We start from the raw sequence: 88,767 nt of genomic DNA on the forward strand, positions 1-88,767 counted from the left end.
CCATGCCCATCAAACTGCTCGCATGCATACCATTCACGGGAACTGAATTGAGGTAGCTGTGATGGTTTGCAGTGGCTTTCGCGGCTTGGCGCTGTTGATTTACATTTGATTTAGCACTCTGGCTAATTGGCGCAGTTAATTGCAGGCGGCCACCATCCAAGTTGCCGGTATATTGAGCCAGAACAGAACCTGCACTCAATGTCAGCGCTGGTGTAACCAACGCATAAAAAGCAAATGTATGTAATTTATTCATATCAATCTCCTTTGAATCGGATTTGCTAACTGAACACGATGTTCGAGTTAACAGCTTCATCACTGCATTCCGTGCCCGACATAATTATCGAGAGGTTTTGAACAGCCGTTAAGCAAATGCTGTTCGCGATGAAGATTTAAGTTACGCCTAGCGTATATTTCGATCAGTTCGCTAGCGCACTTAGTTCTGGCTAAATCCTAGCAAATGCCCATGGGGCCTGAGTTTTACATATCGCTCTTTACCGTTTCTTTAGTGATGAGAACGCCGATAAATGCTTCTGTAAGGCTAAGGTGCCCCCTGAGGTGTTCGTAAACGATGAGCCGAATCAGTAGTAGGGGTTCCGAGTAATCTCTGGTATTCGTTAATACCATTTTGGTAGCACTCGCAGCTAGCGTGCTCTAGAGCTGTTCGGTTAGTAATCAGTATCTTCCCGCGGCTATATTTGATCAGGTGATTCTGCTGCATAACTCCTGCAGCTACAGAAACACCACTGCGGCGAACGCCGAGCATGTCGGCTAAGAATTGATGAGTTAAGTGAAATTCGTTACTGTGAGCGCGATCGTGGCTTATCAACAGCCAACGTGCTAACCGCTGGTCTAGTTCATGGAAATGCGCGCATGCTGTGCTTTGTGAGAGCTGCATGATTAGGATGAACAAATATTGTTTGAGTATGCCCCGAAGGCTAGGGCAATAAAGCAGGAGTTGTTGCAAATCACTAGCGTTGATACGCCAGGCTGTCCCTTTACCTTGCACAACCGCTTGGATTGGTGCATTCGGTAAATTCAGAACCATAGTTACACCGAGCATTCCTTCGTTGCCAATAACGCCTATTTCTAGCGGCTTGTGTTCAGACAATTCAGTAACCAAGGAGATAAAGCCGCTCATAGGAAAGTAAAGATAGCGGTATTTTTGATCACGCTCACAGAGCACATCAGCAAATTGCAGTTGCACAACTTCACAGTGTCTCAACAACAAGCGGCGCTCTTGCGCAGGAAGGAGTTCAATTAGGTGATTTGTAATGGTTGAAGTTGCCAATCTAGACACAAGAATAACCTTTAGCACGAGCTTTACCAGCATGGCGTAAGGAAGGTGCTATCAACCCTACACCATGAGTATGTGGAACTTAGGGTAGGAACTCTGTGCGCTAGACAACGCAGCGGTTAGATTGGTTTTGCTAGGTTATTGATTTTATGAGGGCAATAGGGAAGTAAACGATCAGTTTCAGATTTCACAACGCTATAGCATTCACAACAAATCGCTTCTAATTTTGGGCGATCCGTAATTTCGATACGTCCTCGGCTGTAATCAATAACGCCTTTTGCGTGTAAACGGCCAGCCGCTTCCGTGACACCCTCGCGGCGCACGCCTAACATGTTGGCGATTAATTCTTGGGTCATAACTAAATGGTTATCTTTTAACCTATCAAGGGATAACAGAAGCCATCGACAAAGCTGTTGTTCAATACTATGGTGCCGATTGCACACTGCAGTTTGCGCCATTTGCGTAATGAGCGCTTGCGCGTAACGCAATGCTAAGTCAAGTAAATCGCCGTGCAAATTGAATTCGGTTTTCATGCGTGAACCCACAATACGATAGGCATAACCGTGGCTTTGTACGATACCGCGGCTCGTTGTGCTTTCACCGCCCATTAGCAACGACATTCCAACAAAGCCATCATTGCCAACCACTGATATTTCGGCCTGCGAGCCGTTTTCCATAACGTACAACAGCGAAACAATGCAATTTGTTGGGAAATATACGTGGCGCATTACTTCGCCAGCTTCATACAATACCGCTCCTAAAGGCATTTCTACGAGTTCCATATGCGGAAATAGCCGCTGTTGGATAGGCTCAGGCAGGGCATTTAAGAACGCATTTTGTGTTGGTTCTTGGTTTTTTAACTTCGAGCAGTCAACCCTGGAAACGTGGGGCATTGATATATCCTTATACATCGAATGTGATCCTTTGAGTATAGTTCAGATTAAAGCCTTATCCGTGCGCTACCGCACATATTAATTCTGAAGATTTCGTGTTTAAGGTGAAATAATAAAATTAGTGTTTAAATTTAAGTGTATAAGCTATATTTCAGTCATTATTCCTGTTGTATGTTCGAGTAACTTTAGTGAATCTTTACGCTGCGAACCTAATTAAGGTGCGCTATCGCACGGAGAGCATTGAGCGTCAGAGCTATGCTCAATACTGATCTTGCAGCAACACTCTTGTTGCTAGCAAGTACTCTCGTGAGGAGCTTGATATGAACTATGAAAAACGCGACACCATGGGCATCTATAAAGAAGATCTTAGTGGACCTGGCCCACACTTAATGGGTGCTGATACCTTAATTGGCAACGATGTTTATAACCACAAAGACGAAAACCTCGGTGACATTAAAGAGATTATGTTAGATGTCACTAATGGTACAGTAACTTACGCAGTGCTGTCGTACAGTACGTTCCTTGGTTTAGGTGAAAAGCTATTTGCAGTGCCGTGGAAGGCACTGAAGCTAGACACAGAGAACAAACGTTTTGTTCTTAATGTTGAAAAGGATAGCCTGAGTGACGCTCCCGGCTTCGATAAGAAAAACTGGCCTAATTTTGCTGATGAGAAATGGAGCCGTGATGTGAACACCTTTTATGCATCAGCGGTGACAACGAAATTCCCTAGAAAATAATATCTATTGTTAACAAAAAACCCGCTTAAATTAGCGGGTTTTTCATTTCTAATGTTAGCTAGCGCACATACAAAATGCAGATGCTGATACAGAGTTATTATTCAATTGCACTCAACGGACAAATATTATGTTAGAAACAATTATTATAATACTGATTATTCTTTGGGCTTTAGGCCTGGTGACATCTTATACTTTAGGCGGTTTTATACACATACTACTCGTCATTGCACTTATCGTTATTGTACTACGCTTGGTTCGTGGCCGTAGAATTTAAATTTTCAATCTTTAGAGCGATGCGCGAATTGCGTCCACTTTGTCGGTGCGTTCCCAAGGGAACTCATCGCGCCCGAAGTGGCCGTATGCCGCGGTGGCTTGATAAATTGGCTGCTCCAAATCAAGCATTTTGATAATCCCATAGGGGCGTAAATCGAAATGATCACGAATAATTCGAATCAACGTATCTTCATCATGCTTACTCGTACCAAAGGTTTCAACACTGATAGACGTGGGCTCGGCAACGCCTATTGCATAAGAAACTTGCAGCTCTAAGCGTTCGGCAAGGCCAGCCGCAACTAAATTCTTCGCGACATAGCGCGCGGCATAAGCGGCACTGCGGTCTACTTTCGAGGGGTCCTTACCTGAGAATGCCCCCCCACCATGGCGCGCCATGCCGCCATATGTATCCACAATAATTTTCCGGCCAGTTAAGCCACAATCACCCATAGGGCCACCAATTACAAAGCGGCCAGTTGGGTTGATATGAATCTGTGTGTTCTTAGTTAACCACTCAGTTGGTAGCACAGGCTTGATAATAGTATCCATCACAGCGTCGCGAAGCGTACTCAAATCAATTTCCGGTGCATGTTGAGTGGATAATACAATCGCATCGATACCTACCGGTTTGCCATCTTCGTAAATAAAGGTAAGTTGGCTTTTCGCATCGGGCCGCAACCAAGGTAAATCGCTGCGGCGCATATCCGCTTGGCGTTGTACGAGTTTATGTGCGTACATGATGGGCGCTGGCATTAATTCTGCGGTTTCATTTGAGGCATAACCAAACATTAAGCCTTGATCGCCCGCGCCTTGATCTTCTGGGCGAGCCCGATCAACACCTTGGTTGATATCCGGCGATTGTTTACCAATGGCATTAAGTACTGCACAGCTATCTGCATCAAAGCCCATATCTGAGTGGGTGTAGCCAATTTTACGAACGGCTGCGCGAGTGAGTTCTTCGATATCCACCCAAGCATTTGTATTAATTTCACCACCCACCAACACCATGCCGGTTTTAACATAGGTTTCGCAGGCCACACGGGCTTTCGGATCTTGGGTAAGGATGGCATCTAAAACTGCATCAGAAATTTGATCTGCAATTTTATCAGGATGCCCCTCGGAAACCGATTCAGAAGTAAATAAATGACGTGCCATAAGTTCTCAATGCTCCAATAATTTGCGCGTATGTTAGCGCATAATCCTGCGTAAATCTAGTTTTAGACGTCTATCTGTCTATATGCGTTAGCTGCCAAAGGCTCCATCATGCGGAGAAGGCTGCTTTCGTGACGTGCTCTTGTTCACAATACGTGCTTTCAATTTGCGTGAGCTGCCGGAATGATAGACAATACCGCGCACAAGGTTACGCCTTGAGCCCTTCAAATGATCATAAAAGCTAGGAGTTTCTGATGTCAGATCGCCGCTATTTTGCTAATGCTATTCGTGCCTTAAGTATGGACGCCGTTCAAGAAGCCAAATCGGGCCACCCCGGTGCACCCATGGGCATGGCGGATATAGCCGAAGTATTGTGGCGAGATTACCTATCGCACAACCCAAGCAACCCAAACTGGGTTAATCGCGATCGCTTCGTGCTCTCGAATGGTCATGGCTCTATGCTGATATATTCTTTATTGCATTTAACCGGCTATGACGTATCGATTGACGATTTAAAGAGTTTTCGCCAACTGCATTCAAAAACACCAGGGCATCCAGAATACGGTTACACTCCCGGCGTAGAAACCACCACAGGTCCACTTGGCCAAGGTGTTGCCAATGCGGTGGGAATGGCGATTGCTGAAAAAGTATTGGCGGCACAGTTTAATCAAACAAATTTCCCGATTGTTGATCATTACACTTACACCTTCTTAGGCGATGGCTGCTTGATGGAGGGCATTTCGCACGAGGCATGCTCGCTGGCTGGCACTCTTGGCCTCGGAAAATTAATCGCTTTTTATGACGATAATGGCATTTCTATCGATGGCGAGGTAGAAGGTTGGTTTACCGACGACACCGCGAAGCGCTTTGAAAGTTATGGTTGGCAAGTGCTTGCTGATGTTGATGGCCATGATAGCGCTGCCGTAACGAAAGCCATTGAAGCTGCGCGAGCAGAAACGAACAAGCCTACACTTATTTGCTGCAAAACCGTTATTGGCTTTGGTGCCCCCAATAAGCAAGGCACCGAAAGCTGCCATGGCGCGCCTTTAGGCGATGAAGAAATCGCGGCTACCCGCAAGGCCTTAGGCTGGGAGCACGGTAAATTTGAAATTCCTGATGATGTGTATACTGCATGGTCAGCATTTGCTAGTGGAGCCGAAGCTGAAGTCGAGTGGAATGAGCTGTTTGCTGCATACGGCAAAGCTTATCCAGAACTCGCAGCGGAGCTTCTGCGCCGAATGAAGGGTGAATTACCAGCCGATTGGGCTGCCACTTCGCAAGCTTACATTGAAGAGCTGCAAGCGAATCCAGAAAAAATTGCTACTCGTAAGGCATCGCAAAATACCTTAAATGCCTTTGGCCCTTGTTTACCTGAATTTCTTGGTGGCTCTGCTGATTTAGCCGGATCGAATCTTACCATTTGGAAGGATTCCAAGCCTTTAACCACAGCCGATTTTTCGGGTAACTACATTTATTATGGCGTGCGTGAATTCGGTATGTCGGCAATTATGAACGGCATTCAATTACATGGTGGCTTCCGCCCTTATGGCGCAACCTTTCTGATGTTTATGGAATATGCGCGCAATGCGATTCGCATGGCATCATTAATGAAGCAGCCAGTGATTCATGTTTACACCCATGATTCAATTGGATTGGGTGAAGATGGGCCAACGCACCAACCAGTGGAACAACTGGCGAATCTGCGTTTAACGCCGAACTGCGAAAGCTGGCGCCCATGTGATCAAGTAGAATCAGCTGTTGCCTGGCAGGCGGCGGTTGAGCGCAGTGATGGGCCTACTTGTTTAATATTTACGCGCCAAGGTGTTGCGCAAATGGCACGTGATACGCAGCAACTAAAAGATGTACGCAAAGGCGGCTATGTGTTGAAAGATTTTGCTGCTGAGCCGGAGCTGATTTTAATCGCCACGGGCTCTGAAGTGGAACTCGCCATGCAGGCGGCTGAAGCGCTCACCGCTAAAGGCGAAAAGGTTCGGGTAGTTTCAATGCCTTCAACCTGTGTTTTTGATAAACAAGATAAAGCCTATCGTGATTCGGTATTACCGCCCAGTGTGCGCCGCCGTGTTGCAGTAGAAGCTGGTATTGCTGATTTCTGGCACAAATACACAGGTTTCGAAGGCGCAGTAGTAGGGATGACCACATTTGGCGAATCGGCGCCTGCAGATCAGTTGTTTGCACACTTTGGTTTCACGGTAGAAAATGTTGTGGCGGTAGCACAGAACCTTTAATGAGTTGAGGCGTATGTATTGCGAGCGTAATGATAGCGCTCGTAATCATTGAGGATAATATGACAGCCAGAAGTAATGTGCTTAAGCAACCGAATCAAGCTGGAAACAAGCCGAAAGTTCGAGTGGCGATAAACGGATTTGGCCGCATTGGCCGAAGTGTTGTGCGTGCTTGGTATGAATCTGGCTGGCACCAACAAATTGAGCTGGTTGCGATCAATGAACTAGCATCAAATTCCGGCATAGCGCACCTGCTGCAGTATGATTCTACTCATGGTAAGTTTGCCGCCAAGGTAACCCTTGAAGGCGATGTTTTACGTGTGGCTGAGCACGATATTCAGATCTTACACTGCGCCGAAATTGCCGCACTACCTTGGCAGGAATTAGATATTGATGTGGTTTTAGAGTGCACTGGGGTGTTTGGCAGCCGTGAAGATGGCCACGCGCACTTAGAAGCTGGAGCTCGGCGAGTGTTGTTCTCTCATCCGGCTTCACCTGAGGTGGATTTCACTATTATCCAAGGCATTAATCAGAACGAACTAAAACCGGAGCACCGTATTGTTTCAAACGGATCCTGCACCACAAATTGTATTGTGCCGGTGATAAAAGTGCTCGACGATGCTTTTGGTGTTGATAGTGGCACCATCACTACCATTCACTCAGCGATGAACGATCAGCAAGTTATTGATGCTTATCATGATAACTTGCGCCTTGCGCGAGCCAGTTCGCAATCTATTATTCCGGTAGATACTCGCTTAGCACGCGGAATTGAGCGGATTTTGCCGAAATTTGCTGGCCGCTTTGAAGCCATTGCGGTGCGGGTGCCAACCACGAATGTTACCGCGATGGATTTGAGTGTTACGTTGCAAAGTGATGTGAATATCGATGCAGTGAATGCCGCATTAAAGGCGGCCGCGGCTAAATCATTACCGGGTATTCTCGGCTACACAGAGCTGCCTTTGGTATCTTCAGATTTTAATCACGATCCGCACTCAAGTATTGTGGATGGCACGCAAACCCGAGTAAGCCATAAAAAATTAGTAAAAACGTTAAGCTGGTGCGACAACGAATGGGGCTTTGCTAACCGAATGTTAGAATCAGCGAACGATTTGGCCTTGCTAGATTAATCAGAATGCAGAAAAGGATTATTTCATGACCATTAAATACATGACCGATATAGATTTGCGTGGCAAACGTGTGCTTATTCGCGAAGATCTCAATGTGCCGATTAAAAATGGCAAAGTAACCTCAGATGCGCGTTTGCGAGCTGCCTTACCCACGCTAGAGAAAGCCTTGCAGCAGGGCGCAAAAGTGATGGTGATGTCGCATCTTGGACGGCCAGAAGAAGGCGTTTTTGATGAGGCTTACTCGATGGCGCCAGTAGTGAAGTATTTGGCATCAGCCCTGAAATTTCCGGTACGTTTAGAAACCAATTATTTAGATGGTGTAGATGTTGCCGGTGGTGAGCTCGTAGTGTTTGAAAATGTGCGCTTTAACGAAGGTGAAAAGAAAAACGATCCAACACTAGCGAAAAAAATGGCTGCGCTCTGTGATGTATTTGTTATGGATGCTTTTGGCACTGCTCATCGCGCCCAAGCTTCTACCTATGGCGTGGCACAATACGCGCCGATCGCCTGTGCTGGCCCGTTATTGGCCGCCGAACTCGATGCTTTAGGTAAAGCGCTGCATAATCCGAAACGGCCACTGGTAGCTATTGTTGGTGGCTCGAAGGTATCAACTAAGTTAATGGTGCTAGATTCCTTAGTGCGGAAAGTTGATCAGCTTATTGTTGGTGGCGGTATAGCGAATACCTTTATCGCGGCAGCGGGCCATGATGTAGCCAAATCGTTGTACGAAGAAGATTTATTAAAAGAAGCTTCGCGCCTGGCTGAATCGGGCAAAACTCGCGGTGCAGAAATACCGATTCCAACCGATGTTGTAGTAGGCGATAAGTTCAGTGAAGATGCGAACGCAGTTACTAAGGCGGTAGCTGAGGTTTCTGGCGATGATCAAATTTTTGATATTGGCCCAGAAACTGCAGAAAAACTGGCGGCTATGCTCGAAAATGCGGGCACCATTTTATGGAATGGCCCGGTAGGTGTGTTTGAATTTGAGAAATTTGCGGCAGGTACAAAGGTTCTTGCCAATGCAATTGCAAATAGCGAGGCGTTTTCAATCGCCGGTGGTGGTGATACCCTTGCTGCTATTGATAAATATGGCATTGCCGATAAAATCTCCTATATTTCTACAGGTGGCGGTGCGTTTTTAGAATTCCTAGAGGGCAAGAAATTGCCGGCAGTTGCTATTTTAGAGGCTCGTGGAAGCGAATAATTAAAATTAATGGATAAAGTTTAGGAGTGAATTAAATGGCTTTAATTTCAATGCGGCAAATGCTCGATCACGCAGCCGAATTCGGTTATGGCGTGCCTGCGTTCAACGTAAATAACTTAGAACAAATGCGTGCAATTATGATGGCAGCTGATGATACCGATAGCCCGGTAATTGTTCAGGCATCAGCTGGCGCTCGTAAATATGCAGGTGCCCCGTTTTTACGCCACCTCATTTTGGCGGCTGTGGAAGAATTTCCGCATATCCCTGTAGTAATGCACCAAGACCACGGCACTTCGCCAGCGATTTGCCAGCGCTCGATTCAACTGGGCTTTAGCTCGGTTATGATGGATGGTTCTTTGCGTGAAGATGGCAAAACCCCGGCCGATTACGATTACAACCTAGATGTAACTCGCCGAGTTGTGGAAATGGCCCACGCTTGTGGTGTTTCGGTAGAAGGCGAATTAGGTTGTTTGGGTTCATTAGAAACCGGCCAAGCCGGTGAAGAAGATGGCGTAGGTGCCGAAGGTACGTTAAGCCACGATCAACTGTTAACTGATCCTGAAGAAGCGGCTGATTTCGTGAAGAAAACGCAAGTAGATGCGCTCGCTATTGCGTGTGGAACATCTCATGGCGCGTATAAATTTACGCGGCCACCCACAGGCGATATTCTAGCCATTGATCGCATCAAAGACATTCATGCTCGTATCCCTGATACGCACCTTGTAATGCATGGCAGTTCTTCCGTGCCACAAGAGTGGCTTGCGGTTATCAACGAATTTGGTGGTGAAATTCCGGAAACTTATGGTGTGCCGGTAGAACAAATTCAGGAAGGTATCCGCTACGGTGTTCGTAAAGTAAATATCGATACCGATCTGCGTTTAGCTTCAACCGGAGCTGTACGTAAGTTCTTGGCCGAAAATAAGGCTGAGTTTGATCCGCGTAAATATTTGCAAGCATCTACTAAAGCGATGTATGAGATTTGTAAGGCTCGCTATGAAGCCTTTGGAACTGCAGGTAATGCCAGTAAAATCAAGCCTGTATCATTAGAAGAAATGTTTATGCGTTATGAGCGTGGTGAGCTAGCTGCCACAATCAAATAAGCCTTTAGAAAACAACCTAGGCTATATAAAAAACCATCGGTAAAGTATTTGCCGATGGTTTTTGCATTTTAGGGTACGAAATCTGGCTAGATTCCGTTAAAATACAAATATTCGGTGTTGTGCAAAAGCTGCGTAGCGAATAAAAACATCAAAATCACGCAAAAGATCGAAACCGCGTAGGAAATCGATCACAAAAAGGAGGCCCTGTGCGCCTAAAAATTATAGGACTCGCCTTGCTAGGGTATTCGGGGATGGCATCATCATCAACTTTCATGTTTGATGATATTCAAGATGTGGATCCAGCCAAACAAGATGGTAAATGGCGTGCTACCGCTGAACTCGGCGTTCTGGTGCGTACCGGTAACACCGATTCGCAATCTTGGAAAAGTAAACTTGATTTGCAACGTGACACCGAAGTTTGGCGAAATCGTGCAGTGATTGATTACTATCTGCAAGAACGGGATAGCGAAGATGGTACAACGGTAAAAGACGCCGACCGCTTGTTTCTCTCTGCGCAGGGCAACCGAAAATTTGATGCCGGAAGCCATTCTTCGTTCTTTCTTTATGGCTCCTATGAAGACGACGCATTAAACAGTTTTGAATATCAATCCACAGTGGCAGCGGGTTACGGTGCTCGTGTTGATTTCAATGAGAGCATGTTCACTGATTTTGAAATAGGTCCGGGTTATGCCTACGATAAGCGGCGTGATACGGGTGAAACCGAAGGCAGCTTTATTGTTCGTGCGGCGGCCAACTATGATTGGCAAATCAGCGAAACGGCGCGATTTACGCAGTTAGTATCAACGGAAGTAGGTAACGATAATACGCGCTCTCGGGCAGTGAGCGCACTTACAGCGAACTTGAACTCACGCTTAGCAATGCGCCTTACCTTAACGCTAACACACAACTCAACGGTGTATGAACAAGCGAGCGGTAGAATACCTGACAAGCTTGATACAGAAACCGCGGTAACACTGGTTTACACTTTTTAAGTAAGCATTGAAGCCACCACAAGTATTTGCCCGGAAGTTTCTTCCGGGCTTTTTCGAATATATCTACAGAGATTTTTAAAACCTTACTTTTGAAGCTTTTATTTTAGAGAATTAAATAGGTGCCGTGCACATCATGAAACGTTCAGATTTTTATTTTGAATTACCGGAAAAGCTTATCGCTCATTATCCGCAGCCAGATCGAAGCAGCAGCCGTTTGCTTACGCTTGATGGGCCAACTGGCGCAATAGCTCACCGGCAGTTTCGTGAACTTCCTGATCTATTGAATGCAGGTGATCTCTTGGTGTTTAACGATACCCGAGTCATACCGGCGCGTTTGCTTGGACAAAAGGTATCAGGTGGTAAAATTGAGGTTTTGGTTGAGCGGGTTATTGATGATCACCACGTTTTAGCTCATGTGCGGGCGAATCGGGCGCCGAAACCCGGAACCGAATTGCTTTTAGAAAATGCGGTTTCTTGTGTTATTGGTGAGCGCGCGGATGCGCTGTTCGAGGTGCATTTCGATAAAAGCCGCACGGTTTTAGAGTGGCTGGAAGAATATGGCCACATGCCGTTGCCGCCCTATATCGATCGGCCAGATGAGGCCAGTGACCGCGAACGCTATCAAACGGTTTATGGCGTTAAACCCGGAGCAGTGGCTGCACCTACAGCAGGTTTGCATTTCGATAGCGCAGTAATGGATGCACTTGCGGCGAAAGGTGTTGAAACGGCTTACGTAACCTTGCATGTGGGTGCCGGTACCTTTCAGCCGGTGCGGGCCGACGATATTCGCGAACATAAAATGCATAGTGAATACGCGGTTGTGCCAGAATCAGTGGTAGCAGCCGTAGAAGCTACCCGAGCTCGCGGTGGCCGAGTAGTGGCGGTAGGTACTACATCAGTGCGCTCTTTAGAATCAGCAGCACAGGCTCACGGTGGTGAATTAGCGGAATTCGCGGCAGAAACAGATATCTTTATTTACCCAGGATATAAGTTCAACGTGGTTGATGCCATGTTAACCAACTTTCATTTACCCGAATCCACACTCATTATGTTGATATCTGCCTTTGCGGGTAAAGCAGAAGTAATGGCCGCTTATGAAGCTGCCATCGAACAAGAATATCGATTCTTCAGTTACGGTGATGCAATGTTCATTACCGGAAAACACACGGCAACACAGGATTAACAGGCAAAACATGAAGTTTGAATTATTGAAAAGCACTGGCAAAGTGCGCCGTGGGCGAATGACATTTGAGCGTGGCACGGTGGAAACACCGGCCTTCATGCCGGTGGGCACTTTGGGTACGGTAAAAGGTATGAGCCCAGAGGAGCTAAAAGCAACGGGCGCCGAAATTTGTTTAGGGAATACCTTTCATTTAATGTTACGGCCTGGCACGCAAATCATTCAACAGCACGGCGATCTCCATGATTTTATGAACTGGGATAAGCCGATTCTTACCGATTCGGGCGGTTTCCAAGTGTTTAGCTTAGGCGATCTGCGCAAAATTTCAGAAGAGGGTGTGGTATTTCGCTCGCCAATTAATGGTGAAAAGATCTTACTAACGCCGGAAAAATCGATGGAAGTACAGCGTGAGCTGGGTTCAGATATTGTTATGATATTCGACGAATGCACCCCGCACCCAGCTACGGTTAAACAAGCGGAAGATTCAATGCAGCTCTCGTTGCGTTGGGCGCAGCGCTCAAAAGAAGCCCATGGCGATAGCAAAGCGGCGTTATTTGGTATCATTCAAGGCGGCATGTACGAAGATCTCCGCGATGTATCGCTCACTGGGCTAACGAATATTGGTTTTGATGGTTATGCCATCGGCGGCCTATCCGTGGGCGAGCCAAAAGAAGATATGATGCGAATTCTGGACCATGTAGCGCCCAAGATGCCAGAAGATAAGCCGCGCTATTTGATGGGCGTAGGCAAACCCGAAGATTTGGTTGAAGCTGTGCGCCGAGGCGTAGATATGTTCGATTGTGTGATGCCAACTCGGAATGCCCGAAATGGCCATTTGTTCACATCTGAAGGCGTTATAAAAATACGCAATGCGCGGCACCGCACGGATACTTCACCGTTGGATAGCCGTTGCGATTGTTATACCTGTAAGCATTATTCGCGTGCGTATTTGCATCACTTAGATCGTTGTAATGAAATTTTAGGTGCCCGTTTAAACACCATTCACAACCTGCACTATTACCAAGCGTTAATGCAAGGTATGCGTGATGCGATCGAAAACGATCAATTTGATCAATTCGTGAACGAGTTTTATGCCCAGCGGGGCGAGAATGTTCCCGAATCCGCATGAATAAATTGATCTTGGGCTTTACACGAGGCTCAAGGTTGTTTAGAATTCAGCACCAATTTTATCCGGCACGGTCAATAACTGGCCTGCGTACTAACGAATTTTTTTGAGGTGATCGGTTAATGCCAGTAGTTAAACTAAAAGAAAACGAGCCATTTGACGTCGCTTTGCGCCGTTTCAAGCGTTCTTGCGAAAAAGCAGGTGTTTTATCTGAAGTTCGTAGCCGCGAATTTTATGAAAAGCCAACTGCAGAGCGCAAGCGCAAGAAAGCTGCAGCAGTGAAGCGTCACGCCAAGAAATTGTCTCGTGAAAACGCTCGCCGCACCCGTCTTTATTAATTAGAAAAATAAATTAATAAAGCATCACGATTTCGTGCAGCTCTTGCTAGTGAGATGTTCGTTTGCAAACAACAGTTTTGAAAACGAAAGGCTAAAAGCCTTGTTTCGATAAACTTGAAATGCAGTGAGCGCCAGAATCGAAATAAAAAAACCGTGCCTCGCACGGTTTTTTTATGGTTTATAGATATGGCTAATAGAATTACCAAGCCGTGCACAAAACGGGTTTTCTTCAGCGCATTAGCAGAGTACATTAATAGCCATGGCCGGATTAATTCCCAAAGACTTTATTCAAGATCTCGTTGCCCGCGCGGACATTGTGAGTGTGGTAGAAAGCCGTGTGCGCTTGAAAAAAGCCGGCCGAAACTACCAAGCGTGCTGCCCCTTCCATAATGAAAAAACACCCTCATTTTCCGTAGCCCCAGATAAGCAGTTTTATCACTGTTTCGGTTGCGGTATGCATGGAAATGCGCTTGATTTCATTATGGAATATGATGGATTAGAGTTTCCTGATGCGGTTGAAGAGCTTGCCGGAATGCTCGGTTTAGATGTACCAAGGGAAACTCGGCCGGGAAGCAAACCGGCACGTGATAAAGCAGAAATAGAAGATGATTTTGCGCTTATGGAAGCCTGCGCAAAGTTCTTCGCTCGCCAATTAAAAGAAAGCCCAGATCGAGAAAAAGTGATTCGCTACCTTAAAGGCCGTGGCTTGAGCGGTGAGGTAGTTCGTGATTTCGGTATTGGTTACGCGCCAAAAGAGTGGGATGCCGTATTGCGGAAATTTGGCGAAAACCGCAAGCAACAAGATCAGTTGTTAGCGCTAAAAATGATCACCGAGAACGAACGGGGTAAGCGTTTCGATTTTTTCCGTGATCGCATTATGTTTCCAATTCGAGATCGCCGTGGCCGCGTGGTTGGCTTTGGTGGCCGGGTGATTGAAAAGAGCGAACCGAAATATTTGAACTCACCGGAAACCCGGCTGTTTCACAAAGGCCGCGAGCTATATGGTTTCTTCGAGATGCGCAAGCAGCACAAGGATCTCGAGCGGGTAATCATTGTTGAAGGTTATATGGATGTTGTTGCTTTGGCGCAACATGGTGTTACCAATGCCGTTGCCGCATTGGGCACTGCGGCAACAACGGATCATTTACAGCTACTTTTCCGGCAATCGAAACAAGTTGTGTGCTGTTTTGATGGCGATAGAGCCGGGCGAGATGCTGCCTGGCGGGCACTGGAAAATGCCTTATCGCTGCTCCGAGATGGTACTGATTTACGCTTCCTCTTTTTACCAGATGGCGAAGACCCCGATACTATCGTACGAGCTGAGGGTGCTGAAGGCTTTAATCAGCGTGTTGAGCAGGCGATGTCCTTTCGCGATTACTTCTTTGAGCATTTAACCAGTAGTGTAGATATTCGAACAGATGCTGGAAAATCAGAAATGATCGCCAAAGGCCGGGAATTAATCGGCCGCGTAGCCAGCGATTTTTATCGCAGTATGTTAATGGAAGAACTAGCGAAACGTTTAAGTAGAACAGTGCAAGAACTTGAAAAATTGGTACCTAGCCCCAATACTTCAGGGAGTGAGAAAAAGAAAGGGGCTGAAGGCCCGAAGTTAACACCAGTAACTCGAGCAATTGGGTTACTCGTACAACATCCCGAGTTAGGCCGCAGTATTCCGGTACATAACGAGCTTGAAAATCTTAACATGCAAGGCATTAAGATATTTATGGGCTTACATCGGCAAACATGCGAGCAACAACTCTCGAGTGCGCAAGTGTTAGAAGCATGGCGTGGCACACGCTTTGAAGAGAGCTTGCGACAATTGGCGCGGTGGGAGCATCAAGTAACCGAAGAAAATTTAGAACGTGAATTTTCCGAAACTTATATGTTTCTTATCGATCGCTATCTAGAACAGCGCTATGAAGAATTAAAAGCACTACCCGCAGCCGAAATGACAAAAGAGCGATTACACGAGTTGAATGAACTTGTACGTATGATGAAGCGTAGTTAAAACTAAACTGGTTGAATCATGCTCTTTTTGTTATAATGAGCGGCTATTCCGCACTAATTTGAAATCGTTTTTACTGAGGTGAACGCCCGTATGCAGACTCGTCAGTCGCTACTTAAATTGCTTATTGCAAAAGGTAAGGAGCAAGGTTACTTAACCTTCGCTGAAGTTAACGACCACCTACCACAGGACATCGTTGATTCGGATCAGATCGAAGATATCATTCGAATGATCAACGATATGGGTATCAAGGTGTTCGAAACCGCCCCTGATGCTGATGATCTGATGATGAGCGAAGATGCCGCCGATGAAGATGCAGCTGAAGAAGCTGCGGCAGCGCTAGCTACTGTAGAAAGTGAAATTGGCCGTACCACCGATCCAGTTCGCATGTACATGCGTGAAATGGGTACTGTTGAGCTTCTTACGCGCGAGGGCGAGATTGTTATTGCCAAGCGTATCGAAGAAGGTATCAACCAAGTTCAATGTTCGGTGGCTGAATACCCTGAAGCGATCAATTTTCTATTGGAGCAATGGGATGCGTACGAAGCAGAGCAGATTCGTTTAACTGAAATCATTTCTGGCTTTATCGATCCGAACGAAGTGGAAGAAGCGCCGGTTAGCGCCACACACATTGGCTCTGAATTGAGCGATGATCAGCTTGAAGATGCTGATGACGACGATGATGACGAAGACGATGAAGAATCAAACGACACGGGTGTTGACCCGGAAGAAGCGCGGGAAAAATTCACCGAGTTGCGTGCGCAATACGAAGCCACGCGCGATGCCATAAAAACCTATGGCCGTGGCGATGATAAAACCACAGCAGAAATTGAGAAACTTAGTGAATTGTTTAAGCACTTCCGCTTAGTTCCAAAACAGTTTGATCGCCTTGTAAAAGATATGCGCGAGATGATGGACCGCGTGCGTGTGCAAGAGCGTTTGATCATGAAGCTATGCTTAGAGCAAGCGAAATTGCCGAAGCGCACTTTCGTGCAAGCATTCGCTGGCAACGAAACTTCAATGAGCTGGTTCGATGATGTTATTGCCAAAGAAAAGAAGTATGCCGAGGCGTTAGAAGAACACCGTGAAGAGGTAGCGCGGTGCTCCGGCAAGTTGCGTGCTATTGCTGAAGAAACGGGCTTATCCATAGCAAAAGTAAAAGATATCAACCGCCGTATGTCGATCGGTGAAGCAAAAGCTCGCCGAGCGAAGAAAGAAATGGTGGAAGCGAACTTGCGTTTGGTAATTTCAATTGCGAAAAAGTATACCAACCGTGGTTTGCAATTCTTGGATTTGATTCAAGAAGGTAATATCGGTTTGATGAAAGCGGTAGATAAATTCGAATATCGCCGTGGTTATAAATTCTCAACTTACGCTACTTGGTGGATTCGTCAGGCTATCACCCGCTCAATCGCCGACCAAGCCCGCACCATTCGTATTCCGGTGCACATGATTGAAACGATCAACAAATTGAATCGTATTTCGCGGCAAATGCTGCAAGAAATGGGCCGTGAACCGCAGCCAGAAGAATTGGCTGAACGTATGATGATGCCTGAAGATAAGATTCGCAAGGTATTGAAAATTGCCAAAGAGCCGATTTCCATGGAAACACCGATTGGTGATGATGAAGATTCGCATTTAGGTGATTTCATCGAAGATACCACGCTTGATCTTCCAGTTGATGCAGCAACATCAGAAAGTTTGATGAATGCCGTGCGCGAGGTTCTCGGTGGTTTAACGGCTCGTGAAGCTAAAGTTTTGCGGATGCGTTTCGGTATCGATATGAATACCGATCACACCCTTGAAGAAGTAGGCAAACAGTTTGATGTAACCCGTGAGCGGATTCGTCAAATCGAAGCCAAAGCATTACGTAAGTTGCGCCACCCAAGCCGCAGCGAGCAGCTGAAAAGCTTCTTGGACGATTAAATAAAGCGTATTTTAGATAGCTAAACGCCCGGTACGAAAGTAAAAAATCGCCGGGCGTTTTTGTTTCCGCTATTCAGCAAGTTGAAATATTTGCTCTACCGGAACCGCAAAGTGAGCAGCTAACTTTAGTGCAATCACAACCGAGGGCATAAACCGGGCTGTTTCAATGGTACTTATTGTTTTTCGGGAAACACCAATAGCATCTGCCAGCTCTTGTTGTGATAACCCAGCACCGCCGCGCAGCAAAGAGAGATTATTAGTAACGGTTTCTATTTCTGCTAAACGCATCAGCAATTCCCTCTATTCACTGTCGCTTTCACGCAGTTGCCACCAAATGCTTAGTAACAAACCAACTAGTTGGTGCGATATCGGCGGTAATCCGGTAAATCGCATGAACAAAAAAGTAAACGGCAGCAGCGCCAACTAAAGTGGCGTTAAAGCGTAATGATGTGATTTGGGAGTCTGGGTTCCAGTTAGTCATAGTTATACCTCATATTTGTTTGTATTCTGATACCTTAGGGTGTCAGTATGTAACCTTAAGGTTATCCAGTGCAACCCTAAGGTATCATGAAAATTATAAACAACTGATAAATATAAGATTGTTTTTTGAGCAACCGCAAAATAGTTGCAAGAAATAGCCCATTTCCGTATACTCCCACCGCTTTCTAAGCAACCTTCCAAAACGGCCCCTTAGCTCAGTGGTTAGAGCACCCGACTCATAATCGGTTGGTCCCCAGTTCAAATCTGGGAGGGGCCACCATTAAAAACAGAGCAGAAGAAAGAGCATCCGCCTCGCTCTTAATCGCCCGTACCAATCCCCAGTTCAAATCTGGGAGGGGCCACCATTAAAAAGTAAAGCAGAAGAAAGAGCATCCGCCTCGCTCTTAATCGCCCGTACCAATCCCCAGTTCAAATCTGGGAGGGGCCACCATTAAAAACAGAGCAGAAGAAAGAGCATCCGCCTCGCTCTTAATCGCCCGTACCAATCCCCAGTTCAAATCTGGGAGGGGCCACCATTAAAAACAGAGCAGAAGAAAAAGCACCCGCCTCGCATTTAATGCACGATAGGAACTATAATCAGGTATAGTGGTAAGTAACTATTGAGTTGCTGTTTCCGGAGCTCGCCTAAAAATACAGGGTTCATACTATGCAAAAGCCAGCGATCCCAGAAAATGAAGCCGAACGCCTTCATGCGTTAAGAACACTTAGTATCTTAGATACTGGCCATGAAGAACGGTTCGATCGAGTGACACGCATGGCCAAGCGGATGTTTGGCGTTGATATAGCGTTAGTAAGCCTAATTGATGCAAACCGGCAGTGGTTTAAATCAAAGCAAGGATTAGATACCAGCGAAACACCCCGCGATATTTCGTTTTGTGCTCATGCAATTAATCAAGATGGGTTATTTATCATTCCTAATACCGTTGAAGATGAACGTTTTTTTGATAATCCGTTAGTAACTTCTGGCCCAAAAATTAGATTTTATGCCGGTTATCCGTTGAAGCTGCGTCCTGGCCTTAAAATCGGAACTTTGTGCTTGATTGATTCTAGCCCACGAGAGCTTAGTGACGATGATAAGCAAATCCTTGCCGATCTGGGCGCCATGATTGAACAGGAAGTAAAATCCATTCAAATGGCAACGCTGGATGAGTTAACCTTAATATCCAATCGTCGAGGCTTTTTAAATCTTGCTAATTACGCCATTAGCATGTGTAAACGCCATGAGCTGCCGTTTACTTTCGTGTTGTTTGACCTGAACAAATTTAAACAAATCAACGATACCTATGGGCATCACGAAGGCGATTATGTATTAAAAACATTTGCGCGATTAATGCTCGAAACGTTTCGTGAATCTGATGTTGTTGGTAGGCTTGGTGGCGATGAGTTCACTTTAATGCTATCGAATGCTGGGGAAGAGCAAGTTACAACAATACTTGCCGATTTTGCTAAAGCCGTGGAGCTCGAAAATACATCGAATCAAAAGCCTTACACCATTCAATACAGTGCCGGTATCGCTAGTTTTGATGCAGAAAATGAGTTAGCAATTGAGGAAATGATAAAGCTCGCTGATGCCGCAATGTATGAACATAAGGCTCGCTAAAACCCTGCAAAAATAAATTAAGTCAGAAACGCAAACAGGCTGAAAAAAACAGCCCAACCTAATGCTGGGCCCTGAACACGCAGATAATGTTTTAGTTATTCCCCACCACATCGCTGATCGAGGTGGCATCGGAACTTGGTGTGTTAATAACGCAATTTCCGGTATCTTCGCAGTTCACGCCGCGAATACGGCTACCAATGGAACGGCTATCATAGCGGCCGGAAGCGGTTAAGCGGCGAACGATACCAGTTATTTGGCTGTTTAATCGAAAGCTTGAGCCGGTTACGGTGATGCGCTCGATATCTTGCGTGGCAGCGAAACGTTCGATTGCCTCACTACTGCCATTTTCCGCTTCTAAATCGGCGATTACTTCCCGTAACAACGGCCGCGCATCGTCGATACCGGCGGTTATCAGTTTTTGATAAAGATCACCTGCAGCTTCAAGATCTTGATTCACTCCAACACCGAGCTGGCGCATACGGCCGAGCAGCAGCATGGCGCTCACGAGATTTGCTTCGCTTGCTCTTTCAAGATAATTAATGGCGGTATCGAAATCTTCAGGTTTATCCGAAGCGAATAACTGTGTAGCTTTTTGATAAAGGGCTGGCGGATGATTTAGCGCTATGGCTTGTTCTAAATATTCATCGGCTTGTTCTGAACTTTGTTCCAAGATAAACCCATTGCGATGCCAGTCCGACATCATAAATGTAGCCATGGCACTACGATACCGCACACCGATACGAACATAACGCTCTGCTTCTTTATCACTTTGTTTTAAGCCATCGCCGCTAGCGTAAGCCATGGCAACAATCGCTGCGGCATCGCCACTGCCGTTACGCGCAAGGCGTATGAGGCGGCGCATTTCCGCTTCACATTCGGAAGTAGTACAAACTGCTTCGCTGGATTGGCTTGCCTTAGCAGCAACAGAGAGAGCAACGGGGGCATAGGCTTGGCTAGCAACCGGAAAACCTAATCCTGCCGTAAATAGCGCTATCGTAAAGCTCGTTGTTAATACGCTTGGTGTTAAATCCTTTAATGGCATTGCTACCTCCTATTTGTAAAAACGTATTTAATCAGTATCTAAATTGCTGAGAAACTTTGGTTGTTGAAAGCCGCCTAACTCGGTTTCCAGAAAACTTGCCAAGCTAAATAGCTGCGCTTCGCTCCAAGGCATACCAACAATACTCAAACCAAGCGGAAATGGGCCTTCAGTACCCGCAGGTAGGGTGATTGAAGGATAACCGGAAACCGCGGCTGCAGTGGATGTTCCAAAGCTGTAACCTGGGCCTTCAACAGGTGGAATAGGCCAAGCTGGGCCATACGATGGTATGACAATGGCAGCAGCGCCTAAATCAACTAAGTAACGATTTAAATGTTCTTCAGCTAGTTGCCGGCTGTTCGCCAGAGCCCGCTCGTAACTCGCACGATCGGCTTCTAAATCAACAGCAACCGCTTGTTCAAAGTATTCTTGACCGAAAAGTGCAAGTTCACTATCTGCATTGGCCGCATTGTAATCGATTACCGCCTGCATATCAGCAACGGGTGCTGCAAAATCAGCGAGCCAATTATTTAAATCGCGTTGAAATTCGTAAATCAGCACCTCAAATTCGTCTGCGTAAATCGCGCTGGGTAAATCCCATGCCATCACTTCGATAACGTTGATACCTTTGGCCCGCATTGCTTCTGCAGTGCGATTTGTCATTTCCTGCACCCCAGAAAAGCGTTCATCGTATGCGCGTACGAGCACAACGGTTTCGCCCGAAAATTCGCTTTCGGCCGCTTCTGCAAGTAAAGTGCCCATCCGTTCTCTCGCTTCTGGCGTTGCCATCGCATCAAGAAGAAGTGCTGCATCATGTACGTAGCGCGCCATTGGGCCCGCAATGTCTTGAGCCGCGGCGATTGGAATAATCCCGTGTCCTGAAACTGAACTCCGAGTTGGTTTAACGCCAACAATACCATTCACCGATGCCGGGCACATTATCGAACCATCGGTTTCGGTACCAACCGCCAGCAAACCAAAATCGGCTGCGATCGCGGCACCTGAGCCCGCACTTGAGCCGCAAGGGTTGTGGGTTAAAACGTGGGGGTTACGCGTTTGCCCACCTATTCCGGACCAGCCGCTAATCGAGTTTTCACCTCGAAAGTTAGCCCATTCTGATAAATTGGTTTTGCCTAAAATAACAGCACCAGCATTTCTCAGTTGCTGCACGTGGAGCGCATCTTCCGCTGTAATAAATCCTGTTAACACAGAGGCTCCCGCAGTAGTAGCCATTTCATCGGCGGTTGCGATATTCGCTTTTAATAATACGGGCATCCCATGTAGCGGGCTCCTTACAACACCTCTCTCCCGCTCACGATCAAGCGCAGCAGCGATACTCAAGGCATCAGGGTTCACTTCAATGACAGCTCGAAGGTTGTAACCTTGATAATTGTTGCGTTCAATTTCATTGAGGTAATGCTGCACTAAATCAACACTCGTTAGGCTACCGTTTTCGAACTGTTGCTGTACATTTTTAGCGCTCGCCCAAGCCGGATCGGCCTTTTCCTGTTGTTTAACTTCTTTGCTACACCCGCCGAGAAAAATGAGAAGAAAAACACAGGCCAAATAATTGCGCGAACTTTTAAGTTTGCTAGCTGGCTTCACGGGTTTGTACCTCTTTTTTCGAAAACTTGAGCTTATGTAACATGAGAATGCCAATAACCTATCATTTTGACCAGCAAAACATACAACTTAACGAACTTGTGTGGATGTTTAGTTAACCTTCCTGCTCGGCTCAGGTAAGCTAAGGAAATTGTTTACCAATAGATAAGTATGCCGAGGCCCTGAAACTCAAGGCCAAGAATTAAACTTACTTCTAACCAGTAGGAAAAATGCATGAATCGATTAATAACGAAGTTCGCGTTGAGTTCATCTGCTTTATTGCTGGCATTCAGCATCGCTGGGCCGGCGGCAAGCCAAGGGCAGGCAATTAGCTATAAAGATCAACCTAAATTGCATGATATTGCCACTGCACCCAGTGCTGAAAATTTGCGCAATGATGTGCAAACCTTAGTGGATTTTGGTACCCGCCACACACTTTCCGAAACTGAATCAGACACACAGGGCATTGGTGCTGCTCGGCGTTGGATATTCGAGGAGTTTGAACGTATTTCTGCGGCTTGTGGTGGTTGTTTAGAGGTATATTACAGCACCGGCGTGATTGCAGGCGAGGCTCGTATTCCAGATGCTACAGAAGTAGTGAGTGTGGTGGCAATTCAACGTGGTAAAACGGATCCCGAGCGCTATGTACTGATGGCGGGCGATATTGATTCACGGGCAACAGATGTTATGGATTCAACATCGGCAGCGCCCGGTGCGAACGATAATGCTTCTGGTGTAGCCGGCACCATGGAAGCTGCCCGAGTATTAAGCCAATATGAATTTCATGGCTCTATTGTTTATGCGGCGTTATCGGGTGAAGAACAAGGCCTGTTTGGTGGCCAAATTCTCGCCGAGCAAGCGCTAGAGGAAGGCTGGCGGCTACATGCTGTGTTGAATAACGATATGATTGGCAATATCGCCGGTATTAATGGTGTTATTGATAATACAACAGCACGCGTGTTCGCCGAGGGTACCCGGCAAAATGAAACCGCTGCGGATGCGCGGATGCGCCGTTTTACCGGCGGTGAAGTAGATTCCCCAAGCCGTAACTTGGGCCGCTACATTTCTTGGATGGCCGATCGTTATATTCCTAACCTGGATGTAATGGTTATTTATCGCCTCGATCGCTTTGGCCGCGGTGGCCACCATCGCCCGTTTAACGATGTAGGTTATCCTGGTGTGCGCATTATGGAAACGAACGAACATTATGATCGCCAGCATCAAGATTTACGCAATGAAAATGGCCGCCATTTTGGCGATACCATTGAGTATGTGGATTTTGATTATGCCGCTAAGCTTACTGCTCTTAACGCGGTAACTTTGGCGAGTATGGCGTGGGCGCCGGCGCCTCCAAGTGAGGTATCGATTCGCGGCGCAGTGCAACCTGATACAACGCTTAGTTGGGCGCCCGCAAGCGAGCAAGAGCAAGATATGATTGCGGGATATCGTATTTACTGGCGTTACACCGATGCACCAAACTGGCAGTTTAGCCGCGATGTGGGTAATGTTACTGAATTCACCCTCGAGAATGTGGTGATCGATAACTACTTCTTCGGTGTTTCCAGTGTGAGCAAAGACGGTTTCGAAAGCCCTGTAGTATTCCCAGGTGCAGCGGGAACTTTCGATTTGCGCTAATCATGTAAACGAGCCTGCCTTTTAGTGGGGTACTTTTAGGTTCATCAAAGGCAGGCTCTGAACGTTGCGAGGGAGCGGGTATTGTGAAATTAAAGTTCGGCCCAGCCACGCTAGTTGCAGCAGCGTTTATTGGCCCCGGCACAGTAGTAACTGCATCGTTAGTGGGCGCTAACTACGGCTATGCCTTGCTTTGGGCATTGTTATTCGCCATTGCCGCTACCATTGTGCTGCAAGAAATGGCAGCGCGCATTGGTGTGGTAACCCAGCAAGGTTTAGGTGAAAACCTGCGCCTTGCGGTGCAGCAGCCGCTGCTACGGCAACTATTTATTTTACTGGTTGTGGCGGCAGTGGTGGTTGGCAATAGTGCCTATCAGGGTGGGAATTTAACTGGCGCTAGCCTTGGAGCGCGTTCGCTTTGGGGCGATCTTACTTGGGTGACGTTTTTTCGAGAAGATGTTCGTATCAACCCTTGGGCAGTAATATTGGGTGGCCTGGCTGCCATTATCCTTTGGCAAGGGCAATATAAGCGCATTGAAAAAATTCTAATTGCGCTTGTAGTGCTCATGAGTGTTGCGTTTTTAATTACCTTTGCACTCAGTAAGCCTGATTTTCGTGCGATTTTAACCGGTTTGTTTTTACCCTCGGTGCCCGCTGGCGCGCTGTTAACCACTATGGCCTTAGTGGGTACTACGGTAGTGCCTTATGCTCTGTTCTTGCATGCGGCGAGCGCACGCGAGCGGTGGTTTTCAGGGGAAAATAAAGCGAGCGATGAGAGCACCACCGCGGCGTTAACAGAAGCCAAAGCGGATATTTATACCTCGATACCTTTAGGCGGCCTGGTTACTTTGGCCATTATTTCTACCGCGGCTTCGGCTTATTTTGGTAGTAACGAAGAAATCACTGGCGCTGCTGATTTAGCGGTTTCACTGCAACCGGTGTTTGGCGACCTTGCAACGTATTTAACCGCTTTTGGCTTGCTAGCGGCGGGGCTATCTTCGGCGATTACCGCGCCTTTAGCTTCAGCGTATGCACTAACCGGCGTGTTGGGTTGGTCAACCAACATGCGCGGTTGGCGCTTCCGGGCAACTTGGTTTTGCATCATCATTATAGGTGTGCTGGTTTCTTCATTAGGCATTCAGCCGTTCGCGTTAATTGTTTTTGCGCAGGTAGCAAATGGCATTTTATTGCCTCTTATTACTTATTTCCTGCTTTTGGTTGTGAATCAAAAGCGCATGGGAAAATTTGCTAACACGGCGCGCCAAAACATTGTTGCAGGTCTAGTATTTATGATTGCGCTAGCTCTCGGGTTAAGGAGTATTTGGTTAGCGCTAACCTGAGAAATGAGGATATAGAAGGTGCGCCGGTTGTTAACTAACTCGCCTTCATTGCAAGAGCCAAACAGGCTAGTGTGAGCGTTAAAAAATAACTCTTGCGATGGCAAATAGGTTAGAGAGTTTGTTTATCCCCATCAGTTAGCTCCGGAACAATGTTATTGGTTACATAATGCAGCCAATCATCGCTTAAACCGCTAAAGAGTTTATTGATCTCAGATAGGTATTGTTCAGAAACCTCATTAATCAGGCTTTTATTGGCCGCCAGTTGCTCAACGCGAACCCAATGATTCCAAACTTTGAACAACCCCCAGTTAGGCCGATGAATCTCAGAGCCCGGCAATCGATAATGAAAGGTAGGCCGAGATTTAATGAGCTTATCATTAACCGTATTCAGAACACGCTCTTCATCAATATGGCGAAATAGCGGCAGCATATCGAGCGCTCGGTTGCGTGTTGGGTTGTGTTTCAAATAATCATCAATTAGCTGCTCACGATCCGGCCAGTAATCGTTCTTTAGAACTAACTCCAAATAAGCTTTCGGGAAGGGATCGATATAGTTACTGATACGCCGAGAAATATCCGGAGAAATCTCTTTTAAAAGCCAATCATAAAGACAGAGAAAGCTTTTGATATGGGCGTTAATGGTATCGGCTTCCAAATTAGGTAACTCAGGGTTAAGCTGCATACCAAAAGCGTAAGCAATGCTATCGGAGGAACCTTTAGCTCCCGCTTTTCGCAAGGCTTCGATCAGGCCTTCTACTTCATTTAGCCTACTTAGCGGTAGCGGTGGGCTTACAATTTCAATCGGCACAACACTCTCAGCTAGCCAAGCTAAACCTTTTTCAGCGTTATCGCGCCAATCGTTGTATTCTGCTTCGCGGCCGATTTTTTTTAAGTAATCGTAATCAAATTCGATACCCCAATCGCCGGCACTATCACCACTAATTACATGCTCATAGCGGCCTTTCGAGCTTTGCTGGCATTCCTTGCAATGTTGTTCTAGATATTGCAACAGAACATTGGTGGCCTCTTGCAAGTTTAAGCCACTGAACTCGATTTCAACACCAACGCGGCGTTCCGTATCCCCGCTCGTATGCACACTAGGTGGCTGTATCAAGGCGTGTTTGCTATCCATTATGCTACTCCCTCTAGTTGAGCTTGCGTCTAATCGTTCCTCGGTGGGTTTATTTCCGTAATGCGCCGATAAACCCAAGCAGGCTTGCCGTCACTTAGGGTATATAAGTAACGCTCGTACTTAACACCCACCCGCTCATAGCGATCTAAACGCCGTAATTGCTTAGCGTTCACGTAAAAAACGCGGCCATGTGTTATCGCGCCCTCTTTTGGCAGTAAATCTAAACGATAACGTTCGTAGCCTTCGAGCTGCCCTGGTTTGGTGGGCACATAGCCAAAGATAACGAGTGTACGCACTACGGGGTTAGTGAGTGTACCAAAGGCAAACACACGGTGTTCAGCTTCTTGATCTATATTTAGCGTGGTTTCGGAAAATGTAAAGCTATAGGGGTTCAACCAAATCCACCAGAAACTCACCACGGCAAGAATAGCTAGAAAAATAATTCCATACATAAAGCGCATAGTACACCTGTAACAAGCGAAAAGTTATATTTTTGTGTATCATGCTAGCACCTTGAACACAAACACACAGAGAATATTGCCATGGCTTTTAAAACAAATTTAAAAATAACAGCCGCCGCGATTACCGGCTTATTTGTGCTTGGTGCTTGCTCACCAGCACCGGAAACGAATACTGTGCCTGAATATCAGCCTACCGCAAGCGCTGGAAATCGTTTAGATATTTATGAACCCGTGCGTTTAGATGTGGATTTATCCCATCTTTCGGATAATGAAAAAGAATTAATTTCGCTGTTAATCGATGCAGCAGAAATTATGGATGATTTGTTCTGGCAGCAAGCTTACGCGGGCGATAAAAATGAATTATTGAGCCGCATTAATGATCCACGTGTGCGCGATTTTGTTGATGTGAACTATGGGCCCTGGGATCGATTGAGTAATATGCAGCCGATTTTACAAGGCGTGGAACCTAAGCCTCTTGGTGCGAATTATTATCCTGCCGACATGACTCGGGATGAGTTCGATGCCGCCGATCTCCCCGGCAAGGATGATTTATATACCTTGGTTCGCCGCAATGAAGCGGGCGAGTTGATCACCATTCCTTATTCTGAAGCTTACCAAGCAGAGCTGAGCCAAGCGGCGGCGATTTTACGCGCTGCGGCTACCGTCGCTGACGATGAAACCATGGCGCGATACTTGGAAATGCGCGCGGATGCCTTTCTTTCCAATGAATACCAAGCATCTGATTACGTTTGGATGGATATTACCGAAAGTAATGTTGATGTGATTATTGGCCCGATTGAAACCTACGAAGATCGCTTATTCGGCTATAAAGCAGGATTCGAGGCGTACGTGTTGGTGAAGGACACTGAGTGGAGTGAGCGCTTAGAGATTTACGCCCAGTACTTACCCAGTTTACAACAAGGTTTACCCGTGGCTGAAGAATATAAAGCTGAAGCACCTGGCACCGATGCGCAACTAAACGCTTACGATATCGTTTATTATGCTGGCCACTCGAACGCTGGAAGTAAAACCATTGCAGTGAATTTACCCAATGATGAAGAGGTTCAATTAGCTAAAGGAACGCGCCGCTCGCAGCTGAAAAATGCAATGCAGGCTAAGTTCGATAAAATTCTAGTGCCTATCGCTGATTTATTGATTGTGCCGGAGCAGCGCCAACACATTACCTTTGATGCGTTCTTTGCTAACACAATGTTTCACGAAGTGGCCCATGGTTTAGGGATCAAGAACTTGGTAGATGGTGAAGGTACTGTGCGTGCGGCGTTAAGAGAGTATGCATCGCCGCTTGAAGAGGGCAAAGCCGATATACTTGGCCTATACATGGTAACTCAGCTCTTAGAAGAGGGCGTTCTCACTGAAGGCCAATTAGAAGATTATTATGTTACGTTTTTAGCAGGAATATTTCGCTCAGTTCGCTTCGGTGCTTCGAGTGCTCATGGCCAAGCTAACATGATTCGCTTTAACTATTTTGCCGAGCAGGGTGCATTTATTCGTAATGAACAAGGCGAGTATGCGGTTGATATGGAAAACATGCGCGCAGCGATGAATTCATTATCAGAGCTTATTTTGCGTTTGCAAGGTGATGGTGATTATACCGGAGTGGCGCAGCTTTTTGCTGAGCTTGGTGGTGTAGGCGCTGGCTTGCAAGGTGATTTAGATCGTATTGATAGCGCTAATATTCCTGTGGATATTGTGTTTGAACAGGGTAAATCAGTGCTTGGATTGTAGTACGCAGGATTACAAAACTACGTAAAGTTGTAGAATTACCTAAATAGTGGTTAAAAAAACAAAAAAGCTCGAGAAATCGTTAAGTAAAACACAACGGTTTTCCTCGAGCTTTTTTATTTTTCTATTTAACTCAGTTAAATCATTAGGTTGCATAATTTGGCATGGGGTTTGCTTAATCTGTAGTTAAGGAACAACACTCAAGTAAATTCGAGTTATTTGTTCCAAAGATATTATTTCATAATGAGCGTTATTCACTAGGAATGACACCAACGCAGATTAGGTATTCACGAGGAAAACCACAATGCTTACAAGTATTCTTGTTGCCGCAACTATGATCGCCCCAATTGCCGATGATTCGTCAACCCAAGTGCCTTCGCGCCAGGTTACGATTGTAAACTCACAGGATGTGCAGAGCTGCCAGCTCCGCTTCGATCGAGATATTCATGCATCTTATGAAACGCTCACTGTAAAAGAGGGCGAGCGTGAGCTGTTTCGGATTCTGAAAAACGGTGATTTGTATATTAATGGCGCCGAGGTTGGTGTTAATGCTGAAGAGCGCGGCATGCTAATTCATTATAAAAATGGGTTAACAGCACAATCGGAGTTCGTTGTTGAGGTTATGGCAGAAGCGCTAGAGATGACTTCCTACGCGCTTAGCACAACGTTCACAGAGATGTTCGGTGAGCGCCATAAAATAGTGCGCCGCATCGAAGCACTCAACGAAACCCTAGCTGAAGAGTTTTCATCGGTGGCGTATCAAACGAACGACACCTATGTTGTGCAGGGTAGCCAGCTAGATCTGTTTGGCGATCGGTTAGAAGGTACGCTTGGAACAGAAATTGAAGCTATCGTTGAAGATTCCATGGGCAGCATGATTTGGATGGTAACAAAGGCTATGTTTTCTGGCTCGGGCAGCTTCGAGGAACGCATGGAGCAATTCGGTGAACGCATGGAAAAAATGGGTGAAAACTTAGAAACCACCATGCACGGCTGGGGCGAAGAAATGGAAATTCGTGGTGAGGCGATGTGTACTGATTTAGAAAAATTACGAGAAATGGAAGGCCGTATCGTTGAGCGTATTCCGAGCTTTTCTGAATACCGGCTTTTGATGTAAGTAAAGCCCTTGGCGTATTGCGTTGGCGGCCAATGATTGCAAAGCTTGGCTCAACCGCAGCTAATTCATAACTTGTGATATCGCAAATAAAAAAGCTCACCATGGGTAACCATGATGAGCTTTTGTTTGCCTAACGCAGGTTAACTTTTCGTGTTATCGGCGTTGGAATCTTCGTCTTTTTGCTCTTCACTGAGATCATCATCATGTTGCGCCAGATCCCAAGGTAAACTGCCTGGCGAATGATGGATGAAGTGCAAATAATTTTCGAACTGATTGAGCACATCGTTAATGATATCGGCTTTCTCAAAGCCATAGATATCGTATGATTGGCCACCTTGGCGTAAGAATACTTCAGCGCGATAATACTCGTCAGTTTCTTTTTTGCCTTTTTTTGCTACCGCAAAATCAGGACGGGCATAAGCGCGAATACGAATTTCATAAGTGAAATCGATTTCATTCTTATCCACATGCAGAATAACGCGCACTGGATCATCTTCAGTAATCACTTCAGCTTGCCATTTTTGGCTCGTTAGCTCCGTGCATACCTCATCTAAGCATTCCTTACCGGTTTCCCGAATAAAGGTTTCCACTTGGGTAACGCCAGGAAAATCAACCAAACCCGCCAAACGCGTTTTCCAGTAGTTAGCGCCGGCATGCACGCCGCGGCGGTGCATTTGCGTATGGCTTCGTAAACTACTGTATTGATGACCTTCAATCACCAATGCGCGCCAGAGGCCAACTGCTGCTATAAGCATAATAATCGCGAAGGGCAACGCACTGGTTATTGCTGCGGTTTGTAATGCACTTAAACCGCCCGCAAGTAACAGCACCGCAGCCACAACACCCTCTGAACTTGCCCAGAAAACACGCTGCCACACTGGCGTATTCGAATTTCCGCCCGAAGCCAGAGAATCAATTACCAGTGAACCGGAATCTGAAGAGGTGACAAAGAATGTCATGATAAGAATCACGGTTACAAATGAAAGCATGCTGGTGAGCGGTAAATTCTCATACAGCTTGAACAAGGCTATTGCCTGATTATTTTGCACCTCGCCAATTAGGCTTTCATAACCTTCAACCATAATCATGTGCAATGCAGTATCGCCGAAAACAGCAAACCAGAAAAAGGTAAAGATAGTAGGTACTAACATAACACCCACTACGAATTGGCGAATGGTTCGGCCTCGGCTAATTTTAGCGATAAATAAGCCAACAAAGGGCGCCCAAGCTATGGTCCAACCAAAGATGAAGAGTGTCCAGTTACCAATCCAATCGCTGCGGCTGTATGCCTGAAGGTTGAATGTTCGTTCTACGATGTAGTTAAGGTAACTACCGGTGTTTTGCAAGAAAGTTTCGAGTATGTGTACGGTTGGGCCGGCAAAGAATACGAAAAGTAGCAGGAACATCACTAAGCTCATATTCAAGATAGAAAGGCGTTTAATGCCTTTATCTAGGCCTGCCACTACCGAAGCTATCGCCATCAGGGTGATCACAAAAATTACCACTATTTGCACAATATTATTTACGGGGATGTCCTCCCATAAATAATTCAGGCCGGTATTAATCTGAATAACTGAGAGCCCCAAAGTAGTAGCTATACCGAACATGGTGCCAAGAATGGCAAAGGTATCAACCGCATGGCCGGCTGGACCATGAATTTTCTCGCCAATTAATGGGTAAAGTGTTGATCGCATGGAAAGGGGCAATCCGTGGCGAAACGAAAAATAGGCTAACACTAGGCCCACTAAGCCGTATATGGCCCAAATGTGGAAGCCCCAGTGGAAATAGGATATCTGCATTGCTTGCTTTGCCGCATCAACGGTAAGTGCCGCACCTTGCGGTGGGCTTGCATAATGCAATACGGGTTCAGATACGCCGAAAAATAGTAGAGCAATACCGTAACCTGCGGAAAACAACATAGCGAACCAAGAAAGAAAGCTATATTCTGGCTCAGCATGATCAGGGCCTAACTTGATTCGGCCCCACTTGGAAACGGCGATCACCACAATAAACATTAAAAAGAGAGCAACGGCTAACATATAGAACCAACCGAAATCTTCGGTTATTTTAGCCAAGGTGGCAGAGAAGAACTCGCCAGCGAGTTCTGGGTTGGCAAGGGTGCCGAGAACCAGAAGGGTGATAACCGCCACCGCGGGAATGAACACTGGCAGCAACAGCCCTGAGCGCCAGCGCGATTCTTTCAATGTGCTCATACAGAATCTCCTTTTGAAGGTGCGAAATCCGAACCTTTAGCCTACTTAGGCTAGCATTCGTAGCAGAAAAGACAAGTTGGCTAAAATTCAGCCAGCTTAAAAAAGATAGAAAATACAATATTTTCGAATTCAGGTTACACTTACAACACTTGCCTTTTTATAGGATTAGCGCATGGCTATTGCTACCAGAATTTCCGCAAAAATTAAATTTTCCATAGAACGCATGCTCGGCGGCGGTGCTCTGCTGCAGTTGCTTTTAGCCTGGGGCATTGTGGTGCTTGTAGCTATCACAGGAGGTTTGTTGGCTTTCTACCTGAGCCGTGGCGAAGCCGATTTAAGTGAGGAGTTTTGGTGGAGCTTTTTACGGCTTACAGATCCCGGCTATCTAGGTGATGATCAAGGGTTATTGCGGCGAGTGATATCAACCTTACTCACGGTGGCAGGTTATGTATTGTTTATGGGTACCCTAGTTGCCATCATGACGCAGTGGTTGTTCCGGCAAATGCGGCACTTCGAGCTGGGCCAAACCCCAGTTAATTTTCGCAACCATACGGTTTTACTGGGCTGGAACTCGCGCACACTGCCTGTACTTAATGAGCTGATTAATCCTATTATTCCTGAGCAATACGTAAATAAAATTGCCATTCTTGCGGAAGATATTACCCAAGGGCCATCAGAAGAATTACATGGAGAGCCACTTTCTCGTCGGGATCGCCGCCGTATTGTGCTGCGTTCAGGGTCAATTCTTAACCCTGAACACCTAGAGCGCGTAGCAATTGCTGATGCAAGAACGGTAATCATTCCTTCTCGGAGTAACTCTGCGGAGCAAACCCTGAGCGCTGATACGGATGTGATTAAAGTATTACTTTCGTTGCAAACGGAACATGCGAGTGGCAAAGCACCGCGAGTAGTTGCAGAACTGCAAGATGCCCGCAAAGTACCCATTGCGCTGCACACCTATCAGGGTGACTTGCAGGTGATTGCTAGTGATTTGATTATCGCTCGTATTCTGAAACGAAGCACTTTGTATCCCGGGTTATCTGGGGCTGTGAATGCGTTGCTGATTGATCCAGAGCAGGCACAGTTTATGCCAGAATCGGCCGACGCCTTTGTGGGTAAACAATGGAAACAAGTTTTTGCTGGCGCACAAAAAGCTACACCTTGCGGGATTTTAAGAGCACAACCGGGTAAACGTGCGGGCACAACTGAAACCATACTTGCGCCTTCTGGCGAGTTTACTATCGAAGCGGGTGATGAGATTTTATATTTAGCGAGTAGCCATGCGGATGCGCAAGAGCACAACCGGCCCTCAACGCATAGGCCGATGCAGGTAAGTGAGCGCTTAGTAACGCCGGTTCGGGCATTGAAACGTAGGGTTTTAATTTTAGGCTGGAATAATCGCGTAACCACATTACTTGATGAAATGGCGAAAGATGATCGCACGAAATACTATGTTACGAATGTTTCCTCGGCAACGGTGGAAGAGCGCCAACAACTGTTCAATGAGCGTTGGCCGGGAAACACGAAACAGCTAGAAATACATTGGCAACAGGCCGATTACACCGCTGAATCGGTAATGATGGCGTTAAAGCCGCAAGATTTTGATTCGGTAATGCTGTTTAGTAGTGATCGTTTAGGCTCTGGCGAAGAAGCTGATGCACGAAGCATAGTGGCGTTTATGCTGTTAGATTATCTATTGGCACAGGGCAAGCATGCAACTCGGCCTCATATCATGGTGGAGCTACATGATCCGAGCAACGCTGCCTACGTAAACCACAGCAATAATGAAGTTTTGGTAAGCTCAGTGGTGGTGAGCCACGTGTTGGCGCAGGTGGCAGTGTACCCGCAATTGCGGGTGGTATACGAACAATTATTAAGTGCTGATGGCGCGAGGATGGCCTTACGGTTCTTGCCAGAAAAGTTGCAACGCACAATATCCGTTGCCGAGTTGCGTGAGTATGCCTTTGCGGAGCGGTCGGTGCTGTTAGGCTATCAAGAGGCCGGTGATAAAGCGGTGTTGAACCCTTCGGTGAAAACACAGATTAAAGCATCGGCAAAAACACAATTGATTGTTTTACAAGGTGTGTAGTGGCGAGCATAAAAAATGGCCGGCAAAAGCCGACCATTTAACAATTCGTGTTTACACTGCACGGTTGCGGTGAGCAACCTAATTACGCAGGAGTTACGTTCTCAGCCTGTGGGCCTTTTTGGCCTTGGGTGATAGTAAACTGAACTTTCTGACCTTCGGTTAAGGTGCGGAAACCATCGCCGGTGATTGCAGAGAAGTGAACGAATACATCAGGACCGCCTTCGCGCTCAAGAAAACCAAAGCCTTTAGATTCATTGAACCATTTAACGGTACCAGTAACAGTATCAGACATAATCTTTCCTAACTTACATAGATATTTAAAACGACTGGCTTAAGCCAGCAGAACTAGTGCTTAAAGCAGCAGAGATATTAGAGCAGGGGACGAGCGCTTCCGAGGAGGTTTCGTTCAATCTGAGCAAACACTTGCTGTTAATCAAGCCTTTTCAGTATATATGGGATGTTTTCCCCTTGCCAATTTTTTTGGCGTTTATTTTATATTCGATTTTCATCTCAACAGTGGCGCGGCAAAAACGTTATACTTTAACAGTATGAGTATTTAACTAAAGGGCTAGCAGTTCACTTTATATCTGATCTCAGGCTGGGCTTTTGGCGTTTTGTGTATGCATTGTGAGTGATTAAAAAAGGAAGTATTAGATGACATCGAGGGTAATTGAGCGACAAACTGAGATGATTGGAAATACTGATTTATTAAAAATCCAATCGTTATCCAAGCTTGCGGGGTCTGATATTTACGTAAAGTGTGAATATCAAAATCCGGGCGGCTCGATTAAAGATCGGGCCGCCTTACAGCTCGTTGAAGACGCCATTGCCGCCGGCGAATTGCGCCCTGGTATGAGCATTGTAGAAGGCACCGCAGGCAATACCGGAATTGGTTTGGCGGTAGTAGCAAAAGCCTTGGGTTACGATCTTTTGGTGGTGATGCCAAATGATCAAACCCCAGAGAAAACCAAAATGATTGAGCTGCATGGCGCGCGATTGCAGGCAATACCGCCGGTACCATTTAAAAACCCCGAGCATTTTTATCACACAGCCCGACGTATAGCGGAAGAAAATGAAAACTTTTGGTGGGCGAATCAATTTGAAAACACCAGTAATATGCGCGCTCACTATTTGCATACGGGCCCGGAAATTTGGCAACAAACAGAGGGTAAAATTGATGTGCTAGTTTCTGTTTCTGGCACTGGCGGCACAATCGGTGGCAACTCTCGTTATTTAAAAGAGCAAAATCCAGATATTGAGGTTTGGCTGGCGGATCCTGATGGCTCAGGAAGTTTTGAGTTTTTACGCAGTGGTGAATATAAATCAAGTGGCGGTTCCATGACGGAAGGCATTGGCATCATGCGTTTGGTGGAGAACTTTCGGCAAGCAAAGATAGATTATGCAGTAAATCTCCCAGACCAAGATTTAGTAACCATTGCAAACTATGTTCGCCAACAAGAGGGAATTGTTCTGGGCAGCAGTTCTGCGTTGAATGTAGCCGCCGCATTCTTTGCGGCGTTGCACCGAGAGCCCGGCAAAACCATTGTTACTTTTGCGTGTGATTTGGGCGAGCGGAGTGGATCGAAATTGTACAACCCGGAATATTTACAGCAGCGCGAACTTAAAACAACAGCGGAGCCCATCGAGGCGCTGATAAAACGTTACCAGCAAAGCGCCGATCGGATTTTAAAAGTAGAGCGAGAGTACTGGTTAGATTAAAAAAGGGGTGCAAGAGCACCCCTTATCTATTTATTTAGCAGCCGATGCTCTTACCGCAATGCGGCTTCAAGAATTTTTCGGCTTACTTCTGGTGTAACGTCTTTATTTTCGCCTAGTTTCACCATGCCATGAGATTCGAGCTGCTTGATTATGGTATCGATTACCGAAGATTCTAAATCATAATCTTCGATTCGCGTACCAGCGCCTAAGTTACGGAAAAACTCCTCGGTTTTGGCAATTGCGGCATCTGCTTTTTCTTCATCAGAGCCCGTAGTAATTCCCCACACGCGTTCAGCGTATTGTGCCAGCTTTGCGAGTTTATCGGCTTTTCTTACCCGTAGGTTTGCAGGTAATACAACTGCCAATGTTTGTGCATGATCGAGGCCATACAAGGCTGTTAACTCGTGGCCAATCATGTGGGTAGACCAATCCTGGGGAACACCCACACCTATCAACCCGTTTAAGGCCATGGTGGCACACCACATTACGTTGGAGCGAATCTCATAATTTTCCGGTTGTGCTAAAGCTTCTGGGCCGATATCGATCAGTGTTTGTAAAATGCCCTCGGCCAAACGGTCTTGTAAATGCGCACCTACAGGATAGGTAAGGTACTGTTCCATTACGTGCGTAAATGGGTCGATTACGCCATTAATAACTTGGCGAATTGGTAACGTATAGGTTGTAGTTGGATCCAATACAGAAAACTTTGGAAACACTAACGGGCTGCCAAACGGCAGTTTAGCTTTGTACTCGGCTCGAGTGACTACGGAGCCACTATTCATTTCCGAGCCGGTGGCTGGCAGGGTGAGCACACTTCCAAAATCAATGGCCGATTCAATGCCTTTACCACCCTTGGTTAAAATCTCCCACCGATCGCCAGAAAAATTAGCTGCAGCAGCGATAAACTTAACCCCATCGATCACTGAACCACCGCCGGCAGCGAGAATGAAATCAACCTTGTGCTCATTTACCTCATCGGCGGCACGGCAAAGTGTTTCGAATTCAGGGTTCGCTTCAATGCCGGAAAATTCACAAACGATTCGGTTCCCTACCGCATCCATGATTTGCTGGTAAACTCCGTTTTTCTTAATGCTGCCGCCACCGTAGGCTAGCATTACCCGTGCGTTTTCTGGGATTTCTTGGCTGATATTGGCAATTTGCCCTTCGCCGAATAGAATTTTGGTCGGGTTGTAAAAGCTGAAATTATTCATCAGTGCTCCAATGCTGCAAATGAGTGGATTATTAAGATAGAAGATACGCAGTATTTTCTGCAATTGATCAGGGTAAATATACTGGGGAAATGTGCACCAGTTCATCCATGATGAATACGCTTAACGAACAAGCTTACAATGCAAAAACCGTGCAAAAACTGTGCAAAAACCAATGCAACAACACTAAAGTGAAGCGCATCACGTAATTACAGCAGTGAAACTCTGCGTTTAGTGTCTTGTATCTACACCCTATTCATGAGGCTATTGCGGGCAAGATTCAAGGGTCATCTGCAAACGATAGCCATCTGTGCCATCGGAATAGTAAGCAGGCAAAACATCGATTACTTCAAAACCAAGTTGCCGATACAATTCAATAGCGCCTTTATTATCGCACTTCACTTCAAGCGATAGCGCGCTCGCAGCCGCTGCTTTGGCGTTTTCCATTACCGCTAGCATTAAGGCTTTACCGATTCCTTTACCACGAGCGTGAGGTGCGATGGCAATCGAATATATACGCCACTTTCGGCTATTTTTTCGGGTTAATATAATAGCGTAACCGATAATCTCGCTATTTATTTCAGCGCACCACAGCAGCGAACTTTTTTGCTTCAACAGGTGCATGAACGAGCGCAGGCCGATTTGATCGTAATTAAAGGAAGCATTTTCAAGTGCCACCAGCGCGCTCAAATCATTGCTTTGGGCGCGCCGAATATTAACCGTCATGGTTGAACCTCAATCTTCAATACGGCGGAGAAAATCATCCATGATGATGCGATACAGTTCATCACCTAGATAACCATCTTCAACACCACTATCGATCGAGGGGTTATCGTTAATTTCGATGATAACAGGGCCGTTTACCGTTTCTTTGATATCCACACCGTACAAGCCATCACCCACGAGCCGCGTTGCTTGCAGCGCAACTTTAACTACTTCTTTGGGCACCTGATGAACACCAAAACTTTCAAAACCACCACTCTTGCCGCGTGATGTTTCGCTACTATGGTTATAAATCTGCCAATGATTACGAGCCATGAGGTATTTACATGCGTAAATCACACGGTTATTGATTACGCCAATACGCCAATCAAAATCAGTAGGCAAGAACTCCTGCACAAGTAAAATGGTTGATGTTTGGAAAAGCTCTTCTGCTACTTTTTTAAATTCATCATCATTACGAGCTTTTTCTACACCGATAGAAAATGAGCCATCGGGAATTTTTAAAACCACAGGGTAGCCGAAGCGTTGGCCAATCGCTGCATAATCGATGTTATCACCCATCACTAAGAGTTCTGTGCGAGGCCGCGGGATTTTGTTTTTTTCCAGCATTTCGTTCAGAAACACTTTATTCGCACAGCGTAAAATTGAATCTGGATGATCGATAACTACCAAGCCATTGGCTTCTGCTTTTTTAGCAAAATGATAGGTATAGTGATTTATTCGGGTGGTTTCACGAATAAATAAGGCATCGAACTCTAGCAAACGGTTAAAATCGGCAGCAGTGATGAGCTCGGCATCAATATCATTATCACGGGCCGCACGAATAAACTTTTGCAGTGCTTTTTTGTCGCTTGTGGGTATGCGTTCATTGGGGTCGTGTAATATGGCTAAATCATAGCGATATTCTTTGCGGCTCCGCGCTTTCCGCCAAACCCGCTTAGAGAAATATTCGAGCGATTCACCAAAGAGTGTTTGTTCATCATCATTTAGATCCGAAAGGGCTCGATTACGTATTGCATTCAAATGCCAGCGGCCCTCGAAGGAAAATTCAACTTCAAGTAAAGGGCAGGGGTAGGCCTCAAAGGTATGGCGCGCTAGATCTTCCAGCTCCGGATAGGCAGTACGGCCAAAGCATAAAAGCAAACGTACGTGTTTTGGATTCTCGGGTTGATATTGAGCTACGAATCGATTTAAAACTTTCGTGTTATCACTAAGAAAAAGTTGATAATGGGATAGATTCGCGAGATCGTTTATCGCCGAAACCGAAGGTAATGCACGCTGCCCTCGGGCCTCGGCGAGTAAGCTTACATAATAGCCAGTGGAAAGATAACTAAGATCGCCACACAGGTTTATGATAGGGCCATGATGTTTACCGGCTCGCTGAATATAATCAGCCGCACTGATAATAGATTGACTCGGATGATAGGGCTGCCAATCAGCAATATCATCAATAATAATTAGGGGTGCATTGTGCATTATTGTACCTTGTACTGGGTTACCAAACGCCGTGTTTGTTGCGGCGATTTATCGCTGAAAACTGCGTTATTAGCAAGCGCTTTATAAGGAATATTTTTCATGAAATTTCAAGGCTCTAAGAATTTCAGCCATGGCCAAGTTGGAAAAATTGGCGTGCTCCTTACTAATCTTGGCACACCAGATGCGGCAACGCCAAAAGCATTGCGTAAATATTTAGCTGAATTCCTCTCAGATCCCCGTGTTGTGGAAGTACCGCGGTTAATTTGGAAAGTGATTTTACATGGCGTGATTTTACGTATTCGCCCTCGCCGTTCTGCCGAAGCTTACAGCACTGTATGGACAGAACAAGGTTCGCCGCTGTTATTCCACACGCAAGCACAAACCGATGGGGTGCGCGCAGAATTAAAGAAAATTTACGGCGATGACATCGTTGTAGAATTCGGCATGCGTTATGGTAACCCTTCAATTCGCAGTGCGATAGATAAGCTCCTTGAACAAGGCGTACGTAAGCTAGTGGTATTGCCGCTGTACCCGCAATATTCGGCTTCAACGAGTGCTTCAACCTTCGATGCGATTAGCCATGATTTTACTCGCCGCCGTTGGTTGCCCGATTTCCGTTTTATTAGCCATTACCATGATGATGCGAATTACATTCAAGCAGTTGCCGATAAAATACGTGCGCATTGGGAAACTAATGGCCGCGCGGATAAATTAGTGTTTTCCTATCACGGTGTGCCGAAAAAGTATTTAGATCGGGGCGATCCCTATCATTGTGAGTGTCATAAAACCACACGTTTAGTAGCGGAAAATTTAGGCCTAGAAAAAAATGAATACATGACAACGTTCCAATCTCGCTTTGGCCGTGAAGAGTGGCTGCAGCCCTACACGGACATGACTTTGAAAGGTCTGCCTGAGCAAGGCGTGAAATCATTGCAAGTAGTTTGCCCTGGCTTCTCTTCTGATTGTCTAGAAACTATCGAAGAAATCGGTGAGGAAAACTGCGAGTACTTCATGGAAAGTGGTGGTGAGCGTTTTGAATATATTCCTTGCTTGAATTCGGATGATCAGCATATTCAGGCCCTGAGCGCTTTGTTACAAGAGAATCTGCACGGCTGGCATGCAGGCACTTCTGAAAAAAGTGCGCAAACAGCGAAGCTAGCAAAAGAACTCGGTGCTAAGCTGTAAAGGATGAAGCGTAAGAGATCAAAGGAGCGGATAAATGATTACGTTATTAGCAAAGTTATTAAAGGCGTTGAATGCTGAAACCAGCCCATGGGCTTTGGCTTGGGCATTTGTTTTAGGCATGTTTATTGGGCTTACCCCTCTATTTAGTTTGCATAACTTACTTATTTTATTCTTAGCGCTTTCCCTACGTATAAATTTCGCTGGGTTCTTGGTGTCTTTCGCGGTTTTTTCCGGTATCGCTTATCTTGTGGATCCGGTTTTCGATTACTTGGGCGAAGCTATTCTCCAAGCTGACGCTTTGCAGGGCCTTTGGGTAGGCTTGTATGAGAGCCCGCTCGCCCGATTGCTGCAATATAATCATACGATCACTATGGGCAGCGTAGTTTTTGCCATACTGTTTGCTGTGCCTTGGCTCTTTATTAGTTACCACTTAATCGTGGCTTACCGGGGAAGAGTAAAGGCTTGGTTTGATCGGTTGCGTTTTGTGCAAGTTATCAAAGGTACAAAGTTCTTCATGGTGTATCAACGAGTGAGCGGATTACGCGGAGGCTCACTATGAAAAATATTATTCGTTGGCCGGGCCTGATTACCTTTGTTGTAGTGGTTGGCTTGTTAGCTTTAATCATCCGCACTTTTGCAGGGCCAATAGTAAAATCTGGCCTTGAGTTTGGTTTAACGCGAGCCAATGGCGCTGAGGTAAATATTGCCAGTGTGGATATTAATTGGCAGCCCTTTGCCGTTCGTATGGAAGGTATTCAGTTTACTAACCCTGAGCAGCCTGAACAGAATCGGGTGCAGGCTGAGAGCGCGGCTGCAGAGCTGTATTTCTGGGATGCTGTAATTGGCCGTATTCACATTACTGACCTGCGGATGACAGGCATCGCTATGGGGGTTACTCGGGATCGGCCAGGTAAGGTGCGAGCCGATTATAAAGCTGAGCGTGAGCCGCGCGATTGGCGGCAAACTTTAGCTGATTTGAATATCGATATACCTTCAGTGGACCAAATTCTGGAGCGCAGCGAAATTCGAACGCCAATATTGATTGAGCAAATTGAAGAGAACTTCCGCCGCCAACGCTCAGCTGTTGAAACAGCGAAGGAGAATTTGCCTGAGCGTGAAACTATCGATGAATACAAAGCGCGCTTAGAGGCGATCACCGAAACGCGACCGCGCAATCTAGAAGATTTGGCGAGGTTACGCCAAGATTTGGAAAGCTTGCGTGATGATATGAGAGCCGATCGTGATGCGGTTCGGGCATTTGTAGATGCTTCCGAGCAAGCTGTTGAAGTGATTCGAACTGATTTAGATGAATTGCGTGCTGCACCGGGCCAAGATATCGCTCGCGTTCGTTCGCTGATAAGTTTAGAACCCGATAGTCTAACCGAAGTGAGTGGCATTTTATTTGGGCCTGTGGTGGAGCAGTGGAGCAATTATGCGTTCATGGCGTTTGATTTTCTCGGACCAATGCTCAGCCGATCTGAGGAAGAGGTTCGCCCCAGCCGTTGGGAGGGGCGTTATATTGATTTTGATCGCCAACAACGCCCGGTATTTTTGATTGAGCAGGCACTAACTGACATTCAATTCGCCGGAACTCACGTGGGTGTGGAGTGGCAGAATCTTACTTGGCAGCACGATCGCATCGGTGGTGTGCCTTCAACCTACAACCTTGCGGCATCAGCTTCTGAGTATTGGCAATCACTTAATTTAGATGGCCGTTTTACATTGAGTGATTTAGCTGGTTTTGCCGGCAGCCAAAGTTGGCAGGTGCGTGGTGTTAACCTTACCGAGCAGCCTTTATTTTCCCAGAGTGAAGTAGCGGCCGAACTCCTTGGCGCTGTGCTCAATTCGCAAGGGGAAATAGGCGTTGAAGCTGGGCAACTAAGTGGTGGAGGCGTGCTTAACTTGCAAGAGGTTGCCGTACAGTTACAAGGCGAAAACCGCTGGGCAGAAATTTTAGGCGATGTACTTGCCGGTATTACCGCCTTTGATTTAAATGTTGGCGTATCCGGTGCAATGCAAGCACCGAGCTTGAGTATTCGTTCTGATCTAGATCGGCAGTTGCAACAGGGCTTAACCAATGCCTTGCGAGCAGAAGCCGATAGTAAATTAGGCACACTTCGGGAAGATTTAAACCAGCGAGTACAAGAGGCAACAGCACAGTGGGATCCGCGTTTGCAAGAATTAGTAGGCGAGCTCGCCGGCGCTCGCGAGCAGAATGCAACCATTGAAGACCTATTTTCCGTTGAACCGGATGATTTACAACTCGGTGATATACTCAGAGATCGCTTGCGAGAATCACTGTTTGATCGGCTCGGTGGTAATTGAGGTGCAATGTTAGCGTTTATCGGCCTGACTTGGTTTAGCATTGCGCACTCCGTTGCCAATCCAGTTGCCAACCGAATAAATTATCTCCAACTAAAAGAGTGGCTTTTCTAAGCCGCTTTTTTTATCTATGTTCTTTAAATACGGTTAACGACCAATGATAGCGAATTGCGCCAAAGCGCAGTGTCAGGGTTGTTAGCATTGCAGCTATCATGGCGATACTTTGGTTAATATCGTAGAGGAGCACGAAAATTAGCGCGCCGGCAATACAGGTTGTGGCATATAGCTCACTTTTTAGCACCATGGGAATATCCCGAGCCATTACATCACGTAAAAGGCCGCCAAATACAGCTGTCATAGTACCCAAAATGATCGCAACCATCGGGCTTACATCGGCTTGCAAAGCTTTTTCAGTGCCAAGAACAGTGAAAAATGCGATTCCCAAGGCATCGGCGAACAATAATCGGTTCAGTGGAATATAAGCTTTGAATCGCAGCCAAATTATGGTGCAAAGGGCGGTTGCGCCGATCACAATGAAATAAGTTGGATCATGCAGCCAAAATACTGGGGCATCGAGAATGAGGTCACGCGTTGTGCCGCCTCCTATCGCGGTTACCGAGGCAAGAACCACAACACCAAAACCATCCATTTGTTTACGAAACGCCAGCAAAGTGCCGGCTACGGCAAAAACTGCAACACCGAGCAAATCGGCAATGTAAAACGATAATTCCATCTAAATTCAACTCCCAGTGGCACGCGTTAGAGCCCTATAACGTTTAAATCAGCGCAAGAAACGTAGTAAAAGCGATTAATCACAGCTAAGAATATAATAAAACACACACTTCAGGTTGTTTTCGAGAAAAAATGACCATATATAAGCTCAAAGGAAATGCCACAGTAGTGTTTTACCTCACTTGCATGCGATACCCCGTGTGAATGATACGATATCTGTGGGTTGCGAACGTTTCGCTTCGGCCCTCGTTCAGTTACAATACAGCGTTAATTTATCCCCAAAACTGAGAATACCACTTTAAGGTATTGATTCTAAATATAAAGAGGAAGAGTTATGGATTTTCTAATTGCCAATGCTTATGCCCAACAAGCCGGCCAAGAAGGCGGAACTGCATCGCTAGTAATCATGTTGCTTTTATTTGGTTTGATTTTCTACTTTTTAATTTATCGCCCGCAAGCGAAACGCGTAAAAGAGCACAAGTCCTTAGTATCCTCTCTTGCGAAAACTGATGAAGTATTACTACAAGGCGGCTTGATCGGTAAGATCGTAAAAGTGGCTGAAGATAATGATTTCATGGTAATCGCGCTCACGGAAGGCGTTGAAGTAACTGTGCAGAAGAGCGCGGTTGCAGCGGTGTTGCCGAAGGGCACCATTAAAACACTTTAATCGATTCAATCTTGTAAGGACGGACTTGTGTTAAACAGATATCCGTTGTGGAAAAACTTGGTGATCATGTTTGTCGTGCTGTTTGCCGGCTTGTATGCGTTACCAAATATTTACGGTGAAGATTACGCCGTACAGATCTCTGCAACTCGAAGTGGTGAAGTTACGCTTGATACCCTTGCCCAAGTAGAGCGAACGCTCGAGCAGGGTGGCATTCAACCAATTGGCATAGAATACGAAAATAGCCAAATTTTGGTGCGGGTTGATTCTGATGACCAGCAGTTAGCGGCACGCGAGTTGCTAGTATCTGAGTTGGGAATTAACTATGTGGTGGCGCTTAACTTAGCGCCGGCAACGCCGAACTGGCTTGATGGTATCGGCGGTGAACCATTGAAGCTTGGTCTTGATCTCAGGGGCGGTGTTCATTTCTTAATGGAAGTGGACATGGAAGAAGCCTTGATGAAGATTCGCGAGCAAATGGTTACCACTGTTCGCGATCGTTTACGCGATGAGCGTGTTCGCTATCGCCGGGTTGAGGAATCAGGTAACGACGTTGTTATTGAGTTACGTAATTCTGAGGATTATCAGAGTGCTGTGAGCTTGTTGCGCAATCAATACGAAGGGTATGATTTCCGCACTGATAGCTCGCAAAACATGATCACTCTCGAGATGACCGAGCAGTACTTACAAGATACGCGTTCAAATGCAATTGAGCAAAACATCACCATTCTGCGCAACCGGGTAGATGAGTTAGGTGTTGCAGAGCCGGTAATTCAGCGCCAAGGGCAAGATCGGATTGTAGTTGAATTGCCAGGTATTCAAGATACCGCGCGGGCCAAGGAAATTTTGGGCGCTACGGCAACACTAGAGTTTAGATTCCAAGACACCGACAATGATTTACAAGATGCAATAGCTGGGCGAGTGCCCTTCGGTAGCCGCTTGTATGACATGCGTGGTGGTGGCCAAGTATTACTGCAAAATCGTGTAATCCTAACTGGCGATCACATTGTTGATGCAAGTGTTGGTTACGATGAGAGTAATCGTCCACAGGTAAATATATCACTCGATTCGGCAGGTGGCCGCTTAATGACTCAGGCAACCCGTGGCAATGTTGGGGAACCAATGGCTACGGTATTTATTGAGTTTATTGCCACTGGTGAAACCACCGATGAAGGCCGCATAGCCTTCGAGCGTGTGGAAGAGGTTGTGAGTGTTGCAACAATTCAAGCGGTACTAGGTAGTAACTTCCGCATTACGGGTGTTGGTTCAGCACAAGATGCACAGAACTTGGCATTGCTTCTGCGAGCAGGTGCGTTAATTGCGCCGATTCAAATTGTGGAAGAGCGCACAGTGGGGCCAAGCCTTGGTGCTGAAAACGTGAAGGCAGGCCTCACCGCTATTGTAGCCGGCTTCGTTTTAGTGCTGTTATTCATGGGGATCTACTATCGCGCGTTTGGCCTAGTTGCGAACCTAGCACTGTTAACCAACTTAGTGATGATTGTGGGCGTTATGTCGCTCGTGCCAGGTGCTACGCTAACTATGCCAGGTATGGCTGGTATCGTGCTTACAGTGGGTATGGCGGTTGATGCTAACGTGATTATCTTCGAGCGTATACGCGAAGAATTGCTTGAGGGTAGAAGCCCACAGCAAGCCATTGCGCGAGGCTACGAGAATGCGTTTTCAACCATTGCCGATGCAAATATAACCACGCTGATTACAGCGTTGATTCTATTTGCCGTAGGTACTGGTTCGATTAAAGGCTTCGCTGTCACACTCGCTATCGGTATCGTTACCTCCATGTTCACGGCGATTGCCGGAACGCGTGCTGTTATTAATCTAGTTTGGGGGCGCCAAAAACGCCTCACTAAATTATCGATATAAGGGGAACGAATCATGTTTCAGATTACGAAAATTGATGAGAATAACCCCTTACGTTTTATGTCCATTAATAAATGGACAACGATATTAAGTGTGGTTTTGATTGTGCTCTCGCTTTCAGCTTTGGTAACTAAAGGTTTGAACTGGGGTCTGGATTTCACCGGTGGCACCCTAGTTGAAGTTGGTTTTGAGCAACCAGCGGATTTAGAAGAGTTACGCACTGTATTGGAAGGGAACGAATTTGGTGATGCGGTAGTGCAGAACTACGGTACCCAACGTGATGTTCTTGTACGTATTCCCCCGCGGGAAGATGCGGCTTCAGATACGATTGGTAATGAGCTATTAACGGTTCTACGCGCGAATATCGATGGTGGCATTGATGTTCGGCGTGTTGAATTCGTAGGCCCACAGGTAGGTGAGGAGCTCGCCGAAGCTGGTGGCCTAGCCATGTTAGTTGCGCTAATTTGTATCTTGGTTTACGTATCGTTCCGTTTTGAATGGCGCCTTGCACTCAGTGCTGTAGCCGGTTTGGCACAGGACGTTACGTTAATCTTAGGCTTATTTGCGCTGCTGCAAATGCAAGTAGATTTAACTATTCTGGCAGCGTTACTCGCTGTAATAGGTTACTCACTGAACGACAGTATCGTGGTGGCGGATAGGATTCGAGAAAACTTCCGGAAATTACGTAAAAATACGCCAGAAGAAGTGATTGATATTTCCTTGAGCCAAACGTTGAGCCGTACCTTGGTAACATCACTTACCACCTTATTGGTGTTGCTCGTACTCATGTTCTTTGGCGGCCAGATGATATTTGGCTTCGCTGTAGCACTATCAATGGGTGTTGTTGTGGGTACATACTCATCCGTATTTACGCGCAGTACGTTAGTATTAGCAATGGGTATTTCGCGTGAAGATCTAATGCCACCAGAAGTTGAGAAAGAAGGTGAAGAGCAAGATAACTATTTATAATCTTTGCGCTTAACTTGTTCTTAGCGATGTTAAGAAACCCTCAATGCCTGAGCTGTTGGGGGTTTTTTCTTTTTCTCTGTGGTAATCTTTACCGAAGCTATATAAATGGGAAAACGAGGAAAAAGAATTATGTTATTTGTTGTTTCTCCAGCTAAAAATTTAGATTACGAAACACCGGCGCCAATTGAACACTTTAGCCAACCTGAAATGTTGGATGATGCCGCCGCGCTCGTTAAGGTGTGTAAGGAATTATCGCCGCAACAACTTGGCTCTTTGATGAGCATTAGCGATAAGCTTGCGGGTTTAAACGCGGCGCGCTTTGCCGAGTGGGCAACGCCTTTCACTGAAGATAATGCCAAACAAGCCGTATTTGCATTTAACGGCGATGTGTATACAGGTCTTGATGCCACGTCATTAACAGAAGGTGATTGGCAGTATGGCCAAAAGCATATGCGTATTTTGTCGGGCCTGTACGGCGTACTCAAACCCCTTGATTTAATGCAGCCATACCGCTTGGAAATGGGTACCAAATTAGATAACCCGAGGGGGAAAGACCTGTACAGTTTTTGGGGCGAGCGTATTACGGAAAAACTAAATGAGGCAATTAAAGATACCGGCAGTGATGTATTAATTAATCTTGCTTCGAATGAATATTTCAAATCCGTTGTCACCAAGAAACTTAACGCCAAGGTAATTACGCCAGTATTTAAAGATACAAAAAATGGTAAATTGAAGGTGATCAGCTTCTACGCTAAAAAAGCTCGTGGTTTAATGGCACGCTATATTATTGAGAATAAGCCGAACTCTCTGGCAGAATTGCGGTCTTTCTCTGCAGCGGGTTATTACTTTGATGAATCGATGTCGTCTGAGAAAGAGCTAGTTTTTTGCCGAGATGAGCAATCATAGTAATAGCAAAATTCGTTCATATTAGGTGGTTAAAGGAGCAGGTATGGGTTCGCAAGAAAAAACCGATGATATTCAAAAAGACGATAGCAAAATTAAGCAACAGCGTTTAATTGGTGTAGCTATTGCGGTTATTTTGATCGTCGTCATCGCACTATGGCTTACTCGTGGTGGCGAGCCTGAGGTTGAGCCAGCGCCGGTACTTGAGCCAGTAGAACAAATAGCTGAACCAGAGCCAATGCCCGAGCCAGAGCCCGAACCTATGCCAGAGCCCATGCCTGAACCGGAGCCAGAGCCCCTACCAGAACCCGAACCTGCGCCGGAGCCTGAGCCAGAACCGGAGCCCCTACCTCCTTTGAACGAAGCAAGTGATGTTGTGTTGCAGGAGTTGGCTGAGCAAGAAGTTAATATACAGCCCGTGCAAGCAGAAAATATGCTACGTAAACTAGTTGTATTCGTTGATAATATTGCCCGCGGAGAAATTGTTCGCGAAGCCGCTGTTATTAATGGGCCACAATCACGCTTTATTGTGCAGCGTATTGATGGCCAAATTTACGTGGATGAGCGCAGTTACAGCCGCTATAACGATATCGTAAGCTGGTTCTATGAAATGGATACTGATGTTTTAGTGGATCAATTCGAGCGCTTTCAACCGGTATTTGAAGAAGCTTTTGGCGAAATCAAAGAACCTGGTTTAACCTTTGAAGAGCGCGTTTTGGATGCGATCGCAATATTGCTCGATACGCCGGAACCACGAGGTTTGTTGGCGCTGAGCGATGAAGAAGTCATGTACACCTATGCCGATCCAGAGCTGGAAAACTTACCTGCGGCGCAAAAGCAAATGTTGCGTATTGGCCCGGATAATCGTGCATTAGTGAAATCAAAATTACGTGAAATTCGGCAGAGGCTTTCTCAATAGTGTTGCGACATCCATCTAGCTATCAATACCTGCCAACTCGGGGCAATAGATTTAGCCGCTGGGTTGGTCGGGTAGGCTTAAAAATCCTCGGTGGTTGGAAGATTGTGGGAGAAATGCCTGATTTGCCGAAAGCCATTATTCCAGTGGCACCACACACATCAAATTGGGATTTCTTTGTGGGTTTATGCGTAAAGCTCGCATTGGGCCTTCGCCTGAATTTTCTAGGCAAACATTCGATATTTGTATTTCCAGTTAAAGGTTTACTCACATGGTTAGGTGGCATTCCAGTGCAGCGCAGCAGTGCGCAAGGAATTGTCGGCCAGATTGTTGAGCAATTTCGGGAGCGCGAGCAACTGGTAGTCGTGATAGCGCCGGAAGGGACACGAAGTAAAGTGAGTGAATGGAAAAAAGGCTTTTTGCATATGGCAAGCCAAGCCCATGTGCCGGTGGTACCGGTGGCTTTTTGTTTTGCTACGCGGTCAATTCTCATTAGCGCACCAATGGAGGTGGGCGAGGATACCGAAGAGGCATTAGCGCGGATAAAGAACTTTACCAACCAAGCCACAGGTAAAAACCCAGAACTTCAGTAATCAGCGAAGGGAATGCGCGTAGATTTACTGCGCTTATATTTACCGATTCCAGCTAAATTATGCTATTCTTCGCGCCTAATTTAACGGCAGGCATTTGTGGTTATCGATGCACCTGCTTGGTATGAACAAACTCTATGGTGAGTTGAAAGGATTGATCATGAACGTTATCGAAGCGGGTGTTGCGGCACCTGGTAAAAAAGTAGCTATTGTAGTATCTCGCTTTAATAGTTTCATCGTAGAGAAACTCATGGAAGGCGCGATCGATACCTTAGTACGTATTGGTCAAATCAAATCAGATGATATCACGGTCGTAAAAGTACCGGGCGCATATGAGCTGCCAGTAACAGCTAAAAAAGCAGCCGCATCGGGCAAATATTCAGCAGTGATTGCGATTGGCGCGGTAATTCGTGGCGGCACGCCTCATTTTGATTTGGTGGCTGGGCAAGCGAATTCAGGCTTAGCGCAAGTTGCCTTAGAAACCGGCGTGCCGGTTGCTTTCGGGGTAATTACTACCGATACCGATGAACAAGCAATTGATAGAGCCGGCGTGAAGCACGGCAATAAAGGTTCAGAAGCCGCTTTAAGCGCTTTAGAAATGATTAACGTGCTTGAACAGCTATAAGGAGAATCGCGTGAAACCTGCAGCTCGCCGTAAAGCACGTCGTTTAGCCCTCCAAGCGGTATATTCTTGGCAGTTAACCGAAAATAGTATTTCTGATATTGAAGCTGAGTTTTTAGCCGAAAATGACGTTAGCAAAGTTGATGTCGATTATTTTTTAGATTTGGTTCGTGGTGTTGCCGGGAATCATCAAAATCTAGATCAGGCCTTGGCGCCTTTTACTGATCGCCCCTTTGTTGATTTAGACCAAATCGAACGTGCAGTATTGCGCGTAGCAGCCTACGAGCTAAAATCACGCCTCGATGTACCCTATAAAGTAGTGATGAACGAAGCCATTGAATTAGCCAAAGCCTTCGGCGCTGATGATAGCCATCGCTTCGTAAATGGCGTGTTAGATAAAGCCATCGATACCCTTCGTGCCGCTCGTCAGTAATCTATCTAAGAAAATGAATATCCGCACCGATGAATTTTCGTTAATAGCGAAATACTTTCAACGTTCTCATGGAGCCGGTGATGATGCCGGCTCTGCTGTTTCTGCAAGTTCGCAAAATCGCAGCCGCCGAGATATAGCTGTGGGTATTGGCGATGATGCGGCCATAGTTATTCCGCCAACAGGATGTGGTATTGCCGTAACAACCGATACCATGGTTTCTGGTGTGCATTTCGATGAAAAAGTGCCGGTTGATGCCATAGGCCACAAGTTAGTTGCCGTGAACTTAAGCGATTTAGCAGCAATGGGGGCGGAGCCGGCATGGTTATCTTTAAGCTGTGCGTTTCCGAGCATTGATGAAAACTGGCTTACGGCGTTCAGCCGTGGTTTTTTCGCCGCACTAGATTACTATCATTGTGAACTCATTGGCGGTGATATTACCAAAGGTCCGCTTACTCTAACTTTAACAGCCCAGGGCATTGTTCCAGCTGAGCGCTATTTGAAGCGCGAGGGTGCACAGCCCGGTGATCGTATTTATGTAAGTGGTACGCTTGGTGATGCAGCCTTAGCGTTAGCTGCGCAGCAAGGCAAAGTATCGGTTCCGCCTGAGCACATGGCTGCGCTTGAGAAGCGTTTATTTTATCCAACCCCGCGGGTGGCGCTAGGGCAACTCTTGCGTAATCAAGCTACGTCAGCGATAGATTTATCCGATGGCTTGCTGGGTGATATTCAGCACATTCTGGTGGCTTCTGGGGTGGGTGCGCGTATTCAGCTCGATACCTTACCGTTTTCCCAGGCGTTTGCCGAGAGTATCTCTGGGCCCGATGGTTGGCGGTATCAAATAGCCGGTGGCGATGATTACGAATTGTGCTTTACTATTCCAGAAAGCCGCTGTGGAAATTTAGAAACATTAGCGCTGCAAGCAGGCGTAAAGGTAACATGTGTTGGGATAATCGATGGCTCTCGTGAGCTTCGTTTTTTCGAGAAGAATCAAGCATGTGATATCGATTTTCACGCTTATAGCCATTTTCAAGGCGCTTAGAATTAATTGAGGGGTAGTTAGTATGGCTCGTAAGCAAAGTATTCGGGAGCTGGTAAAACAGCCTATTCATTTCCTGTCTTTTGGTTTTGGCTCAGGGCTTGTACCGAAGGCACCCGGCACTTTCGGAACTTTACCGGGTATTGTTTTAGTGTGGTTATTTGCGGGCTTAGATACGGCGGCTTACATGGGCGTTGTAGCCTTTGTTACTATTGTTGGCGTTTATCTTTGTGGCGCCACGGCAAAAGCCATGGGTGAACATGATTCTTCGCACATTGTGTGGGATGAAATCGCCGGCTATATGATTGCAATGATTGCGATTCCAGTGAGCTGGCAGGCTTTGTTGTTGGCATTCGTGTTATTTCGTATTTTTGATATTTTAAAGCCTTGGCCGATCCGCTGGCTAGATAAGCATGTAGATGGCGGGTTCGGTATCATGGTCGACGATGTCTTAGCTGGGTTTTTTGCGCTAGTGTTGATGCACATAGCGTTAACTCTAGGCTGGTTACCACTTTAACTTGTTGCGCGCGTAGCGTGAAAATCGAATGTATCCGGCGCTAAAAATTAGCGCAGGCAAAAACAAAAAGCCCGAATTAAATTCGGGCTTTTTAATATTCTAGATTCGCGGCAAAACTAAGCGTTAATTCTAGCCTTAATTTGAGCCGTTATTCCCTCGGCATCAAGCTGCAGCTCTTTGCGAATTTCATCTTGGCTTCCATGTTTGATGAAGTTATCAGGTAAGCCTAGGTGAAGTACTTTGCTGTTAACACCGGCAATAGCCAGAGCCTCACTCACCGCACTGCCGGCTCCACCTTGTACGGCGTTTTCCTCTAACGTAACCAGCCATTCATGTTCTTTAGCTGCAGCGAATAACGCATCCGTATCGAGCGGTTTTACGAAACGCATATCGATAAGGGTGGCATTGAGCTCCTTTGCAACGAGTTTTGCTTCTTCGAGAAGGATACCAAAATTCAAAATAGCGATGCTCTTGCCGTTACGAATAGTGCGGCTTTTACCGATGGGGAGATTCGTTAGTTTCGTATACTCTACGCCAATACCGTTGCCCCGTGGATACCGAACCGCAGCCGGGCCTTTATAATGATAACCAGTGCTTAGCATTAACCGACATTCATTTTCATCGCTTGGGGTCATTAAGACGAGATTTGGAATACAGCGCATGAAGCTTAAATCAAACGCACCTTGGTGCGTAGGGCCATCAGCACCTACGATGCCTGCGCGATCAATCGCAAATAGTACATCTAAATTTTGCAGTGCAACATCATGGATAAGTTGGTCGTAGGCGCGCTGTAAAAACGTAGAATAAATAGCCACGATCGGTTTCATGCCGGCAATCGCTAGGCCAGCTGCAAAAGTAACAGCGTGTTGTTCAGCAATGGCAACATCAAAATATTGCTTTGGGAATCGCCGCGCAAACTCAACCATACCTGAGCCTTCACGCATAGCTGGCGTGATGGCCATGAGTGCATCATCATTCTCTGCAACCTCACATAACCACTCGCCAAACACAGCTGAATATGAAGGAATGCTGGGTGCTTTGCTCGGTAGAGAATCGATACTGGGATCGAATTTAGGCACACCATGATAACCGATCGGGTCCTTTTCGGCTGGCGCGTAGCCTTTCCCTTTGCGAGTTACTACGTGAAGTAATTGTGGGCCTTTCAAAGTACGCATATTGCTGAGGGTTTCAACCAGCGCGTTCACATCATGGCCATCAATTGGGCCGATGTAGTTGAAGCCGAGTTCTTCAAAAATAGTGCCCGGTGTAACCATGCCTTTCACGTGCTCTTCTGCTCGGCTAACGAGCTCACGCATACTCGGAATAGCGCTCAGCAATTGTTTGCTACCTTCGCGCAACGAGGTATACATTTTGCCGGAAAGCACTCGAGCAAAATGATTATTCAATGCACCAACGTTTTCTGAAATCGACATGTCGTTATCGTTGAGAATCACTAACATATCAGGCGCAATATCTCCTGCGTGGTTCATGGCCTCAAACGCCATGCCCGCGGTGAGTGCGCCATCACCGATAATAGCTACGGTTTTTCGATTTTCAGCTTCTTTTTGCGCGGCTATGGCAAGCCCTAAAGCAGCACTGATCGAGGTGCTTGAGTGCCCAACAGAGAGCACATCATATTCACTCTCTTCGCGCCATGGGAAAGGATGCAAACCATCTTTTTGCCGAATAGTGTGCAGCTGCTCGCGCCGGCCCGTTAATATTTTGTGGGGATACGCTTGGTGGCCTACATCCCAAACGATATTATCGAAAGGTGTTTTGAATACATAATGCAGGGCTACGGTAAGTTCTACCGTGCCTAAGCCGCTAGCCAAATGGCCACTACTTTTACTCACTGAGCTCAGCAAAAACTGACGCAGTTCATCGCTAACCTGATTTAATTTTTGCTTCGGTAAGCCACGCAAATCTGCTGGCGAATCGATCAGGCGTAACAATGGAAAACTTTGGTTTTGTTTTTGCGTCATATTAACTACCGGTCTCGGGTTACTAAGTATTCAGTAAATTGCTCTAAAACAACTGTATTGTACGGGATCAAAGATAGTGCGTGTAGCGCTTTTTGGTGCAGTTGGCGGAGTAATTCTTGTGAGCCGGCTAAACCCAGTAATGCAGGGTAGGTGGATTTTGCTAACGCGGCATCTGCTCCTTGAAGTTTGCCAAGTGCTTGCGTAGTTCCTGTTACGTCCAAAATATCATCCTTCACTTGAAAAGCTAGGCCAATGGTATCCGCAAAGTTGTCCAGAGCTTTCAGTGTTTGCTCATTAATTACATTGGCGCTAAGGGCTCTTTTTTCGCTAAGGGCTCTTGTTTCGCTAAGGGCTCCTCCCGCGCTGAGGGCTCTTTTTTCGCTAAGGGCTCCTTCCGCGTTGAGGGCTCCTTGCGCGCTGAGGGCTCCAAGCCGAATGGCGGCACGCAACAGTGCGCCGGTTTTTAGTTCATGTATTTGCGCTAAGGCATCTTCTTCAATCGTTATCCCCGTAGCTGCAATATCTAACGCCTGCCCACCGCACATTCCATTTAGGCCGGAAGCGTTTGCCAAAGTAGCTATCATGGCAAGTTGCTGCTGCGCGTTTATCTCAGCCATGGGTTGAGATAACAATTCAAAGGCTAAACTCTGCAGCGCATCACCGGCTAAAATCGCCGTCGCCTCATCAAATTCGATATGGCAGGTGTTTTTGCCTCGGCGAAGCGCATCATCATCCATAGCGGGCAGATCGTCGTGCACCAGAGAATACGCATGGATACACTCAATAGCCGCTGCAGGTGCATCTAGCACCGATTCATCGGCACCAAGCATACTACCCGTGGCATAAACTAAAAAAGGCCGAACTCGCTTACCGCCGAGGAGAACCGCATAAGCCATAGCCGCTCGCAAATTTTCTGCTGGCGCCTTTCGTTCAATAATTGATGTTAAATAATTTACGTGCCGTTCGCGGTAATAGTTCAGGCGCTCAGCTAAGAGTTCTTCAGCAGACATTCCGTTTTAGCCTTCCAGAGTTAGCAACAGAGATATGCACTAATCGTGCGAAGTTGGCGTTTCAGAAAACGGGTTTAGTTCTTCTGAGCCGTTTTGTTGCATTAATATTTGAACCTTCTGCTCTGCCTGTTGCAATTTCTGTTGGCTAATCCGCGATAAAAAAACAGCGCGCTCAAACTGTTTTAATGATTCTTCTAGCGGTAACTCACCTTCTTCTAAGGCACTCACAATTTGTTCTAGCTCTGCCATGGCTTGCTCGAACCCTAAAGATTCGCTGTTTTTTTCGCTGCTCATGAATGTGTTCTCGCATCTTCAAAATATACTCATAAAATAACACAGCTACTGGCGAATCTGCATCGCTTTTGCAGATTCCTTTTTCCGATTTACCCAGAAACAGGATACACTCACTACTCACAACAGCGTTTTTTAATTTGCGAAGCCAATGTTGTTAGCCCTAGGCAGTTTTAAATCTGAGAAAAGATTGACAGAACTAGCTGAGGAAGCAAACAGAGAGAGCTAGCTGGAAGAAAAAGCCGAGAGAGTAAATAGAAGGAACTCGGTTTTGTGCTCCTTTAGGCGCAAATAAAGTTCATTTGAATAAGGATAATGTTACAGGTGTTTTGGCGTATTTTATTTTTGCTGGTTGTTGTTGTGGTTTCTGCTCTATTTGTTGTGCAAACACCACCCACTCCGGCCGCAGCTAGTTTTCCGAATGCCGATAAAGTAGTTCACTTTGGGCTTTTCTTTATTTTAGCAACCACCATGCATCTTGCTTTTCGAGCGCGTTTGTTAATAGCCATCCCGCTATTATTGGTTTACGCCGTTGTTATTGAGATAGTGCAGCATCACATTCCAGGCAGGGGCGCTGAAGTTTTGGATGTGGTAGCCGATATGCTCGGCGTTTTAGCCTTTTATTTAGCTCGAGCGCTTTACAAAAATAGAAAAAAACGCAGCTTATGAGCTGCGTTTTTTGATTGGGTCTACTTTTTGTTTTCCTTTCACCGTGCTCATATTCGGGCGCGCACCTTTTTGTTTGGTGCCCTTAGGTGAACTACTCTTACTTCCTTTTAATGCCTTTTTCTTTTTCTTAGATTTTGATTTCTTGTGTGGCTCTGGAAACTTGAATTTAGGCCTTAGTTCAGGAATGAATCTGCGCTCTAAACGCTCGGTAAGATAGCGTTCAATGCGGCCAAGGTTTTCGGCGTCATGAGCCTCTACCAGCGCAATCGCTGTACCTGTTTTACCGGCTCGGCCAGTACGGCCAATGCGGTGCAAAAAGGTATCGCCTTTGCGAGGTAAATCATAATTAACTACTAATTCAACATCGGGAATATCTAAGCCACGAGCCGCTACATCGGTGGCAACCAAGATACGTTGACGAACATCGGAAAACGATTTTAAACGTTTCTGCCGTTCATCTTGGGGCAAACCACCTTCCATAGCTACCGCGCCATAGCCCATACGCTGTAAAGCTTCGGCTAGCTCATGAGCACGTTCGCGCTTACGCACAAACACCAAAACGCGACCGTTGAAATCCCCCAGCAAGTGTTTCAGAAGGGCTTGTTTATGTTCAGCGTCATCGGCAATGTGCACCCATTGATGAATTTTACCTTTCTCTCGGCGTGGCGGCTCAACATTGATAAATTCCGGCTTTGCGAGCACCTGTTTACTAAAGGTTGCAAGGGTGTGGTGATCTGCAGTAGCAGAGAATAAGAGGCGCTGGCGCAAGTTCATGGCTTCATTGATAATTTGCTCTACAGGTTGGCGAAAGCCCATATCAAGCATGCGGTCGGCTTCATCCAACACCAGTATTTCCAGCGCTTCAGCACTAAACTTTTCATCACCTAAATAATCGAGTAAGCGCCCGGGAGTAGCGATAACGATATCAAGGTTTTCTTTAAATGCACCCGTATGGCTGCCAAAATTCACGCCACCGGTAACCGTTAGGGAAGTAAGGCCAACAGCCGCGCATAATATTTCTGATTGCCGGCCGATTTGTTCTGCAAGCTCTCGTGTTGGCGCGAGTACTAAAACGCGCGCTGATCCCGGAGATCGGCGAGGATAATCAATTAAATGCTGAATCGCAGGCAACAAAAAGGCTAGTGTTTTGCCAGTACCCGTGGGAGATGCCGCTAGCACATCGCGAGCGTCAAGCGTTAAAGGAATCACTTCCTGCTGAATTTTAGTGGGCTTCATTAAGCCTGCATCCAACAGTGTATTTATTAGTGCCGAATCAAGTTCGAGCTGATCCCATTCAGGATTCATTCGCAGACAACTCCGTGCTAGCTTTATCGGAAACCGCAAAGATACGGCTTAGTTCAATGATTAACTGGTTTAACTCGGCACTCATTAGCGCAAAATCAACGTCTAACTGCTCAGCGCGGCTCTCAGGATTCAAATCATCGCGTTGCTCTTTCAACACATCACTAAAGCGAATGCGCTTAACCGCATAATCATCGGTTAGTAAGAAGCTTAGCCGTTCATCCCACTCTAACGCAACTTGTGTTGCTAGTTTTCCATGCTGTAAGTGCAGGTTGAGTTCATCAGTGGTTAAATCGTGCTGTTTAAATCGAACAATCGATTCATCCTCACCAAAACTACGAAGTTCCGCCTCCATTCCAAACTCAAAAGGTGCTGGCGCCGATTGTTGCTTGAGCCACTCGGTGAAAAACACTTCTGCAGTTTGTTCTGCACCCCAAGGTTTTATCGGTAGAGAGCCTAAACAGCTACGCAGAAGTGCGGTGAGATCTTCTGCACGGCTCGCGCTCAAAGTGTCCACGAGCAAGCGTTGGTTGGTTAAATCGATCATTGCCCAAGTTACCGCAAACTTGCTCAATGCTTGTGGAAGCAAGCGATGGACAATATCTTCTTTCGCGGCTTGTTGCTCTTTTCGTGGCATAGGGCGTGCGTTTTCTTGCTGAAATTGCTCACGTAGTTGATCTAACTCCGCGTTTACCGCACTGGCGGGCATCACTTTTTCTTCTTTCTTTGCGCAAAACAATAAATTATCCGCCACTCGATGCAGCAAAGGGCCATTCTCTTCACCTACCGGAGGCACCCAACCAAAACTTGCAGGTTCCTGCCGTGAGCAAGGCGTAAAACGCCGCTCTTCTAGCAGTTTTTCGGCCTCATCAGACCAAGTGAACGGTTGCGTAAATTGATAAACGCGCAAGTTTTTAAACCACATAATTGCGGATGCTCCAAGTAGGCGAGGGTGATAAATGATGCCGCATAATACCTGAGTATCGTTGGTCTGTCAGGTTGCATTAATTAAAGTTATCGGAAAACTAAAATGATACCGTAAACCCTGGCCCGGTTCGCTGGCCACCGAAATTTCACCTTGCAACCGCTCGGTAACGAGCTCATGAATGATGTGCGTACCTAAACCGCTGCCGCCTTGATCGCGACAGGTAGTGAAAAAGGGTTCGAAAATCCGTTGCAGCGCCTGTGTACTCATCCCAATTCCGTTATCTTCATAGCTAACCTCTAACTTTTCTTCGTTGTGCTGAATAGTTATCGTTATCTCGCCAGATTGCTGCTCGGAGAACCCATGGGTTAAGCTATTTACAATCATATTTGTAAGAATTTGCGCCAGCCCGCCGGTAATGAAGCGAGCGAGAATATTTGGGCAGTTCACTCGTACCTGAACATTTTGCTTTTGCAGTTTCGGCCTTAAGGTTTTAATGATTCGCTGCACATATTCTTTAACATCAACCGTGCGCATGGCTTCAGAACTTTGATCTACGGCAACCTGCTTAAATCCATGCATAAGTTCATTGGCTCGATTAAGGTTGGTTTCGATCAGCTCTGCAGATTCTGCAATATGGTTAAGAGAGTTCTGTAGTTGCTTGGCGGTCAATTTGTCATCCTTGAACTGCTGCTGAAGTTTTAAAAGCTCCTCACGTAAAAAAGACGATGCGGTAATGCCAATTCCAATGGGCGTGTTAACTTCATGGCTGATACTTGCTACTAAATTACCTAGAGCTGCCATTTTTTCACTGTTTAAAAGTTGTTGGCGCGCTTGCTGCAAAAACTCCACGCTGTCAGCTAATTCCTTGTTGCTTTGTTTTAATTTCGATTCTGTTATTCGGCGTTGATGAATTTCATGCTCAAGCGATTGTTGGCGCACCTCTAGCTCATGGCGGCGGCGATCAAGATCGAGCATTAAATTGCTAATACCCATTGTTTTCTCAGCTACTTCTTGGGCCAAAACCGAATTCTGCTCGGAAAGCTTGCGGTTTGCTTTGGTTAACTCTTGTTGTGCGCTTGCAAGCTGAATTTGGTGCTCTCGTAATCGTTGCAGAAGGTCATTGTAGGCATCTTCTAAGAGGCTAAATTCGTTGTTCTCTAGTTGCTGCAACTGAATACTCGATGTTTCCACAGATTCAGGGTCAAAGTTTTGTATTTGCCGAATAAGTTCTTCTAGAGGTGTGCGTAAATAAAAGCGAAAGGCGAGTGAAAATAGAAGGATGAGTAGGCTACTTTTTATTATTGCGGCAAAAATGAGCAGGATAAGGCTAGGTGTTAAACGCTCGATAGTAACATCGCGATTAGAAAGTAAAATAATATCGCCAACGAGCTGTGAGGTATTACCAAATTCAAAAACGAGTGGGCTATAATAACCAAAGGTACCTTGCTTTTCCGGAATCGGTCCAGCGGTTTCTAAAGTGCTGAAATCCAACGCTGAATCGGTGATGCCCTTACGCACTAAAATGCGCTGTTCATCATCGCGAACAATAACGCCACTGATTGCTGGAACATTAATTAGGCCTTCGACGAGATCTTCGGTTTGTAGTTCGTTGAACTCCCAAAGAGAGCGAGTGATACTGCTCGCAAAGGTATAATGCTGGTTGCGAAGATCGTTAAGCAAGCTATTACGGGTATTTTGATATTCCGCTGCGATTTGGCCACTGGTAATAATAAGCGTTAGCAAAAAATAAACCGTGAGAACGCTCGTGAGCAAGGTCCGTGTAATACTTCGGCTTGAGTGCGATTTTACTTGAGTGTTGGCATGTTTCACGAAAATTCTCTCACCTGTAGCTCAAATGTGGTGTAGTAGAACGAAATCAGCAGCGCATAGATTGCAGCTTCGCCTATTTAAATGCAACCGAATCGTTTTGTAGAATCGTTGCCTGTAATATTTTTGACATAAATTATGCATAAAATAGAAGCATAAATGTAATTGAACCGATACATAAGATTCATCAATACGTTATACTCGGCGAATAAATGAGCATTTAACCAAACCTTTATTTCTTCAAAATGACGACACTGCTTGTGCTTAGCGCAGGCGTTACCGGAGACACGAAATGACATTCCAAAAACCTTCTTTTCGGCCAAGTTTGGTGCTTACTGTGCTAGCTAGCTTATCGTTCTCTGCTTATGGGAATACCAATCCAGCGCCGGAAATTGATTTTTATGGGCGTTTACATGTGTCCGGCGATTATCTGAACGATGGCGATGATGGTGGCTTGAACGTATCAAGCAATAGTAGCCGTGTTGGCTTTAAAGTGAACTACCAGTTAAGTAGCGATTTGGAATTACTCGGGCAAATTGAAAGAGGCGTTAACGTTTCTGATGGTTCTAGTACGTTTTCTGCGCGCAATAGCTTTATCGGTTTGCGAGGTAAGTGGGGCACAGTGCGGGCAGGCTATTATGATTCCCCCACTAAACGGGTTATTAATGCGGTGGAGCAATTTAGGGATCAAGTGGGTGATGGCCGAAACTTGGCTCGTGGCGGCGAGATGAATTTTGATCGGCGCTTTAAGAGTGGCGTGCATTACACATCACCCACTAAATACAATTTAACCTGGATGGCTCATTACGGGACGAGTGAAGAATCTGGCGCGAACACCAATACAGACACTGATGCATTCAGTACATCACTCACATACAAGATGAATGAATGGCAAGCCATGATCGGGTTTGAGCAACAAGATAGAGCCGATTTGGAAACCTTAGAGGCAACTCGTATTGCTCTAATTCGGGAGCAAGGCGCATGGACAAACGCACTGTTTTATCAACACGCCAGTGGTATGGATACCGGTACCATTGAAACTCTTGGAATCACCGGCGCTTATGCACTAGATGCGGAATACAGTTTGCGAGCACAAGTATATTTCCGTGACGTAAACGATAGCGATGACATGGATGCAATGATGATTAGCCTTGGTATCAGCCGCGAACTTGATACTGGCGTAACGCTTTACGCTTCGGCAGCTCATACGAATAATGATGAGCTAGGAACTGCCAATGTTGCCTCAAGTGGACGGGGTAAAAGCCTCTCGGTACCAACAGGTAATGATCCCTTTGCCATTTCATTAGGCTTGCTTTGGAATTTTTAGGATCAAGTTGATTAATGGAAGCCTAAAATTTAGTACACCTAAAATTGGGTGAGGCTAAAAATTGCACTTGAGCGTGTTATTCCGTTAAAAAAAGGTTGTTTCGTCATAAAACCGTCATACAGGGTTCTCATAATAGCAACACTATTAAGTGGATAGGTGGAGCCTTATGCCAAGTAAAGTGTTAATAATTGAAGATGAAGCGCCCATTCGCGAGATGCTTGCCTTCGTTTTAGAACAACATGGATACCAACCGTTGCAAGCAGCTGATTATCAACAAGGGCTTGAATTAATGGTTGAACCCTACCCAGATATGATTTTACTTGATTGGATGCTGCCAGGCGGAAGCGGTATCCAGTTGGCTCGAAAAGTAAAAACAACCGAGCATTTGCGGCACATTCCGATCATCATGCTTACCGCACGTGGTGAAGAGGAAGATAAGATCAAAGGTTTGGAAGTAGGTGCAGATGATTACATGACAAAGCCTTTTTCGCCGAAAGAACTTATTGCTCGTATGCGTGCTGTATTTCGCCGGGTTAATCCTACTAGCCTCGATGAACTCCTTGATATTGATGGTTTAGTGCTTGATCCTGTATCTCATCGCATTTCAGCTAACGGTGAATCGTTGGATATGGGCCCCACTGAATTTCGTTTGTTGCACTTTTTCATGACTCACCCTGAACGCGTATATAGCCGTGAACAATTGCTTGATCATGTGTGGGGCACTAATGTTTATGTGGAAGATAGAACCGTTGATGTGCATATTCGCCGCCTTAGAAAAGCAATTTCACAGCACGGCCACGATCGCTTGGTGCAAACTGTACGTGGCGTAGGTTATCGCTTTTCTACACGCTAATTAATCGGCAATGAAGCACTGGTGAAACGCTAATAAAACGCTAATAGAGCGCTAAAAAAACGGTAATGAAACGCTAATAGAGCGCTAAAAAAACGGTAATGAAAGGATGATGGAATAATAATGGAACGGCATTATTCGCTGTATCGTTTAGCTATAAGGCTTCTACTCTGGCTGTTACCTTTCGTGCTAGTAGGATGGTTGCTCGATGGGCTCTGGCTAGCGTTAGCCATTGGCCTGGCTTGCTCGGTAGCCTGGAATTTTTTCTTTTTTCAGCGCTTGAACCGCTGGTTGTGGCAAAGCAGAACTACTCTACCGCCAAGTGCTCCGGGTGCTTGGAGTGATATATATGATGGCATCTATGGAACGCTGCGCCGTGCACAATCGAAGCGTCGGCAGTTATCTATATTGCTGCAGCGTTTTCGCCAAGCGGCAGAGGCGATTCCTGATGCTGGTATGGTGTTAAATGCCGATGGGAGTTTAGAGTGGACCAACAAACTCGCGCAGATTTATTTTGGGATCCGCTGGCCCGCCGATAAAAACATTCGTATCACCAACCTTATTCGGTACCCAAGATTTATAAAATATTTCGATAAAGGTGATTTTCGTGAAGCTATAACCCTTGTTTCACCTACGGGTGATCAGCGCGAATTAGAGTTACGGATCATGCCTTATTCCGGCACACAACTTTTAGTGATCGCTCGAGATGTTACCCAACTTCGAAAACTTGAGCGCATGCGTAAAGATTTTGTGGCCAACGTTTCTCATGAATTAAAAACCCCCCTCACCGTTATGAATGGTTATTTGGAAATGCTGGAGGATGGAGAGCATTTACCGCCACAAATGATGGAAAAAGCCGTGCGCGATATGCAGGGACAAACCCAACGCATGCAAAAAATGGTGAATCAATTGCTCGAGCTCTCGCGGATGGAAGCGCAAACTCAGGATAACTTCAGTAAACGAGTAGCCATGAGCCGAGTACTGAACGATATTATCACTGAACTTGGCCCCGTTATGCAGGAAAAACGCATACATCTAGATTTAGCGATTACACCTGATTTATCAGTTTGGGGAAGCGAGGATAAACTTCGCAGCGCGGCTATGAACTTGATTACCAACGCGATTAAATATAGCCCAGAAGGCAGCACTATTAAGGTGATCTGGCAGCTTAATAGAGGCTATGCTGAGTTCGCAGTGAGTGATTCTGGCCCCGGCATTCCTGCCGAGCACATACCAAGATTAACCGAACGTTTTTATCGCGTGGAAAAAGATCGGAATAGCAGTTCTGGCGGAACTGGTCTAGGCTTATCCATTGTAAAGCATGCGTTAGAGCACCACCGCTCGAAGCTTCAAGTTGAAAGCACGATAGGTGCGGGCAGTAGATTTTATTTTCGTATTTCACCTGAATTAGTAAGTACCACAACGAATTGATAACCATAGAGATTATCAAGGATTGATGGGGCTGAATTAAAATTGTCATAATTGTCATATTGCTGTCATATTCACGCCATATACTGTGATCGTTGATTCAATAACCCATCGGAGATGGCTATGAAATTTAAAACGATGCTTAGTGTTGTTGCGGCTACGGTATTAATGGCTGGAACAGCCAGTGCCGAAGTGGATGAAAACTTAAGACCATACGAAAGTGTGAGTGGTATTTCTGGAACAGTATCATCGGTAGGTTCAGATACCTTAGCGAACTTAATGACATACTGGACAGAAGAGTTTCAGCGATATTACCCGAATGTAACGTTACAAGTACAAGCCGCCGGCTCATCTACTGCGCCACCAGCGTTAGCTGAAGGTACTTCGAACATGGCGCCTATGAGCCGCGCGATGCGCCCTCGTGAAATAGAAGCCTTCGAACGCCGCAACGGCTACCCACCTACTGAAATTCGTGTGGCGATTGATGCATTAGCTGTGTTTGTGCACAAAGATAACCCTCTAGAAGGCCTAAACATTCAGCAGGTAGATGCTATCTTTTCGTCTACCCGTCGTTGTGGTGCCAATTCAGATGCTAACCGTTGGGGTGATCTTGGTTTAACAGGTAACTGGGTTACCCGTGATATTCAGTTATACGGCCGCAATTCAGTGTCAGGCACTTATGGTTACTTTAAAGATGCCGCCTTATGTAGCGGTGATTTCAAAAATGGCGTGAACGAACAGCCAGGTTCAGCATCAGTAGTGCAATCGATTTCTACTTCTACTAACGCGATCGGTTATTCCGGTATAGGTTACCTTACTTCAGGTGTGCGGGCATTACCGTTGGCATGGGGTAACGGCACGGATTACATCGAAGTGAATGCTGAAACTGCTGGCAGTGGCGAATATCCATTATCCCGTTTCTTATACGTGTATGTGAACAAGCACCCGAATCGCCCGCTCGATCCAGTTACTGCTGAATTCGTGAAGTTAATGCTTTCTTATGAAGGCCAGAAGATTGTAAATAACGATGGCTATGTTCCATTACCAGCCGCTGTTGTGGAAGAAGATCTTCGCGCATTAGGCTTGTGGGAAGAGTAAATAGTTCGTAACGAATCACTACGTTAACAAGCAATATGTAACTAGGATTTATTTATATATGGCAATGTCGAAGACCTCCTCGCAGTTTTCTGCAGGTCGGACGCGCCTAATAAAAGATCGAGCCGCTCGCTTTGGGGTAACCCTTGGCGGCGGTTTGGTTTTAATTGCGCTCCTGCTGATTTTTTTCTATCTCCTCTATGTGGTGCTGCCTATTTTTAAATCGGCCTCCATTGAAGAGGGCGAACGCTACGCGATTCCAGGTAGCCAAGCTGAAACTATTTTGCTTGGTATGGAAGCTCGAGCAGAAGTTGGCTATCGGGTAACAGCTGATGGCCGCTTTACCTTTTTTCATTTGCGTACCCTTGATAGCGAACGCCAGGGTGGCGAGGTGTTGCTTGAATCTAACCTCGCCAATACAGCAGCCGACGTTACAGCAGTAGCACGTGCAAGCCAAGCTACCGGTGATTATGCGGTGGGATTTGATGATGGTTCTGCTTTGGTTATTCGGCCTGAGTTTCAAATAACCTATCCAAACGATGTGCGCTCAATTGAGCCCTCATTAACAAAACCCTACGGCGAAGAACCTGTGGTGATTGATCCCCAGGGAGCGGCTATCAAGCATTTAGCTTTCGAGCGTGATGGCGATAGCATGATGTTTGCAGCGCTTACGGCAGATAACCGAATAGTTGTAAATCGCTTAACTGGCCGCCAAAACATGATGACCCGCCGGTTCACTTGGAGCAGCCAAGGTGCCGAGATTCCAGTACGTGGTGCGGTTGGTGAATTGCTACTCACACCTAATTTGCGCCAGTTGATGGTGCAGGTAAATGGTAGCGGCGATCAGCGCGTTCATATTTTCAATTTGCAAGATATGAATGACATCTCTGAGAGCCAAATAATTTCTACCGATGGTAGCCGCGGTGCCATAACTTCTTTGGCGTTACTCGCCGGCGAGAGCTCGTTGATGATTGGCCATGATTCGGGTTACATCAGCCAGTGGTTTGAAGTGAGTGGCGATGGTGAGCGCCAGTTCCAGCCGATTCGAAGCTTTAATCTTGAAGCTCCGGTGGCTGATATTGTGCCGGAACAATATCGCCGCAGCTTCTATGCGGTAGCCGCAACGGGTGAGGTGGGTATTTATCACACTACTTCACAGCGCGAACTTTTCAAAGGTAGCCCAGCGGGTGTTGCTATTGAGCAAGTGGCCGTAGGCCCGCGCGCTAATTATCTTGCTGGAATAAGTGATGGTGAGTTGCACATCATGGTGCTCAACAACGAACACCCTGAAGTGAGTTGGAGCGGTATTTGGGGCCAAGTTTGGTACGAAAACTATGATGAGCCCGGCTACACTTGGCAATCAACATCAGGCTCCGATAGTTTTGAGCCGAAGTTTTCTTTAGTACCTATTTCGTTTGGTACTATTAAAGCTGCGTTTTACGCCATGCTAATTGCGGTACCTATCGGCTTAGCAGCGGCTGTATACACTGCCTATTTCATGACACCCGCGCTACGTAAAGTTGTGAAGCCCACCATTGAGATCATGGAAGCACTTCCTACGGTTATTTTGGGCTTCCTAGCTGGCCTTTGGTTAGCGCCGCTAATTGAAAATCAGTTGCCCGGCTTTATCGCCTTTATGTTGCTGCTACCACTTTCGATTCTACTAGCTGCCTTTGCATGGCACCTGATGCCAAAAAATATTCGCAACAAAGTAACGGATGGCCGTGCGGCTATGTTGTTGATTCCGGTTGTGCTGCTGGTAGGTTGGGGTTCATTTGCCATGAGCAGCACCTTAGAACTTTGGTTCTTTGAGGGTGATACTCGAGGTTACTTAACCAATACGTTAGGCATTGATTTTGACCAACGTAACGCGCTGATTGTGGGTATTGCCATGGGGTTTGCGGTTATCCCCACCATTTTCTCAATTGCCGAAGATGCTGTATTCAGTGTACCTAAGCATCTCTCAAGCGGTTCTTTAGCCTTGGGTGCCACAGATTGGCAAACGCTTACTCGAGTGGTGTTATTAACTGCTAGCCCAGGTATTTTCTCAGCGGTAATGATGGGCTTAGGGCGTGCGGTTGGCGAAACCATGATTGTGCTCATGGCCACGGGTAACACGCCGATCATGGATTGGAATATCTTTGAGGGTATGCGCACCTTATCGGCAAACATTGCAGTGGAAATGCCAGAATCGGAAGTGGGTAGTACGCACTATCGTATTCTTTTCTTAGCAGCGTTTGTGTTGTTTGTATTCACGTTTGCGTTTAATACGGTGGCTGAGTTTGTGCGCCAACGTTTGCGTGAAAAATACAGTTCGATGTAAGGGGCGCAATGATGAATAATTGGTTTAAATCAGGTTCGCCTTGGATTTGGATGACAGCCGGTAGTGTGAGTGTTGCACTTATCGCTGTACTTGGTTTGGTTGCCCTAATCGCATGGCGCGGCCTCAGCTTTTTCTGGCCTGCAGATATTTATGAATTTCATTTCAGTGATACAGAACGGCAAACGATTATTGGTGAAATTTATGAACGTGAACAGATTCCGGTTACTCGCTTATCGGATGCTGGGGCCGATGTTAGCCAAATAGAAGGTGAGTTCGTTACTCGGTATCTCGTGAAAATCGGCAACCGTGAGCTCGTTCCTTTAGATTTCACTTGGATTCTTGAACCCGACGTAGTGAGCATGGATACACCAAAGGATTTGGTGGTGTTGGAACGTGCTCGTAATGGTAACTTTTATGGTTATCTGCACGATGTGCTCGAAAATGGCGAATCTGTTATCTCTTCGGGAGATGACATAAAGGTTGAATTACGGGAGCGCATGGCGCGTGCATTGGAATTAAGAAATGAAGCGGAAGCGATTTCGAAAGGTCCAATCGCGCGAATTAACTATGAGCTTGAACAGTTACGGTTAGATCGTCGCCGCCTGCAGTTAGATAATAGTTACACCGAGGCGGCCGAAGCTGAAATTCAGGCCCAAGAAGAAGCATTACGAGCTGAATACCGCGAGATTGAGCAGGGGTTATTCGCCGTGCGCGCTGAAAGTGAGCGTGATGGCGTAATTATGATCGATATGCGCGGCGAAGAAGTGCGCATGAGCATGAATATGGTGCTCAATGCTACTTGGGCGAATGATATGAATTTGCTCCAGAAGTGGGGATATTTCTTCTCTCAAATCGGCAAGTTCCTCACTGAAGATCCGCGTGAATCAAATACCGAGGGCGGGGTATTTCCAGCTATTTTCGGCACCGTGTTTATGGTGTTGTTGATGTCGGTTATCGTAACGCCATTCGGAGTAATCGCAGCGATTTACTTACATGAATATGCAGGTAAAAACTCGGTTACCAAACTTATTCGGATTGCGGTAATCAATTTGGCTGGTGTTCCTTCCATTGTGTATGGTGTATTTGGCCTTGGTTTCTTCGTTTACATGGTGGGTGGCACCCTCGACCAAATTTTCTATCCGGAATCATTACCGAACCCAACTTTCGGTACTCCGGGTGTGCTCTGGTCGGCATTAACCTTAGCAATTTTAACCTTGCCGGTGGTTATTGTATCTACCGAGGAAGGTTTATCGCGGATTCCTAGTGCGGTGCGTGAAGGTTCTCTTGCTTTAGGGGCTACAAAAGCGGAAACGATTTGGCGGATTATTTTGCCGATGGCTTCCCCGGCAATCATGACCGGGCTGATCTTAGCGGTAGCGCGTGCTGCTGGCGAAGTGGCGCCACTAATGCTCGTAGGCGTTGTGAAATCAGCACCGGCGTTACCGGTGGATGGCAACTTCCCGTATCTGCACTTAGATCGCAAATTTATGCACCTTGGTTTCCACATTTATGATGTTGGCTTCCAAAGCCCGAACGTTGAAGCAGCACGGCCGTTAGTATACGCAACTTCATTCCTACTAATCACGGTTATCGTAGGTTTGAACTTAACGGCAATTGGCGTGCGTAATCGCTTACGTGAGAAATTCAGAGCGCTAGAGCACTAAGTGCTAGCAGCCGAATTCAATTTCGATAGGATTGACTATGATCACTGTAAATACAGATAGTAAGCTAGATAAGATTGATGTAAACGCGCTCACTGAAGAGCAAACAGCCCTCAGTATTCGCGATTTGGATCTATACTACGGTGAAACCCAAGCTCTTGATGGCATTAGCATGGATATCCCGAAAGGGCGGGTAACCGCGTTTATTGGGCCATCAGGTTGTGGTAAATCAACGCTGTTACGTTGTATTAATCGCATGAATGATTTGGTAGATACGTGCCGTGTTGATGGCGAGATATTGCTGCATGGCGACAATATTTATGATCGCAACGTTGATGTAGCGGCCTTGCGCCGGAAAGTGGGTATGGTGTTCCAGCGGCCAAATCCGTTTCCGAAATCGATCTATGAAAATGTGGTGTATGGCTTGCGTTTAATGGGCGTGAACGACCGCCGTACACTGGATGAGGTGGTGGAACGCTCATTAAAGGGAGCTGCACTTTGGAATGAGGTGAAAGATCGCCTGAAAGAAAGTGCCTTTAGTTTATCGGGTGGCCAGCAGCAGCGTTTGGTTATTGCCCGAGCTATTGCTATTGAACCAGAAGTATTGTTGTTGGATGAACCAACATCGGCACTGGATCCGATTTCTACCCTTACGATTGAAGAATTGATCACTGAGTTAAAATCACAATTTACCGTAGTAATCGTAACGCACAACATGCAACAGGCTGCTCGGGTATCGGACCAAACAGCGTTTTTGTACATGGGTAAATTAATCGAATACACAGATACAAACGCTTTGTTCACTACCCCAAGTATGAAACAAACCGAAGATTACATTACCGGTCGTTACGGTTAATAGCGTAGCTTAAGTAGAGGAAGCAATGGATAAATTTAATGTTGGGAAACACATTTCAGGCCGGTTCAACGAGGAACTCGGCGAGGTGCGTAACCAGGTTTTAACTATGGGTGGTTTAGTTGAAAAGCAACTAAGCGATGCGCTGATGGCGATTCAAACCAATGATACTGAGCTTGCTGATCGAGTTCTAGATAATGATGGCAAAATTAATGCCATGGAAATGAAAATCGATGCGGCCTGTGGCCAAATTATTGCGAAGCGTCAGCCTACCGCAAGTGATTTGCGTTTAGTGTTAGCGGTGATAAAAACGATTTCTGATTTAGAGCGCATTGGCGATGAAGCTGAGCGTTTAGCCCACGTAGCAAAAGCTTCATTTAGTAAAGATCAAGAGCATCTACTAGTAAGCCTAGAAAACTTGGGGCAGCAGGTGTTATTGATGTTACGGAATGTACTCGATGCATTTGCCCGCATGGATGAAGAAGCGGCTTATAGCGTGCACCAAATGGATGCGAATGCGGATCGCCAGTATGAAGCATTAACACGCCAGTTAATGACTTACATGATGGAAGATTCCCGCAGTATTCCAAAAATCATGGATGTGATGTGGTCGGCGCGCTCTTTGGAGCGCATCGGAGATCGCTGTCAGAACATCTCGGAATACATTATTTACTTCGTTCGCGGTAAAGATGTTCGCCACATTTCGCCGGAGATGATGGAAAATACGGTACGCGGCCGCTGATTTGAGTAGCCAGCAGGTTAGTTACTAAATACGGAAAAGCCAGCTCACTGAACTGGCTTTTTGTTTTACGGAGCCAATTTAAGGCCGGGGCGAATGCCGAAGTGAGAGGCTGAATCAGTGGCTCAGGCCAAATCAGCGTTCAACTCAGGCCAAATCAGAGGCCAAATCAGCGCCCATCAGTGCGTCAATCTTTGCCTCAGAAAATGCCTTGATTAATACCGCAATCAATGCCCCAATTAATGCCCCAATCACTGCCCCAATCACTGCCCCAATTAGTGCAGAACGCGGCACCGTATAGTACCTGCCACATCTTTTAATTGCTCCAACACGGTATCGGCCTGCTCGCTATCAACGTCCATAACCACATAACCCAACTCGCTATCGGTGCGCAGATACTGGCCAGAAATATTCACCCCAAGCTCGGCGAAAATTTGGTTGATACGCGTTAACACGCCCGGTTGATTGCGGTGGATATGCAACAAACGGCTACTCTTCTCATGAGCCGGTAAACTAACCTCAGGGAAATTCACCGCTGAAAGTGTAGAACCATTATCGGAGTATTTAATAAGCTTGTGTGCAACTTCGGTACCGATATTCTCTTGTGCCTCTTGGGTAGAACCACCAATGTGCGGCGTAAGAATCACGTTACTTAAACCCCGCAAAGGTGAAACAAACTCATCGCTGTTGCTTTTAGGCTCCACGGGGAATACATCAATAGCAGCACCAGCAAGGTGCCCTGATTTTAAAGCGCTCGCTAAAGCTTCAATATCCACAACATGGCCGCGTGATGCATTGATAAGCGAGGCGCCCGGCTTCATCAGCTCTAATTCACTGGCAGCAATGAGGTTATGGGTAAGCTCGGTTTCGGGTACGTGCAGGCTTACAACATCACTGCTTTGCAATAGGGCGGCAAGTGATGGCATGGGCAACGCATTGCCGAGCGATAACTTAGTTTCAATGTCGTGAAAAACTACTCGCATGCCCAATTGCTCAGCCAAGATACCAAGTTGCGTACCGATGTGCCCGTAACCAATAATACCGAGTGTTTTTCCCCGTGCTTCATGGGAGCCGGCGGCAGATTTCAACCAATCGCCTTGATGGCAAGCTACATTTTTTTCCGGGATTTTCCGCAACAACATAATCATTTCAGCCAATACCAACTCAGCTACACTGCGAGTATTGGAAAAAGGCGCGTTAAATACCGGCACCCCTAGCTCCCGTGCCGCTTGGGTATCTACTTGATTTGTACCAATGCAAAAACAGCCAATCGCATTGAGCTTTTCTGCTTTTGCCAGCACCTTTTTAGTTAGCTGGGTACGCGAACGAATACCAATAAAGTGATAATCAGCAATAATGTCGGCAAGTTCATCTTCGTTCATGGCCTTCGGGTGGCTATCAATCTCATGATAACCATGCTGTTGAAAGCAAGTAACCGCACTTTCGTGCACCCCTTCTAACAACAAGATCTTAATTTTCTTTTTTGCGAGCGAGAGAACAGGGGCCATGGCTACTTTGAATCCTTGTGCAATGTTTTAAGTGTTGTGCCGTTGCTGATAAGCGCAATATCTGCACCTCGTGCAGCAAACAAACCGTTGGTTACCACCCCAGTAATTTGATTGAGTTTGTACTCAAGTTCTATAGGCTTTTCGATATGCAGATTATAAACATCGAGAATAACGTTGCCGTTATCGGTAACAACGCCTTCGCGATAAACCGGATCGCCGCCGAGTTTCACAATTTCACGGGCCACATAAGAGCGGGCCATAGGAATTACTTCAACCGGTAGGGGAAAATTGCCTAGTACATCTACTTGCTTGGATTCATCAGCGATACAAATAAAGGTTTCGGCCACAGCCGCCACAATTTTTTCTCGTGTTAGTGCTGCGCCACCGCCTTTTATCATGTGCAACTGCGGTGTGATTTCATCGGCGCCATCTACATAAACTTGCAAGGCGCCGGCACCATTCAAATCGTAAACAGGAATGCCATGGGCTTTTAAACGTTCAGTTGATTCCTCTGAGCTGCTTACAGCGCCTTCAATTTCTTGTTTTATATTGGCAAGTGCATCGATAAAGTAATTCACTGTGGAGCCCGTACCCACACCCACTATCATCCCGGGTTGAATAAACTCAATTGCCGCTTCTGCAGCTTGCTGTTTGGCTTGATTTTGCGAGGAGGTGGTTTGCGCCATTGCTCGGATTCCTTGATGATGAATGAATTACGCTAGGTGTACGAGAATGGATAGATATTATACGGCTATTCTGCCTTGCTGTCAGTTGTAAAAGCCGTATCGAGATTAAATTGCCAGTGCTTACTTGGGGTAAGTACATGCTGAAGTGGAATATCCCAAGCAGCGGCAGGGAGTGCTTCCGCTTGTTGGCAATCATGGGCAATGCCCATCAGTTGCAAGTGAGGGTACCTGCCTTTTTGATATGCTGCGAGGGTTCGATCATAAAAGCCGCCGCCCATGCCGAGCCGATTGCCATGGGCATCAAAGGCCACAAGGGGCATACAAAGTAGGTCAATATTGGCTAGCGGCAAAATGTTTTCACATGCCAGTTTAGGTTCTGGGATGGCAAACTGGTTTTTATTCATCGTGGTTTCCGGTTGGTAATTCAGAAACAATAATTGCCCTTTTACCACCGGGTGCAACACGGGCAATGCCACACGAATATTTGTTTGCCAGAGTGCCGCCACTAGTGGCGTTAAATCTGCTTCGCCATCGTTACTTACATAAACGGCCACGGTTTTAATGCGAGAGTTTGCAGCAATGTACTGCAGCAACTGCTGCGCTAGCGCTTGGCTTGCTTGCACTTGCTCAGCAGAGCTAAGGTTATTCCGGGCGGCACGAAAATGCCGGCGTAGTTGTTGCCGGTGTTTTTGCATATCGGAGCGCACGGATGGAATCATAAACTCTACCTCGAAAAAAGAATGCCAACGGTTGTTACTTTACAGCTCGGCGATAGCTTGCGAAACTAGCTGAATGTTAACTTTAACATAACATTCAATTAGAAGGCTTATCCATGAGCATGTATCGCACTCTCTCAATCTTGTCCGTAAGTATTGCGCTTCTTTTTCTAGCACCGAGCATAACTGGTGTAGCGGCTGCGGCCGCAGATGATGTGAGTGAAGGGCCATTTCAGCGCATTATTTTGCGCGGCGGTATCTTGGTGAACGGTGAGGGTGCGCCACCTGTGGGGCCGGTTGATATTGTTATTGAAGGCGATACCATCACCCGAGTTGATGTGGTGGGTTATCCTGGCGTGCCAATTTTGGCAAACGGAAGGCCTGAAGCGCAGCCCGGTGATCGAGAAATTGATATTAGCGGCCATTATGTGCTGCCAGGTTTTGTGGATATGCACGGCCATACCGGTGGTTCAGCGCCCAATATTCCGCCGGAATATGTGTATCAGTTGTGGTTAGCCCATGGTATTACCACGGTGCGCGAGCCGGGCAGTTTCCGGGGTTTAGAGTGGACAGTAGAAGAAGCCCGCAAAGCAGCCGAGCATGAAATTGTAGCGCCACGCGTTATTCCCTATGCTGGGTTTGGTATCGGTGCAAGCGAACCCATCATTTCTCCTGAGCAGGCCACTGCTTGGGTTGAAATGGCGGCCGAGCAGGGCGCAGAAGGCGTGAAGTTTTTTGGTGCGCCACCGCGGGTGATTGCCGCAGCCATAGAAACGGCGAATCGTTTGGGCTTAGGTACCATGATGCACCATGCGCAACTGAATGTGGTGCGCACTAACGTGCTCGATTCTGCGGCCATGGGCTTAACCAGTATGGAGCATTGGTATGGTTTGCCAGAGGCCTTGTTTACTGATCGTGTAATTCAAGATTATTCCGCTGATTATAACTATCAAAACGAACAAGATCGCTTTAGCGAGGCCGGGCAGCTATGGGCGCAAGCGGCGAAGCCGGGCAGTGAGCGCTGGAATTATGTGCGCGATACCCTGATCGAATTAGATTTCACCATCAATCCCACGCTCTCGATTTACGAAGCAAGCCGCAACGCAAGTGCCCAGCGCAATGCAGAATGGCACGCTGAATATACGTTACCAACGCTCGAGCGCTTTTTCACACCGAGCCGATATGCGCACGGCTCCTATTGGTTTGATTGGACAACCGATGATGAAATCGCATGGCGGGAGAATTATCGGCTATGGATGGCTTTTCTTAATGACTACAAGAACCACGGTGGCCGCATAACAACCGGTTCTGATGCTGGTTATATCTATAAAATATATGGTTTTGGTTACGTGCAAGAGCTCGAACTGCTACGCGAAGCAGGTTTTAACCCGCTCGAGGTAATTCGTGCCGCTACGTTATCGGGCGCCGAAGCCTTGGGTTTAGAAGATGAAATTGGCAGTGTGATTCCAGGGAAAAAAGCGGATCTCTTTATTGTAAAAGAGAACCCTTTGCGCAACTTCAAGGTGCTTTACGGTACCGGGCATTATCGATTAAATGAGAACAATGAAGCGATACGCACCGAGGGTATTCGGTACACTATGCGCGATGGCGTTCTGTATGATGCGCAAGCGATGTTGGCCAATGTGCGGGAGATGGTTCGGCAAGCAAAAGCGGAAGAGCAAGAGTAGAGAGCTTGGTGGGGCGCTTTTTTTAGGATGTGCTTTGTAGGGTGCTTTTTATAGGGTGTTCTCCAAGGTGCCGCTGCATCGTGGTAGCCCTTGAACCCAAAGGTTCAAGGCGGGTGCTGAACAAACTACCGCAGGCTTCCCACTGCATGGTGGGCTTGCACACTGGCAGCTCGACAGGACCCTGGTCTAACGGTATCGGCTCAGGGACATGCACATGCTGGCAAACACCCCAGAGAACGCTGTCTATAAAGGCTTTTCGGAATCCGATTGAGCAGCTGTATCAATTGATTTCAATTCAGCAGCCGCTGCTTTTGGATTGCCAATTGCTTTTTCGATTGTGGCTTGCAATAAGCCGATCTTATCTTCAAGAGCGGTAATCTTCTTCGATTCCGCAGCTTTTTCTTGAATCCATTCATGGCACAAATTCAATGCTGCCATGATAGCAATTTGCTCCATGTTCGTAAGCTTGGTGGATGTACGCGTTTCTACCATCCGCTCATCAAGCTGGCGAGCAGCATCGCGCAAGGCTGTTTCTTGCCCATCTGGGCACATCACTCGATAATTGCGATCGAGAATTTTGATGTCAACAACTTTACCACTCATGCGAATTTCCTTCTGGCCCAAGGTTTGGCAATTGCTTTGTATTTCTAGCGCGAAGCATAACTATCCCGCTCGCAACTTGCAACGGGATTAACACAGCTTTTCTGGCTGCATGCGTATTGCAGTGGTAGCATAAGCACATATTTAGCGAAAAATGCGGAATCTTTATGAGCGAAACGTCAGCACAAACCTTTGAACAACTAAATCGCCAGCTGCAAGATGAAAATATTATTCTCAGTGCCGCCGAGATTCATGGCATGCTCACTGGCCTAACGGCCAGCAGCGCACCGGGTAAAGATCGTGAGTGGTTGGTAATCATGGCTGATTTAGCCAATGAGGGGCAAAAATTCAGTGATGCTATGATCAACACGCTAGAAGTATTGCAGCAACAAACTCTAGCTGATTTGGCCAGCCACGATTTGGATTTTCAACTCGTGTTACCTAGCGACGATGAGCCTTTGGTTGAACGGCTCACGGCGCTTACTGAATGGGCGCAGTGTTTTCTAGTGGGCTTTGGCATTAATCAGCAAAATCTGGCCAAGGCCTCGGCTGATTTAAAAGAAGCGATTCAAGATTTAGCAGAAATAGCGCGGTTATCTGCCGATGCTGCTGCTGATGAAGAAGATGAACGCGCATATTACGAAGTGAGCGAGTATGTACGGATTACCGCAATTATGTGTTTTAACGAACTTGGTTCAACACCAGCTCCGGTGGCTCCGAGTAGCTCAACACTGCATTAAGATTAAACTAGGATCAAACTAGGATGAAACTAAGAACGTACGTAAGAACAAACTAAGAGCAAACTGAGAGAATTATGATAGCTGTATCTGAGTTCCAGGGGCGTAGAGCGGCATTTATGAAAACTATGGTGCCGGGTAGTATTGCTATTTTTCCGGCCGCAAGCGAAGTTGTGCGCAGCCGCGATACCCACTTTCCCTTTCGTCAGGATAGTGATTTCTATTATTTAACCGGTATAACAGAGCCGGATGCCGTTTTGGTACTAGCGCCTGATTCAGAAACGCCGGAAATTCTCTTTGTGTTGCCTAAAGATCCCCACGAAGAAGTGTGGCATGGGCGCCGCTTAGGAAGCGAACAAGCGCAAGCGCAAAGCGGTGTAAACGCATGCTATGAAACCTCCGAACTAGCACAACAGTTGCCTGCTCTAATCGATGGCCATAGCGATCTTTATATTGCCTTTGATCAATTTCCAGCATTTGAGCAGCAGTTAAACGATATGTTACGAACTCTGCGCAATGCGCCGAAACGGGGCAAAATAGCGCCAGAGCATTTACACGATCCGCGGCCGCAGCTGCATCAGCAACGCTTGATTAAATCGCCAGCTGAGCAGCAACTTATGCGAAAAGCGGCAGAAATAAGTGTAGCAGGGCATCGCCGGGCGCTGGGTTTTGTACGCCCAGGCGTTTATGAGTATCAGGTAGCCGCCGAGCTACAGCATGAATTTACCATGCATGGTGCTAGCGGCGTGGCCTATGGCAGTATTTGCGGCGGTGGAGTGAATGCCTGTATTTTGCATTACACCGCAAATACCGATGTACTCAATGATGGTGATTTAATTTTAATTGATGCTGGCGCTGAGTATGCTGGCTACGCTGGCGATATCACTCGAACTTTCCCGGTAAACGGCAAATTTACCAAGGCGCAGAGGGAAATCTACGAACTCGTTTTGGCTTCACAAGCGGCGGCGTTCGAGCACCTACACCCAGATTCAACCATTGTGCGCGCGCAAGAGGCCTGTATTGAGGTACTTACAGCAGGCTTGATTAAGCTCGGAATCTTAACCGGTTCAGTGAAAGAGCACGTGGATAAACTCAGTTGCCGGCAGTTCTTTATTCACGGCCTTAGCCATTGGCTTGGCCTTGATGTGCACGATGTAGGGGCGTATCAAAAAGGTGCTAAACCTATGAAGTTGGCTGCGGGTATGGTGTTAACGGTTGAGCCCGGGCTCTATTTTGCCCCCGATGATCAGCGCGTTCCCGAGCAATATCGTGGAATTGGCGTGCGCATAGAAGATGATTTATTAATTACTGCCAAAGGCCATGAGAACTTAACCGCAGGCGTACCGAAAAGTATTGAAGGTATCGAAGCGTTGATGGCGCAAGCGCGCCGTCAGCAGGGGCAAAACTATGCGCCGCAACGTTGATATCGCCATTGCCGGTGGCGGCCTAACGGGGTGTTTAACGGCGCTGGTATTACAGCGCAAGTTTCCGGCCGCCAAGATAGTTTTGCTTGATCAGCACAAAGGCGCGGCAAAGCAAGATCCGCGTGGCCTCGCCTTAGCGTTGCGTACTCAGCAAGTTTTGCAAGAGCATGGCGTATGGCAAGGGCAACTTCTACAAAGCCCGGCGATTCAACACATTCATGTTTCCGATGCGAATAGCCCGGGAACCGCTACCATGCATGCAAAGAATGAGCAGTTGCCGGCTCTCGGTTATGTTGCCATGGCGGGGGCGTTGCAAAGCGAATTAACGCAACGCTGTACGGAAGCTGCCGTTGAGCATGTGCAAGCCGTAGAAGTGGCCAATATAGCTGCGGAGCGTGATGGTTTATTGTTGACCTTGAATGATGAACAACAGATTGGCACGCGTTTGCTCATTGTGGCCGAAGGCTCTAATTCGCCAACGCGGGCTAAACTCGGCATTATGATGAAACAAGAAATGTATTCACAAGTTGCCGTGGCCGCAAAGGTTAAGTTTGCCAAACAACACCGGAACTGGGCCTTTGAACGCTTTACCGCTGAAGGGCCTGCTGCATTGTTACCCCAAGGCCATGATGAAGCCGCATTAGTTTGGTGCATGCATACGGATACCGCAGAAAAATTACAAGCCAGTAGCCGCGATGAGCGTGTTCGAGCAGTACAGAATATTTTTGGCGCCGCGCCCGGGCGCATTGCTAATGTTGAGTACCAGGCAACCTTTCCGTTGCAGTTAGCGATGGCTGAGCGTTTTGTGGGGTATCGCTCGGTGGTGATTGGTAATGCTTGCCACACGTTGCACCCAGTAGCGGGGCAAGGGTATAACCTGGGTGTGCGGGACATTCTTGATCTCGCGGCGAACATTCAGCCTGCGGATTTCGGCAGCCACATTGGCTTAAACACCTATCAAGCGCAGCGGGAACGCGATTATGCCGAGATCATTGGCTTAACGCATGGGTTAGTGGCGGTATTTTCGAATCAAGAACCAGTATGGCGAAATCTACGTAGTAAAGGCCTGTATGCACTGCGCGCTTTACCTGCGCTGAAAAAGCCGCTGATGCGCAAAGCAATGGGGTTTCGCAGTTTATGGTAGCCTCCAAATCGGTGCTAATACGGCGGCTACTAAGCCGCTAATACGGCACGAGCAAAGCGCTAGTGAGGCGCAAACAAGGTGCCAATAAGGCACAAATAAGGCGCTAATACGGTGTGAGTAGAGCCTTTTGCCGCCGCTAGCTGATATTAAATTGGAGTTTTCATGGCATTGCAACGCACGCAAGTTTTGATTGTTGGTGGCGGTATGGTGGGCTTAGCGCTAGCCATAGGGCTGGCAAAGGCCGGCCGTAAAGTTACCGTGGTGGAGCGTTCAGAAACCCCAGGTGAAATGCCTGAGCAAACCAGTTTGCGAGTAAGTGCCATTAACGCAGGCGTTGCGCAATGGCTTAGCGAACTTGGCGCTTGGCAACGTTTACCTACTGATCGGTGTGCGCCTTATCACGGCATGTCGGTGTGGGAGCATGATAGCTTCGGTAAGATTGAATTTACCGCTGAGCAAGCTGATTTAGCGTCGTTGGGCACCATTTTAGAAAACCAAGTATTGGTGGCTGCTTTATGGCAGCAAGCTGAAGAAGTGGGCGTTCAGCTCATTGCCGGCGTGGATATTGAAACACCGGAATATCACGAGAGTGATGTGAGCGTGGCACTGATCAATGGTAAGGGCAATGGCAATGGCAATGGCGATGTGATTTTGGCACAGCTGCTCGTGGCCGCCGATGGCGCCCGCTCGCAACTGCGCGATCACGTAGGCACACCCATTATTCATCGCGATTACGAGCAACAAGGCTTAGTGGCCACCATTGAATCAGAAGAGCCGCATGCGGGCATCGCTCGGCAAGTATTTCATGCCGGTGGGCCGTTGGCGTTGTTACCGATGGCCGATGCTAAGCAAAGCTCGATTGTTTGGAGCTTACCAACTCTAGAAGCGCAAGCGATGTGTGCCTTGTCGGCCGAAGAATTCAGCCAAAAGCTCACCGTTGCCAGTAACAATTGCATGGGTATGCTGCGGCCGGTGAGCGAGCGGGTGAGTTTTCCACTTCGTATGCAATATGCGCAAACTTGGGTGCACGGCCGGCAAGTATTGGTAGGTGATGCTGCACACACCATTCACCCGTTAGCTGGGCAAGGTGCAAACCTAGGGTTCGGTGATGCGTTTCATTTAGTGCAGCAATTAACATCGCTGGGTACTTTGAACGGCCAGTGGGATAACACTGAATTAAACCGAGCGCTACGGCGTTATGAACGCGCAAGAAAAGCCGCTGCGGTGCGCCATATTGCTACCATGGAAGGCTTCCATCAGCTCTTTACGGGTAGTAACCCTATTGTGAAAATGGGCCGCTCACTAGGGTTAAGCTTGGTAAATCAAACGAACCCAGTAAAAGATTTCTTTTTGCGGCAAGCCAGCGAACTCGGCTAATGTTTTAAGCTGGGTTCAGATAATCGTGTAAATATTCCAGCAAATGCTCCGCGGCATCGTTCTTGCGGTCACCATGCCGCTCCAGATAAATACCCACGGTGCCAAGCGGTGGCAGTTGCTGGGCTATTTCCGAAGCTTTTAATTCCACTAAATCGTTCGGCAAAGAGCTGCGAGCTAAAACTGTGATACCTAAATCGCTTTTCAAGGCGCTGCTAATGCCAGTGAGATCACTGTTGGTATACGCGATGCGGCATTTTGTATTCACGCTTTTTAAGGTTTGCAACGCGCGCCGCCGATAAATGCAGCCTTCGGCGGCCAACACCAAAGGAACCGTATTTTGCCATTGGAAATCAGCGCGGCCAGCAACCCAAATTAGCGCATCTTCTTTTACTTTCACTGAATCCTCCGGCGCCTGCTCCGCAACCGTTAAAATAATATCGAATTGCCCACGGCTGGCGCCTAAACGCAATTCACGGCTTAAGGCGGAAGTAACTTCTAAGGTGATTTGTGGATAGCTACTGGCAAATTGGCCGAGAATTCTTGGTAACAGCGCGGTGGCAAATTCACTTGGAATGCCGAGGCGCACTTGCCCCGAAATCGGGGCCTTAGTAAAGCGAGCTAGCAGCTGATCATGCATGGCAAGTAGTTGCCGCGCCCCTTGATAGAGCTCTTGGCCGGCAGGGGTAAGTTTGGGTTTATTGCCTTGGCGCTCAAATACCGCATGGTCAATCCGTTCTTCTAAACGTTTTATTTGCAAGCTAATAGCTGGTTGCGAACGGCCTAAACGCTCACCAGCTTGGGTGTAGCTTTGTAAATCGGTAACGGTAACAAAGGCGCGTAGGTTTTCGAGAGATAAACTATTCATCTTATGATTCTCGTATTGAAGAGATAATCAGCGAGGCCAAACTCACAACTGAGCCTTCAATGCTAGGTATAGCATTAATAATATCAATTATGAAGAGCAAGCTATAAGTTTTTGTTATAATCCTATTGGCCTTTTTAATTTGTTGCTTAGCCACTTGGCTTCTATAATGATGGCCATTCAAATAGCACAAAAAATCCACAAAAAAGTGAGCGTAATTTATGGCATCAGCTGCAGCAAAACGTACTCCGCTTTATCCGAATCATTTAGCCGCTGGCGCTAAGATGGTTGATTTCCATGGTTGGGAGATGCCGCTTAATTACGGCTCACAAATTGAAGAGCATCATGCGGTGCGCCGCGATGTGGGCATGTTTGATGTTTCTCACATGACCATTGTTGATGTTACCGGCCGCGATGCCAAACCTTACCTGCGCCACCTTTTAGCCAATGATGTGGCGAAGCTGCAAACACCCGGTAAAGCGCTTTACAGTGCCATGTTGAACAATGATGGCGGCGTGATAGACGATTTAATTGTGTATTTTTTCAACGAAGATTCTTACCGGTTAGTGGTGAACTCCGCGACACGGGATAAAGATATGGCGTGGTTAGAGGCGCAAAGCGGCGAATTCGATGTGGCTATTACTGAACGCACTGAATTTGCCATGATTGCAGTTCAAGGCCCAGCTGCAAAAGAGAAAGTAGCGGTATTAATGAGCGCGGAGCAACACGCCATCGTATCCGAGTTGAAGCCGTTCGTAGGTGTGCAATTAGATGAACTTTTCGTAGCTACAACGGGTTACACCGGAGAAGCAGGATATGAAATTATTATTCCAAATGACGCCGTAGGTACGGTTTGGGATAAATTAATTGCGGCCGGCGTGAAGCCGTGTGGCTTGGGTGCACGTGATACCCTGCGTTTAGAAGCTGGAATGAATTTATATGGCCAAGATATGGATGAAACCGTATCGCCATTAGCCGCTAACATGGCTTGGTCGGTTGCCTTAGAGCCTAGCGATCGCAATTTCGTTGGCCGTGGCGCCCTCGAAGCTCAGAAAGCAGCAGGCACTGAAAAATTAGTTGGCTTGGTAATGGAAGAAAAAGGTGTATTGCGCGCCGGCTTGAAAGTAATGGTTGAGGGCGGTGAAGGCGTGATTACTTCCGGTACTTTCTCGCCAACCTTGGGCTACAGTATTGCCATGGCGCGTGTGCCGCAGCCAGTAGGTGAAACCGCACAAGTGGAAATGCGCAAAAAATTAGTTACAGTAAAGGTTGTGAAGCCATCGTTTGTTCGTAATGGCAAAGCAGTTTAATACCTTTTAACAATGCGTTTTAAAAACGCGCTTTAACATAAAAGTAGCGTAACAGCTACACGAATAAAGCATTCAATTAAAACAACACAGCGCCTGCTAAGGCTTAGGTAAGGGTTAAATCATGAGCAATATACCAAACGAATTAAAATATGCCGCCTCCCACGAGTGGATTCGCAGTGAAGGCGATGGCGTTTACACCGTAGGTATTACTGAGCACGCTCAGGAATTATTAGGTGATATGGTGTTTGTAGAGCTTCCTGATGTTGGTGATAACGTATCGGCTGGTGATGATGTTGCCGTAGCTGAATCGGTAAAGGCTGCCTCTGATATTTATGCACCAATTGCCGGTGAAGTATTAGAAGTAAATGAAGATCTGGAAGATTCGCCAGAACTTGTAAACAGCGACCCTTACGGCGATGGCTGGTTGTTCAAGATAAAAGCTGATGATGAAAGCGAACTTGAAAGCTTGTTAGATGCCGAGAGCTACGCTGCCTCGATTGAGGAAGAGTAAGCATTTTTATAAGTAAAGCCCCAGCCTGATGCTGGGGCTTTCTTCTTGATTTCGCGCCGCGAAATATCAACACGCCCGTAATTTCTCAAACACTGTGGCTAAACCAACAGTAAACTAGGATCAGGCAAATGAGCAGTAAAACGCTAACCCAGTTAGAAAACCACGAAGAATTTGTTTCTCGCCATATCGGCCCTGATGCACAGGAACAGCAGGATATGCTGGCCTTTGTAGGTGCCAAATCACTTGAAGATATGACCGCACAAACCGTGCCAGGCTCTATTTTGCGTGAACCCTTTTTACAAGTTGGCGGCGCCATGAATGAGCGTGATGCCCTTGCTCGTTTGCGCAAAATTGCCAAGAAAAACAAAGTATTTTCTAGCTATATCGGTATGGGCTATTACGATACTTTATTGCCGAATGTGATTCTGCGTAACGTGTTGGAAAATCCGGGTTGGTACACTGCTTACACACCTTATCAGCCAGAAATTGCGCAAGGCCGCTTACAAGCCATTTTAAACTTCCAACAGGTTTCTATTGATCTTACTGGCATGGAAATGGCCAGCGCCTCGTTGTTAGATGAAGCCACCGCAGCGGCCGAAGCCATGGCAATGGCCCAGCGCGTGAGCAAATCAAAATCGAATGTATTCTTTATCGCCGATAATGTGTTCCCACAAACCGTTGATGTGGTGAAAGCGCGGGCAGAAATGTTCGGTTTTGAAATCGTGCAAGGCCCATGGCAAGAAGCGGGCAATTATGATGTGTTCGGTGCGCTGCTACAAAGCCCTGCAGAAAATGGTGAACTACTCGATTTAACCGAAGTGATTGCCGCTGTGCAAGCGCAGAAAGGCTTGGTGGCTGTAGCCACTGATCTAATGAGCTTGGTAGCCTGTAAATCGCCGGGTGAAATGGGCGCCGATATGGTGTTTGGTTCGGCCCAACGCTTTGGTGTGCCCATGGGCTATGGTGGCCCACACGCCGCATTCTTTGCAACGCGGGAAAAATTCAAGCGGGCGTTACCTGGCCGTATTATCGGTGTATCAAAAGATTCACGCGGTAAAACCGCTTTGCGGATGGCCATGCAAACGCGCGAGCAACATATTCGCCGGGAAAAAGCGACCTCGAACATTTGTACTGCACAGGTGTTGTTAGCCAATATTGCATCGTTTTATGCGGTTTATCATGGCCCTGAAGGCTTGAAGAACATTGCAGGCCGCATTCATCGCTTAACGGATATTTTGGCCGCAGGCTTAACCGAAAAAGGCTTCACGCCAGTAAACACAACTTGGTTTGATACTATTACTATCAAAGCCAGCGGCGATGTGCGCAACGGCATTTTAGCCCGCGCTGCGGCTGCCGAAGTGAACTTCCGCACCGACCGTGCAGGCTTTCTTGGCATCAGCTTAGATGAAGCAAAAAACCGTACCGATATCGATACCCTGTTTAATGTGATTTTGGGCGAAGGCCATGGCTTAGATGTGGATAAGCTTGATGCGGATTGTGCTGCAAAAGGCGCGTCTATTCCGGCGAACCTCAAGCGCGAAAGCAAGTTCCTAACTCACGAAGTATTTAACCAGTATCACTCTGAAACGGAAATGCTGCGCTATATTCGTCAGCTTGAAGGCAAAGATTTAGCCTTGAACCACAGCATGATCTCGTTAGGTTCATGCACTATGAAGCTAAACGCCACGGCCGAAATGATTCCAATCACTTGGCCCGAGTTCGCTAACCTACACCCGTTTTGCCCATTAGATCAGGCGCAGGGTTATGCAGAAATGATAGAAACATTATCGGATTGGCTGATTGATATCACCGGTTACGATAACCTTTCGATGCAGCCGAATTCCGGTGCTCAAGGTGAATATGCTGGCTTATTGGCGATTCAACGCTACCACGCAAGCCGCGGCGAAGCTCATCGGAATGTATGCTTGATTCCAGAGTCAGCACACGGTACTAACCCGGCCTCAGCACAGATGGCGAGTATGAAAGTAGTGGTAGTGGCGTGTGATAAAAAAGGCAACGTGGATATTGCTGATTTGCGCGCGAAAGCTGCAGATGTGGCCGATAACCTAAGCTGTGCCATGGTTACTTATCCTTCCACCCACGGTGTATACGAAGAAGGTATTCGCGAGATTTGCGAAATTGTGCATGAGTTTGGCGGCCAAGTTTACATGGATGGTGCCAACATGAACGCGCAGGTAGGGGTTACCTCACCGGGCTACATTGGTTCTGATGTTTCCCACTTAAACTTGCACAAAACGTTCTGTATTCCACACGGCGGTGGTGGCCCAGGTATGGGCCCTATCGGTGTGAAGAGCCACTTGGCGCCATTTTTACCGGGCCATGTGTTAAGCGATGGTAACGGTTTAGCGAAAGGCAATGGTGCTGTCTCTGCTGCACCTTACGGAAGCGCCAGTATTCTGCCAATTTCGTGGATGTATATCGCCATGATGGGCAGCGCCGGCTTACGTGAAGCTTCGGAAGTAGCCATTCTAAGTGCCAACTACATGGCGAAGCGTTTGGGTGATGATTTCCCAATTCTATATACCGGCCGCAACGATCGCGTAGCGCATGAATGTATTATTGATTTACGCCCGTTGAAAGAAAAAACCGGTATTGCGGAAATTGATATTGCTAAGCGCCTGCAAGATTACGGTTTCCACTCGCCAACCATGAGTTTCCCAGTAGCGGGAACGCTGATGATCGAGCCTACGGAATCAGAATCAAAAGCCGAAATGGATCGCTTCTGCGATGCCATGCTTGCGATTAAAGCCGAAATCGAGAAAGTAGCCGCAGGTGAATGGCCAGCGGATAACAACCCGCTCGTGAATGCACCGCACACCATGGCCGATGTAGTAAGCGATTGGCAGCACCCATACACTCGTGAAGAAGCATGCTTCCCGAAAACATGGCTGCGCGACCACAAATTCTGGCCAAGCGTGAACCGCATTGATGACGTATACGGCGATCGCAACTTAGTGTGCAGCTGCCCACCGCTATCGGCTTATCAGGAATAAGTTAGTTTCTGTGTATAACATTTAACAAAAAGAGCTCCCTTTGTGAAAAGAGAGCTCTTTTTTTATGCCCAGGATAATCAGCCAAATTGCGAAATTATCCAGTTAGGTTAGCTTCGGGGATTACCAGTTTTGCTTGTTTAGCTCTTTACAATCGTATAAGTTAATTAAATAAGAAATAACGCACGCCGATGGATGATGGCGAAGCGAACACAGTTGCAAAAGCAATTGAACATGAGCCTGCTCACGTTGTCTCCTCAGGGAAGAGCCCTCCTCAGATTCGTTTTCGTTGAAACCATTCTTGTATTCTAATTTGGCACCGAGCCAAATTTCGCACGTTAACTCCGCGGCTTTTTCGGAAATAAAGTGCTAGAGCAATTGTTATTTGAGACTTTAAGAACGCTCGGTTTGTTGATTGTTGTGAAGACTCGGTGGGTTGAGGTATACGGCGGTCTTGCTGTTAAAATGTTATGTTTCATGAATTCCTACCTTGCGAATCCCTAAGTTGTAACGTACATTTATAAGTACATTAAGTTGTACGTAGGTGATGCTAATGACAAGAGTACGTGTTGACGAGGATATTCGACCTCTATCTGAGTTTCGAGCCGGAGTTGCAAAGTTTGTGAAGCAAATTCATGAGACGCGGCGCCCGATGGTTCTAACACAGCGAGGCCGCGGGGTTGCAGTACTAGTTGATGTTCAAGAGTACGAAAAGATGCAAGAGCGCTTGGAAGTGCTCGAAGAGGTTTACCGGGCTGAAGAGCAAATCGCTAACGGTGCCGGAATCTCTCATGAAAATGCGAAATCACGCATTTTGAGTAAGTTAGCTCAATGAAGGTAGTTTGGTCTCCGCTTGCGCTAGAGCGCGTAGAAAGTATTGCTCAGTACATTGCCGAGGATAAGCCGAGTGCGGCGATACACTGGGTTGATGGTCTATTTTCTTGCGTAGATCGTTTAGCTGAATTTCCGGAGAGTGGGCGAGTCGTCCCTGAAGTGCGCTTGCAGCGTATTCGAGAAGTGGTGTTTGGCTCTTACCGAGTTATCTATAGCGTAACAAATCAGGTGGATATTCTGACGGTGCGCCGAAGCAGTCAGATATTGAAACCCTCTGAGCTCAGTGTTGATGAAACATAACAAGTCAATAAACTGAGCGCCTGCGGCGCCGGACGTGCTAACACACGCCGGTTATTTCGGGCGTTAGCTTAAGGAGAATTGTTCTTGGACATGATTATTTTCTTTGTATGTATATTGGTCGGATTTGCCATCTGCTTACCGTTCTATAAAAAAATGCTTAATGTCGTAAGAGAAATGGATCGTGAATTTTCATCGGATGTAAAAGGTCGGAGCGGTTTCAACAACGGTGTGCATGGAAATTTTTTCATGGGAAAGTTGTATGTCTTGATGTTGCCGATGTTCTGTAACCTTCTCATAGCATTCTTATTATATTTACTAATACAAAAATTAAGCTAACAAGCCGATAAATAGTGACGCCACGAGTGGCGCACATGAGCGGAGCGTAAGGTTTATTATGCGCCACATTCTAAAATTAGCGATAATTACACTTCTTTTGATCGGTTGCTCGTCGCTAGGCGGTTTTGTTGAATCGAGTGCTCCGGAAGAAAATTTTATTGATATCACTGGTGGTATCGACAGAAGCTTTTCATACAAATTTAAGGTGGAATATCGAACAACTACTGAGTTAAATCAGTGTACAACGTACCATCTGGCATTAGGCAAACGTATTGCTCAGCAGTTCGAATTTGACTACTACCCTGACATTAGAGGGTCTACATATTTGGTTCGATTGCCTTTACAAGAATTAGAACCGAATACACCTTGTAATTGGAAACCAGTAATGGCCTTTTTGTGTGTGAATTCAGCTGGCAAAGAACCAACATCTTGTACAAGTATCTTTTCATTTAGAGGGGTGCAAGACATAGGCCCCGTTACAAAAATAGAATGCACCAAGAATAACTTTTGCTCAGACAGTGAAATTAATGTTGGCAGTGGCGCTATAAATGAGTTTAACAGGACATATCAAGTTGATATTGTTGCTAAATAAATCTAACAAGTTAAATCATTGGAAAACCGCTCGCTGCGCTCGCTTTTTCCGGGGTTTGAGGCGTTAGGGTTAATGATGCGTGGTTTTATACAAGGAGATTGAATTGAAATCCATATTGATAGTTTTAGCCGCTGTATTATTAGCGGGTTGCGCAAGTACGCCGCTTGAGGCTCTGAGTACTCAGATTGATTCATCAGATTGGAAAGTTGGCTTTCAAAAGGACTTTGGTGAAGATGAGGGTTACATTCGCGAATTTGTTCCTCAAGACGAGACGATAGATAGCTGGACAAAGCTGGTTTCTGTAGAGTTCCTCGAGGGTGAACTGAGGCCGCTTAGAGACTTTGTGAGCGATTTTAGTGCTCAACGAAGCGAGCAATGTCCGGACACTCAAATGGAAATTCTGAGCGAGAGTGAGTACACAATTACCTATCAGTTCTCATTTCCAGAATGCATGGGGCATCAGGCTCAATCTGAGGTAACAAGAATATATACAGGTAATGATGGCCTTCATCGACTCTCGTATGCCGAGAAAACATCGAAGCTTAGCGAAGAGACAATCAAGCAATGGTTAGCTGAGTTTGACAAGGCCTATATCGTAAAAGGACCTAATAAAGCTCGAATTCGGTGAAGAATCAGACCAAACAAGTTGCACCAGTTCGCGCTTGGCGGAGAGGAAGCTGGGACGCAAGCTTTAGCGAGTTATTTAGCAAGTAATTAAAGATGATAACGAGGTAAAATCTCACCGGTTTTGCAGCCACTAAGATTACGCTACACCACCTCAGTAAAAAACCGCTCTCTTGGTATAAGAGAGCGGTTTTTAATACGCTTTTCAGCGTTCATATTGCTAAAACACGTTGTGAAACGGTTTAGAACACGTAAATAAACCCGATACCT

General features: G+C 46.6%; 81 protein-coding genes, 1 tRNA gene and 1 other RNA gene (1 of these 83 cut by a window edge). 54 read left to right on the top strand and 29 right to left on the bottom strand.

Annotated features, from left to right (window positions below; all coding sequences use genetic code 11):
* The 3 genes from CWE08_RS07955 to CWE08_RS07965 all read right to left on the bottom strand — a co-directional run.
* Positions 1–253: the start of a PRC-barrel domain-containing protein gene (locus CWE08_RS07955; protein ID WP_126767356.1), read on the bottom strand. 668 nt of this gene lie to the left of the window's left edge; only the first 253 of its 921 coding nucleotides appear in the window; it begins with the start codon at positions 251–253; the stop codon falls past the left edge of the window.
* Between the two features lie 285 nt (positions 254–538).
* Entirely contained in the window at positions 539–1,297 is a 759-nt protein-coding gene (locus CWE08_RS07960) for a Crp/Fnr family transcriptional regulator (RefSeq protein ID WP_241973861.1), read from the bottom strand.
* Between the two features lie 116 nt (positions 1,298–1,413).
* Positions 1,414–2,187, bottom strand: coding sequence for a Crp/Fnr family transcriptional regulator (locus tag CWE08_RS07965; RefSeq protein WP_126767359.1), 774 nt, complete (start codon positions 2,185–2,187; stop codon positions 1,414–1,416).
* A 320-nt stretch (positions 2,188–2,507) separates the two neighbouring features.
* Here CWE08_RS07965 and CWE08_RS07970 point away from each other — a divergent pair, with 320 nt between their 5' ends.
* Both CWE08_RS07970 and CWE08_RS07975 read left to right on the top strand, forming a co-directional pair.
* Positions 2,508–2,924 (top strand): PRC-barrel domain-containing protein, encoded by a 417-nt coding sequence (locus tag CWE08_RS07970; RefSeq protein WP_126767361.1) that lies wholly within the window; start codon positions 2,508–2,510, stop codon positions 2,922–2,924.
* Positions 2,925–3,051: 127 nt separating this feature from the next.
* On the top strand, positions 3,052–3,198 hold the full coding sequence (locus tag CWE08_RS07975) for a lmo0937 family membrane protein (RefSeq protein WP_126767362.1): 147 nt from the start codon (positions 3,052–3,054) through the stop codon (positions 3,196–3,198).
* An 11-nt stretch (positions 3,199–3,209) separates the two neighbouring features.
* Here the strand turns inward: CWE08_RS07975 and metK are convergent, their stop codons facing one another.
* A complete protein-coding gene (gene metK / locus CWE08_RS07980) occupies positions 3,210–4,352 on the bottom strand; it encodes a methionine adenosyltransferase (protein ID WP_126767364.1) in 1,143 nt (380 codons plus the stop codon).
* Positions 4,353–4,603: 251 nt separating this feature from the next.
* On the opposite strand from metK, the gene tkt reads away from it, so the two are divergent.
* The 10 genes from tkt (at position 4,604) to rpoD (ending at position 17,590) form a co-directional block, all read left to right on the top strand.
* Positions 4,604–6,595: a transketolase gene (tkt, locus tag CWE08_RS07985; RefSeq protein WP_126767365.1), complete on the top strand. Its 1,992-nt coding sequence runs from the start codon at positions 4,604–4,606 to the stop codon at positions 6,593–6,595.
* Between the two features lie 59 nt (positions 6,596–6,654).
* Positions 6,655–7,719, top strand: a complete 1,065-nt coding sequence (epd, locus tag CWE08_RS07990) for an erythrose-4-phosphate dehydrogenase (RefSeq protein ID WP_126767367.1) — start codon at positions 6,655–6,657, stop codon at positions 7,717–7,719.
* Positions 7,720–7,744: 25 nt separating this feature from the next.
* The gene (locus CWE08_RS07995) at positions 7,745–8,923 is read left to right on the top strand and encodes a phosphoglycerate kinase (RefSeq protein WP_126767368.1); all 1,179 of its coding nucleotides are present in this window, start codon (positions 7,745–7,747) and stop codon (positions 8,921–8,923) included.
* A 35-nt stretch (positions 8,924–8,958) separates the two neighbouring features.
* Positions 8,959–10,023 (top strand): class II fructose-bisphosphate aldolase, encoded by a 1,065-nt coding sequence (gene fba, locus CWE08_RS08000; protein WP_126767370.1) that lies wholly within the window; start codon positions 8,959–8,961, stop codon positions 10,021–10,023.
* 251 nt (positions 10,024–10,274) lie between these two features.
* Positions 10,275–11,015, top strand: coding sequence for a DUF481 domain-containing protein (locus CWE08_RS08005; RefSeq protein ID WP_126767371.1), 741 nt, complete (start codon positions 10,275–10,277; stop codon positions 11,013–11,015).
* A gap of 133 nt (positions 11,016–11,148) precedes the next feature.
* The gene (gene queA / locus CWE08_RS08010; RefSeq protein WP_126767373.1) at positions 11,149–12,198 is read left to right on the top strand and encodes a tRNA preQ1(34) S-adenosylmethionine ribosyltransferase-isomerase QueA; all 1,050 of its coding nucleotides are present in this window, start codon (positions 11,149–11,151) and stop codon (positions 12,196–12,198) included.
* Positions 12,199–12,208: 10 nt separating this feature from the next.
* Positions 12,209–13,324 carry a tRNA guanosine(34) transglycosylase Tgt gene (gene tgt / locus CWE08_RS08015; RefSeq protein WP_126767374.1) on the top strand — a complete coding sequence of 372 codons (1,116 nt, stop codon included), beginning with the start codon at positions 12,209–12,211 and terminating at the stop codon, positions 13,322–13,324.
* Between the two features lie 119 nt (positions 13,325–13,443).
* Entirely contained in the window at positions 13,444–13,659 is a 216-nt protein-coding gene (rpsU, locus tag CWE08_RS08020) for a 30S ribosomal protein S21 (RefSeq protein WP_126767376.1), read from the top strand.
* A 259-nt stretch (positions 13,660–13,918) separates the two neighbouring features.
* Complete coding sequence (gene dnaG, locus CWE08_RS08025; protein ID WP_126767377.1) at positions 13,919–15,667, top strand: DNA primase; 1,749 nt, start codon at positions 13,919–13,921, stop codon at positions 15,665–15,667.
* A 90-nt stretch (positions 15,668–15,757) separates the two neighbouring features.
* Positions 15,758–17,590 carry an RNA polymerase sigma factor RpoD gene (rpoD, locus tag CWE08_RS08030; protein ID WP_126767379.1) on the top strand — a complete coding sequence of 611 codons (1,833 nt, stop codon included), beginning with the start codon at positions 15,758–15,760 and terminating at the stop codon, positions 17,588–17,590.
* Positions 17,591–17,659: 69 nt separating this feature from the next.
* Here rpoD and CWE08_RS08035 read toward each other — a convergent pair whose 3' ends face one another.
* Both CWE08_RS08035 and CWE08_RS12160 read right to left on the bottom strand, forming a co-directional pair.
* Positions 17,660–17,878 carry a helix-turn-helix transcriptional regulator gene (locus CWE08_RS08035; RefSeq protein WP_126767380.1) on the bottom strand — a complete coding sequence of 73 codons (219 nt, stop codon included), beginning with the start codon at positions 17,876–17,878 and terminating at the stop codon, positions 17,660–17,662.
* 28 nt (positions 17,879–17,906) lie between these two features.
* Positions 17,907–18,071 (bottom strand): hypothetical protein, encoded by a 165-nt coding sequence (locus tag CWE08_RS12160; protein ID WP_157981241.1) that lies wholly within the window; start codon positions 18,069–18,071, stop codon positions 17,907–17,909.
* Positions 18,072–18,274: 203 nt separating this feature from the next.
* Here CWE08_RS12160 and CWE08_RS08040 point away from each other — a divergent pair.
* Both CWE08_RS08040 and CWE08_RS08045 read left to right on the top strand, forming a co-directional pair.
* Positions 18,275–18,350, top strand: a tRNA-Ile gene (locus tag CWE08_RS08040).
* A gap of 387 nt (positions 18,351–18,737) precedes the next feature.
* On the top strand, positions 18,738–19,691 hold the full coding sequence (locus CWE08_RS08045) for a sensor domain-containing diguanylate cyclase (RefSeq protein WP_126767382.1): 954 nt from the start codon (positions 18,738–18,740) through the stop codon (positions 19,689–19,691).
* Between the two features lie 91 nt (positions 19,692–19,782).
* Here CWE08_RS08045 and CWE08_RS08050 read toward each other — a convergent pair whose 3' ends face one another.
* On the bottom strand, positions 19,783–20,733 hold the full coding sequence (locus CWE08_RS08050) for a tetratricopeptide repeat protein (protein WP_198677123.1): 951 nt from the start codon (positions 20,731–20,733) through the stop codon (positions 19,783–19,785).
* Positions 20,734–20,760: 27 nt separating this feature from the next.
* Positions 20,761–22,335, bottom strand: coding sequence for an amidase family protein (locus CWE08_RS08055; protein WP_241973862.1), 1,575 nt, complete (start codon positions 22,333–22,335; stop codon positions 20,761–20,763).
* 231 nt (positions 22,336–22,566) lie between these two features.
* Between CWE08_RS08055 and CWE08_RS08060 the strand changes: the two genes are divergently transcribed.
* Both CWE08_RS08060 and CWE08_RS08065 read left to right on the top strand, forming a co-directional pair.
* On the top strand, positions 22,567–23,967 hold the full coding sequence (locus CWE08_RS08060; protein ID WP_198677125.1) for a M28 family metallopeptidase: 1,401 nt from the start codon (positions 22,567–22,569) through the stop codon (positions 23,965–23,967).
* Positions 23,968–24,050: 83 nt separating this feature from the next.
* A complete protein-coding gene (locus CWE08_RS08065; protein WP_198677127.1) occupies positions 24,051–25,304 on the top strand; it encodes an Nramp family divalent metal transporter in 1,254 nt (417 codons plus the stop codon).
* A gap of 109 nt (positions 25,305–25,413) precedes the next feature.
* Here the strand turns inward: CWE08_RS08065 and CWE08_RS08070 are convergent, their stop codons facing one another.
* Together CWE08_RS08070 and CWE08_RS08075 are read right to left on the bottom strand one after the other, a co-directional pair.
* A complete protein-coding gene (locus CWE08_RS08070; protein WP_126767385.1) occupies positions 25,414–26,436 on the bottom strand; it encodes an amidoligase family protein in 1,023 nt (340 codons plus the stop codon).
* A 29-nt stretch (positions 26,437–26,465) separates the two neighbouring features.
* On the bottom strand, positions 26,466–26,897 hold the full coding sequence (locus CWE08_RS08075) for a gamma-glutamylcyclotransferase family protein (RefSeq protein ID WP_126767386.1): 432 nt from the start codon (positions 26,895–26,897) through the stop codon (positions 26,466–26,468).
* 81 nt (positions 26,898–26,978) lie between these two features.
* On the opposite strand from CWE08_RS08075, the gene CWE08_RS08080 reads away from it, so the two are divergent.
* Entirely contained in the window at positions 26,979–28,643 is a 1,665-nt protein-coding gene (locus CWE08_RS08080) for a dipeptidyl-peptidase 3 family protein (RefSeq protein WP_126767388.1), read from the top strand.
* Between the two features lie 301 nt (positions 28,644–28,944).
* A complete protein-coding gene (locus tag CWE08_RS08085; RefSeq protein ID WP_126767389.1) occupies positions 28,945–29,757 on the top strand; it encodes a DUF2884 family protein in 813 nt (270 codons plus the stop codon).
* A 140-nt stretch (positions 29,758–29,897) separates the two neighbouring features.
* On the opposite strand, the gene CWE08_RS08090 is transcribed toward CWE08_RS08085, so the two are convergent.
* Complete coding sequence (locus CWE08_RS08090; protein ID WP_126767391.1) at positions 29,898–31,970, bottom strand: BCCT family transporter; 2,073 nt, start codon at positions 31,968–31,970, stop codon at positions 29,898–29,900.
* A gap of 172 nt (positions 31,971–32,142) precedes the next feature.
* On the opposite strand from CWE08_RS08090, the gene CWE08_RS08095 reads away from it, so the two are divergent.
* Positions 32,143–34,059: a TrkA-related ion transporter gene (locus CWE08_RS08095; RefSeq protein WP_126767392.1), complete on the top strand. Its 1,917-nt coding sequence runs from the start codon at positions 32,143–32,145 to the stop codon at positions 34,057–34,059.
* Positions 34,060–34,141: 82 nt separating this feature from the next.
* Here the strand turns inward: CWE08_RS08095 and CWE08_RS08100 are convergent, their stop codons facing one another.
* Positions 34,142–34,351: a cold-shock protein gene (locus tag CWE08_RS08100; protein WP_126767394.1), complete on the bottom strand. Its 210-nt coding sequence runs from the start codon at positions 34,349–34,351 to the stop codon at positions 34,142–34,144.
* A gap of 362 nt (positions 34,352–34,713) precedes the next feature.
* Between CWE08_RS08100 and CWE08_RS08105 the strand changes: the two genes are divergently transcribed.
* Complete coding sequence (locus tag CWE08_RS08105; RefSeq protein WP_126767395.1) at positions 34,714–35,778, top strand: cysteine synthase A; 1,065 nt, start codon at positions 34,714–34,716, stop codon at positions 35,776–35,778.
* 50 nt (positions 35,779–35,828) lie between these two features.
* Here CWE08_RS08105 and CWE08_RS08110 read toward each other — a convergent pair whose 3' ends face one another.
* The 3 genes from CWE08_RS08110 to CWE08_RS08120 all read right to left on the bottom strand — a co-directional run bounded on the left by CWE08_RS08110 (position 35,829) and on the right by CWE08_RS08120 (position 39,185).
* Positions 35,829–36,989, bottom strand: a complete 1,161-nt coding sequence (locus tag CWE08_RS08110; RefSeq protein WP_126767397.1) for an iron-containing alcohol dehydrogenase — start codon at positions 36,987–36,989, stop codon at positions 35,829–35,831.
* Between the two features lie 261 nt (positions 36,990–37,250).
* Entirely contained in the window at positions 37,251–37,712 is a 462-nt protein-coding gene (locus tag CWE08_RS08115) for a GNAT family N-acetyltransferase (RefSeq protein WP_126767398.1), read from the bottom strand.
* Positions 37,713–37,721: 9 nt separating this feature from the next.
* The gene (locus CWE08_RS08120; RefSeq protein ID WP_126767400.1) at positions 37,722–39,185 is read right to left on the bottom strand and encodes a RimK family protein; all 1,464 of its coding nucleotides are present in this window, start codon (positions 39,183–39,185) and stop codon (positions 37,722–37,724) included.
* A 99-nt stretch (positions 39,186–39,284) separates the two neighbouring features.
* Here CWE08_RS08120 and hemH point away from each other — a divergent pair, with 99 nt between their 5' ends.
* From hemH to CWE08_RS08135, 3 genes are read left to right on the top strand one after another with little or no spacing between them, the layout of a single operon-like run.
* Positions 39,285–40,370 carry a ferrochelatase gene (gene hemH, locus CWE08_RS08125; protein WP_126767401.1) on the top strand — a complete coding sequence of 362 codons (1,086 nt, stop codon included), beginning with the start codon at positions 39,285–39,287 and terminating at the stop codon, positions 40,368–40,370.
* 34 nt (positions 40,371–40,404) lie between these two features.
* On the top strand, positions 40,405–40,929 hold the full coding sequence (locus tag CWE08_RS08130) for a TIGR03546 family protein (protein WP_126767403.1): 525 nt from the start codon (positions 40,405–40,407) through the stop codon (positions 40,927–40,929).
* The gene (locus CWE08_RS08135) at positions 40,926–42,695 is read left to right on the top strand and encodes a TIGR03545 family protein (RefSeq protein WP_126767404.1); all 1,770 of its coding nucleotides are present in this window, start codon (positions 40,926–40,928) and stop codon (positions 42,693–42,695) included. The genes CWE08_RS08130 and CWE08_RS08135 overlap by 4 nt, the downstream gene beginning before the upstream one ends.
* A 121-nt stretch (positions 42,696–42,816) precedes the next feature.
* Here the strand turns inward: CWE08_RS08135 and CWE08_RS08140 are convergent, their stop codons facing one another.
* Complete coding sequence (locus CWE08_RS08140; RefSeq protein WP_126767406.1) at positions 42,817–43,425, bottom strand: trimeric intracellular cation channel family protein; 609 nt, start codon at positions 43,423–43,425, stop codon at positions 42,817–42,819.
* A 333-nt stretch (positions 43,426–43,758) separates the two neighbouring features.
* On the opposite strand from CWE08_RS08140, the gene yajC reads away from it, so the two are divergent.
* From yajC to CWE08_RS08190, 10 genes are all read left to right on the top strand, one after another.
* A complete protein-coding gene (yajC, locus tag CWE08_RS08145; RefSeq protein ID WP_126767407.1) occupies positions 43,759–44,091 on the top strand; it encodes a preprotein translocase subunit YajC in 333 nt (110 codons plus the stop codon).
* 27 nt (positions 44,092–44,118) lie between these two features.
* The gene (secD, locus tag CWE08_RS08150) at positions 44,119–45,969 is read left to right on the top strand and encodes a protein translocase subunit SecD (protein WP_126767409.1); all 1,851 of its coding nucleotides are present in this window, start codon (positions 44,119–44,121) and stop codon (positions 45,967–45,969) included.
* Between the two features lie 12 nt (positions 45,970–45,981).
* A complete protein-coding gene (gene secF / locus CWE08_RS08155; RefSeq protein ID WP_126767410.1) occupies positions 45,982–46,935 on the top strand; it encodes a protein translocase subunit SecF in 954 nt (317 codons plus the stop codon).
* Between the two features lie 129 nt (positions 46,936–47,064).
* On the top strand, positions 47,065–47,841 hold the full coding sequence (yaaA, locus tag CWE08_RS08160) for a peroxide stress protein YaaA (protein ID WP_126767412.1): 777 nt from the start codon (positions 47,065–47,067) through the stop codon (positions 47,839–47,841).
* 43 nt (positions 47,842–47,884) lie between these two features.
* Positions 47,885–48,757: a DUF3014 domain-containing protein gene (locus tag CWE08_RS08165; RefSeq protein WP_126767413.1), complete on the top strand. Its 873-nt coding sequence runs from the start codon at positions 47,885–47,887 to the stop codon at positions 48,755–48,757.
* Positions 48,757–49,347, top strand: coding sequence for a 1-acyl-sn-glycerol-3-phosphate acyltransferase (locus CWE08_RS08170; protein WP_126767415.1), 591 nt, complete (start codon positions 48,757–48,759; stop codon positions 49,345–49,347). The genes CWE08_RS08165 and CWE08_RS08170 overlap by 1 nt, the downstream gene beginning before the upstream one ends.
* A 157-nt stretch (positions 49,348–49,504) precedes the next feature.
* Positions 49,505–49,969, top strand: a complete 465-nt coding sequence (ribH, locus tag CWE08_RS08175) for a 6,7-dimethyl-8-ribityllumazine synthase (protein ID WP_126767416.1) — start codon at positions 49,505–49,507, stop codon at positions 49,967–49,969.
* A 10-nt stretch (positions 49,970–49,979) separates the two neighbouring features.
* On the top strand, positions 49,980–50,399 hold the full coding sequence (nusB, locus tag CWE08_RS08180) for a transcription antitermination factor NusB (RefSeq protein WP_126767418.1): 420 nt from the start codon (positions 49,980–49,982) through the stop codon (positions 50,397–50,399).
* Between the two features lie 13 nt (positions 50,400–50,412).
* Positions 50,413–51,438, top strand: coding sequence for a thiamine-phosphate kinase (thiL, locus tag CWE08_RS08185; RefSeq protein WP_126767420.1), 1,026 nt, complete (start codon positions 50,413–50,415; stop codon positions 51,436–51,438).
* A 22-nt stretch (positions 51,439–51,460) separates the two neighbouring features.
* Positions 51,461–51,952, top strand: coding sequence for a phosphatidylglycerophosphatase A family protein (locus CWE08_RS08190; RefSeq protein WP_126767421.1), 492 nt, complete (start codon positions 51,461–51,463; stop codon positions 51,950–51,952).
* Between the two features lie 116 nt (positions 51,953–52,068).
* Here the strand turns inward: CWE08_RS08190 and dxs are convergent, their stop codons facing one another.
* From dxs to xseB, 3 genes are read right to left on the bottom strand one after another with little or no spacing between them, the layout of a single operon-like run.
* Positions 52,069–53,934: a 1-deoxy-D-xylulose-5-phosphate synthase gene (gene dxs, locus CWE08_RS08195; protein WP_126767423.1), complete on the bottom strand. Its 1,866-nt coding sequence runs from the start codon at positions 53,932–53,934 to the stop codon at positions 52,069–52,071.
* Between the two features lie 5 nt (positions 53,935–53,939).
* Entirely contained in the window at positions 53,940–54,944 is a 1,005-nt protein-coding gene (locus CWE08_RS08200; RefSeq protein ID WP_126767424.1) for a polyprenyl synthetase family protein, read from the bottom strand.
* A gap of 39 nt (positions 54,945–54,983) precedes the next feature.
* Positions 54,984–55,238: an exodeoxyribonuclease VII small subunit gene (gene xseB / locus CWE08_RS08205; RefSeq protein ID WP_126767426.1), complete on the bottom strand. Its 255-nt coding sequence runs from the start codon at positions 55,236–55,238 to the stop codon at positions 54,984–54,986.
* Positions 55,239–55,559: 321 nt separating this feature from the next.
* On the opposite strand from xseB, the gene CWE08_RS08210 reads away from it, so the two are divergent.
* Entirely contained in the window at positions 55,560–55,904 is a 345-nt protein-coding gene (locus CWE08_RS08210) for a VanZ family protein (protein ID WP_126767427.1), read from the top strand.
* On the opposite strand, the gene srmB is transcribed toward CWE08_RS08210, so the two are convergent.
* The 3 genes from srmB to CWE08_RS08225 form a co-directional block, all read right to left on the bottom strand.
* Positions 55,899–57,209 (bottom strand): ATP-dependent RNA helicase SrmB, encoded by a 1,311-nt coding sequence (srmB, locus tag CWE08_RS08215; protein ID WP_126767429.1) that lies wholly within the window; start codon positions 57,207–57,209, stop codon positions 55,899–55,901. The genes CWE08_RS08210 and srmB overlap by 6 nt on opposite strands.
* The gene (gene rdgC, locus CWE08_RS08220; RefSeq protein ID WP_126767430.1) at positions 57,199–58,131 is read right to left on the bottom strand and encodes a recombination-associated protein RdgC; all 933 of its coding nucleotides are present in this window, start codon (positions 58,129–58,131) and stop codon (positions 57,199–57,201) included. The genes srmB and rdgC overlap by 11 nt, the downstream gene beginning before the upstream one ends.
* 69 nt (positions 58,132–58,200) lie before the next feature.
* On the bottom strand, positions 58,201–59,964 hold the full coding sequence (locus CWE08_RS08225) for a sensor histidine kinase (RefSeq protein WP_198677130.1): 1,764 nt from the start codon (positions 59,962–59,964) through the stop codon (positions 58,201–58,203).
* A 289-nt stretch (positions 59,965–60,253) separates the two neighbouring features.
* Here CWE08_RS08225 and CWE08_RS08230 point away from each other — a divergent pair, with 289 nt between their 5' ends.
* The 8 genes from CWE08_RS08230 (at position 60,254) to phoU (ending at position 70,240) form a co-directional block, all read left to right on the top strand.
* On the top strand, positions 60,254–61,288 hold the full coding sequence (locus CWE08_RS08230) for a porin (RefSeq protein WP_126767433.1): 1,035 nt from the start codon (positions 60,254–60,256) through the stop codon (positions 61,286–61,288).
* A gap of 166 nt (positions 61,289–61,454) precedes the next feature.
* Positions 61,455–62,141 (top strand): phosphate regulon transcriptional regulator PhoB, encoded by a 687-nt coding sequence (phoB, locus tag CWE08_RS08235; RefSeq protein ID WP_126767435.1) that lies wholly within the window; start codon positions 61,455–61,457, stop codon positions 62,139–62,141.
* A gap of 120 nt (positions 62,142–62,261) precedes the next feature.
* Entirely contained in the window at positions 62,262–63,569 is a 1,308-nt protein-coding gene (gene phoR / locus CWE08_RS08240) for a phosphate regulon sensor histidine kinase PhoR (RefSeq protein WP_126767436.1), read from the top strand.
* A gap of 120 nt (positions 63,570–63,689) precedes the next feature.
* The gene (locus CWE08_RS08245) at positions 63,690–64,664 is read left to right on the top strand and encodes a PstS family phosphate ABC transporter substrate-binding protein (protein WP_126767438.1); all 975 of its coding nucleotides are present in this window, start codon (positions 63,690–63,692) and stop codon (positions 64,662–64,664) included.
* Between the two features lie 58 nt (positions 64,665–64,722).
* On the top strand, positions 64,723–66,984 hold the full coding sequence (locus CWE08_RS08250) for an ABC transporter permease subunit (RefSeq protein ID WP_126767439.1): 2,262 nt from the start codon (positions 64,723–64,725) through the stop codon (positions 66,982–66,984).
* Positions 66,985–66,995: 11 nt separating this feature from the next.
* Complete coding sequence (pstA, locus tag CWE08_RS08255) at positions 66,996–68,648, top strand: phosphate ABC transporter permease PstA (RefSeq protein ID WP_126767473.1); 1,653 nt, start codon at positions 66,996–66,998, stop codon at positions 68,646–68,648.
* Positions 68,649–68,685: 37 nt separating this feature from the next.
* Entirely contained in the window at positions 68,686–69,501 is an 816-nt protein-coding gene (pstB, locus tag CWE08_RS08260; RefSeq protein ID WP_126767440.1) for a phosphate ABC transporter ATP-binding protein PstB, read from the top strand.
* A gap of 25 nt (positions 69,502–69,526) precedes the next feature.
* Positions 69,527–70,240, top strand: a complete 714-nt coding sequence (gene phoU, locus CWE08_RS08265; RefSeq protein ID WP_126767441.1) for a phosphate signaling complex protein PhoU — start codon at positions 69,527–69,529, stop codon at positions 70,238–70,240.
* 144 nt (positions 70,241–70,384) lie between these two features.
* Here the strand turns inward: phoU and CWE08_RS12165 are convergent, their stop codons facing one another.
* The 4 genes from CWE08_RS12165 to CWE08_RS08280 form a co-directional block, all read right to left on the bottom strand.
* The gene (locus CWE08_RS12165; RefSeq protein WP_157981242.1) at positions 70,385–70,531 is read right to left on the bottom strand and encodes a hypothetical protein; all 147 of its coding nucleotides are present in this window, start codon (positions 70,529–70,531) and stop codon (positions 70,385–70,387) included.
* Positions 70,513–71,745 (bottom strand): phosphoglycerate dehydrogenase, encoded by a 1,233-nt coding sequence (gene serA / locus CWE08_RS08270; RefSeq protein ID WP_126767442.1) that lies wholly within the window; start codon positions 71,743–71,745, stop codon positions 70,513–70,515. Before serA ends, CWE08_RS12165 begins: the two co-directional genes overlap by 19 nt.
* Positions 71,746–71,747: 2 nt before the next feature.
* Positions 71,748–72,431, bottom strand: coding sequence for a ribose-5-phosphate isomerase RpiA (gene rpiA, locus CWE08_RS08275; protein WP_126767444.1), 684 nt, complete (start codon positions 72,429–72,431; stop codon positions 71,748–71,750).
* A 65-nt stretch (positions 72,432–72,496) separates the two neighbouring features.
* The gene (locus tag CWE08_RS08280; RefSeq protein ID WP_198677132.1) at positions 72,497–73,150 is read right to left on the bottom strand and encodes a 5-formyltetrahydrofolate cyclo-ligase; all 654 of its coding nucleotides are present in this window, start codon (positions 73,148–73,150) and stop codon (positions 72,497–72,499) included.
* Positions 73,151–73,263: 113 nt separating this feature from the next.
* Between CWE08_RS08280 and CWE08_RS08285 the strand changes: the two genes are divergently transcribed.
* Positions 73,264–74,835: an amidohydrolase family protein gene (locus CWE08_RS08285; protein WP_126767446.1), complete on the top strand. Its 1,572-nt coding sequence runs from the start codon at positions 73,264–73,266 to the stop codon at positions 74,833–74,835.
* Between the two features lie 55 nt (positions 74,836–74,890).
* Here the strand turns inward: CWE08_RS08285 and ssrS are convergent.
* Positions 74,891–75,074, bottom strand: a non-coding RNA gene (gene ssrS, locus CWE08_RS08290) — 6S RNA.
* Between the two features lie 4 nt (positions 75,075–75,078).
* Positions 75,079–75,438 carry a cell division protein ZapA gene (locus CWE08_RS08295; protein ID WP_126767447.1) on the bottom strand — a complete coding sequence of 120 codons (360 nt, stop codon included), beginning with the start codon at positions 75,436–75,438 and terminating at the stop codon, positions 75,079–75,081.
* 164 nt (positions 75,439–75,602) lie between these two features.
* Between CWE08_RS08295 and CWE08_RS08300 the strand changes: the two genes are divergently transcribed.
* From CWE08_RS08300 to CWE08_RS08315, 4 genes are all read left to right on the top strand, one after another.
* Positions 75,603–76,175, top strand: a complete 573-nt coding sequence (locus CWE08_RS08300) for a UPF0149 family protein (RefSeq protein ID WP_126767449.1) — start codon at positions 75,603–75,605, stop codon at positions 76,173–76,175.
* Between the two features lie 74 nt (positions 76,176–76,249).
* Positions 76,250–77,596 (top strand): Xaa-Pro aminopeptidase, encoded by a 1,347-nt coding sequence (pepP, locus tag CWE08_RS08305; RefSeq protein ID WP_126767450.1) that lies wholly within the window; start codon positions 76,250–76,252, stop codon positions 77,594–77,596.
* The gene (locus tag CWE08_RS08310) at positions 77,580–78,740 is read left to right on the top strand and encodes an FAD-dependent monooxygenase (protein WP_126767452.1); all 1,161 of its coding nucleotides are present in this window, start codon (positions 77,580–77,582) and stop codon (positions 78,738–78,740) included. The genes pepP and CWE08_RS08310 overlap by 17 nt, the downstream gene beginning before the upstream one ends.
* Positions 78,741–78,902: 162 nt before the next feature.
* Positions 78,903–80,117 carry an FAD-dependent oxidoreductase gene (locus tag CWE08_RS08315; protein WP_126767453.1) on the top strand — a complete coding sequence of 405 codons (1,215 nt, stop codon included), beginning with the start codon at positions 78,903–78,905 and terminating at the stop codon, positions 80,115–80,117.
* A gap of 4 nt (positions 80,118–80,121) precedes the next feature.
* Here CWE08_RS08315 and CWE08_RS08320 read toward each other — a convergent pair whose 3' ends face one another.
* Complete coding sequence (locus CWE08_RS08320) at positions 80,122–80,982, bottom strand: LysR family transcriptional regulator (RefSeq protein WP_126767455.1); 861 nt, start codon at positions 80,980–80,982, stop codon at positions 80,122–80,124.
* A 218-nt stretch (positions 80,983–81,200) separates the two neighbouring features.
* Between CWE08_RS08320 and gcvT the strand changes: the two genes are divergently transcribed.
* The 7 genes from gcvT to CWE08_RS08355 all read left to right on the top strand — a co-directional run bounded on the left by gcvT (position 81,201) and on the right by CWE08_RS08355 (position 88,501).
* The gene (gene gcvT, locus CWE08_RS08325; RefSeq protein ID WP_126767456.1) at positions 81,201–82,289 is read left to right on the top strand and encodes a glycine cleavage system aminomethyltransferase GcvT; all 1,089 of its coding nucleotides are present in this window, start codon (positions 81,201–81,203) and stop codon (positions 82,287–82,289) included.
* 121 nt (positions 82,290–82,410) lie between these two features.
* Positions 82,411–82,800, top strand: coding sequence for a glycine cleavage system protein GcvH (gcvH, locus tag CWE08_RS08330; RefSeq protein WP_126767458.1), 390 nt, complete (start codon positions 82,411–82,413; stop codon positions 82,798–82,800).
* Positions 82,801–82,928: 128 nt separating this feature from the next.
* Positions 82,929–85,814 (top strand): aminomethyl-transferring glycine dehydrogenase, encoded by a 2,886-nt coding sequence (gcvP, locus tag CWE08_RS08335; protein ID WP_126767460.1) that lies wholly within the window; start codon positions 82,929–82,931, stop codon positions 85,812–85,814.
* A gap of 550 nt (positions 85,815–86,364) precedes the next feature.
* Positions 86,365–86,646, top strand: a complete 282-nt coding sequence (locus tag CWE08_RS08340; RefSeq protein WP_126767461.1) for a type II toxin-antitoxin system Phd/YefM family antitoxin — start codon at positions 86,365–86,367, stop codon at positions 86,644–86,646.
* The gene (locus CWE08_RS08345) at positions 86,643–86,945 is read left to right on the top strand and encodes a type II toxin-antitoxin system RelE/ParE family toxin (protein WP_126767463.1); all 303 of its coding nucleotides are present in this window, start codon (positions 86,643–86,645) and stop codon (positions 86,943–86,945) included. The genes CWE08_RS08340 and CWE08_RS08345 overlap by 4 nt, the downstream gene beginning before the upstream one ends.
* A gap of 394 nt (positions 86,946–87,339) precedes the next feature.
* Positions 87,340–87,873: a hypothetical protein gene (locus tag CWE08_RS08350; RefSeq protein ID WP_126767464.1), complete on the top strand. Its 534-nt coding sequence runs from the start codon at positions 87,340–87,342 to the stop codon at positions 87,871–87,873.
* A gap of 103 nt (positions 87,874–87,976) precedes the next feature.
* Complete coding sequence (locus tag CWE08_RS08355) at positions 87,977–88,501, top strand: hypothetical protein (RefSeq protein ID WP_126767466.1); 525 nt, start codon at positions 87,977–87,979, stop codon at positions 88,499–88,501.
* The last annotated feature ends 266 nt before the right edge of the window (positions 88,502–88,767 follow it).

Origin of the sequence: Aliidiomarina iranensis, from assembly GCF_003987135.1 — a bacterium.
Lineage (GTDB): Bacteria > Pseudomonadota > Gammaproteobacteria > Enterobacterales > Alteromonadaceae > Aliidiomarina > Aliidiomarina iranensis.

Coding starts and splice junctions, on each gene's coding strand:
- CWE08_RS08345 (WP_126767463.1), top strand. CDS start 86,643: ATGAAGGTAGTTTGGTCTCCGCTTGCGCTAGAGCGCGTAGAAAGTATT.
- CWE08_RS08100 (WP_126767394.1), bottom strand. CDS start 34,351: ATGTCTGATACTGTTACTGGTACCGTTAAATGGTTCAATGAATCTAAA.
- CWE08_RS08135 (WP_126767404.1), top strand. CDS start 40,926: ATGAAAAATATTATTCGTTGGCCGGGCCTGATTACCTTTGTTGTAGTG.
- secF (WP_126767410.1), top strand. CDS start 45,982: ATGTTTCAGATTACGAAAATTGATGAGAATAACCCCTTACGTTTTATG.
- CWE08_RS08140 (WP_126767406.1), bottom strand. CDS start 43,425: ATGGAATTATCGTTTTACATTGCCGATTTGCTCGGTGTTGCAGTTTTT.
- CWE08_RS12160 (WP_157981241.1), bottom strand. CDS start 18,071: ATGACTAACTGGAACCCAGACTCCCAAATCACATCATTACGCTTTAAC.
- srmB (WP_126767429.1), bottom strand. CDS start 57,209: ATGAATCCTGAATGGGATCAGCTCGAACTTGATTCGGCACTAATAAAT.
- CWE08_RS08095 (WP_126767392.1), top strand. CDS start 32,143: ATGGCTATTGCTACCAGAATTTCCGCAAAAATTAAATTTTCCATAGAA.
- pepP (WP_126767450.1), top strand. CDS start 76,250: ATGATAGCTGTATCTGAGTTCCAGGGGCGTAGAGCGGCATTTATGAAA.
- CWE08_RS08295 (WP_126767447.1), bottom strand. CDS start 75,438: ATGAGTGGTAAAGTTGTTGACATCAAAATTCTCGATCGCAATTATCGA.
- CWE08_RS08050 (WP_198677123.1), bottom strand. CDS start 20,733: ATGCCATTAAAGGATTTAACACCAAGCGTATTAACAACGAGCTTTACG.
- CWE08_RS08250 (WP_126767439.1), top strand. CDS start 64,723: ATGGCAATGTCGAAGACCTCCTCGCAGTTTTCTGCAGGTCGGACGCGC.
- queA (WP_126767373.1), top strand. CDS start 11,149: ATGAAACGTTCAGATTTTTATTTTGAATTACCGGAAAAGCTTATCGCT.
- phoR (WP_126767436.1), top strand. CDS start 62,262: ATGGAACGGCATTATTCGCTGTATCGTTTAGCTATAAGGCTTCTACTC.
- CWE08_RS08190 (WP_126767421.1), top strand. CDS start 51,461: ATGGCTCGTAAGCAAAGTATTCGGGAGCTGGTAAAACAGCCTATTCAT.
- rpsU (WP_126767376.1), top strand. CDS start 13,444: ATGCCAGTAGTTAAACTAAAAGAAAACGAGCCATTTGACGTCGCTTTG.
- CWE08_RS07970 (WP_126767361.1), top strand. CDS start 2,508: ATGAACTATGAAAAACGCGACACCATGGGCATCTATAAAGAAGATCTT.
- CWE08_RS08110 (WP_126767397.1), bottom strand. CDS start 36,989: ATGAATAATTTCAGCTTTTACAACCCGACCAAAATTCTATTCGGCGAA.
- CWE08_RS08105 (WP_126767395.1), top strand. CDS start 34,714: ATGACATCGAGGGTAATTGAGCGACAAACTGAGATGATTGGAAATACT.
- CWE08_RS08200 (WP_126767424.1), bottom strand. CDS start 54,944: ATGTCTGCTGAAGAACTCTTAGCTGAGCGCCTGAACTATTACCGCGAA.
- CWE08_RS08340 (WP_126767461.1), top strand. CDS start 86,365: ATGACAAGAGTACGTGTTGACGAGGATATTCGACCTCTATCTGAGTTT.
- hemH (WP_126767401.1), top strand. CDS start 39,285: ATGAAATTTCAAGGCTCTAAGAATTTCAGCCATGGCCAAGTTGGAAAA.
- tgt (WP_126767374.1), top strand. CDS start 12,209: ATGAAGTTTGAATTATTGAAAAGCACTGGCAAAGTGCGCCGTGGGCGA.
- CWE08_RS08320 (WP_126767455.1), bottom strand. CDS start 80,982: ATGAATAGTTTATCTCTCGAAAACCTACGCGCCTTTGTTACCGTTACC.
- CWE08_RS08075 (WP_126767386.1), bottom strand. CDS start 26,897: ATGCGCTTTATGTATGGAATTATTTTTCTAGCTATTCTTGCCGTGGTG.
- CWE08_RS08230 (WP_126767433.1), top strand. CDS start 60,254: ATGACATTCCAAAAACCTTCTTTTCGGCCAAGTTTGGTGCTTACTGTG.
- CWE08_RS08045 (WP_126767382.1), top strand. CDS start 18,738: ATGCAAAAGCCAGCGATCCCAGAAAATGAAGCCGAACGCCTTCATGCG.
- CWE08_RS08245 (WP_126767438.1), top strand. CDS start 63,690: ATGAAATTTAAAACGATGCTTAGTGTTGTTGCGGCTACGGTATTAATG.
- CWE08_RS07995 (WP_126767368.1), top strand. CDS start 7,745: ATGACCATTAAATACATGACCGATATAGATTTGCGTGGCAAACGTGTG.
- rdgC (WP_126767430.1), bottom strand. CDS start 58,131: ATGTGGTTTAAAAACTTGCGCGTTTATCAATTTACGCAACCGTTCACT.
- CWE08_RS08165 (WP_126767413.1), top strand. CDS start 47,885: ATGGGTTCGCAAGAAAAAACCGATGATATTCAAAAAGACGATAGCAAA.
- rpoD (WP_126767379.1), top strand. CDS start 15,758: ATGCAGACTCGTCAGTCGCTACTTAAATTGCTTATTGCAAAAGGTAAG.
- CWE08_RS08085 (WP_126767389.1), top strand. CDS start 28,945: ATGCTTACAAGTATTCTTGTTGCCGCAACTATGATCGCCCCAATTGCC.
- CWE08_RS08035 (WP_126767380.1), bottom strand. CDS start 17,878: ATGCGTTTAGCAGAAATAGAAACCGTTACTAATAATCTCTCTTTGCTG.
- serA (WP_126767442.1), bottom strand. CDS start 71,745: ATGGCCCCTGTTCTCTCGCTCGCAAAAAAGAAAATTAAGATCTTGTTG.
- CWE08_RS07975 (WP_126767362.1), top strand. CDS start 3,052: ATGTTAGAAACAATTATTATAATACTGATTATTCTTTGGGCTTTAGGC.
- CWE08_RS08130 (WP_126767403.1), top strand. CDS start 40,405: ATGATTACGTTATTAGCAAAGTTATTAAAGGCGTTGAATGCTGAAACC.
- CWE08_RS08280 (WP_198677132.1), bottom strand. CDS start 73,150: ATGATTCCATCCGTGCGCTCCGATATGCAAAAACACCGGCAACAACTA.
- tkt (WP_126767365.1), top strand. CDS start 4,604: ATGTCAGATCGCCGCTATTTTGCTAATGCTATTCGTGCCTTAAGTATG.
- CWE08_RS07965 (WP_126767359.1), bottom strand. CDS start 2,187: ATGCCCCACGTTTCCAGGGTTGACTGCTCGAAGTTAAAAAACCAAGAA.
- pstB (WP_126767440.1), top strand. CDS start 68,686: ATGATCACTGTAAATACAGATAGTAAGCTAGATAAGATTGATGTAAAC.
- yaaA (WP_126767412.1), top strand. CDS start 47,065: ATGTTATTTGTTGTTTCTCCAGCTAAAAATTTAGATTACGAAACACCG.
- xseB (WP_126767426.1), bottom strand. CDS start 55,238: ATGAGCAGCGAAAAAAACAGCGAATCTTTAGGGTTCGAGCAAGCCATG.
- CWE08_RS08310 (WP_126767452.1), top strand. CDS start 77,580: ATGCGCCGCAACGTTGATATCGCCATTGCCGGTGGCGGCCTAACGGGG.
- thiL (WP_126767420.1), top strand. CDS start 50,413: ATGAATATCCGCACCGATGAATTTTCGTTAATAGCGAAATACTTTCAA.
- pstA (WP_126767473.1), top strand. CDS start 66,996: ATGAATAATTGGTTTAAATCAGGTTCGCCTTGGATTTGGATGACAGCC.
- gcvT (WP_126767456.1), top strand. CDS start 81,201: ATGGCATCAGCTGCAGCAAAACGTACTCCGCTTTATCCGAATCATTTA.
- CWE08_RS08060 (WP_198677125.1), top strand. CDS start 22,567: ATGAATCGATTAATAACGAAGTTCGCGTTGAGTTCATCTGCTTTATTG.
- yajC (WP_126767407.1), top strand. CDS start 43,759: ATGGATTTTCTAATTGCCAATGCTTATGCCCAACAAGCCGGCCAAGAA.
- ribH (WP_126767416.1), top strand. CDS start 49,505: ATGAACGTTATCGAAGCGGGTGTTGCGGCACCTGGTAAAAAAGTAGCT.
- CWE08_RS08300 (WP_126767449.1), top strand. CDS start 75,603: ATGAGCGAAACGTCAGCACAAACCTTTGAACAACTAAATCGCCAGCTG.
- CWE08_RS08350 (WP_126767464.1), top strand. CDS start 87,340: ATGCGCCACATTCTAAAATTAGCGATAATTACACTTCTTTTGATCGGT.
- dnaG (WP_126767377.1), top strand. CDS start 13,919: ATGGCCGGATTAATTCCCAAAGACTTTATTCAAGATCTCGTTGCCCGC.
- rpiA (WP_126767444.1), bottom strand. CDS start 72,431: ATGGCGCAAACCACCTCCTCGCAAAATCAAGCCAAACAGCAAGCTGCA.
- CWE08_RS08120 (WP_126767400.1), bottom strand. CDS start 39,185: ATGCACAATGCACCCCTAATTATTATTGATGATATTGCTGATTGGCAG.
- CWE08_RS08315 (WP_126767453.1), top strand. CDS start 78,903: ATGGCATTGCAACGCACGCAAGTTTTGATTGTTGGTGGCGGTATGGTG.
- metK (WP_126767364.1), bottom strand. CDS start 4,352: ATGGCACGTCATTTATTTACTTCTGAATCGGTTTCCGAGGGGCATCCT.
- CWE08_RS08285 (WP_126767446.1), top strand. CDS start 73,264: ATGAGCATGTATCGCACTCTCTCAATCTTGTCCGTAAGTATTGCGCTT.
- CWE08_RS08115 (WP_126767398.1), bottom strand. CDS start 37,712: ATGACGGTTAATATTCGGCGCGCCCAAAGCAATGATTTGAGCGCGCTG.
- phoB (WP_126767435.1), top strand. CDS start 61,455: ATGCCAAGTAAAGTGTTAATAATTGAAGATGAAGCGCCCATTCGCGAG.
- gcvP (WP_126767460.1), top strand. CDS start 82,929: ATGAGCAGTAAAACGCTAACCCAGTTAGAAAACCACGAAGAATTTGTT.
- CWE08_RS08080 (WP_126767388.1), top strand. CDS start 26,979: ATGGCTTTTAAAACAAATTTAAAAATAACAGCCGCCGCGATTACCGGC.
- fba (WP_126767370.1), top strand. CDS start 8,959: ATGGCTTTAATTTCAATGCGGCAAATGCTCGATCACGCAGCCGAATTC.
- CWE08_RS08090 (WP_126767391.1), bottom strand. CDS start 31,970: ATGAGCACATTGAAAGAATCGCGCTGGCGCTCAGGGCTGTTGCTGCCA.
- dxs (WP_126767423.1), bottom strand. CDS start 53,934: ATGACGCAAAAACAAAACCAAAGTTTTCCATTGTTACGCCTGATCGAT.
- gcvH (WP_126767458.1), top strand. CDS start 82,411: ATGAGCAATATACCAAACGAATTAAAATATGCCGCCTCCCACGAGTGG.
- phoU (WP_126767441.1), top strand. CDS start 69,527: ATGGATAAATTTAATGTTGGGAAACACATTTCAGGCCGGTTCAACGAG.
- CWE08_RS08070 (WP_126767385.1), bottom strand. CDS start 26,436: ATGGATAGCAAACACGCCTTGATACAGCCACCTAGTGTGCATACGAGC.
- CWE08_RS08005 (WP_126767371.1), top strand. CDS start 10,275: ATGGCATCATCATCAACTTTCATGTTTGATGATATTCAAGATGTGGAT.
- epd (WP_126767367.1), top strand. CDS start 6,655: ATGACAGCCAGAAGTAATGTGCTTAAGCAACCGAATCAAGCTGGAAAC.